Annotated in this window: 84 protein-coding genes, 2 tRNA genes, 3 pseudogenes and 1 other annotated feature (1 of these 90 cut by a window edge); of the genes and pseudogenes, 43 read left to right on the top strand and 46 right to left on the bottom strand. The window is 45.9% G+C overall.

The features are described 5' to 3' along the window. Positions 1-449 precede the first annotated feature (449 nt). Entirely contained in the window at positions 450-872 is a 423-nt protein-coding gene (locus ACP2WE_RS13810; protein ID WP_425216128.1) for a hypothetical protein, read from the bottom strand. A 243-nt stretch (positions 873-1115) separates the two neighbouring features. On the opposite strand from ACP2WE_RS13810, the gene ACP2WE_RS13805 reads away from it, so the two are divergent. The 3 genes from ACP2WE_RS13805 to glnT are packed head-to-tail and all read left to right on the top strand — an operon-like array spanning position 1116 to position 4388. Next, positions 1116-2033, top strand: a complete 918-nt coding sequence (locus tag ACP2WE_RS13805) for a fatty acid desaturase (protein WP_425216127.1) — start codon at positions 1116-1118, stop codon at positions 2031-2033. Continuing rightward, positions 2030-3034, top strand: coding sequence for an alpha/beta fold hydrolase (locus tag ACP2WE_RS13800; RefSeq protein ID WP_425216126.1), 1005 nt, complete (start codon positions 2030-2032; stop codon positions 3032-3034). The genes ACP2WE_RS13805 and ACP2WE_RS13800 overlap by 4 nt, the downstream gene beginning before the upstream one ends. A 25-nt stretch (positions 3035-3059) precedes the next feature. Then, positions 3060-4388, top strand: coding sequence for a type III glutamate--ammonia ligase (gene glnT, locus ACP2WE_RS13795; protein ID WP_425216125.1), 1329 nt, complete (start codon positions 3060-3062; stop codon positions 4386-4388). Positions 4389-4499: 111 nt separating this feature from the next. Here the strand turns inward: glnT and ACP2WE_RS13790 are convergent, their stop codons facing one another. Continuing rightward, positions 4500-5264, bottom strand: coding sequence for a Uma2 family endonuclease (locus ACP2WE_RS13790; RefSeq protein WP_425216124.1), 765 nt, complete (start codon positions 5262-5264; stop codon positions 4500-4502). A 234-nt stretch (positions 5265-5498) separates the two neighbouring features. On the opposite strand from ACP2WE_RS13790, the gene ACP2WE_RS13785 reads away from it, so the two are divergent. Beyond that, positions 5499-5798 carry a hypothetical protein gene (locus ACP2WE_RS13785; RefSeq protein WP_425216123.1) on the top strand — a complete coding sequence of 100 codons (300 nt, stop codon included), beginning with the start codon at positions 5499-5501 and terminating at the stop codon, positions 5796-5798. 5 nt (positions 5799-5803) lie between these two features. Here ACP2WE_RS13785 and ACP2WE_RS13780 read toward each other — a convergent pair whose 3' ends face one another. The 4 genes from ACP2WE_RS13780 to ACP2WE_RS13765 all read right to left on the bottom strand — a co-directional run bounded on the left by ACP2WE_RS13780 (position 5804) and on the right by ACP2WE_RS13765 (position 9157). Further along, positions 5804-6826 (bottom strand): S1 family peptidase, encoded by a 1023-nt coding sequence (locus tag ACP2WE_RS13780; RefSeq protein WP_425216122.1) that lies wholly within the window; start codon positions 6824-6826, stop codon positions 5804-5806. A gap of 93 nt (positions 6827-6919) precedes the next feature. After that, positions 6920-7708 (bottom strand): S1 family peptidase, encoded by a 789-nt coding sequence (locus ACP2WE_RS13775; protein WP_425216121.1) that lies wholly within the window; start codon positions 7706-7708, stop codon positions 6920-6922. Positions 7709-7743: 35 nt separating this feature from the next. Continuing rightward, on the bottom strand, positions 7744-8511 hold the full coding sequence (locus ACP2WE_RS13770; RefSeq protein WP_425216120.1) for a COP23 domain-containing protein: 768 nt from the start codon (positions 8509-8511) through the stop codon (positions 7744-7746). Between the two features lie 100 nt (positions 8512-8611). Further along, positions 8612-9157, bottom strand: coding sequence for an alpha/beta hydrolase (locus tag ACP2WE_RS13765; RefSeq protein ID WP_425216119.1), 546 nt, complete (start codon positions 9155-9157; stop codon positions 8612-8614). 329 nt (positions 9158-9486) lie between these two features. Between ACP2WE_RS13765 and ACP2WE_RS13760 the strand changes: the two genes are divergently transcribed. Together ACP2WE_RS13760 and ACP2WE_RS13755 are read left to right on the top strand one after the other, a co-directional pair. Then, positions 9487-11382 (top strand): iron uptake porin, encoded by a 1896-nt coding sequence (locus ACP2WE_RS13760; RefSeq protein WP_425216118.1) that lies wholly within the window; start codon positions 9487-9489, stop codon positions 11380-11382. Positions 11383-11410: 28 nt separating this feature from the next. Beyond that, positions 11411-12094: a hypothetical protein gene (locus tag ACP2WE_RS13755; protein WP_425216117.1), complete on the top strand. Its 684-nt coding sequence runs from the start codon at positions 11411-11413 to the stop codon at positions 12092-12094. A 1-nt stretch (position 12095) separates the two neighbouring features. On the opposite strand, the gene ACP2WE_RS13750 is transcribed toward ACP2WE_RS13755, so the two are convergent. Next, positions 12096-12932, bottom strand: a complete 837-nt coding sequence (locus ACP2WE_RS13750) for an isopenicillin N synthase family dioxygenase (protein WP_425216116.1) — start codon at positions 12930-12932, stop codon at positions 12096-12098. Positions 12933-13021: 89 nt separating this feature from the next. Here ACP2WE_RS13750 and ACP2WE_RS13745 point away from each other — a divergent pair, with 89 nt between their 5' ends. From ACP2WE_RS13745 to ACP2WE_RS13735, 3 genes and pseudogenes are all read left to right on the top strand, one after another. Beyond that, on the top strand, positions 13022-14035 hold the full coding sequence (locus tag ACP2WE_RS13745) for a type I glyceraldehyde-3-phosphate dehydrogenase (protein WP_425216115.1): 1014 nt from the start codon (positions 13022-13024) through the stop codon (positions 14033-14035). A gap of 210 nt (positions 14036-14245) precedes the next feature. Next, positions 14246-16195, top strand: a complete 1950-nt coding sequence (locus ACP2WE_RS13740) for a CHASE2 domain-containing protein (protein WP_425216114.1) — start codon at positions 14246-14248, stop codon at positions 16193-16195. 157 nt (positions 16196-16352) lie between these two features. Continuing rightward, positions 16353-16535 (top strand): annotated as a pseudogene (locus ACP2WE_RS13735) (IS3 family transposase); the annotation flags it as partial. A 77-nt stretch (positions 16536-16612) separates the two neighbouring features. Here the strand turns inward: ACP2WE_RS13735 and ACP2WE_RS13730 are convergent. After that, entirely contained in the window at positions 16613-18169 is a 1557-nt protein-coding gene (locus ACP2WE_RS13730; protein ID WP_425216113.1) for a leucyl aminopeptidase, read from the bottom strand. 261 nt (positions 18170-18430) lie between these two features. Here ACP2WE_RS13730 and ACP2WE_RS13725 point away from each other — a divergent pair, with 261 nt between their 5' ends. Next, entirely contained in the window at positions 18431-21061 is a 2631-nt protein-coding gene (locus tag ACP2WE_RS13725) for a TolC family protein (protein WP_425216112.1), read from the top strand. A 6-nt stretch (positions 21062-21067) separates the two neighbouring features. Here ACP2WE_RS13725 and ACP2WE_RS13720 read toward each other — a convergent pair whose 3' ends face one another. Next, positions 21068-21691: a nucleoside triphosphate pyrophosphatase gene (locus ACP2WE_RS13720; protein WP_425216111.1), complete on the bottom strand. Its 624-nt coding sequence runs from the start codon at positions 21689-21691 to the stop codon at positions 21068-21070. A 25-nt stretch (positions 21692-21716) separates the two neighbouring features. Continuing rightward, complete coding sequence (locus ACP2WE_RS13715; protein ID WP_425216110.1) at positions 21717-22964, bottom strand: aspartate aminotransferase family protein; 1248 nt, start codon at positions 22962-22964, stop codon at positions 21717-21719. A gap of 249 nt (positions 22965-23213) precedes the next feature. On the opposite strand from ACP2WE_RS13715, the gene ACP2WE_RS13710 reads away from it, so the two are divergent. The 3 genes from ACP2WE_RS13710 (at position 23214) to ACP2WE_RS13700 (ending at position 26567) form a co-directional block, all read left to right on the top strand. Continuing rightward, the gene (locus tag ACP2WE_RS13710; protein ID WP_425216109.1) at positions 23214-24881 is read left to right on the top strand and encodes an adenylate/guanylate cyclase domain-containing protein; all 1668 of its coding nucleotides are present in this window, start codon (positions 23214-23216) and stop codon (positions 24879-24881) included. 86 nt (positions 24882-24967) lie between these two features. Further along, positions 24968-25789: a Uma2 family endonuclease gene (locus ACP2WE_RS13705; protein WP_425216108.1), complete on the top strand. Its 822-nt coding sequence runs from the start codon at positions 24968-24970 to the stop codon at positions 25787-25789. Positions 25790-25898: 109 nt separating this feature from the next. Next, positions 25899-26567: a class I SAM-dependent methyltransferase gene (locus ACP2WE_RS13700; protein WP_425216107.1), complete on the top strand. Its 669-nt coding sequence runs from the start codon at positions 25899-25901 to the stop codon at positions 26565-26567. Between the two features lie 72 nt (positions 26568-26639). Here ACP2WE_RS13700 and ACP2WE_RS13695 read toward each other — a convergent pair whose 3' ends face one another. The 11 genes and pseudogenes from ACP2WE_RS13695 to uvrB form a co-directional block, all read right to left on the bottom strand. Continuing rightward, on the bottom strand, positions 26640-27488 hold the full coding sequence (locus tag ACP2WE_RS13695) for a Tab2/Atab2 family RNA-binding protein (protein WP_425216106.1): 849 nt from the start codon (positions 27486-27488) through the stop codon (positions 26640-26642). A gap of 73 nt (positions 27489-27561) precedes the next feature. Continuing rightward, positions 27562-27834, bottom strand: a pseudogene (gene hisE, locus ACP2WE_RS13690) (phosphoribosyl-ATP diphosphatase); the annotation flags it as partial. Between the two features lie 188 nt (positions 27835-28022). Continuing rightward, complete coding sequence (rplL, locus tag ACP2WE_RS13685) at positions 28023-28412, bottom strand: 50S ribosomal protein L7/L12 (RefSeq protein ID WP_425216105.1); 390 nt, start codon at positions 28410-28412, stop codon at positions 28023-28025. A gap of 51 nt (positions 28413-28463) precedes the next feature. Beyond that, positions 28464-28991: a 50S ribosomal protein L10 gene (gene rplJ, locus ACP2WE_RS13680; protein WP_425216104.1), complete on the bottom strand. Its 528-nt coding sequence runs from the start codon at positions 28989-28991 to the stop codon at positions 28464-28466. 65 nt (positions 28992-29056) lie between these two features. After that, positions 29057-29249: a sequence feature (ribosomal protein L10 leader region), on the bottom strand. 89 nt (positions 29250-29338) lie between these two features. Beyond that, the gene (rplA, locus tag ACP2WE_RS13675) at positions 29339-30049 is read right to left on the bottom strand and encodes a 50S ribosomal protein L1 (RefSeq protein WP_425216103.1); all 711 of its coding nucleotides are present in this window, start codon (positions 30047-30049) and stop codon (positions 29339-29341) included. A 120-nt stretch (positions 30050-30169) separates the two neighbouring features. Beyond that, positions 30170-30595: a 50S ribosomal protein L11 gene (gene rplK / locus ACP2WE_RS13670; protein WP_330483281.1), complete on the bottom strand. Its 426-nt coding sequence runs from the start codon at positions 30593-30595 to the stop codon at positions 30170-30172. Positions 30596-30705: 110 nt separating this feature from the next. Continuing rightward, complete coding sequence (nusG, locus tag ACP2WE_RS13665; RefSeq protein WP_425216102.1) at positions 30706-31365, bottom strand: transcription termination/antitermination protein NusG; 660 nt, start codon at positions 31363-31365, stop codon at positions 30706-30708. Beyond that, entirely contained in the window at positions 31365-31607 is a 243-nt protein-coding gene (gene secE / locus ACP2WE_RS13660; protein ID WP_330483279.1) for a preprotein translocase subunit SecE, read from the bottom strand. Before secE ends, nusG begins: the two co-directional genes overlap by 1 nt. A 31-nt stretch (positions 31608-31638) precedes the next feature. Then, positions 31639-31711: transfer RNA gene (locus tag ACP2WE_RS13655), tRNA-Trp, on the bottom strand. Between the two features lie 114 nt (positions 31712-31825). Further along, positions 31826-32188 carry a 50S ribosomal protein L19 gene (gene rplS, locus ACP2WE_RS13650; protein ID WP_330483278.1) on the bottom strand — a complete coding sequence of 121 codons (363 nt, stop codon included), beginning with the start codon at positions 32186-32188 and terminating at the stop codon, positions 31826-31828. Between the two features lie 102 nt (positions 32189-32290). After that, positions 32291-34300, bottom strand: a complete 2010-nt coding sequence (gene uvrB, locus ACP2WE_RS13645) for an excinuclease ABC subunit UvrB (RefSeq protein ID WP_330483277.1) — start codon at positions 34298-34300, stop codon at positions 32291-32293. 204 nt (positions 34301-34504) lie between these two features. Here uvrB and psbZ point away from each other — a divergent pair, with 204 nt between their 5' ends. Continuing rightward, positions 34505-34693: a photosystem II reaction center protein PsbZ gene (psbZ, locus tag ACP2WE_RS13640; protein WP_425216101.1), complete on the top strand. Its 189-nt coding sequence runs from the start codon at positions 34505-34507 to the stop codon at positions 34691-34693. Between the two features lie 134 nt (positions 34694-34827). Next, positions 34828-35322, top strand: a complete 495-nt coding sequence (gene ribH, locus ACP2WE_RS13635; RefSeq protein ID WP_425216100.1) for a 6,7-dimethyl-8-ribityllumazine synthase — start codon at positions 34828-34830, stop codon at positions 35320-35322. A gap of 178 nt (positions 35323-35500) precedes the next feature. Here the strand turns inward: ribH and ACP2WE_RS13630 are convergent, their stop codons facing one another. From ACP2WE_RS13630 to ACP2WE_RS13620, 3 genes are all read right to left on the bottom strand, one after another. Next, on the bottom strand, positions 35501-37747 hold the full coding sequence (locus ACP2WE_RS13630) for a two-component system response regulator (RefSeq protein ID WP_425216099.1): 2247 nt from the start codon (positions 37745-37747) through the stop codon (positions 35501-35503). Continuing rightward, a complete protein-coding gene (locus ACP2WE_RS13625) occupies positions 37744-40797 on the bottom strand; it encodes an ATP-binding protein (protein WP_425216098.1) in 3054 nt (1017 codons plus the stop codon). Before ACP2WE_RS13625 ends, ACP2WE_RS13630 begins: the two co-directional genes overlap by 4 nt. Before the next feature lie 151 nt (positions 40798-40948). Then, a complete protein-coding gene (locus tag ACP2WE_RS13620; RefSeq protein WP_330483272.1) occupies positions 40949-41392 on the bottom strand; it encodes an RrF2 family transcriptional regulator in 444 nt (147 codons plus the stop codon). 78 nt (positions 41393-41470) lie between these two features. On the opposite strand from ACP2WE_RS13620, the gene ACP2WE_RS13615 reads away from it, so the two are divergent. Beyond that, positions 41471-41544: transfer RNA gene (locus ACP2WE_RS13615), tRNA-Pro, on the top strand. Positions 41545-41579: 35 nt separating this feature from the next. Further along, positions 41580-42515: a GTPase Era gene (gene era, locus ACP2WE_RS13610; protein WP_425216097.1), complete on the top strand. Its 936-nt coding sequence runs from the start codon at positions 41580-41582 to the stop codon at positions 42513-42515. Here the strand turns inward: era and ACP2WE_RS13605 are convergent. After that, positions 42497-42859: a 2Fe-2S iron-sulfur cluster-binding protein gene (locus ACP2WE_RS13605; protein ID WP_425216096.1), complete on the bottom strand. Its 363-nt coding sequence runs from the start codon at positions 42857-42859 to the stop codon at positions 42497-42499. The two genes, era and ACP2WE_RS13605, sit on opposite strands and share 19 nt — an antisense overlap. 75 nt (positions 42860-42934) lie before the next feature. Next, entirely contained in the window at positions 42935-44077 is a 1143-nt protein-coding gene (locus ACP2WE_RS13600; protein ID WP_425216095.1) for a hypothetical protein, read from the bottom strand. A 263-nt stretch (positions 44078-44340) separates the two neighbouring features. Between ACP2WE_RS13600 and ACP2WE_RS13595 the strand changes: the two genes are divergently transcribed. The 5 genes from ACP2WE_RS13595 (at position 44341) to ACP2WE_RS13575 (ending at position 53977) form a co-directional block, all read left to right on the top strand. Continuing rightward, on the top strand, positions 44341-45336 hold the full coding sequence (locus tag ACP2WE_RS13595; RefSeq protein ID WP_425216094.1) for a BMP family protein: 996 nt from the start codon (positions 44341-44343) through the stop codon (positions 45334-45336). A 12-nt stretch (positions 45337-45348) separates the two neighbouring features. Continuing rightward, positions 45349-47145: an adenylate/guanylate cyclase domain-containing protein gene (locus tag ACP2WE_RS13590; RefSeq protein ID WP_425216093.1), complete on the top strand. Its 1797-nt coding sequence runs from the start codon at positions 45349-45351 to the stop codon at positions 47143-47145. A gap of 432 nt (positions 47146-47577) precedes the next feature. Continuing rightward, positions 47578-51573: a hypothetical protein gene (locus ACP2WE_RS13585; protein ID WP_425216092.1), complete on the top strand. Its 3996-nt coding sequence runs from the start codon at positions 47578-47580 to the stop codon at positions 51571-51573. An 88-nt stretch (positions 51574-51661) separates the two neighbouring features. Then, positions 51662-52024, top strand: coding sequence for a rhodanese-like domain-containing protein (locus ACP2WE_RS13580; RefSeq protein ID WP_425216091.1), 363 nt, complete (start codon positions 51662-51664; stop codon positions 52022-52024). Positions 52025-52060: 36 nt separating this feature from the next. After that, positions 52061-53977: a P-loop NTPase fold protein gene (locus ACP2WE_RS13575; protein ID WP_425216090.1), complete on the top strand. Its 1917-nt coding sequence runs from the start codon at positions 52061-52063 to the stop codon at positions 53975-53977. Positions 53978-54416: 439 nt separating this feature from the next. Here ACP2WE_RS13575 and ACP2WE_RS13570 read toward each other — a convergent pair whose 3' ends face one another. The 3 genes from ACP2WE_RS13570 to ACP2WE_RS13560 form a co-directional block, all read right to left on the bottom strand. Next, the gene (locus ACP2WE_RS13570) at positions 54417-55994 is read right to left on the bottom strand and encodes a CPBP family intramembrane glutamic endopeptidase (protein WP_425216089.1); all 1578 of its coding nucleotides are present in this window, start codon (positions 55992-55994) and stop codon (positions 54417-54419) included. 248 nt (positions 55995-56242) lie between these two features. Beyond that, positions 56243-58381 (bottom strand): polyribonucleotide nucleotidyltransferase, encoded by a 2139-nt coding sequence (locus ACP2WE_RS13565; RefSeq protein ID WP_425216088.1) that lies wholly within the window; start codon positions 58379-58381, stop codon positions 56243-56245. A gap of 271 nt (positions 58382-58652) precedes the next feature. Next, complete coding sequence (locus ACP2WE_RS13560) at positions 58653-58865, bottom strand: hypothetical protein (RefSeq protein WP_425216087.1); 213 nt, start codon at positions 58863-58865, stop codon at positions 58653-58655. 212 nt (positions 58866-59077) lie between these two features. On the opposite strand from ACP2WE_RS13560, the gene ACP2WE_RS13555 reads away from it, so the two are divergent. Together ACP2WE_RS13555 and gltX are read left to right on the top strand one after the other, a co-directional pair. Next, positions 59078-59512, top strand: a complete 435-nt coding sequence (locus ACP2WE_RS13555) for a ferritin-like domain-containing protein (protein ID WP_425216086.1) — start codon at positions 59078-59080, stop codon at positions 59510-59512. Between the two features lie 136 nt (positions 59513-59648). Then, a complete protein-coding gene (gene gltX / locus ACP2WE_RS13550; RefSeq protein WP_425216085.1) occupies positions 59649-61082 on the top strand; it encodes a glutamate--tRNA ligase in 1434 nt (477 codons plus the stop codon). 63 nt (positions 61083-61145) lie between these two features. Here the strand turns inward: gltX and ACP2WE_RS13545 are convergent, their stop codons facing one another. Then, positions 61146-61640 (bottom strand): hypothetical protein, encoded by a 495-nt coding sequence (locus tag ACP2WE_RS13545; protein WP_425216084.1) that lies wholly within the window; start codon positions 61638-61640, stop codon positions 61146-61148. Then, positions 61637-62119: a hypothetical protein gene (locus ACP2WE_RS13540; RefSeq protein ID WP_425216083.1), complete on the bottom strand. Its 483-nt coding sequence runs from the start codon at positions 62117-62119 to the stop codon at positions 61637-61639. The genes ACP2WE_RS13545 and ACP2WE_RS13540 overlap by 4 nt, the downstream gene beginning before the upstream one ends. A 312-nt stretch (positions 62120-62431) precedes the next feature. On the opposite strand from ACP2WE_RS13540, the gene ACP2WE_RS13535 reads away from it, so the two are divergent. The 4 genes from ACP2WE_RS13535 to ACP2WE_RS13520 all read left to right on the top strand — a co-directional run bounded on the left by ACP2WE_RS13535 (position 62432) and on the right by ACP2WE_RS13520 (position 65903). Then, entirely contained in the window at positions 62432-62749 is a 318-nt protein-coding gene (locus ACP2WE_RS13535) for a slr0373 family blue light stress response protein (RefSeq protein WP_425216082.1), read from the top strand. A 190-nt stretch (positions 62750-62939) separates the two neighbouring features. Beyond that, complete coding sequence (gene ycf46 / locus ACP2WE_RS13530) at positions 62940-64454, top strand: stress-responsive protein Ycf46 (protein ID WP_425216081.1); 1515 nt, start codon at positions 62940-62942, stop codon at positions 64452-64454. 150 nt (positions 64455-64604) lie between these two features. After that, entirely contained in the window at positions 64605-64955 is a 351-nt protein-coding gene (locus tag ACP2WE_RS13525; protein ID WP_330482938.1) for a DUF1257 domain-containing protein, read from the top strand. A 222-nt stretch (positions 64956-65177) separates the two neighbouring features. Beyond that, positions 65178-65903 (top strand): cytochrome c biogenesis protein CcdA, encoded by a 726-nt coding sequence (locus ACP2WE_RS13520; protein WP_425216080.1) that lies wholly within the window; start codon positions 65178-65180, stop codon positions 65901-65903. A 79-nt stretch (positions 65904-65982) separates the two neighbouring features. Here the strand turns inward: ACP2WE_RS13520 and ACP2WE_RS13515 are convergent, their stop codons facing one another. Then, the gene (locus tag ACP2WE_RS13515; protein WP_425216079.1) at positions 65983-67344 is read right to left on the bottom strand and encodes an 8-oxoguanine deaminase; all 1362 of its coding nucleotides are present in this window, start codon (positions 67342-67344) and stop codon (positions 65983-65985) included. A 497-nt stretch (positions 67345-67841) separates the two neighbouring features. Here ACP2WE_RS13515 and larE point away from each other — a divergent pair, with 497 nt between their 5' ends. Continuing rightward, complete coding sequence (larE, locus tag ACP2WE_RS13510) at positions 67842-68690, top strand: ATP-dependent sacrificial sulfur transferase LarE (RefSeq protein WP_425216078.1); 849 nt, start codon at positions 67842-67844, stop codon at positions 68688-68690. Here the strand turns inward: larE and ACP2WE_RS13505 are convergent. The 4 genes from ACP2WE_RS13505 to ACP2WE_RS13490 form a co-directional block, all read right to left on the bottom strand. Then, positions 68685-69257 (bottom strand): DUF1003 domain-containing protein, encoded by a 573-nt coding sequence (locus ACP2WE_RS13505; protein WP_425216077.1) that lies wholly within the window; start codon positions 69255-69257, stop codon positions 68685-68687. The genes larE and ACP2WE_RS13505 overlap by 6 nt on opposite strands. 107 nt (positions 69258-69364) lie before the next feature. Next, positions 69365-70843: an alpha-amylase gene (locus tag ACP2WE_RS13500; RefSeq protein WP_425216076.1), complete on the bottom strand. Its 1479-nt coding sequence runs from the start codon at positions 70841-70843 to the stop codon at positions 69365-69367. Between the two features lie 330 nt (positions 70844-71173). Next, on the bottom strand, positions 71174-71644 hold the full coding sequence (locus tag ACP2WE_RS13495; RefSeq protein WP_425216075.1) for a tetratricopeptide repeat protein: 471 nt from the start codon (positions 71642-71644) through the stop codon (positions 71174-71176). Between the two features lie 67 nt (positions 71645-71711). Beyond that, entirely contained in the window at positions 71712-72785 is a 1074-nt protein-coding gene (locus tag ACP2WE_RS13490; protein ID WP_425216074.1) for a metallophosphoesterase family protein, read from the bottom strand. Between the two features lie 157 nt (positions 72786-72942). On the opposite strand from ACP2WE_RS13490, the gene ACP2WE_RS13485 reads away from it, so the two are divergent. Continuing rightward, positions 72943-73407 carry a nitrate reductase associated protein gene (locus tag ACP2WE_RS13485; protein ID WP_425216073.1) on the top strand — a complete coding sequence of 155 codons (465 nt, stop codon included), beginning with the start codon at positions 72943-72945 and terminating at the stop codon, positions 73405-73407. 93 nt (positions 73408-73500) lie between these two features. Here the strand turns inward: ACP2WE_RS13485 and dnaK are convergent, their stop codons facing one another. Next, positions 73501-75408, bottom strand: a complete 1908-nt coding sequence (gene dnaK, locus ACP2WE_RS13480) for a molecular chaperone DnaK (protein WP_425216072.1) — start codon at positions 75406-75408, stop codon at positions 73501-73503. Between the two features lie 268 nt (positions 75409-75676). On the opposite strand from dnaK, the pseudogene ACP2WE_RS13475 reads away from it, so the two are divergent. Further along, positions 75677-75964 (top strand): annotated as a pseudogene (locus ACP2WE_RS13475) (type I restriction-modification enzyme R subunit C-terminal domain-containing protein); the annotation flags it as partial. Positions 75965-76009: 45 nt separating this feature from the next. On the opposite strand, the gene ACP2WE_RS13470 reads toward ACP2WE_RS13475, so the two are convergent. Beyond that, entirely contained in the window at positions 76010-77191 is a 1182-nt protein-coding gene (locus ACP2WE_RS13470; RefSeq protein ID WP_425216071.1) for a PQQ-dependent sugar dehydrogenase, read from the bottom strand. Positions 77192-77847: 656 nt separating this feature from the next. Between ACP2WE_RS13470 and ACP2WE_RS13465 the strand changes: the two genes are divergently transcribed. After that, positions 77848-79887, top strand: a complete 2040-nt coding sequence (locus tag ACP2WE_RS13465) for an eCIS core domain-containing protein (RefSeq protein WP_425216070.1) — start codon at positions 77848-77850, stop codon at positions 79885-79887. Between the two features lie 344 nt (positions 79888-80231). Here ACP2WE_RS13465 and ACP2WE_RS13460 read toward each other — a convergent pair whose 3' ends face one another. Next, on the bottom strand, positions 80232-80990 hold the full coding sequence (locus tag ACP2WE_RS13460; RefSeq protein WP_425216069.1) for a pentapeptide repeat-containing protein: 759 nt from the start codon (positions 80988-80990) through the stop codon (positions 80232-80234). An 18-nt stretch (positions 80991-81008) separates the two neighbouring features. Continuing rightward, positions 81009-82001 (bottom strand): porphobilinogen synthase, encoded by a 993-nt coding sequence (hemB, locus tag ACP2WE_RS13455; RefSeq protein WP_330482243.1) that lies wholly within the window; start codon positions 81999-82001, stop codon positions 81009-81011. Positions 82002-82121: 120 nt separating this feature from the next. Here hemB and pgeF point away from each other — a divergent pair, with 120 nt between their 5' ends. From pgeF to glyQ, 3 genes are all read left to right on the top strand, one after another. Continuing rightward, on the top strand, positions 82122-82868 hold the full coding sequence (pgeF, locus tag ACP2WE_RS13450; protein ID WP_425216068.1) for a peptidoglycan editing factor PgeF: 747 nt from the start codon (positions 82122-82124) through the stop codon (positions 82866-82868). Positions 82869-83053: 185 nt separating this feature from the next. Continuing rightward, on the top strand, positions 83054-84028 hold the full coding sequence (locus ACP2WE_RS13445) for an alpha-ketoacid dehydrogenase subunit beta (RefSeq protein ID WP_425216067.1): 975 nt from the start codon (positions 83054-83056) through the stop codon (positions 84026-84028). Positions 84029-84172: 144 nt separating this feature from the next. Then, entirely contained in the window at positions 84173-85072 is a 900-nt protein-coding gene (gene glyQ / locus ACP2WE_RS13440; protein WP_425216066.1) for a glycine--tRNA ligase subunit alpha, read from the top strand. Positions 85073-85448: 376 nt separating this feature from the next. Here the strand turns inward: glyQ and ACP2WE_RS13435 are convergent, their stop codons facing one another. Then, positions 85449-86225 (bottom strand): proteasome-type protease, encoded by a 777-nt coding sequence (locus tag ACP2WE_RS13435; RefSeq protein ID WP_425216065.1) that lies wholly within the window; start codon positions 86223-86225, stop codon positions 85449-85451. Between the two features lie 117 nt (positions 86226-86342). Here ACP2WE_RS13435 and ccsB point away from each other — a divergent pair, with 117 nt between their 5' ends. The 7 genes from ccsB (at position 86343) to pap (ending at position 94220) form a co-directional block, all read left to right on the top strand. Then, on the top strand, positions 86343-87374 hold the full coding sequence (gene ccsB, locus ACP2WE_RS13430; RefSeq protein ID WP_425216064.1) for a c-type cytochrome biogenesis protein CcsB: 1032 nt from the start codon (positions 86343-86345) through the stop codon (positions 87372-87374). 91 nt (positions 87375-87465) lie between these two features. Beyond that, positions 87466-87756 carry a hypothetical protein gene (locus tag ACP2WE_RS13425; protein ID WP_425216063.1) on the top strand — a complete coding sequence of 97 codons (291 nt, stop codon included), beginning with the start codon at positions 87466-87468 and terminating at the stop codon, positions 87754-87756. Beyond that, complete coding sequence (locus ACP2WE_RS13420) at positions 87756-88154, top strand: type II toxin-antitoxin system VapC family toxin (RefSeq protein WP_425216062.1); 399 nt, start codon at positions 87756-87758, stop codon at positions 88152-88154. The genes ACP2WE_RS13425 and ACP2WE_RS13420 overlap by 1 nt, the downstream gene beginning before the upstream one ends. Positions 88155-88289: 135 nt before the next feature. After that, positions 88290-90185: an ABC transporter ATP-binding protein gene (locus tag ACP2WE_RS13415; RefSeq protein WP_425216061.1), complete on the top strand. Its 1896-nt coding sequence runs from the start codon at positions 88290-88292 to the stop codon at positions 90183-90185. Between the two features lie 3 nt (positions 90186-90188). Then, positions 90189-91547 carry a pyridoxal phosphate-dependent decarboxylase family protein gene (locus tag ACP2WE_RS13410; protein WP_425216060.1) on the top strand — a complete coding sequence of 453 codons (1359 nt, stop codon included), beginning with the start codon at positions 90189-90191 and terminating at the stop codon, positions 91545-91547. 7 nt (positions 91548-91554) lie between these two features. Continuing rightward, entirely contained in the window at positions 91555-92523 is a 969-nt protein-coding gene (locus ACP2WE_RS13405; RefSeq protein ID WP_425216059.1) for a sensor domain-containing diguanylate cyclase, read from the top strand. A gap of 218 nt (positions 92524-92741) precedes the next feature. Beyond that, on the top strand, positions 92742-94220 hold the full coding sequence (pap, locus tag ACP2WE_RS13400) for a polyphosphate:AMP phosphotransferase (protein ID WP_425216058.1): 1479 nt from the start codon (positions 92742-92744) through the stop codon (positions 94218-94220). A 26-nt stretch (positions 94221-94246) separates the two neighbouring features. Here the strand turns inward: pap and ACP2WE_RS13395 are convergent, their stop codons facing one another. From ACP2WE_RS13395 to ACP2WE_RS13375, 5 genes are all read right to left on the bottom strand, one after another. Continuing rightward, positions 94247-94993 (bottom strand): ankyrin repeat domain-containing protein, encoded by a 747-nt coding sequence (locus ACP2WE_RS13395; protein ID WP_425216057.1) that lies wholly within the window; start codon positions 94991-94993, stop codon positions 94247-94249. Positions 94994-95527: 534 nt separating this feature from the next. Next, entirely contained in the window at positions 95528-96199 is a 672-nt protein-coding gene (locus ACP2WE_RS13390) for a hypothetical protein (protein ID WP_425216056.1), read from the bottom strand. A 473-nt stretch (positions 96200-96672) separates the two neighbouring features. Then, positions 96673-97992 carry a 3-isopropylmalate dehydratase large subunit gene (locus tag ACP2WE_RS13385; protein WP_425216055.1) on the bottom strand — a complete coding sequence of 440 codons (1320 nt, stop codon included), beginning with the start codon at positions 97990-97992 and terminating at the stop codon, positions 96673-96675. 209 nt (positions 97993-98201) lie between these two features. Continuing rightward, positions 98202-99284, bottom strand: coding sequence for a glycosyltransferase family protein (locus ACP2WE_RS13380; RefSeq protein ID WP_425216054.1), 1083 nt, complete (start codon positions 99282-99284; stop codon positions 98202-98204). A 111-nt stretch (positions 99285-99395) separates the two neighbouring features. Further along, positions 99396-100448: a DMT family transporter gene (locus ACP2WE_RS13375; RefSeq protein WP_425216053.1), complete on the bottom strand. Its 1053-nt coding sequence runs from the start codon at positions 100446-100448 to the stop codon at positions 99396-99398. An 851-nt stretch (positions 100449-101299) separates the two neighbouring features. Between ACP2WE_RS13375 and ACP2WE_RS13370 the strand changes: the two genes are divergently transcribed. Next, a protein-coding gene (locus tag ACP2WE_RS13370; protein ID WP_425216052.1) for a FecR family protein crosses the window boundary here: on the top strand, positions 101300-101424 show its beginning. It continues 727 nt past the right edge of the window; only the first 125 of its 852 coding nucleotides appear in the window; its start codon is at positions 101300-101302; its stop codon lies beyond the right edge, outside the window.

Raw genomic sequence — 101424 nt, 5'->3', positions numbered from 1 at the left:
GCCATTTAGCTTCTAATTCTCTTTTCATGTTTGAGCTTGACTTAGCCTTTGCAATTTCTTGCTCTATTTTCTCGTGCCTTTCTGTTGCTCTTGCCTTGCTGCCGATTAGTCCAAACTAAAGAATAAAAAGCCCGAAGGAGTTACTCTTCGGGCTAGACGTTTGTAGATACGTCGCTAGTAGACTTATTGTTGCTTTTTCAACGGGTTGGCTATGCGATCGCAGTACGTGTTTTCTGTGATTGTTGCCGATGCTGCTTGTGATCGCGATCGCAGGCTGGGGAATAAGAAAAAAGCTCAAAGGAGCTAATCCTTTAGGTTAGAGGTTTGTAGACTTATCCTAAAGCGAGGGAAGCATGTATCAAGCCATATTTCAGCAATCGCCTGCCTTTAAAATTTAGCCTAAACCCAATTCGCAACTTTTTAATATTTTCGATTTATGACTCTTCAGTTTATGACTCTGGTAATTGAGTCTGCTGGCTTTTCTCACGTAGTGACTCAGGGGGATACAAGGTAACTCGTAGGGAAGTTCCAACCTTTGCCATACGTTGGAGGAGTGTATTAGATAGTCCTTGATTGAATGCCCATGGCTCACTCCCACAATCGTAGCCAATGTTGAACTCACAAAGTGTTAAAACCCGCCAAATACTTCGTTCTGGCTCATCAAACTGCTCAATGACTGATAGCATGGCTGCAATGTTTGATTCAGGATCTTCATATTGTTCATCTGTTTCGAGAATTGAGAACCAGTGACCATCTTCACATAGTGTTACATGAAGTGGGACAACACCCTGAGACTCAAAGGCTGCTGCGAGTGGGGTTAAATCCACGCTGGCAGAGAGATCGAGATCCGTGTTGAGGTATCGGGTTTGCAATCCGTATTCTCCATTGCTTTTCTAGAACTTGAAGCCTAACTTAAAATACATTATACAAAAAATTCTGGTTAACACCACCATTATTAAGATGATTTCGCAATTTTTTTGGTTAACACTTATGGGTAATGTTTAGCAAAGTAGGTTGCGAAGTGTAGTCACAAGAAACTTTGTTGACACCTATGAATCAAACTGCCAAAATACAGGAATAAATTTCGTTTTCTCGCTGGACTATACCTTTGCGCCATGACGAACCAAATTCTTTCTGTAGAAGAACTAAAATCCCTGAATGTGCGTTCCAATCGCCAAGGGTTGCTGCGCTTGACTTTGCACCTAGGCGTAATGACGATCGCGGGTTATCTTTGGGCAACTAATTTGACCGGCGATCGCTGGTATATTGCGATCCCATCCTTGGCGATCTATGGCTTCAGTTTGGCGATTATGTTTGCGCCTTTACATGAGAGTTCCCATCGCACGGCTTTTGCGAATAATCATTTGAGCGATGCGATCGCGTGGTTAGCAGGGTTACTATCTTTTTACAACAGCGGGTTTTACCGTCAGTATCACAAATGGCATCACCGCTACGCCCAGATTCCCGACAAAGACCCCGAACTCAGCGATCCCCCGCCTGCGAACCTTGGGGAATATCTGCTGCAAATTAGTGGGATTCCTTGGTGGATTGGGAAAGTGCAAACGCATGGGCGAGTAGCTCTTGGGAAATTAGAAGATTATCCATTCATTCCCGAAGCGCAAAGAGAAGAGGTAATTCGTTCGACAAGACTGCAATTACTGGTTTATATAGCAGCGATCGCAATTTCCATTGCCTTTAAACAGCCTTGGTTTCTGCTTTATTGGCTGTTGCCCTTAGCCGTAGGTCAGCCATTCTTACGATTTCTGTTAATGGCAGAACATATGGGGTGCACCAAAGATGACAATAGCCTCACCAACACCCGCACCACCCTAACCTTTCTACCCCTGCGCTACTTCATTTGGAATATTCCTTTCCACGCCGAGCATCATCTCTATCCATCAATTCCATTCTATATGTTGCCCGTTGCCCATGAGAAGTTGCGCAGTCACTTTGTCCATGTCGATTCGGGCTATGTGAATGTCAACTTAGAGATCGTCAAGCATCTCAACGCGCAAGAGCCCGTTGCAGTATGAGTCTGTTCGTCATTCCAGACTTTGAACTGCAATGTGGGACTGTCCTGCCAGAGGCAAAGGTAGTTTACCAAACCTATGGCGAATTGAATCGCGATCGCTCGAATGTAATTCTCTATCCCACCTCCTACGGAGCGCAGCATCCAGACATTGAGTGGCTCGTGCGTGCCGATGGCATTCTCGATCCGACGCGATGGTTTATCGTGATTCCCAATATGTTTGGGAATGGGCTGTCTAGTTCCCCCAGTAATTGCCCCTCCTGCGGATTAGCCGAGCAAGGATTTTGGTTCAGCCATTTCGATAATGTCCGCGCTCAGGAACGACTTTTACGGGATGTCTTTGGCATCGATCGCCTTGCGCTCGTCTATGGTTGGTCGATGGGAGCGCAGCAAGCCTATCACTGGGCGGCTTTATACCCCGAACGGGTAGCGCGCATTGCTGCCCTTTGCGGTACTGCCCGCACCACTGACCACAATCGAATTTTTTTAGCCAGTTTGCGATCGGCGCTAACCTCTGACCCCACTTGGACGGGGAATGGGTTTGATGGCATTCCCGATCGCGGTTTTCATACTTTTTCCTTGATCTATGCGAGTTGGGCGGCTTCACCCGCCTTTTATCAGGCAGGACTCTACTACCAATTTGGCTTTGACTCGCTCGAAGATTATTTGCAACGCGGATGGGAAGCTAACTATCGTAAACGAGATCCGCATAACCTAATTGCCATGATTGATACATGGTTAAAATCTGACCTCAGCGATAATCCTACTTACAAGCGCGATTATGCACTGGCGTTGGCATCAGTTCGGGCAAAGACTCTGGTGATACCAAGTGCAAGCGACCTGTACTTTACCCCCGCAGATTGTAAGAGAGAAGCCTCTATGATTCCGAATGCCAAGTATCTGGAAATCCCCTCGATTTGGGGACATCGTGCAGGCAATCCCTATCAAAATCCTGAGGATGAAGCGTTTATCCGTCAAGCGATCGCCGAACTTCTCGCTCATTGAACGAATTGGTAATAAGCAATAAACTATGACAAGCCTTTCTGCAATTGCCCAAGAAAGAGGAATTCGCTATTTTCTGATTTCCTTTACCGATTTATTTGGCGTCCAACGCTCTAAGTTAGTACCCACAGCCGCGATCGATAGTATGGCAACCAGTGGTGCTGGCTTTGCTGGCTTTGCCACATGGCTCGATATGACCCCTGCCGATGCCGATATTTTTGCCATTCCCGATCCGAATAGTCTGTTTCCCTTGCCTTGGCAACCCGACGTTGCTTGGATGCCTGCCGATCTTTACATGAATGGCGAACCCGTCGCCCAAACTCCACGTTTAGTGCTAAAGCGCGTTCTCAGTCAAGCCGAGGCACTGGGCTATCGGGTAAAAACGGGTGTGGAGTGCGAATACTTTCTCTTGTCTGCTGATGGCGAGCAACTTTCCGATCCTCGCGATCGCGCTAGCAAACCCTGCTACGACCAACAGGCGTTAATGCGTCGCTTTGATATTATTGCCGAAATCTGCGATGCCATGCTGGCAATGGGTTGGGGCGCATATCAAAACGACCACGAAGATGCGAACGGTCAGTTTGAAATGAATTGGACTTACGCCGATACGCTGATCACTGCCGATCGCCATGCCTTCTTTAAATATATGGTGAAAGCGATCGCCGAAAAACACGGATTCCGCGCCACATTTATGCCCAAGCCCTTCCCTCATCTCACGGGGAACGGTTGTCACACCCATCTTTCGGTTTGGGATTTAGCTGGAAATACCAATCTATTTGACGCTCCTCTTGACGATCCTCTTGACAATTCTCAAGGCGAACTAGGACTATCCCCCCTTGCCTATCAATTTATTGGGGGTGTTTTGCATTCGGCGGAAGCTCTCTGCGCTTTTACCAATCCTACGGTCAACTCCTATAAGCGGATTAATGGGACTGTGACCCTATCTGGAGCCACATGGTCGCCCAATACGATTAGTTACACGGGCAACAATCGCACCCACACCATTCGCATTCCCGAACCAGGACGCTTTGAATTTCGCCTCCCTGATGGCGCGGCAAATCCCTATCTTTTACCTGCCGCACTGATTGCCAGTGGACTAGATGGCATCAAGCATAAGCGCGATCCCGGAAAACGTTATGACAACAATACCTATACCGATCCACTCCCTTTGGGAACTGTGAGGCAACTACCTGTAAATCTTTTAGATGCCTTACGTTGTCTAGAGGCTAATACGATCTTGCCTGAAAGCTTGGGAACCGATCTGACCCATGCCTATTTAAAACTCAAGCATCGAGAATGGAATGATTATTGCTCCCGCATTAGCCCTTGGGAGACAGAAACCACTCTGGATTGTTGAGATTAGCTATCGGGGATATGCTTTGTTGATGCTGCCTCTCATTCTGATATCTCTAGTTGGTTTGCTGAGTGTGAAGTTCCTACTGTTCTCATTTAGAAATTTTTATAGCATTTATTCAGAAATATCCCCGAAGCGATCGCGGTATTTTTTCAGTAATGCTTCTGCTTGTTGTTTCGCAAGACGTTCTTGAACAGCGATCGCCTCAGCCAATGCAGCGCGTTCGCCAGCCGTAGGGTATCTCACCCCATGGCGATCGTACCAATAGAGCCACTCACGTTTCCATCCACTAAGATCGCTAAGAGCGTAGCCAAGGCCAAGTTCCACTTCTGGCATCCATACCATTTCTCCACCTTCAGGCAAAAGCGAGATCGAAGGTACGAGTTCATACTTTCGATCGACCAATTTATATACTTCCAAAGATTGGTGGTTTTTGTAAAGCCCTCTTCTTCCACTTAAGGGATTGTAAATAACGTAATAAAGAATTCCTAAATCTTGATACTCTTCTAACTTGCGATCGTACTCTCCGTTATATTCCTTAGAGATGACCTCAAGTACGAGAATCGGCAGCACTTTTTCTTGCCATACCACATAGCTCAAGCGTCCACTTTCGCCATTGTACCGAGGAACGCCTAAAGCCAGAAATCCATCAGGAACGATCGCTTTCGATTGTTCTGGTTTTTCAAGGTTGGGTTCGAAATACACGCACATATCTACACCCCAAAACCAATCAGTTCGCTCTACCCAAATGTCTCTCAGCAAGTTCAGCAGAATATTTGGAATGTCGTTTTGGAGTTCGTTATCCACAGGGGTTTCATCAGAATCTGGCAGTTCCTCAGCAGTTGGTAAATGGCGGTATTCTGAAGATACAGTAAACATGGCTTTTAGCATTTTCACGTTAGCCCTATTTTGTCATAGTTTTTTTGTTTTTTAGCAAAGCAAGCGAAATACTTCAATTCCAAACGCTCGTAAAGCCGATCCTCGCAACCCAAATAAAGGATGCGATCGCTATACCTACAACCTTAGATTGCAGAATAAAGTAAGCAGGGCTTCAGCTATACTTTTCTTACTTGAAAATCGCTATAGTTTTTACAGGACGATCGCATTCAGAACATGAGAGCCAAGATAGTCGATCGAATCATCTACATTAGCAAAGACGATGTGCCGCAATATAAAAAAGGTGGTTCGGTCGTGCGGAATAGTTATTTCTGGGCTTTGCGTTCTATTGCCTGTCAAGCTCGGCGCGATCGCGATTGGGAATACGAATCTGAGGTCTGGTTCGCGCTAGAGAGAATGCTGATCTCCTTCGCCGAATCTGGCTATCTATCCACCAGCGAAACGATTCTAGAATTTCCCACAGATGCCGAAATCCCCCCTGTTTTGCGAAACATCTCAACTTGGCAAGAAATATGATTGGGTTATTTTCGACATTCATCATCGCGATCGCCAAGGCTAACGCCAAGCGGACAGTCTTTAACACCCGTTTCTACAAATTTACGCGTGAAGCTCTCACGCAAGTTAGTAATTACATCAGCTTCGGGCGGTATTTGACCTTGTAACATAGCCAACGATACAGGCGGAAGATTAAAGCGCAAATTTGCCAATCGCGCGGCAATTTGGAGATTTGTACGTATTTCTTGGTCTAAAAAGATAATTTGAATCCCAAGATTGGGAACTTGAGAGAGACTCTTGGCTTTGCCGCTGCGTCCGTGAATCCCCACCACTTCACCGCGATCGTTAAATACTGGTCCACCACTCATGCCAACTTCTGTTTGGCAACTGTACAGCAAACCATACCCACCATCAGGGTCAGGGGGACGAATTTCCATGACTACCCCAGGCGAAAATCGACGATCCAGTCTTGTAACGTTGGTCTCAGGGTTCGGCCATCCTGACACAAAAGAGCGATCGCCCACTTTAATGCCAGAGAGATTGACTGTTGCGATCGGATAGTCTTTGTCACTCTCAAATTGGAGGATGGCAAGGTCTAGTCCTTTAATTGTTAGGGCTCTTTCGCCCACATCGACTCCCAAGAAGTTAATCATTTCTGACTTCTGGTTTTCTTCAATGAAGTGCACCTTGCCATCAAACGTGCGAATCCCATAACCATTACCAACACTGCGTACAACATGGAGATTGGTCGCCACAAAATATCTGTTCCTGAGTTTGGCTACAACCACTCCAGAGCCAGTTCTAAAGGCTTCTCCTGACTCGGTGTCTCCTTCCTTTAGACCTGCTCCGATCACCACCGTCGTCTGCCTTGCAATATCTTCGATTTGCTTATCTGTAAGTAAGGGTGATGGAGCCGTTGCCACAGTTTGTCGATCTGGACTTAACGTTTGATGCGTTCTACCGATGGAGTTCGTCGAATTCGCAGCGCTTGCTGTTACAAACAGTAACCCAACCATTATGCCTAACCAACCCTTTCGTAGCAAAAACATAAACCCAACCTTTCTATTAACTAAATTGAACTTGATGAAACCTCATGGAATTCCTCAAAAGAATAAGGTCACTTGCACGGTCATGCGTTGGAATTAATGGATCGCGATGGCGGACTGAAAAGAGGAAACAGGAATTGCCCAACTCAGCGTTTCCATTTGGCGAAATAACGCTATAGAGGGCTTTGTCCCATCGCTAAAGGTAAATACTTCAATCCCCTGTAAGGGATATTTTAAGCGTCCGTTGATTCCGATAACTTGCCCGCGATCGTTAAAAACTGGTCCCCCACTCATGCCCTGCTCGATCTCATTGCTATAGCCTAAGCGATAACCTCCTGGGAGTGACTTGTCAAGCTGCATCGCAACTTTGCCCTCGGTCAGACGATAGGCTCTGATACCCCAATTGCGCGTACTTTCGATCGCGTTTTTATTAGGGAAAGAATAGTTGGGAAACCCAGAAGCATAAACCAGATCGTTCGCTGCCATTCGATCTGAATCACCTAAACTAGCAACTTGATAGCCCCTCTCACTGTGAAACGTAACAAGGGCAAGATCGAGATCGAGCGTTTGATTGGCGGGAGTTGAAAATGGTTGGAACTGAGCTAAATGAATAACTCCATCCATGCTCAGAACCGTAATCTGCCGATCCCAAAAATCTGCTAACACATGCCTACAGGTAATTGCTGTATAGACCTGCCCTTGGCGGCGAATAATTACGCCAGAACCCATGCCTGAGTCCGTTACGATTCTCACCGTGGTTTGTCGGGCAACTTCAGTGGGGCTGAGTTTTGGCGATACTGGCGATCGTTGCTCTGCGATCGCGAAAACGCTAGCCCCTTGACTTGCAAAGGTCTCAATGACTGATGCGAGAGTCCCAACGGTCATAACCAAGATCAGAGTAGTGATTAACGCTTTCAATGCTAAATACTTGTGTCTTGACTTGGCTTGATGGGCTCAGGTTTTACAGAGGGCATTACGGAGGGTTTTACGGTGGAAGACTCCGTAGGCTTCGCATCTAAAAACTTCTCAATCTCTTCTCCTATCGGAGCATATCCTAAAGCTGCGCTCTGTTGTACGGCACTACCCGATCCTAGAACGCTAAAATTAATCAGCTTTTGCAAAATTTCTCTCTCTCTACCCCGATCTGAGGGACGTAGGGTAAATAGAAGATTAGAACTATTACATAGCTGATTGCGATCGCTCACATGACAAATGACAGATTCTCCATTTAACCGACCATAGGTTAAGTTGAGGTTCTTTAACTTACCACCATTGGTCGCAACCACTTTCGTCAAGCGATCGGACACAATGCCACAACGGACTTTGGGCGTGTATTGAGAACCCAATTCAAAGCTATTCCAAGTAATTAATGGAGGGGTTTGACGTTCTCCACGACGTGCGATCGTAGCATAGCCACTTTCCATTGAGATACACTCAAAGGTCGTTACTTCAGGAGTAGGGGTGGGTAGTTTGATCGGTGTAGTCGTCAGTGGAGGCGGAGTCGTGGGATTTTTTTGGGTTTGTCCTGTAGTGGAGCTTTGATTTACAGGCGTGCAGATTAATGAGGTGGAACCCTCTATGGGTTTACAACTTAGTTGAACTTGAGCGAAAACAGGTGAAGCTACAACTGCCAAAGCACCAGATGTGACGAGTGTAGCGAAAAGGATAGTTTTTGTAAGCTTAGGCATAGTTGACAAACCTTCTCTATCTTGAATAGTTAATAATTAATCTTTTTGAATGTATTCTAAGTTTCTGGATTCTTGCTTTTCGATTAAAGGAAAATAACAGTTAAAAAATATAATTTAATAAACTTCCTCCAAATTGTTTTAGAATGCCATAAAGTTTTTCGAGGCTTTCTCCATCTATATCAATGCGATCTAGGGGATAGTTCCGAATTACTTTTAAAATGGATAATTTACGATCTTGACTTGCAGATAGGACAATCGCAGAACGTAAAGCCTGGCGGTTGGCTTTTCCTGAGTGAGGTCCGATCGCCTGTCCGACTCGATCCAGCAAGAATTCTCCCATAGGGCTGTTTAATGCCCGATCCAGTTGAATGAGATCGACCGATATTTCTTGCATTAAGGATTTTCGTAGGGCTAAGTCAACTAGCGATCGCTCTTTTAAGTATTCCCCCAAAGGTGAATTTAATTCGCCTGCATTGGCAAAGGCTTGGATTTGGTCGAGGGTTAAGGTTTCCTCAAACATGCCATATTTGAATACCACTGTTTCTGCGGCTTTTGCTTGCAAACCCCACCCTAAGATCGAAACGAGGCAAATACTCGGTAAGAGAGATACCCCGTAACGATAAACAGTAGTCCACAGAGTTTTCATGAGTCGAATAAACCACTCTTGTATGAGAATCTAGAATTGATTGACCGACGTTTAATAGGCAAAGTTCCAAAAAAAATATATATAGCGATCCTATTCGATCCATGAGAGATTCTTTCCTCTGCATTGAGCGTAGGGCAATTCATGAATTACCCTACGCTCAATGCATTTAGGATTACTAAAGTGCGCGGTTATTAATTCTTTGCAAAGAATTAATTAATTTTGCCTATTTACTTATCAGGATTATTTCAGTAGTGTGATTGCATTATCTTAACCAAAAGCGATACATTCGCTGTGCTACTTTTGTTTTTTCAAAGTGTGAGGAAGTGAGTGTGAAAAGTATAGATATTTGGCTGGGGCTCAAAGTTCCTGCTTTGTCGTTGTTTTTATCGCTACCCGTAGCCTTGATATCTGTAGCAGATGCCCAAACCTTAGCGAAACAGACTCTTCCCACAGACAAAAGCGATCGCGCTTTGGTTAGTCATACCCTCGATCCCCAAACACAGACTTTAACGAACATTCCAAGGGATATCACAACAACCAATTTCCCAAAAGCAACTGCCCCCAATAAAGACGGCATTGTCACAAATGTCGCGCAAGTTAATACACCGCAAATCAATACACCACAAGTCAATACACCAGTAGTTCTCGATTCTAAAGTTCCCATCATACTTCAAGCGATCGAGCAAAATCGCCTTAGAAGTCAGCCACGCGATCTAAAATCCGATACTTTCAACGCCAACAAGCCAGCTCCTAAGAGCACTGCTCAAGCTCAGGTTACATCAGTATCTCAGCTCGAAGATGTCAAACCGACAGACTGGGCATTTACGGCATTACAGTCCTTGGTGGAACGGTACGGATGTATTGCAGGCTATCCCGATCGCAGCTATCGCGGACAACGAGCCATGACTCGCTATGAGTTTGCAGCAGGGTTAAATGCTTGTTTGGACAAAATCAATGAAATCATCTCGGCAGGGTTAGCAGATAAGGTCAGTAAAGATGATTTGGCAACCCTCAAAAGATTGCAAGAAGAATTTGCCGCAGAGCTAGCAACCCTGCGCGGTCGCGTCGATGCCCTAGAAGCCAAAACTGCCAAATTAGAGGCACAGCAGTTTTCGACAACAACGGTTTTAGGAGGAGAAGTCATCTTTGGGCTGTCCTCAGGCTGGGGCGGTGGACCACCAGGTTTGGGTCAAAGCAATTTAGTTTTTACGCAACTGGCTCAGTTACAAACCGTTACATCTTTCTCAGGCAAAGATCGTCTGAGAATTGTCTTGCAAGCAGGTAACTTTGCAGGTCGGGGGTTTGCCGAACAAAATGCACTAAACACCTACACCTCCTTACTAGCCGCTCAATCAGATACAGCGAATCAGTTTCAGCTCTCTCAGTTAAATTATCGATTTCCTGCCTTTGGCGATCGCGTCGTATTTACAATTCAGCCTGTAGGGTTTAGCCTCAGCAGCGTTTTATCGGCAAACTCTCCCTACTTTGATACGGGTCGAGGTGCTATTTCGCGCTTGGGGCAGGTCAGCCCTGTTTTTAGAATTGGCAATCTTGATGCGGGTGTAGGGTTTGACTGGTTAATCAGCGAGCGTTTCCGCCTTCAGTTTGCCTATGGAGTAAGCAATCCTAGCGATCCGCGTGCGAATGGGGGCTTGTTTGGCTCAAGAGATCAAGCGATGGGCTTACAGTTTTTGCTCCTCCCCACCGATAATCTGCTAACGGGCATTACCCTAGTTTCTGGCTATTCTTCGAATGCTCGTCTTAACACATTTACGGGTAGTTTTATCGCCGACACCTCTGGGTTGATCGACGAGCCTGCAAATATTTACGCCCTCAACGGCACTTTGCAATGGCAAATAACGCCTAAAATCACTTTTTCGACATGGGGAGGACTTGTCGCAACCTATGCTCCTTCTACTCAGGGTTTTGCTGCAAGTACTAACTATATGTTTGCCTTGGGATTCGCCGATCTGTTTGGTCGCGAAGGCGATCTGCTTGCCATCTTGTTTGGTCAACCCCCTAAGTTGGTCAACTATGATAAATATGGTGTAACCACGGGTCTAATTGATACAGCTACCTCTAGCCATTTTGAGGTGTTTTATCGCTATGTGGTGAATCGCAATATTTCCATTACCCCAGGTTTCTTTCTGGTGACAAACCCCGGCAATATAGCCAATAACAATACAATTTATGTAGGCACAATCCGAACCACATTCAGGTTTTAACGGTTGGTTTTATAAGGAGGCTAAAACTGTGACATCATCCAAATTTAACTTGCAAGTTTCTATACTTATTTCTCTGGTCTTTACTGGCTTTACATTCTCATGTGTAGAGATGGCAAAAGCCCAAACCGTAACAAGTCCAGCTACAAACCCAGCACCAACACAACCTGTTGCACCTCGCCCCAAACCAACTTTTTTTGAAACACAATCCAAACTAACTTTTGGGGAGGGCGATTTTTTGGAATCTGCTTTAGACGGAGCCCAAAATGCTTTTGCCGACACTACAAAGATCCAGAATTCGGTCTTTAGAAATTTTTACGATCCTTTCTCCTCACCCATATTCCAGACTCCTGGAACGGTCACTGTGTTGAATCGCGATCCTAACAGTTCTCAGTTTTTGACAACACAATTTTCAGGCGGTGGTGCTACGTTTAACATCAGCAATGCAGTACCTAGCTCAAATCCACAGGTTGGAACCATAACGCTTAGCGGTAGCATTGGCGGTACGAATGTAAGCGGGGTTTGGAACTACAATGCTGGCTATAGTGCGAATGGCAATTTATACACTGGGGTAGTACAACTGACCAGACCTAGCAGTCCAGGTCAATCGCTCTTGATTCAAATCCCTGTGACCTCCGATCCGAATGCGAATAATTTGAATGCACCGGTTTCTGGTTCAGCAACGTTGACGTTTGGTCGTCCAGTAGATCGCTAAGTTAAAGCAGCCCTATTTCCCGAAGTCTTTGCTGTAGGTAATCTCTAGCTGTAATCCCTTTAGCCAGCAACACATCAGAGCGAGGGTGCAAAAATAAAGGCATTGAGTATCGAGATTTTAAGGCTGCTTCTCCCATAGGATTGACTACACGGTGGGTGGTTGAGGGATAGTAGCCCTGACTGGCTAGTTGCAACATATCGCCAATATTTACAACCAGATCGCCTGCATGGCAAGGGACTGCTTGCCAGTTTCCCTGCCGATCGCAGATTTCTAGACCCGTCGCTGTCGCCGCAGGCAATAGGGTAATTAGATTGATATCCTCATGGGCAGCCGCCCGTACAGAGCCTTCTGGAGCCTCCGTTAAAGGGGGATAGTGCAAAATCCGCAAGACGGTTGCTTGGCTGTCGGCAATCATTTGATGTAGGGGAACAATCTGCTCAGAACCTTGCAAAATCGGGGGTGAAGCCGCTTCGATCCAGCCTAATAATTCTGTGGCTAACTCAACCAACCGATGAAATAACTGCCAAGTGCGATCGCTTATGCCTTGGGGCAACTGGCTCCAGCCATAAAGATGGTAAAACTCTTTGAGATCGGGGCGATCGTGTCCTTTTGCTTGCTCTGAGCGAAAGGGGAAATAGCCAGACTGGACACTAGGCTCGAATGTATAGAGGTATTTATCAGGTGTATTAAAAAAATGCGCCCATTCTTGATAGGTTTCAAAGATCGTATCGGCAGCGATCGCATGGTTGGTTAACACAGCAAACCCTGACTGATGTAACGTCTCAGTAAACAGGGCAGGAGCTTGAGCATCTTGATAGTTAACTTTCAGAAAATCCATCACAAACAGCCGATAAATTAGTGCATATTTTTCGGTATCATAAGCTTCAGTAAGCAATTTAGAAAATTTTAATAAAGGGCAAATAGGCTGTGACTATTAGGGTAGCGATTAATGGATTTGGACGGATTGGGCGCAACTTCTTGAGATGTTGGGCAGGACGCAAGGAAACTGGTCTAGAAGTCGTTGGTATCAATGACACTTCAGATCCTCGCACCAACGCCCACTTGCTAAGATATGACTCCATGCTGGGCCGGTTTGATGCTGACATCAGTGCTGATGACGACTCAATCACAGTCAATGGCCATAAAATTAAGACTGTTTCAGATCGCAATCCAGAAAATCTTCCTTGGAAGGACTGGGGCATCGATCTAATTATCGAAGCAACGGGTGTGTTTATCGATCACGTCGGTGCTTCTAAGCATGTGAAAGCAGGCGCTAAGAAAGTTTTAATTACGGCTCCTGGCAAAAATGAAGATGGTACGTTCGTCATGGGTGTCAACCACGAACAATACGAGCATAGCAAGCACCACATCATCAGTAATGCTAGCTGTACGACCAACTGCCTTGCTCCTGTGGCAAAAGTACTGCACGAAAACTTTGGCATCGTCAAAGGTGTAATGACTACGACGCACAGTTATACAGGCGACCAACGTCTCCTTGATGCGAGTCACCGCGATCTGCGCCGTGCTAGAGCTGCTGCCCTCAATATTGTGCCAACCTCCACAGGTGCTGCAAAAGCGGTAGCTCTGGTTTTGCCCGATCTTGCTGGTAAGTTAAACGGGATTGCACTACGCGTACCTACACCCAACGTTTCGGTTGTGGACTTTGTGTTCGAATCGGCAAAACCAACGATCGCTCAAGAGGTCAACGAAGCCCTCAAAGCAGCATCCGAGGGTGGTTTAAAAGGCATTCTTGACTATAACGACTTGCCCTTGGTATCGGTTGATTATCGCGGTACTGATGCTTCCTCCATTGTGGACGCTCCGCTAACCATGGTCATGGGTGGCAACATGGTTAAAGTTATCGCTTGGTATGACAACGAGTGGGGTTACAGCCAACGGGTTGTCGATTTGGCAGAACTCGTTTCTAAAAAATGGCAGTAAGGTTTCCTTGAATTCTTAAAACAGCTCGTTGTTTTGAATTCCCCATTTCATCAAGAGAGTCAGAGGCAAAGATGCTGAGGACTCTCTTTTGTTTTGCGCTTTATTTTGGCGGTTTCTACCGAGGTTTGCGCTATTTAGCCGTTGTCCTAGCGATCGCTTATATGTCAGCGTAACTTTCAGAGGAATCCCCTACAATCGAGTTCAAATACTATGAAAATACATAAACATTTGCGCGGTTTAGGTAATTTCTGCAAGCGTCACCATCAACAACTTGTCGGTACTCTGATTACATTTTCAGTGGCTTTGGGTGTAGTGGGTCTGCGCGGCATCGGTAGTTTTGAGCAGATCGAGCTAAAAACCTATGACTATCTGCTGCGATCGCGAGCCCCTGAACCTACAGATAAACGAGTAGTCATCGTTGAAATCAGCGAAGACGATATCCAACGCAAAGCTGCATGGCCTTGGTCTGATCAGATGTTTGCCGATCTAATTTCCAAAATTTCGGCAGCAAAACCCGCAGCGATCGGTGTTGACAAATTCTTTGATATCCCCATAGGCGATGCCAGTACGAGGCAGCAAGGTCGGCAGAATTTGATTGCCGCGATGAAAGCTGCTGGAAATGTTGTCAATGTTACCTTTGTTTCTCTCAAGGCAGGCTCTAGAGGCGTCGATATGCCCGAAGATTTAGTCAAGGTAAGCAGTTCGGGGTTTGCAAATATTCCCACAGATGAGGGCTCTGTTGTGAGGCGGGCCAGTATTGCTGGGGACTATGGTTCTTTTGCCTACGAACTCGCGAGTATTTATCTAGAAAACACGCCGATCAAAAAGATCGATTTCAATCGCGACAAAAAAGAGTTTTCGGTTGGGAATCAGATAATTCCCCGCATAACAACTAACTATGGTGCTTACCGTTCTGATGATGGCGGAGGGTATCAAACCCTAATCAACTACAGAGGTAAAGAAAGATCGTTTACGCATATCTCAGCGGTAGATGTTTTAGAGGGCAAGGTCAATCCCGAACAGTTACGCGATCGCGTCGTCTTGGTGGGAGTTACAGCAGTCAGTCTAAAAGATAACTTCCCAACCCCCTTTAGTACGGGCAAAGAGGTGATGTACGGGGTAGAAGTCCATGCCAATATCGTCAGCCAACTCCTCAGCGCAGGTTTAGATGGCAGACCATTTCTACGCGCCCTGCCGAATGATGCCGAATCGCTGTGGATTGTCTTCTGGACGCTTATAGGAGGTACGCTCGCTACTTACGTTCTGCATGTAGCAAAAAATTTAAGTGTTTTGACAGTAATGGTAGCAGGGCTATCGGGCGCAGTCTACTTTGCCTTTTTACAAGCATTGTGGTTACCCTTCTTTCCTGCATTCTTGGGGCTAATTATGGCGAATGTCTTGGTAATTGCCTATCAGCTTGCTATTCAGCAATCAGAACGCAAAGTCTTAATGGGGATTTTCTCCCGCCATGTCTCTAAGGAACTCGTAAATATTATTTGGGAAAATCGCGAAAAGTTTCTGCTAGAAGGACGGATTACAGGTCAGGAAGTCTATGTGACCGTTCTCTTTACCGATATGCGGAACTTTAGCAGTGCTGCAGAGGCGCAAAAACCGGGAGAAACCCTCGACTGGCTAAATGAGTATCTCGGTGCGATCGCCAACGAAGTCCTAGCCCATGGCGGTATGGTGGATAAATATATTGGCGATGCTGTGATGGCTGTGTTTGGCGTGCCTATTCCCCATGGCAGCGAAGTGGAACGCGATCGCGATGCTCAAAATGCGGTGGCGGCGGCGATCGCGATCGCCCAAAAGGTGATCAAAATGAGTAATGACTGGGTAGAACAAGGTATCCCTCCAGTGGTGACGGGGATTGGTATCAACTCTGGCATTGTGATTGCAGGGAGCTTGGGTAGTGAAGAGCGGTTAGAGTATTCGGTTCTGGGAGATACGGTGAATGTTGCCTCGCGCTTGGAAAGCTTTAACAAAGAAGTTGATGGTGGCGAGTATCACATTCTGATTAGTGAAGACACGCACAAACGCCTTGACAACAAATTTAAAACCGAATTTGTCTGTAACTACGCGCTCAAAGGACGACAGAAGGAAACCGAAATCCATCGCGTTGTTGGCTTCAATCAAGTACAGGAAGATGCCAAATCTTGAACGATCTTCCATCGGTTCGCTCCCCCTGCCCGATAGGAAATCCCCTTTGCAAAAGGGAAGCGTATTCTGGGGGGAGCCTTGGGATGTATAGCATTTCAGGTTTTCTTATCCCAAATTCACGTTACGGTAGGTTCCAAATTCCAAATCTGTCGCACCTAAACGAGTCAGGCGATTGATGAGAAAGATAGGTTTAGAAGCAATCTATCCCAAACCAAATCTCAGCAAAGCCAAGGATAGCGTAAGGAAATATCCGTATCTTTTAAAGGAGGAAGAAATAACAGTTCCCAACCAAGTCTGGAGCACAGATATCACCTACATTAGAGCTATGGGCAAAGCATTTGCGCAGGAGCGTTATCCCTTCATGCAAATATCCCTACAGGAAGGCTTTGCCCTTTGTATCTTCTAAGAAAGTATCTTCTAAGAAAGGCTAAGGAGCCAATTCACTAGAGTCCGCACGGGATAGCCCGTCCCGCCAGCATTGTTATACCCAGCATCTTTTCCAGTCCAAACCGGTCCCGCAATATCTAAGTGCGCCCATGCACTCGTCTTTGCCACAAACTGCTTTAAAAACAAAGCACCCGTAATCGCACCACCAGCACGAGAACCCGTATTCAAAAAGTCAGCGACCACAGACTTGAGTTGGTCAAAATAGGGTTCTTCTAGGGGCATCCGCCAGAACTTCTCCCCTGCACTTTTAGAGGCTTTCTCAAGTTGGGCAGCAAGTTCGTCACTGGTAGACCACATGCCCGCAATGCTATCACCGAGCGCTACCACACAAGCCCCAGTTAGGGTAGCAAGATCGACGATCGCTTCGACACCCAATTTATCGGCAAACACCAAGGCATCGGCTAGGGTGAGGCGACCTTCGGCATCTGTATTATTCACCTCGATTGTCTTGCCATTAGAGGCAGTGAGAATGTCTCCGGGGCGCATGGCTTTGCCATTGATCATGTTTTCACAGGCAGCAATAATAAAATGCACTTCTAGGTTGGGGGGGTGGAGTTGGGCGATCGCTTTGGCAGCACCCAGCGTTGCAGCAGCTCCTCCCATATCGGTTTTCATTAATTCGATGCTGCTGCCCACGCCTGTTTTCAGATTTAAGCCACCCGAGTCAAAGGTCAGCCCTTTGCCCACGATCGCGACCTTACGCTTCGGTACATCATTGGTTCCACTGCTGTAGGTCAAGTGAATAAACTTGGGCGGTAAGTCAGAAGCCCGAGCCACAGCCAGAAACGACCCCATGCCTAGGGTTTCGCACTCCTCTTTTTCTAAAATCTCGGCAGTGATGCTGCTATATTCGTTGGCGATCGCAAGGGCTGTATCGGCAAGTGTAATCGGCGTAACCAAGTTGGCAGGTGCAGACACGAGTTCCCGCGCCAAGATGACGCCACTGCAAATTTTCTGTGCGGTTTCTATGCTAGCTGCTGAGTCTGGGATTCCTAACAACTCCACCTGTTCTAAGGTTGGCTCTGGCTTTGGTTTTGTGGAGCCATTGCTGGAATTGGATTTAAACCGCTTATCTTGATGGGTGGCAAGCAAAATCCCTTCACTTAGGGCTTGAGTGGTAACGTCGAGGTCTTGATTGTACTGCGGGAAAGAAAGCGCTAGGGTCTTACATTTCGCTTGGTTCGCCCATTTTGACGCCTGAGCTGCGGCTTTGCGCCAAGCATCCGTCGTTGCTTTAGCGGGGTCGCCGAGCCCCAACAACAGCACCTTCCGAATCGGACTGCTTCCCCCCACTCTGGTACTAGCAGATTCACCTGCTGCCCCCTTAAAGGCTGACTCAGCGATCAACTCTTGTAACGTGCCTGCGAGTACCTCGGCATCTAAACTACTGAGTTCGGGCGCGAGCTCGAGCGATTTCTTATCCTGAGGATCTCGCTCGGGATCGGGTGTTGGGGCTTGAAAGAAAGCGATCGCGAGTCCATCGCCTACCCATGACTGAGGGAGATGCGCTGATGTGGTGATTTTCATGCTGTAATTTTATGATTTTTCCTAGCTATATTACAATCACAGGAATTAGTAAGCACACTTATAAACCTTGTGCGAAATATTTTTACGCCATTCAGCAGAGTATCAAAAGCTCTCAGGTGCTGTATTATCACTCTATCGGTGTTGGATCGTTCGTAGCTTTAGATTAAAAAATTAGAGATTTACAAATTACTAGTAACTGCTATATTTTGTGCAGATTCTGCAAGTAGCAGATTTGTTTGAGGAGTGACAGACTATTAAGCTATGCAAATTTCTCTCGGTTGGATGACTCTCAGTGCCAGTTTAGCGATTCTGACACCAACTCTCTCAGCTAACGCTCAAGTAAATACCCCAAATCGAACCCCAGCTAAAGTTTCAGTTAGCGGCCAAGTTAGCACGGCTATTGCAGGTTCAGTTCCTCAAACTATACCCACTTCTGGAAGTGTGTTGGAGTTGCTATGGCTTGCTACAAAGGATCGTTCGCGTTCCGAAGTGTCTCTTGACAGCACATTTAGGTTACTCATCAGCCAAATTACCGATAACTCGACTCAAACCAATTCCACAAACCTAACTTCTGGCAATCAACTACAACAGGAAAACAGAAGTAATGCCAAATCGACGGGTGCGATCGTTCCCGTTGCCAATCGCAATTCCTTACCTACCGATAAACTGCGCGCAAATCCCACTGAATCAATCTTGGCTTCGTTGCCGCTTAGAGAGATTCAACTCTCTAGCAAGCCCAGCTACTTTATAGCCCAAGAGCCAGATACGTTAGAAACGCGTCCTAGTAGTTCCTCTAGCAGTGCCACACCGCCTGGAACAGAAGTTACAATCGCCAAGCCTCCTGTTCTCTCTCTCCCCAACATTCAAAGCCTTCAAACCAAGACACCAGAGAAGCTTCCAGAGAAACTCACAGACAAGATTTCAGCCAAGGTTCCCGAGAAACAGCCTGAAAAGCAATCGGAACCAGTGGCAAAGCCTACCCCTGTTAGTGTGAGCCCGTTACCAGCGAATAGTCTAAGAGAAATTAAGACTTCGACCCAGCCTGTCACCAAGGTTGCCCAAGAGCCAGCCGTTGATTTACCTGCTAAGACCACAACCAAGCCAACCGAAGGGGTAAAACCTGAAGTTAAAGAAGTCGATGTTAAGCCTGATGCGAAGCAGCCAACAGCGATCGCGCCTAAACCCATCAGCCCAAATACTCGTGAAAACACGAATGCCAATACTAATGTCAAACCACCAGTAAGTTCATCAGCGATCGTCACTCCTGAAGTTAAGCCTGAAGCCAAACCTTTGGTAACGCCTGCAACTTCAGATCGGAAATTGCCAACACAGCCAGAGCAAAAGCTGTCCGATCTAAAAGCGCCTGAATCTCAGCCAGTGGCAAAACCTACGGCGACTCCTACAACTCCTGCTCCAGCGACTTCAACGCAGGCAAAGACAGAGCCAGTCACACAAACTCCCTCTTCGACGGGTAGCACTGAGACAAAACCAGAGACAAAACCCACCGACCCACCTGCCAAGTCATCGCCAACGAGCGGCTCTGAAACGAAACCCGCTCAACTTCCTGCTACACCCAATACCTCATTTCTTGGCTTAGAACCAGCTCAAACCCTAGTTGTGCCAACCACTCCCAGTCAGGTGAAATTGGATCGAACCAAACCGATTACCCTCACCGAAGCGATCGAACTGGCAAATAAAACCAATCGAGATATTATTCAAGCCCGTATTGCAGTTGAGCGTGCCAGAGCCTCACTGCGAGAACAAGAGGCGGCAAGAATGCCTACTGCCTCAGCTTCGTTGCAGTATAACTTTAATGACTCTGCTCAAACTCGGTTAGGCAATATTGCAGCTCCATTTTTTTCTCAACCTTCTAACACGATCAGCCAACCCATAACTGGTACGGTGGGCGTGCAATACAACGTCTTTAACTCTGGACTGGTCGATGCCAATATCCGATCTGCCGAAAATTCACTCAGAGTTAGTGAAGCTACATTAAATAGGACTACCCAAGCGGTTCGTTTAAATATTGCTACTGCCTACTACCAGTTGCAAAACACCGATGAAAATGTTCGCATTCAACTCAAGGCTGTTGAGAATGCCCAGCGCAGTCTTAAAGATACGCAAGCACTCGAAAGGGCTGGCGCGGGTACGAAATTTGATGTATTGCAATCAGAGGTGCAGCTTGCGAATGCGCAGCAAAATTTATTAAATGCTAGAGCCAGTCAACTGATTGCGCGGCGAGATATGTCTAGACAACTCGAATATCCTGCCACACTCGATCTTAGTGCTGCCGATAAAATTGAGCCCGCTCAAGACTGGAAACTCACGTTAGAGGATACGATTATTTTAGCCGTGCGCAATCGTTCTGACCTAGATATTCGTAAGCTGGAGCGAGAAATTGCTCGCGACCGCGCTGTGGCAGCTCTTGCTACCCTCGGACCTCAAGTCACGCTGTCCGCAAATGTGAATGCTGCCGATAACTTTAATCAAGTAGGAGGGGTTGCTCTGGGCTACCAACTGGGGGCAACTTTGCAATGGAGTCTCTACGATGGTGGTAAAGCGCAAGCCCAAGTCGATCAGTTTAAAGCCGATCAAGCGCTTGCCGAAAGCCAATTTGAGCAGACCGCAAGACAGATTCGCTTTGATGTGGAACAGGCTTACATCACTTTACTAAAAAGCCGAGAACAGATTACAACAGCTACAAAGGCACTGACTCAGGCAAACGAAGCCTTACGGCTAGCAAGGCTCAGGCTCACGGCTGGTGTGGGAACGCAACTAGAAGTAATTAATGCCGAAGTGGCGCTTACTCAAGCCGATGTCAATCGACTCCAAGCCATTACGAGTTTCAATTTATCCCTATCAACACTGCAACGAGCGATCGATGGTCTATAGAGGGTGTCAGCGAATTACCGTTTCCTGAGCTTCAAATTGAAGGCTATAGCCCAGCGATCGCAGCATTTGTCGCAAAAGTGGCAGGCTCAAGCCCAAGACATTGGTGTGACAGCCTTCTAGTCTTTCGACAAGCAAACCACCCAATCGCTCTAGGGCAAAGCAACCCGCGCAGGCAAGGGGTTCACCCGTATCGACGTAGCTACTGATTTCCAAATCCGTAGCATCAGCGAAGTATACGGTTGTGAGAGCATAGCGCACGAATGTGCGTTGGCGCTGTACGTCAATCAGACTATGCCCTGTATAGAGTTCGCCCTTATAGCCGCGCATTTTTTGCCACATGGCGATCGCCTTGGCTCGATTTTCGGGCTTGCCATAGATCTCACCATCCACGCTCAGCACAGAGTCACAGCCCATAATCAGGGCGTGCTTGCCTGCAAATTGCGATACGACGGACTCGGCTTTACTACGAGCCAAAACCTGTACCAATTCCGCAGGATCGGTAAGCGTAACCAGAGATTCGTCAAAATTGCTGACACACACGACAGGATGAATGCCAGCATTTTCAAGTAACTGTTTGCGGGTTGGCGAACCAGAAGCCAAAACAAACAGGGGAGATGAGAATTCAGTCACAGGCGATCTTTAATCACGAAGTACATTACGAGTTTAATGATGCCAGCGATGCGGCGATCGTGGCGATCGCTTGGTCGATTTCCTCAGCAGAAACGATTAAAGGCGGCACAAATCGCACGACTTTAGGCCCAGCAGGAACCAGCATTAAGCCCCGATCGATACAGGCTTGCACGACATCGCGCGAGGTCAAAGCTGCCGACTCAGCCAGTACCAGGCCCTCAATTAATCCCCAACCGCGTACTTGCTCGATCAGATCGGGATAGTCTTGCGCGATCGCGCGTAAGCCCTTTTGGAGTTGTTCGCCCCGTTCTTTAGCATTGGCAACAAGATTTTCATCGGTGAGGGTCTTGCAAACTGCCAGAGCTACCGTGCAGGCAAAGGGATTGCCACCAAAGGTACTGGCATGATCGCCGGGTTCAAATAGATTGCAGGAACTCTTACACATCATTGCCCCAATCGGAATGCCACCGCCCAACCCCTTTGCCGAGGTAAAGATATCGGGTTCGATTCCGAGGTTCTCATAGCCCCAGAGTTTGCCACTGCGTCCCATGCCCACTTGAACTTCATCGAGGATCAGCAGGATATTCTTTTGGTCGCAAATCTCTCGCACTCTTTGGAAATAAGCGCGATCGCCCGGACGCACGCCACCTTCGCCTTGCAGTGCTTCTAGCATCACCGCACATAAACGCCCCTCATACTTGGCGACGGCTGCTTCTAACGCGGCAATGTCGTTATAGGGAACATAGTCAAATCCCGAAACGAGGGGGGTAAAGTTTTTTTGATATTTGGGCTGCCCCGTGGCTGTAATTGTGGCAAGGGTGCGACCGTGAAAACTGGCATTGGCGGTCAAGATCAGCGGATCTTCGATTCCCAGTTTGACATGGGCATATTTACGCGCCAGTTTGATTGCTCCCTCGTTTGCCTCTGCCCCAGAGTTGCAGAAAAACGCTTTGTCAGCACAGGAATTTTGCACTAACCATTTGGCAAGTTCGCCTTGAGCGGGCAAATAAAACAGATTAGAGACATGGTGCAGGGTCTGGATTTGCTCGGTCACCGCTTTGACCATTGCGGGATGAGCGTGTCCTAAGGTACAGGTGGCAATGCCTGCGACAAAATCTAAATATTCTTTACCCGTACTGTCCCAAACGCGGCAACCTGCGCCTCGCACCAACGCGATCGGAAACCGCGCATAGGTATTCATGACATATTGGTCAAACTCTGATGTGCTATTTTGTATGTCTGCGATGGGTGGTTCAAGGGCGATTGGAGACATGGATCTGCGTATAGTTAGTGGTAATTTTAAACATTAAGTATGATATGCAAAGCCAACACTTGCATTTGTATTGCAATTAGCATTGCGATCGCATTCAAGAAACTCATCACCTATTGACGCGTCTATTGAATCTATACGATCTTTACATAGGCATCGCAAAATTGGGTATGTAATTTGCCAGCAATTTGCCAGCAATTTGGTAAAACGATGCACTTACAATAAATTTGGACTGCCAGAGGCTTTTGAGATATGCCATACATCATTCAGAATCCAGAAACTCCCACCGAAAGAGTCTGTGAGTTGAGATTCGGGACAAATAGTATTGGACGGGGGTTAGAAAACAACATCGTGGTTGAAGATGATGCCAGAAGCCTCTCGCGCCACCATGCCGAGATCAATTTGACTGATTCTGGAGTCTATCTCACCGATCTCAACAGCAGTAACGGCACATTTGTGAATAGTGTCAAGATTACGCAGCACAAGCTTCAAGAAGGGGATGCCATTCAGTTTGGCAGTGTCGTATTTAAATTTGTCATGAGTCGGGCTAAGTCCCCCTCAAATCCGCAAACCAGTGCTAGTGCAAATTCAGGTTTATCGATTTTGATGCGGGTTTCCCCTGAAAAGCCCCGCACGCCTCTCCGCGATTTAATCAAGCATGACAGTGCGCTTCAACGCGATACGGGTTCTGTTTTAAGAATTCCCGACCAAGATGATAGTCAACGCACGGCGAACAAGCTAAAAATCCTGTTGGAAGTCAGTCAAGAGTTGGCTTCGCCTAAAGCCTATGATGTTCTGCCCGAAAAGATTCTCGACTTACTGTTTGAGATTATGAACGTCGATCGCGCCGTTCTGTTAATTTTGAATGAAGCCACCCAAGAACTCGAACCCAAAGCCTTGAAAGCCAAAGTGGGTATTTCGGCTGACTATGAGTTTTACAGTAAGCGCATTACTAATTTTGTACATAAATATGGCGATGCCATTCTCACCGATGATGCCTGTATTGATAAGCGATTTGACAACTCGATGTCGATTATTCAACAGGCGATCCAAGCTGCCATGTGCGTGCCCTTAAAGCCTAGAGATAAATGCATTGGCGTCTTGTATGTAGACAATCTTTCGATGACGAATGTCTATCATAAGGAAGATTTAGAATTTCTTACCAGTCTTGCCAACCAAGCCGCGATCGCAATTGAAAATGCCAGTCTCTATAAGCGGATGCAAACGGAGGTGATTCGCAGAGCGAGGCTAGAGCGCTTTTTTCCACAGGCTGTCAGTCAAAAAATCGAAGAGGGCGGTGATTTAAAGATAGTCGAAACTGAAGTAACGGCTCTGTTTTCTGATATTAGCGGATTTACAGAAATGTCTTCGCAGTTGGAACCTCGGCAAGTTCTAGAGATTCTGAATGAATACTTTAAGGTCATGGTGGAAGACATTGTCTTCCGCTATGAGGGAACTTTAGAGAAGTATATTGCTGATGCGCTTTTGGCGGTTTGGGGTTCTCCCTATCGTCGCGATGATGATGCGGTTCAGGCAGTTCATGCTGCGATCGCCATGCAATGGGCAATGACCCACTTAAACGAACAATGGTTGCAACAGGGTCGCAATTTACACATTCAAATTCATATTGGGTTGAATACGGGTAAAGTCGCGGCGGGAAATATTGGCTCTGACAAGTTGATTCAATATACAAATATTGGCGACACGATGAATGTGGCAAGTCGGATATGCAGTGCGGCGAAAGCGGGAGAAGTTCTAATTTCAGAATCTACTTTAGCCCAAATATCCCATCTCGATATTCCCACAGAGAAGATCGAACCTGTCATGGTCAAGGGGAAAGACCAACCTTTGAAACTCTATCGCGTGCTCTGGCAACAAGCCGAAGTCGCTTTAGCCACGAATCTTACGGTGCATCAGTAAGAGCGACCAACCGATCGCTGACTGGGGCGCAGTTACAAGCATTGGATATGCTAAATTTGTATATAGATCTGACTTGGAGGAACATCATGGCAATTTCTGATGATCTCAAGCTACTCTCGACTATTGAACTTCCTGATGAGGACTTTGAGCCAATGCCCGAAGGCGATAAACAACGGCGCAATCTTAGCTATACGACTGAGGCTCTAAGGCTGTGGTTTGAGAAGCAACAGAATGTCTATGTTTCGGGGAATCTGTTTATCCGTTATGCAGACGATCGAATTGAAAAAAGAGTCGCACCAGATCTCTTTGTTGTGTTTGGCATGAGCAATGAAGACCGAGTTAGTTACAAAATTTATGAAGAGGGAGGCAAAGCTCCTGATTTTGTTTTGGAAGTGACTTCTAAGGGAACCGTAACAAAAGACCGCGACCAAAATCCATTAATTTATCGAGATTTGGGTGTAAAGGAATATTTTCAGTACGATCCGACGGGTGAATATTTGAAACCGACTTCTTTACAAGGAGTACGTTTAGAGCATGGGAAGTATGTTGCGATCGCGGCTTCAACTTTGCCTGATGGCACTTTGTCTTTACATAGTGAAGTTCTAGGGCTGGATCTACATATGTATACAGATCTAAGTTTCCGTTTTTATGACCCAATCTCCGATCAGATATTAAGGTCTTATGCTGAGGCGGAACATGCTAGGTTTCAGGCGGAACTGGAGCGATCGTTTGAGCAACAGGCTAGACGCGAAGCGGAGGCGATCGCAGCTCAAGCTGAACGGGCACAACAGCAGGCTGAAGCGATCGCTGAGCAAGAACGTTTAATTGCTGCCCAAGAACGCCAAGAAAAAGAGAGACTTGCTGCATATCTCATATCGCTTGGGATTAATCCTAATGAAATTCCATAGCCAATCGCTACGAATTTTGTTTTAGAATCAGCAACGGTTTACATCCTTGGATCTTGAGTATGAGGAATTGCAGTCGTTCAATTTGGATTGTCACTTACACGCTACAAGCATGACCATTATCCATCAATTTTTTGCTGATAATCGGAACAAAAACTCCGTAGCAACTCAGTTACGGCGTCAGCGGTTTGATATTTTCATGGAGATGCTCAAGGATCTGCCTCGCCCCGTCAAAATTCTTGATATTGGCGGGAGTCAAGGGTATTGGGAAATGATGGCAGACAGAACCTTGCTAGATCGGGAATTTCAGATCACCCTGCTAAATATTGAGAATCAGCCTGTATCAATCGCTAGTTTTACGGCAGCGATCGGCGATGGCAGAGCCATGCCAGAGTTTTCAGACAAGCAGTTTGACATCGTGTTCTCAAATTCCACGATTGAGCATGTTGGAAGCTTTGAAGATCAAAAACGTATGGCGGATGAAGTTAGACGTGTGGGTAAACGATATTACATACAGACGCCTAATCTGTTCTTTCCCATAGAACCACACTTTGTATTTCCCTTATTTCAATTCCTTCCGATCGCATTCAGAGCTTGGCTGCTACAAAACTTCAATTTAGGCTGGTATGCCAAAGTTCCCGATTATCAAAAGGCATTATGTGAAGTCAAAGGTATCCGCTTGTTGAATAGGGCAGAATTCAAACAACTTTTCCCAGAAGCCACAATCTTTCAAGAGAAGTTTTATGGCATGGTTAAATCATTTGTCGCTCATGCACCTTGATGATTGGAGCAAACATAGAAAAGCGATCGCTTTTCTATGTTTGCTTTCCAAGCAATATATCGCGATTCCCGATTAAACCTCTTTGAGCAACCAGAAACCCGCGAAATGTTCTACATCTGGGTTGGTTTGAACTGCCATAAAGTGAATGCCATTTGCTTTTTGTTTTGCCGCTTCAAAGCTATCTCCCTCGGCGATCGCTTTGCTATCTTTCGGTGCTTGCAAACTAGTGAGAATCCAACTGGCATCGGCACTAGCTTCTAGGAGTAATTGGGTTTTACCAGCGATCGCCGCCCGTTCAAATTTGAGAAATACTGGATCGACCCCTGACATCCATGCGGCTAAAGGTAAGGCACGGGCAGAAATCATGATAATTCCAGGGATTACCAAGTCTGGCACAAGGGACGCGGTCTGAAAGGTTTCACCAAAGTCCATCGACCATTCTGAAGCTGAGGCTAGATCGGCTGCTGTGAGCGACACTAAAATCCAGCGATCGCCCATTAAGGCATTGGGTACGGGTAGGGATGTAATGGCTTGTACTTGTAAAGGTAGAGGTTTTGGATCGGCTGCCTGAAAACCTGGGCGTTGCGGATAAACCTGCTCCATTCGTTCTTGCAGCCAAGCTGAGAGTGTAAAGAGACGACGGGAAGCGAGGGAGGGAATTTCTGCTTGCTTGCAACCACGCGTGATAATGTTGCTCATGCTAGGACGATAAAAGCGAATCTTGAGAGGGGGTTGCTGAGAAGCGGCAACGGCTTCTCGTAGTTGACTTGCTAGCCAAGTAGAGTTGACCTCGTTGCTAGGACATTCCTTGACCCACTCAAACTGCCGATCTGTATCGCAAATCAACAATTCCCAAATTTTTTTGTTATTCTCATCCAGAACTGGACGAGAATAAAAATCTAACTCCCAAATTGTTGCCATGAATCTCGACGCTCGCTTCTACTCTAATATATTCAATCGGTCGGTTTCTTATAAATTCTCGATGGATATTCAATCAGCGACGTTGTACCAATTTGTCGTAGACCATTTGTAGATCGACATGATGATGTGCCATAGCTACAAGGGTGTGATAAAACAAATCTGCCACTTCTGAGGCGATCGCATCGGCATCATCGTCTTTACATGCCATCACCACTTCTGCCGACTCTTCGCCGATTTTCTTTAAAATCTTATTGTCGCCACCGTCAAAGAGCTGACAGGTATAGGAGCCAGCCTTAGGGCGATCGCGGCGATCGGTAATTACCGTAAATAGTTCAGAGAGAGGATCGTTCATAATCAAAAAATTAAGGTAAAACCCCAGAGAATCTATATCCATACATCATAGGGGCAATCCCCCTGTGGTTGCCCTAGATTTTCTGGGCAGGCACAGGGGCGCTGCCCCTACAGAATGAATATCCTAGGTGCTAGGGAAAATTTCTCTAGCACTGGATAAGATTGTCAATTAAATGACCTCGATTACTTGATGGAAACCTTGCCACCAGCTTCTTCGATTTGCTTCTTAGCAGCTTCGGCATCATCCTTTGACAAACCTTCCTTGACGGTTTTAGGCGCAGATTCGACTAGATCCTTGGCATCCTTTAGACCCAAGCCAGTGAGTTCGCGTACGATCTTAAGAATAGCGATCTTCTTATCAGCAGGGACTTCAGTCAAGACGACATCAAAAGCAGTCTGTACTTCTACTTCTTCCGCAGGAGCAGCAGCGCCAGGAGCTGCCATCATCACACCACCCACAGGGGCAGCAGCAGAAACACCAAAGGTTTCTTCGATCGCCTTAACCAATTCAGAAGCTTCTAAAAGGGTTAGGGTCTTGAGTTGTTCGATAATATTGTCGGTTGTTGCAGACATGGTAATTATTCTCCAGTTATCAGTTATCAGTTATCGACGGTCAGTAAAAATTTAGGCTGCTTCTTTCTCGTGAATTGCCTTAATTGCTCTACCCAGAGACTGTGGTACTTCTTTGATACCGACTGCCAACTTGGTAGTCACACCATTGATTGCACCAGCAATTTGAGCCAGCAGAACTTCGCGAGAGGGTAGATCGGCGATCGCTTTGAGATCGTTAGGAGTCAAAGCTTTTCCGTCTAGTACACCACCACGCAGTTCTGTCTTTTTAGTTTCCTTCACAAAGCCTTGGTATGCTTTGATCGCACCAGCAATATCATCTTTCACCAACAGACAAGCAGTAGAACCTTTGAGTAAAGATTCCATGGATTGCCATTGGGTCTCTTGAGCGATCGCTTTTTTGATCAGGGTGTTTTTAGACACCTTACATACAGCCCCGGTTGGTCTGAGTTGACGGCGAAGTTTTGTAATTTCAGCCACAGTTAGACCTGTGTAATCAATTACCATCACCATCTGCGCTTCAGAGAGATCGGCTAAAAACTCTTTGAGAAGTTCTTGTTTTCCTGCTAGGCTTCTGCCCATACTTATCACCTCCTTATCAATTTGGGATTTGGATTTATCCAATGGATAAATCCCTAAAAAACAGACAGTCAAAAAACAAAACACCCCGACTTGAAAAAGACGAGGCGCTTGCTTTCGCAGCTTTACAACTTCAGGTTTGAAGCAGGATTTTGAACTGTAAAGTAGCAATTCAAAATTCCTGAGTCATTCCATTCGGTTACCTCGGTAGGAAATTAAGCAAAATGCACCTACTTTCTACGGTATATTTCGTTTTTTAAATCTGCATGTTAATTTCTTGGTTTAGATAATTTGGTGCGACAAACTAGGATTTGACAAATTTGTCGCACCGATTTTATTCAACGAATTATTTATTCACCGAATTTCAGATCGCGCAAGCTACTGATGTCTACTTCAATTGAAGGTCCCATCGTAGAGGAAATGTAGAGCGATCTCCAATATCTGCCCTTCGCACCTGATGGACGATTGCGATCGATCACCTCTTGCAAAGCTTTTAAGTTCACAAGTAAATCTTGAGAATCGAAGCTAGCTTTACCAAACAGGACGTGAACGATCCCTGTGCGATCGGCACGGAACTCGATTTTACCACCTTTAAATTCAGCGATCGCTGTCGCCAAATCGAAGGTGACCGTACCACCTTTGGGCGAGGGCATTAAGCCTCTTGGACCTAGCAATCGACCGAGCTTTGCAACTTGAGGCATCATGTCAGGCGTAGCAATCAGCAAATCGAAGTCCATCATACCCTTGCCGATCTCATCAATCAGTTCCTCAGAACCAGCAAGATCTGCACCATTTGCTGTGGCTTCAGCCACCTTTTCGCCTCTAGCGATTACAGCTACCCGTACTTTTTGTCCAGTTCCTTTGGGTAGAGCCACCGTAGTCCGCAACTGTTGGTCAGCATACTTAGGATCGATCCCCAATCTGACATGGGCTTCTGCTGACTCAGGAAATTTAGCGGTTGCCGTTTGTTTTAACAACTCTAAAGCTTCTAGGGGTTGATAAGGACGATCCTCAATCTTGCTTAGAGCTTCGCGTAAACGCTTTGATACTTTTTTAGCCATTTTGCTCCTTTGGGGTAGTTAACGAAGCCAGTAGCTTCTCCCCCGATAATTTTGATTAAACTTTTAGGGATTAAATTTGAACGGATTGCCAAGAATTCGCTAAATTTGCCGATATCAGAATTAATCTGTAATCGATACACCCATATTTTTGGCAGTGCCTGCAATGATTTTCATTGCCGCATCAATGTCATTGGCATTCAGATCGGGCAACTTTGTTTGGGCGATCTCTCGTAGTTGCGTACGCGTGATCGAACCTACTTTTTTGCGATTTGGTTCAGGCGATCCTCCAGGAATACCTGCTGCTTTCTGAATCAATACAGAGGCAGGAGGTGTCTTGAGAATAAACGTGAAACTACGATCTTCAAAGACTGAGATCTCTACAGGAATGACCATACCTGCTTGGTCGGCAGTACGAGCATTATATTCCTTACAGAACATCATGATGTTGACACCATGTTGACCCAGTGCAGGACCAACAGGAGGTGTAGGACTTGCCTTGCCAGCATTTAATGCCAGCTTGATGATTGCTACTACTTTTTTCGCCATTGTCTAAGTTATCGAACGATGTATTGTGAACTTTATGTGGCAGAGCGATGACGCCGTAAAGACGAGTCAAGACGGTTAGCCTTGCAATTTGAACTTGCTAGCTTTGCTGATTAATTTTGCTTTTGCACCTGATTAAACTCTAGTTCTACAGGTGTATCTCTACCAAAGATCGAGAGCAAGGCTTTCAACTTACTGCGCTCAGGGCTAACCTCAACCACCTCACCTTCAAAGTCTTTGAAGGGCCCAGATAACACCTTGATTTTGTCACCTTGCGCCATGTCAAACTTGACCACAGGCTCTTGTTCAGTAGTGACTCGAAATATGCGCTCTACCTCACTTCGGCTCAAGGGACGAGGTGTGACATGACCGCGACCGCGACTATAATGATGCTTTTGCTCTGTTCCTACAAAATTGATCACATGGGGTGTGCTTTTAACGGCTTGCCATGCGTCATCATCAATCTCCAACTCACCAGTAGCTTCGTTTGCTACCATTTGCATTTGAATGAGTATGTAGCCAGGAAAGACTTTTTCTTGAGCAGTCTGACGACTACCATCTTTTCTGAGCTTGATTGTAGGTGTTTGAGGAATTTCAATTTGCCTAATCTTATCCTGCACATCCAACATAATGATGCGCTGTTCTAGACTGGACTTTACTTTTTTTTCGCACCCCGAAGCCACCTGAACGGCAAACCATTGAAGGTTTGCACCTTCTTCAAGTCGATCGTCACGATCGGCTAAATCTTGGGGGGCTTTGTCTCCAGCAACCATCAGTGAAACACCTGCAAAGCAGTCCATCTAAAGAGAGCATCGACCAAGTAGATCAAAGTTGCAGCAGCTACAACCATCAAAAGCACAGCAGCAGATTCGCTAAATAGTTGTTGACGAGTTGGCCAAACCACTTTGCTAAACTCAACCTGTGTCTCTTTGAAAAAGTTACCTAAATTAAATCCGCCACTAGAGTCAGACTCTTTTGTGGATTCTTTGAGGTCTTTAACTTCGTTTTTGGTCATATCGCAACTCTAGTGCTCAAATTTTGAGAAGCGCGCCCTGGAGGACTTGAACCCCCGACATCAGGTTTTGGAGACCTGCGTTCTACCAACTGAACTAAGGACGCACACTTTTTTGAATCTGTCTTGAAATAAATTTGTCTTGGCAATTTGATTTGCGAAAGACAGATCTAATCAAAACAATTATAGCCAAAATCGTCAAACATCTAGCTTTTATGAAACTAGAGGGCGCGATCGAATCGCTGCTTGACTCTGGTGGCTTTGCCAACGCGATCGCGTAAATAGTAAAGCTTGGCTCGCCGTACTTTACCACGCCGCAGTACTTTAACGCTTTCAACCTTGGGAGAGTGCAACAGGAAGACCCGTTCTACGCCCACACCTTGAAAGATTTTACGTACTGTGATCACGGCATTAATGCCGCTTCCGCGCATAGCGATCACGATACCTTCGTAAGGCTGAGTGCGTTCTTTGCCGCCTTCTCTGATCCTTACGCCAACTTTAACCGTGTCACCCACATAAATGAGTGGCACTTCTTGCTTCATGTACTTCGCTTCGATTGAGCGAATTATCTCCGTTGCGTGCATAGGAGTCCCAAAAAGTCACGATCATCAATAGTAGTATAGTTTGTTGATTTGGTCTATAGATTTTTTGCTTTTATCTATTTTTGGGCGATCGCTAGCTTGCATTTAGCCTTTGGGAAATTTGCCGAGGAGTTGACTGCGGAGTTGTTTGATCCGATCGCGATATTGGGCAGCCTGCTCAAATTCTTGTTTTTTGGCAGATTCGCGCATTTGAGCTTCGAGCTGCTCGATCAGTTCGGGGATGGCATCTAGGGAGATGTTGTTAGAGGGTTGCGCGAAATATTCTGTGTCTCGTTCGTGTAAGCGCCGCGAAACCGATAAAAAGTCGAGGATGGCATTGCTTGATTTTTTCACAATTGAGGTTGGCTCGATATTGTGTTCGAGGTTGTAGGCGATTTGAATTTTACGCCGCCGCGCTGTTTCATTAATCGCTTTTTCCATGCTGTTGGTTAAGCGATCGGCATACATGATCACCATGCCATTCACATTCCGAGCCGCTCGCCCAATGGTTTGAATCAGCGATCGCTCTGCTCTTAAAAAACCTTCCTTGTCGGCATCTAATATGGCGACTAGGGAGACTTCGGGTAGATCCAGCCCTTCTCTCAATAAATTCACCCCAATTAAAACATCAAACTCCCCCTCCCGCAGTGCTTGGAGAATCTCAATGCGCTCGATCGATTTAATGTCGGAATGCAGGTAACGCACGCTGAGTTTGCGCTCGATAAAATAATTGGTCAGATCCTCTGCCATACGCTTGGTTAGGGTCGTAATTAAAACCCGCTCTTTGTTGACAATTCGTTTCTTGATTTCTCCTAGTAGATCGTCTACCTGTCCTTCCGTAGGTCTGACAAAGACTTCAGGGTCAAGCACGCCTGTGGGACGAATGATCTGTTCGACAATTTGTTCGGATATTTCTAATTCCCAGTCGCCTGGTGTGGCTGAGACAAATACACATTGCTTGACTTTGCCCCAAAACTCTTCTGCCTTGAGGGGGCGATTATCGGCAGCACTGGGTAAACGGAAGCCGTGATCGATCAACACCATCTTACGGGCGCGATCGCCGTTGTACATGCCTCGAATTTGGGGGATGGAGACATGGGACTCATCCACAACCAACAGCCAATCATCCGCAGGAAAATAATCGACTAAGCAAGCGGGTGGGTCGCCTGCCTGCCTACCCGCTAAATGCCGCGAGTAGTTCTCAACGCCATTACAAAAGCCCACCTCTCTGAGCAGTTCCAAATCGTATCGACCGCGTTGTTCTAGGCGTTGGGCTTCCAGCAACTTCCCTTCCTTTATTAATTCATCGAGGCGTTCTTCCAATTCCTGTTTAATGTCAGCACAGGCTATTTCCAAACGTTCCTGAGGCGTGACAAAGTGACGTGCAGGGTAGATATTCAAACCTTCCATACTTTGCAAAATCTCGCCCGTGACCGGATCGACATAGCGAATCGCATCGATCTCATCGCCAAAAAATTCCACGCGAATCATCCGATCTTCGTAGGCTGGTCCAATTTCCAAGATATCGCCTTTGACGCGGAACTTGCCCCGCGTTAGCTCGACATCATTGCGTTCGTATTGAATTGCGGTTAAATCTCGCAGAACCTGCCGCTGATCGAGTACGGCTCCGACCCTTAAAGGAATGGAAGCTTTGAGATATTCTTCGGGGATACCCAGACCGTAAATGCAGCTTACGGATGCGACCACGATCACATCTTTGCGCTCAAATAGCGATCGCGTAGCTGAGTGCCGCAACATATCGATTTCATTGTTAATCGATGCGGTTTTCTCAATATAGGTATCGGTAACAGGAATATAAGCTTCGGGCTGGTAGTAGTCGTAATAGCTGATAAAGTACTCCACTGCATTGTCTGGGAAAAATTCCCGCAACTCGTTACATAGCTGTGCGGCTAGGGTTTTGTTATGGGCTAAGACGAGGGTTGGTTTTTGGTACTGGGCGATCACATTCGCCATGGTCATGGTCTTGCCCGTACCCGTTGCACCTAGAAGGGTTTGATAGCGATTGCCCGTTTTTAGTCCCTGTAATAGCTGAGCGATCGCTTTGGGTTGGTCGGCTTTAGGTTCCCAAGGGGCGCGAAGTTGAAACTCTGACATAAAAGTTAACCTGCTTGTGAGTCGCTTTTGTAAAGGAATTGTAACATCGCACTCTAGTGGGGCGAAGCATTTACGGCGATAAAACCTAATCTCTAAGACTGAAAAGCTTTGCTTAAAAGCGCATCTGCATTTTGAAACATTTTCTGCTAACTTTGTTTAAGGGAAACGTTTTACAAAGTGTTTTATCTCCTGGAGCTTAAAAAAATGACAATTATCTTTCAACTTTTATTAACTGTATTTGTTTTGTTCTCATTTGTGCTGTTGATTGGCGTACCCGTAGCCTATGCCTCACCCAGTTACTGGAACCAATCTAAGCCTTTGTTACTCGTTGGTTCGGTGCTGTGGGTTGTACTAATCCTTGCGATCGGTGCGCTAAATTCTTTTGTTGCTTAGTTTTTACTCAATTTGCCCGACTAAAGCGCTTGACTAAAGCGCTCGTCTAAATTTGACAGCTTAATCTTTCGTAGCCCGAGGCAAAGATATGGCTGACGGCTCAAAGATTTGGCTAGGTTGTTTACAGTGAAAATATGACCGTTTTTGAAGGTAACTTTGTCCACACAAAGGATCTCAAGTTTGCGATCGTAGTCGGTCGCTTTAATGACTTGATCGTGTCACGGTTGCTGGGTGGTTGCAAAGATGCATTGCAACGCCACGGCGTAGATGTTTCAGAAGAGGGTAGTCAAGTTGACTATGCTTGGGTACCAGGTTGTTTTGAGATACCGATGGTGGCGCAACAACTAGCCACAACTCGTCGTTACGATGCCATTATTTGTCTTGGAGCAGTAATTCGTGGCGATACGCCCCATTTTGACTATGTTGCGGGTGAGGTGTCTAAGGGCATTGCCGCTTCATCTTTTCAGACTGGCGTACCGATTATTTTTGGCATCGTTACAACAGATACAATGCAGCAGGCCTTGGAACGAGCTGGGATCAAGAGTAATAAGGGCTGGGACTATGCCATGGGCGCGATCGAAATGGCAAACCTAATGCGCCAAATTCGCCAAGCCGCAAATCCAAATTGATCGACCTGCTAGCCCAAATTTGTAATACCAATTTTACTTAGATTTGCAACAGATCGAGATTTGAGTTCCGCGCTCTGCGCGGTCTTTCAAAAGATAATGCGACGCATTATCTTTTGAAAATGGTATAAACGTAAAAATTCAAATGGGACTGCCCCACGCTAGGCTTTTACCCAAATCGCTAAATTTCTAGGATTTTCGTTGCGATCGCCTGCTCTAGGGCAGATACGGGTAAAGGTCGAGAAAAGAAATACCCTTGCGCAAACTTGCAGTCTAGCTGTTTCAGCATCATCACTTGTTGTTGATTTTCTACCCCTTCAGCTACGACACTCATGCTTAAGGTTTTGGCGAGGACAACGATGGTGCGGACAATTTCCAGATTCTCAGCATCAGCTGCCATGCGATCGATAAAAGCCCGATCGATTTTGAGCGTATTGATCGGAAAACGACGTAAATAGCCTAAAGAAGAGTACCCCTGACCAAAATCATCAATACTCAGTTGAATGTTTCGGGTCCGCAGTTGTCTGAGTTTATCAATTGCTAATTCGCTGCGATCCATGAGCGTACTTTCCGTAATTTCAAGGCAGAGGGCGCTGCCAGCTATACCTGTTTCAGCCAGAACCCGATCTAACTTTTCTATGAGGTTATTCTCTCTAACTTGGTGACTGGCGAGATTAATGCTCATTTTCAAAGTAGTAGTTTCTGGAAACAGTGTTTGCCATTTACGCAGTTGCTGACAGGCTTCATGCATTACCCAATCCCCAATCGCGACAATCAAACCGCTATCTTCGGCGACAGGAATAAACTCTGCGGGAGAAACCAAGCCTCGTTCGGGATGCCGCCAACGGATCAATGCCTCAAATCCAACCAGCTTATTGGTTTCCAAAGCCACAAACGGCTGATAGTGAAGCTCAAACTCTTGACGCTCGATCGCATAGCGCAGATCGCTATCAATCTGCATCAGTTTGAGATTTTGTTCGTACATTTCACTATCAAATAAAATGTAGCGGCCTCTACCGAGAGATTTAGCGCAATACATCGCAATATCGGCATCTCGTACCAGATCGGCTCCGCTACTGTAGTCTTTAGTACTGATGACGATACCAATGCTGGCACTGGTAAAAATGGTCTGATCGCCTAAGTCAACGGGCGTCAGAAATTTGTTGAGAATTCGCTCGGCAATCACGATCGCTTCGCTGGGATCTTGAATATCGTCTATCAAAATCGTAAATTCATCCCCACCAAAACGAGCGACCGTATCAGAGGGGCGCAAGCAACTCTCTAAAAGCTTGGCGATCGCCTGGAGAAAGCGATCGCCCGTTGCATGCCCGAGGCTATCATTGATCATTTTGAAGCGATCGAGATCGATGAAAAGAATGGCAAATAGATAACCTGAATGGCGTTTGCTGTGCTTGAGCGTCTGCTCGACCCGATCCATAAACAGATTGCGATTGGGTAAACCTGTGAGGGCATCATGTAAGGCATCGTAGATCAATTGCTGCTGTGCTAGTTTTTGTTCCGTAATATCTCGCACGATGCCGTTAATTCGCAGGGCTTTACCATCAGCATCATAGATAACGTGACTGCGATCGTTGACCCAACGCACCTCTCCAGTGGAACGCAGGATGCGATATTCCTCGCATAAATGACCAGTTGTCAGCATGGCTTGGGCGGCATCTTCGATGCGATCGCGATCTTCTGAATGAATTACCTGCAACCGAAAGTTGGGATTCCCCAAAAAGCTAGCGATGGAATATCCATAAACTTTCTCTACGGCAGAGTTGAGATAGAAGATCTGGGAATAATCCGCAGCAACCGACCAAACTACATCTTCGAGGGAGCTTAAAATATTTTCCAGACGCTCTTCGCTCACTCTCAAGGATTCCTCAATATGTTGGCGCTCGATCACTTCTAAACATAATTGTTCGTTGATTTTTGCGAGCTGGGCGGTGCGCTGTTCGACCCTCTGCTCGAGTTCTTGATTGAGCTGCTGAATTTCTGCCTTTGCCGCTTGCAAATCTAATTGATGTCTGACACGAATTAAAACTTCTTCAACATGGAAGGGCTTTGTAATATAGTCTACCCCTCCGACCTTAAAGGCTTTGACCTGATCGAAGGCATCATCTAAAGCGCTCAAAAAGATTACGGGAATATCACGGGTAAGTTCCGTTGATTTGAGCCTTTGACAAACCTCATAACCATCTAGATCGGGCATTTTGATATCGAGCAAGATCAGATCGGGTGAAGTAGTTTGTACTGCCATCAATGCGATCGCCCCATTTTTGGCACAACGGATTTTGAATCCTTGTCCCGCAAGTGCCGTAGACAAGACTCTCAGGTTATCGGGCAGATCGTCTACGATCAAGATCGTTTTCTCTCTGGCTTTCTCTGTTGCTTTTTCTAAGAAGGAGAATGCATTGACAGTCATGGAGAAATTGCCTCTTGCACCAAGGTTATTATGCGATCGAAGTCAAAATCTTTTACTTTATCCGCAATCTCTTTCACTAAAACGGTATGTTCTTCTGGAACTTGGTCGAGTAGCGATAAAATTTGCTCCTCATCAAGCTGAGATGCCGACAACTTTAATCGATCCAACCATTCTTTAGGCATAGCCCGCAAAGATTCCATCAATAATTCTGCTGTAAATCTAACTTGAGCAGTTGTCTTTTGGGGGGATAATGTCGCGATCGCATCGTTGGTATAGGGTATACCTAAATATTGCGACACCATGGGTGATTTACTTAGTTTAGCTTGAATTTTAAAGCTAAATATAGAGCCGATGCCCACCTTACTACGAAAGGTTATATCGCCACCCATCAGCCGCACAAATTTACGGCTAATCGACAAGCCCAAGCCAGTGCCTTGTTGAGATCTCCGTCCAGACTGCGTTTGCATAAAAGGTTCAAACACTAGTTCGGCTTCTTCGGGCGCAATGCCTGTGCCCGTATCTTCCACTTCAAAGCCAATATATAGAGTTTTTGGGGATGGGATCTGGGATTGCTGCGTAATTTCTAAAGAATCCAGCACTGCACGCACCGTAACTCTCCCTTTGGGGGTGAATTTGATCGCATTCTCAATCAGGTTGATCAAAACCTGACGCAATTTTTTTTCATCGGTTATCACAAATTGGGGTAGATTTGCAGATTTCTCGAAATGTAGAAATAAATTCTTGGTTTCCGCTCGCATCTCAAACATCTCGATCGCCCGATCGAGGGTTTGATGTAGATCGAAGTCAGTCTCCTGTAAAGAGATATGTCCAGACTCGATTTTTGCCATATCCAAGACATCGTTAATCAGCCCCAGCAAATACTTGCCACTGCGACTAATAATGCCTAGATTTTCATGCTGGGATTGCGTGAGCGAGCGATCGCGCGTCATAATTTGAGTAAACCCAAGAATCGCATTCAGTGGCGTCCGCAGTTCGTGGCTCATATTGGCAATAAACTCACTTTTGGCAAGATTGGCAACTTCGGCAAGTTCCTTGGCTGCTTGGAGTTCAAGGGTTTGCTTGTCAAGTTCCTCTTCTGCCATCTGCCGACTCTCTTTCGTTAAGACAATCCACCAAGTTCCAATCGCAATCAAGAGCAATAAAAGGGCATACCATTTTAAGAAGATGTCTAAAATTTGCTCGGATATTTGGGGTAAGACTGCTTGCAGGCTGGAAACCTCTTGATAGTAAACCATCGCGAGCAGAGCTGCTACCCCTCCTGCGATCACCAAGAAAATTGTGAGAAAACTGACAATTCTCGCTCCTAGTTTTGGGGAGAGCTTGGCAGCAAAAATAGCGTGAGCGGTTTTTAAAGGGCTTTCTGGGCTGGGGGGACTGGTTTGTAAAGTCAGGGTTGCAGTGTCTTTGCAGCGATCGTGGCAACGCGCATCTAGACTGCAACAGAGAGAACAAATATGTCCATCATAAACTGGGCAAAATGCCATATCCTCTAAATCGTAGGCATTCTCGCAAATGCAACATGCCAAGGTGCGATGCAAGATAGTCTCTGTGCGAAGCGTATTCTCTCTGGCGATGTAGTATTTCCCTTTCGTAAGAATGGCAATGATGGGAGATAGAACAAAGGCTAACCCCAAGGCGATAAAAGCAGAATAAGCTTGGGCGATCTCACCGAAGACTCCGACAAAAGCAGCGATCGCGACCCCAGAGGCAATCAGCATCGAGCCAAATCCTACGGGATTGATGTTGTACAGATAGGCGCGTTTAAATTCGATATAGGATGGACTGAGTTTGAGGGGTTTATTGATCACAAGATCGGCAACTAAAGCCCCGATCCAAGCGATCGCCACATTAGAATAAAGTCCCAACACCTTCTCTAGGGTGGCAAATACCCCCAACTCCATCAGCATTAAGGAGATCGTAATATTAAACACCAACCAAACGACGCGACCGGGATGGTTGTGAGTAACCCTTGAGAAAAAATTTGACCAAGCCAGAGAACCCGCATAGGCATTGGTAACATTGATTTTGACTTGTGAAATAATCACAAATAACGTACAAACTGCTAAGACCACTTCTGGATTGGCAAAGATATCGGCAAAGCCTGCCAGATACATTTGTGCGGGTTCCTTCGCTTTCTCGAAACTGACTCCATGCTGAATCGCTAAGGATGCAAGGAAGCTGCCACCGAGCTGCTTTGCCGCTCCTAAAATAATCCAGCCAGGCCCTGCCAAAATCACGGCGAACCACCATCGGATGCGGTTGTTTTTGGCTTTGTCGGGCAGAAATCTGAGAAAGTCAACCTGTTCCCCTAGCTGCGGAATTAGGGAGAAAGAGACCGTTGCTGCGGCTCCAAGCAGAATTGGATCGAACCCCGCACCACTAGCTGAATTCCCAGCAAAATTGAACCAATTTAATAGCGCATCAGGCTCCTTATACAACACAAAAATATAGGGCGAAATCATCAAGGTCAACCAGATTGGTTGCGTCCACAATTGCAACTGGTTGATCAGAGTGACGCCAAAAAATACCAACGGAATAATAATAATGGAGCAGAGCAGGTAGCCTAAATACAATGGCAAATGGAAGTAAAGCTCCAACGCCTGCGCCATGATCGCCGCCTCTAGGGCAAAGAAAATAAAGGTAAACGAAGCATAAATTAGAGATGTAATCGTCGAGCCGATGTAGCCAAAGCCCGCACCTCTGGTCAACAGATCCATGTCAATGTTGTACTTGGAGGCGTAGTAACAAATCGGTAGCCCTGTCAGAAAAACGATCGCACCTACCACTAAAATCGCCCAAAAGGAATTCGTAAATCCATAGCTGATCGAGATCGAAGCTCCGATCGCTTCTAGAGCTAAAAACGAAATCCCCCCTAAGGCGGTATTTGTAATTTGAAATTCAGACCATTTCCTGAAGCTTTTGGGGGTATAGCGTAAGGCGTAATCTTCGATCGTTTCCGTTGCAACCCAAGCATTATAATCTCGTCGAACTTTGACAATTTTCAAGGAGGATTTTGGGGGCTTAATCATAAGTATTTAAAAGACGTCAGTTCGAGCTAACGATTTGCCCAGATCCTTATCTAAAAGCAAAAATTCAGAAAGGAATGTATCCAAACTGGCGTTATTCTAAATTTGGGTTTCCAATTTTTCACCAATGTAAATTTCTGGGAATTGGGCATAATTAAACGATAAAGCCTGTTTCTTGCCCTTGAGCCGCCTGCCAACTGCGGGCATCGTAATATAAATCTTCAAGGCAAATGCTATAGAGCGCATCTTTTAATTTGTCACTTACCCTCTGCCATAGCGCAAACGTCACCCAATCAGACGCCAATGCAGCATCAGGAGATAATCGCGGCAAAGGATTGGTATTTTCGCCTACAGCAGTCAAGATCTCACCGAGAGAGATATTTTTGGGCGATCGCTTGAGTTGGTAGCCCCCTTGCACCCCTCGGGTGGACTGAACTAGCCCCGCCTGCCTCAGCTCGATCAACAGCTTTTCTAAATAGGGGGCTGGGATCGACTGACGTTGAGAAATTTCCCGCACAGAAGTTGGCTTGTGTTTTGCCCACACAACCAAATCGAGCATTGCCTTCACACTATAATGTCCCCGTCTGGTTAGTTTCATCTTGTGTAAGAATATCTAGGTCGATCGCTAAAAACGACAGATTGAATGTAGAATAGGTTTTATTGGCGCGAAAAATAACGGGATGTAGCGCAGCTTGGTAGCGCGCCTGCTTTGGGAGCAGGATGTCGTAGGTTCAAATCCTATCATCCCGATTTAACTTGAATGTTCGATCTGAATAAAAAAACAAATGCTAATTCCTTCGGCAAGTCCTGAATTTAAATCTGGATTTGTAGCTTTGGTCGGGCGACCCAATGTGGGCAAGTCCACATTACTGAATACGCTGATCGGACAAAAAATTGCGATTACTTCTCCCGTCGCGCAAACGACGCGCAATCGGCTTCAGGGCATTTTAACCTTACCAGAAGCCCAAATTATCTTGGTGGATACCCCTGGTATCCATAAGCCCCATCACCTTTTAGGCGAAGTGATTGTCAAAAATGCTGTGGGTGCGATCGCTTCGGTCGATCTCGTCGTCTGGTTGGTGGATGGCACAGTAGAGGCTGGCAAAGGCGATCGCTTTATCGCCGAAATTATTGCGAATGCAGGGCCCCCTGCGATCGTGGGGTTAAATAAAATCGACCAGTTAACCTCTGAGAGTCTGGATGACGAACTAAAGCAATCTAAAATCCTTGCCAGCTATCGAGATATTGCCAAACCCCATGATTGGGATGTAGCAAAATTTTCAGCAATCACCAAAGAGGGCTTAGACAAATTACAGGAAATGATGTGCAACCATTTACCTGTGGGGCCCTATTACTATCCCCCAGAGCTAGTCACCGATCAGCCCGAGCGCTTTATTATGGGTGAGTTAGTGCGAGAGCAGATTATGTTGCACACCCATGAGGAAGTGCCGCACTCTGTTGCTGTCGGCATCGATCGCGTGGACGAACAGCCCAAAATCACCAAGGTGATGGCGACGATCTATGTGGAACGAGATTCTCAAAAAGGGATTTTAATTGGGAAGAAAGGACAAATGCTTAAGGACATAGGCACGAAAGCCCGCGAGCAAATGCAAAAATTAATTATGGGATCGGTGCATTTGGAATTGTTTGTCAAAGTACAACCCAATTGGCGATCGTCGCGTTCTCAACTGACAGATTTCGGCTATCGTGCGGAATCGTAGGGCAATTCATGATCGGGTGGGTTAGATTTAAAATATAGAGATGACTGATAGAGAACTCCTTCTTGATGGGTATGCAGGATACAGTCAGACAGAGGATAGGCAACGCATGTGACCGTATAGCCTGCGGCAATTTCAGCGGAGCTTAAGAAACTCTGTTCGGTTTGATCGACTTCTCCATTGACAAGTTTGGCAATGCAGGCGGAACAGGTTCCCTTTTTGCAGCTATAGGGTAATGGGATCCCAGCCTCGATCGCCATGTCCAAAATATACTCGCTATCTGGGACTGAAATCGTGCGATCGATCGCGCTCGCTTCGTTGATTAACCGAATTTGATAAGCTGCCATACCTCTACGAAAACCACTAAAATTTACTGTTTAGAGCATACCCTTTAAGCGATCGCACCTCAATTTATCCTTTATTCAAAAAGAAGTAAAGTTAAAGAGAATCACACCTAAAAGTAAGCTGGTGGCATTGGTGAGAAAACTGAGAAGCCCCGCTTGCTTAAAAGATAACTGCCCAAAACTGAGTGTCGCAATCACCCATGCTTCATAGACCACCGCAAAAATCTCAGAAGCTGGCAAGGTAAAGCGATAGGGAATGCCCTCAGGGATAGGAATTCGATTTCCATAGCCAAACCAAAGCGCAATAAAGAAACCAAGGATATTAGCTCCGATAAAAAACCCCAAAGATAAAAAGACAAATTTTTTAGAAGATATTCTAGACTTCAAATGTGCGATCGAAGCATAGGAAAGTGCGATCGCCAAGGAACTAATCCCCATATATCTCCCCAAAATAGATTGAAATGGTTCTAATTCAGGGAAGAAAATCCAGACGACTGGATAGCTAAATAGATTGACCATCGCGATCGTGACAAGCGTTCTCGAGAGCATTGGTCGGGATGCTTTCCGCCACCATAAGTAAAGCGAGGCTACCAGCAACTCAGAGAGAATTGTCAGAAACCAACCGCTCCAAAACATCCGATTTCTATATTCTTCAGCGGGTGTCGAAATAAAATAAGAAAGCTTACCCTCTTCTAGCTTCACGCGCATAGAATCATTAGAAACCTCCACTTGCCAGACCCCAGCATGTGGGAAGGATGAACCTGCTCCTTTCAGGACTGGAGGGCTAATACGTAAGCGATCGGAAAACTGCCCAATCAGCCTAAACCATTTCTTGGGTTGCTCTTTATCTTTAGATTGAGGCTCATCTATAGGAAACGAACCGATGGTATCACCAATCAAAAGACAGAGATCGTCAAAACAATTGAAACGATAGCCCCTCTGTGAAGATATAGCAGGGGAAGACAGGCAACCCGTGTCGCGACACTCGCCATGTTGAATAAACAAAACTGGCTGTTCGCAAGTAGCCGTAGTACATTCAACAATCTGTAAGCCTTGCATGGTTTGATGACCTGCTGGATAGGTGAGCGTAAACCGATTTGTCTCAGGAGGGGGTGGGGCATTAGCACTTGCGGGTGAGGCAAATAGCAAAGCGATCGCGATTCCCTGTGTGATGCATACTGCCGCCAAAATCCCCAACAGTTTCGACAACTTCCATTTCATAGATAAAGTGCTGTTTAAGTTTTTTACTATGCGATCCTAAATGATCCATGAGAGATTCTTTCTTCTAATCGTAGGGGCAATTCATGAATTTCCCCTACACACAAATCAAATAGGATTGCTATATGAGAAAATCCAACACCAAGGAAAGAAGGAATTACCCCCCCTGTCGTTGTAAGTTTCGTTGCGAGCTGGGTAAGATCGGACTTTACATCATTTAAGATCGAGTAGGCAGTACTGTATTTCTTGGTTGGCGTAGAGGAATTGTGCAGAGTAGAGTTTCTCAAATTACGATCGCTTTCGTGGCTCTAATCGCAGTGCTACTCACAAACTGTATGGCTAGTGACGAAACCGCTGACAATAGAGATGCTGCCATGGGAAATCGGTTTCGCGCCGCGATCGTCTTGCCCGCTGCGATCGTCGATCGCAGTTGGAGTCAATCAGGCTATGAGGGCTTAAAGTTTATCGAAAAACGCTATAAAGCCAGCGTTACACATGTCGATCGCGTTGCCGAAAAAGATGCGCTCAGCGTCACAAGAAACCTCGCTCAGCAAGGGTATGACTTTATCATTCTGCATGGTGGTGAGTATATTGCCACGGCTGAAACGGCAGCGCAGGAATTTCCTCGTACCAAATTTGCCCTTACCAGCGGTCATCCTGGGAATAACCGCAACTTGGGTTCAGTGGTATTCCGTACGGGTGAAAGTGGTTATCTAGCGGGTTTTGTAGCGGGGTTAAAGACCCAAACTAATCGGATTGCCTATCTGACCGGATTTCCCTACCCCTCTAATAAAGAAGAAGCAGATTTTTTAGAAAAGGGAGCAAAAGCAGCTAATCCTAAGTCTCAAGTGGTTGTGGAGTATTTGTACACATGGACAGATATCGAGAAAGCTTCTAAAGCGGCGCTCAATCAAATTGCCGCAGGTGCTGACATCATCATGATTAATTTAGACCACAATGAGGAGGTGATTAAAGCCGTTACCCGCAAGCCTGATGTATATGCGATCGGCTGGACGAAAGATCAGTACTATGCTGCACCAAGTAAAGTCGTTACCAGTGCGATTACAGATATATCAACGCTCGTGTCGAATGCCGCAGATTTAGCGCAAAGAGGTCGCTGGGAAGGAAAACTCTATAAATTTGGCATTAGAGAAAAAGCTTTGCGGTTTGCGCCGTTTCGGGGCTTGTTGACCCCAGAGCAAGAAGGACGATTTAACAAGGTGCGTAGCGATGTGATGACTGGTAAGCTGGAACTTTTGTAATAGCTCATGCGTATGGCGATCTGGAAAAAACCTTTACGTCCCATCCGACATTCGATCGCGAACCAAGTCCGTTTTGGGCTGGTATTTTTGGTAGTGATTAGTTTGCTCGGTACAGGGAGCGTATTGATTTACTCTAGCTTTCGCACGCAACTCAAACAGTCTAATCGCTTGCAGCAAGCGCGATCGCAAACGGCAGCCGAACAGATCAATGCCTATATCGACGATCTAGAGCGCAAACTAGGCTATTTGGCGAGGGTAAGAGGCTTGAGCAATTTGCCCGTAGAAGCGCAGCAAACCTTGATCGAAGGCTTAACCCGCCATAACGATGCTTATGAAGTTGTGGCGATCGTCAATCGTCAAGGTGACCCAGTGGCAGTCGCCTCTCCCTATGGCATGGTAAAGCTAGAGAACCTCGCGAATTCTCCCATCTTCATGCGTGCCTTTAAGCGCAATGAAGATGCTGTGGATAACGTGTCGATTGACCCCAAGATTCATCAATTGGTGACGACGATCGCGGTTCCCATCCGCAACCAAAAAGATGAAGTAGATGGTGTTTTACTCGCTAAGGTGAACCTGCGATTTCTTGACTTTGTGCTTTCTCAAACCGAAGTGGGAACGACGGGCTACACCTACGTGATCGACAATCGCCATGTATTGATTGCCAAGCAGCGATCGGCGAATGAACCCCTTGCCTTACAGGATATTTCCGATCGCCCTTTCATTAAATCTCTCACTGACTTGGATGCCGACCTCCAACCTGTCACGGTTTATCGCGGACTGAAGGATGAAGAGGTTTTGGGCGCGATCGCACCCGTTCGCAGTGTAAGTTGGGCGGTGATCGTCGAACTGCCAACGGCTGAAGCCTATGCTCCGATTCGCGATCTGATCTGGACGATGGCAGGGGCATTAATGCTTGCGACTGGTGTGACTGTGGGTGTTGGCTTTCTCTTTGCCAAACGTATTGTGAAACCTTTGCAACAACTCACTACCGCCGCCGATCGCATCCGCGCAGGCAGTCTTGATACCCATGTGGAAATTCAATCCCAGAACGAATTGGGGCTATTGGCAACAACCTTTAATCAAATGGCTTCGGAGCTATCAGAGTTATATCGTTCTCTAGAACAGAAGGTTGCCCAACGCACGGCAGAACTGCAGAAAGAGAAGGAACGCTCGGAGCATCTACTGCTCAATATTTTGCCAGAAGCGATCGCCAATCGCTTAAAAATAGACCCCTCTACAATTGCTGATAGTTTTGCCGAGGTTAGCATTTTATTTGCTGATATTGTTGGCTTTACCCATATGAGTTCGCACATTTCTCCGATCGCGTTGGTGGGCGTGCTCAATCAAGTTTTTTCTGCTTTCGATCGTCTCGCCGATCGACATGGCTTAGAAAAGATTAAAACCATTGGCGATGCCTACATGGTGGTAGGTGGTTTACCCCTACCTAGAGCCGATCACGCTGAGGCGATCGCCAATATGGCACTAGATATGCTGAAAGCGATCGATGACTTTAATTTGAACGCAAATTTTCCCGAACTCTCTGGCAATCTCTCGATGCGTATCGGCATCAACACAGGTGCGGTTGTGGCTGGGGTGATTGGTGTAAATAAGTTTATCTACGATCTGTGGGGCGACACGGTAAATATTGCCAGCCGTATGGAATCTCAAGGTATAGCAGGATGCATTCAGGTGACGGAAGCAACCTATCTCAGATTGAAGGAAAAATATCAATTTGAGGAACGCGGTGCGATCGCGATCAAAGGCAGAGGGGAAATGCTAACCTTCTGGCTTAAAGGTAGAAAAGAATAGAATTCCTTGTGATGAATGGGCGATCGCCATAGGATTACGCTCTGGTTATTTTTGTTGGTCAGGTTGGTGCTAAGCGATCGAGGGACGTACATCGGCAGGATGAAAAGCTAAAACAATATCACTGGGCGGAATTCCTGCTGTGCATCGTGCTGCGCTGTGATGCGATCGCCATAAAAGGTTAAAACCATACGCCAAATCACTTAAGCAATTGCCAGAGTCTCAGCCTTGTGGTTTTATAGATATCCGTACAAAATTCAAACAATAGCTGAATATGCAAGTTGTAGCTATCTATAAACCAGATTTTTCGAGCAAATAAGGAATAATATTCCAGATATATCCGAGACCAGTTTGTAAACTGTCACACACTAACCTCAAAAATTAGTTGGTTGCCACAGATAATCATAACGAGCCACTTCCTTTGGAGGTATTGTTATGAATCCAGAATCTTTGACGTATCTACGTCTTGATTTCGAGATCGTAGTTCCCTATGACGTTGCTCTAAAAGGTGTTGAGGCATGGTTTGAATGGGACTTGATCTCTGAGCTAGATTTGCGATGGCGCAATACCAGACAACAAGGGAATCGTTTAATCGTAATAGCCAAGCTCAACGACAACATTTTGCAAGGGCTGGATCTATGGTTGCAAATGGGCTTACTTACCGATGAATATGTCAGATTACTGTGCAGCACTCGGTTTAGTAGGGAGATCCCTACCTTCTCCGAAGCGACTTCCGTAGGAATGCAGCATCCTACGGAAGCCTCGCCGCGATCTTTAACGCATGACTTCCCTGAACTAGAACCAGCGCGTTCGACCTCCAACATTTCGAGAACTCAACCCTCTCGACCCGTAGCCCCAGCACATCATCCCAGTCGCTCTGCGCAAATGGTGCAATCCCTGATTTCAGAATTCAGCACCGTTTGGCTTTTGTTCTTAGGTGTATTTTTGGTGGTGGTTTCATCCGGAGTACTCGCCGCAAGCCAGTGGAATCAATTTCCACCCCAGGGACAATTTGCAATTCTGTTGGCTTATACCTTGGCTTTTTGGGTTGTGAGCCTATGGACAGGCAGGCAGGAAAAGCTGAGCCTGACGACACGCACCCTAGAGATTTTGACCTTATTGGTGATTCCTGTTAACTTTTGGGCGATCGATGGCTTTCAGTTATTGAGCAATTCTATAGGCTTCATGGAGAGCGCGATCGCAGCGGTAATACTCTCTGGCATCACCCTTCTTTTACTCAAGCAGCAGGTGGCATCTAAACTTACGGCTTTAAACTGCGTGGGGCTGAGTTTCTTGCACATCGGCTGGGGAATTGCTGGCTATCCACTCATAGCCGTTTACATTGGAACAGTAGGGACATCGCTAATCTTTTTCTGGCAGCAAAAGGAACGAGAAGCAAGCGATCGCACCAAATTATCGCTGGGCGAGATTACGATTGCCTATACCACCTTGATTTTGCTGTTTAGAGCCATCTTCATTGCAGGTGTTGCCGTCACCGACCTAGGACTCGCCTTTGGCATTTGCGGTTGGATGGCAAGCAAACTCAACCAGCGACAGAGAAAGGAAAGTACAGATCCCCAACCCCAATTCCCCATTGCCGCAGGCTTGTTATTGCTCGGGTGGGGCGTATCGGTGGGAGCGCAGTTTCCTTGGCAAGCAGTGGCTGTGAGCATTTTGGCATTATTCCTACTGTTTGAAAGACTGCAACGTCATTGGCAGGGAATAGATTTAGCGGCGATCTTCTTCATCACATTACAAACTTTCTGTCTGGCTTTCCAACTCATACCCGTACAAATTAGAACCGATGTAACGCAATGGAGTATGAATTTGGTGAGAACGGATATACCGCTAACGCTTTTGAGCGTGGTTATATTCCCCTATATCATTCTCAGCCTGTTTTTGTCCGATCGCCTGCGGCAGTCAAATCGACCTGCTTTAGCAAACTTGGGTGAAGCGCTATCTTTAGGATTGGGGACGTTGCTTACTTGTTTGAGCTTTCTCAGCCCTGTCACCCGATCGCTCAATCTAGGACTTTCGTTTGTAACACTCTTCGCAGTAACAAGTCGCCGCGATCGCGCGCTCAAGGAATTAATCTACTTTACGCATCTTGTGGGCTTAGGAGCGATCGCATCGAGTGTAGATTTTATCTTGCCCCAATGGAAATTTTCGGATTGGGCAATGTGGAGTTTGGGTGTAGCGGCGATTGAATGGGGATTTTGTGCCTTAGCAAAGTTGAATTCCCCTAAATTACAAATTTGGCGAAAGAGTAGTTGGGAGATCGGCATCGGATTGGCAGGACTGAGTTACTTATTGCTAATTCAAGACTTTAGGAATGCTTCAACCCTCTTAACGCAAAATCTACTTTGGTCGATCGCGCCTCTCATCTTAACGATCTTAGGTTGGATTCGCAATTTCCCGCAAGCGTCCCAATCGATTAATTTCAGCATTATCTCCCTTGTCTTAGCCCAGTTCTTGACATTCCCGCAATTGGAATCGCGCGCGATCGGATTAGGCATAGGAACCGTGTTAATGCTGGTGAATACGCAGAAGTGCCAAGAGTTATCCGCAGCAGCAATCGGTGTGGGATTTGGCGTTGGCTTTGCGGGTTCGTTGCTTTGGCAGTTGAGCAGTGATTATTCCATGACGGATCGCTTCCTTACGTTTACAAACGGTGCGGCGATCGCAGTAATTCTTTTACTGGCAATTCGTCACTGGTTAAAACAGGGAGATCCCGATCGCACCTTGCGGAAAATTTACAGTCAGGCTATGGATAGTTGGGCGATCGCGCTGACTTTCCCTAACTTTATCGCGCTGACTATCTTTGCGATCGCGGACTATGGATTTCATCATTCTCTTTCGCTCGGATTTGTGACAGCAACTGGTCTGATCACGGTAGCCATGCTCTATCGCTCTATTGTTGAATCTGCGGGATGGGCTGCTTACAGTGTGGGTTGGGGCTTAGAGTTGCTTGCCTGTGCGGCGGTCAGTTTTAGCAATGGTTCCTTAACTACCTTGGCGATCGCCAATATTGGTCTAGGTCTCGCATCTCAACTACTCGGCGATTGGTGGTTGATGCGTAAAGGATGGGCGGGATTTCCCAGTGCTTGGCATGTACTTCCGATAATTTACGGATTGTTAGGCACGTTGCTGCGCTTGCATGTATTTGCAGACTGGACGGGATTTGTCACTCTGGGTACAGCGATAATCGCGATTGGCATCGGTCGCCGCAAACCAGAATGGAAAGGGCTAACTTATCTTGGGATCGTCGGAATCACCATTTCTATTTATGAATTACTGATCTATCAATTGTCCCTTAGCAAGGGGGGCAGTACGGGGGATGGAGTGGTAATTTTGGCAATTGCGGCTACGACAATCGCGATCGCCTATCAACTCCTATCTCCCTTTATCCCTTATCTGCGTTTGGCTCGAGGCGAATTAAGAGTCATAGGAAACATCCATTGGTTTATGGGCGTGGGACTAACGATTTTTGCATCATTCCTGTTACCAAGTCAGTTAGGTGGAGTTTTAGGAACCTGTGTTGCCTTGGTTCTAACCATTTACGCGCTGGTCAGCGGGCGCGATCGCGACGATCTGGCTGCGGCTGAATTATGGGTGTATGCAGGAATTTCGATGGCGATCGTAACAGGCATATATCTCCTCTACTTCGCATTCCCAGATTCGCTCTTTATCGTGAATATTCTGCGTCCCTATGCGGCTACAATTGCTTGTTTCGTATGTGTTCCTATCCAGCTTGCACCTTGGGAGGCTTGGGGTTGGAGTAACAAACCTTGGCATCGTTCGGCGATCGTGCTGCCAAGTTTGAGCGTAATTGCGACAGCAACATCGATTTCGATTCCCAGTTTGTTTATTGTGGCGGCTTTTTATAGCTGGGTAGCAAGAGTCAAGAATTCGATCCGAATTAGCTATCTTAGTTTGGTCTTGGTGAACTGGGCATTGATGCGGTTTTATCACCAATACCAGCTCACGAACTACCTGTGGTATGTTTCGACGCTTGGCTTTTCTCTGCTTTATATCGTTCAAGTCGATCCTAGTCTCTCAGCCCCTGAGGCAAGGGAACAACGACATATGCTACGACTATTGGGAACGGGTTCTATTTGTGCTTCTGCGGCAATTCAATCCCCAGACAATCTCGGCATGGCATGGATTTCGCTTGGCATCGGACTGGCTTTCATTTTGGCAGGTTTAAGTCTGCGGGTGCGTTCCTATCTCTATGTCGGTACGATCGCCTTTATCACTGTGGTTCTGATCCAAGTGTCTATATTCGTGACTAAATATTCCTTGCTGATTTGGGCATTGGGAATCTTTGCAGGTATCGTATTTATTTGGATTGCCGCCAACTTTGAAGCCCGACGCGATCGCATTCTAGCTCTGCTTCGGGATATTGCTACTGAACTACAAGCTTGGGAGTAGGGTTAAAAGAAATGAATCAAAGATGTTAGCAAAGAACTGGATAATCTGACAGAATAAAAGACGATACAAGCTACTTTATTAAACAGAAATGTCATCATCTTATTCGTCAGGTCAAACGATCCCACAGATTCGGGTTGAGGAGTTAGCCCGTCGCATGGCAGCAGATCGCAGCAATCTGCAACTGATCGATGTGCGCGAACCTGAGGAAATTGCGATCGCTTTTGTTGAGGGCTTTACCAATCTTCCTTTAAGCCAATATGGTGAATGGGCTCCCAAGGTTCCAACCGAATTCGACCCCCATGCTGAAACCCTTGTACTCTGTCACCACGGCATGCGATCGGCACAAATGTGTCAATGGCTGATGGGTCAAGGTTTTACCAATGTCAAAAACATCGTCGGTGGCATCGCTGCCTATGCAGAAGTCGTCGATCCTTCAATTCCGCAATATTAGTTGCACGGATATTGAACTCGATTTTCATTGAATCTTATGATAGAAAACACCAAACTCATCAATAGCCACATTGAAGAATACCTAGATTACTACTGCGGTTTGTCTCACGCACCTGGATTTGCTGTGTTACTGAAAGGGCAATGGGGCGTTGGAAAAACATGGTTTATTAAGCAGTATCAAGAAAAGCTAAAAGCAAAAAAGCAGAAATGCTTATACGTTAGCCTTTACGGTATGACAAATTCCTCAGAGATAGGGGACGCTTTTTTTCAACAACTCCATCCTGTCTTGTCCTCTAAAGGAATGACGATCACTGGCAAAATCCTTAAAGGATTTTTAAAAGGCTCATTAAAAATTGATTTAAATGGTGATGGGAAGGATGAAGGATCGTTAACTATTCCAAATATAGACATCCCTGACTATCTTAAAAATGCCGATAAATGTATTTTAATATTTGACGATCTGGAAAGATGCAAAATTGATCTGAGCAATATCTTAGGATATATCAATAGCTTTGTAGAGCACCAAGAATTAAAAGTAATTATCCTTGCAAATGAAAAAGTAGTCGAGTCATGCAGTGAATACAGCACAATTAAGGAGAAATTAATCGGTAAGACCTTTAGTATATCTCCTGATTTCCAAGGTGCATTAAACGACTTTATTTGTGAGGTAGAAGATAAATCTCTCCAAGAATTTTTATCTAACAATACTGAATTAATCCAAGATTCATATACTTTATCAGAATATGAAAATCTAAGAAACCTAAACCAAGCTATTTTAGATTATGAAAGACTGTTTAAGGTTTTACCTGAGAAGGTCAAAAGTAAAAAAGAGTTGCTACGAGATCTTTTGTACCAGTTGATGGTTTTCTCTATTGAAATTAAACGTGGAACAATGCTTGCAAGTGATATTTGTAATATTATAGAAGCTTGGCAAGATCAAGCAAAAGGTTCCCAAGCAAAAGAGATATCCCTACTTCAAAAAAATTTCCATAGATTTAATAGATACCAAAATCTAGATGACCTACTTAATCCATTCCCAAATAATAAATGGTGGCAAAAATTCTTTGACAAAGGCATTATTGATGTTTATGAACTAGAGAAATCTCTACCAAGTAGTAAGTATTTTCAAGATGAAAATACTCCTGACTGGATTAAACTTTGGCGTTACTCCAATCTCACTGATGATGAATTTGACAATTTACTTAAGAAAGTAGAGGAACAGTATACTCGCAGAGACTTTTCTTGTCTTGGTGAGATTATCCATGTAATAGGACTTTTTCTAATGTTCTCTAATGTTGGAATCTATAGTAAAAGCAAAAAGGATATTTTGCAGGATGCAAAGCATTATATCGATGATTATATCGATGATTTCATCAGTAAGAATTTATTGCATACCATTTATCAATCTCACTTTTTTTACTCTTTAGGAATTACAAATTATAGTTATGCTAATCTTGGATTTCAAGGCAAAGAACTTGTAGAATTCAAAGAATTCTATGATTATATCAATCAAGCTCAAGAGTTGGCAAAGAAAGGTTATTTACCTAAAGCAGGGCTAGATCTCTTGGAAATTATGCAATGTAATACGTCCTTATTTTACAGAATGCTTTGTGTCAGTGGGGCGAACAGATCAGAGTCAGAAGATCAAATCTATTATGAAGTTCCTATACTCGAATCTATTAAACCAGATGATTTTATAGAAAAACTCTTGCCGATGAAGAGAGAAGATCAAAAATTAGTTTTTTACACACTATCTGACCGCTATAAGTTTGAAAATTCACCTAAAGAACTTCATAAAGAACTTCCATGGCTTAAGTCCGTTCAAACTCTCTTGCTAAAACAAGCCGATTCTAAAAAGGGTAAGCTTAGCGGATTTTTTTTAGAATCATTATCCAGAGAATATTTGGAAGAAGCGATTAAAAAACTCAATACCAAAATCTCAAAAGATCCATAGCTCTGTTTTTCATCGTACTTCCCCCAAAGCCTACAATTTACTATGTAACCTCAGTTCGGGATAAGAAAATCCAAAACCTTTTATCTAAGGCTATTGAATCTATAAATGCTAAATTCTCACAAATAAATCCTATTCATCCAATAAATCGGGGCAGGCACAGGGGCGCAGCCCCTACAATTGATGGTGTGTGCTCGCCCAGAACGTTTGTATGCCCTATATTTCGTCTCAAATTCCTTATCCCGAATTCACGTTATGTAGCATAAATGCTTGGCACACAGTCAAAATAATAGCTACTAGAGATTCTTGAAGACTATGCCCTTAGTGAGTTGATTGAAGAGGTTGAAAATGACGAAATGGATTAGGGAAAAGAAGTACAGAAGTTCTACCAGAAAGTTTTAGCAGGGATGCAAGCATGAAGGCAAAATTGCCTGAAATAGGGCTAGTTTCCACCTAACGCCAAAAGTGCTACGAAACTTCCACTATTCCAGAGGCAATGTACTAACATGGGGGCAAACAGGTTGTTCGATCGCACATAGACAAACCCTAAGACCATGCCCAAAACCGTCAGGGGAATTAGATCGGCAAGATTGAGGTGAGCGAGCGCAAAACAAAAGGCACTCAACGCGATCGCGCCACCATAGGACATAAATTTGGTAAGCGAAGGCAAGAGGAATCCTCGGAATAACAGCTCTTCAAAAAAGGGCGCAGCGATCGCGAGGGTTAGCCACAAAATTAGTTTGGCGCGATTGTCTTGACTTTCAACTAAGATCGGCAACAGGGGATTTCCCCCACCCTGTCCTTGCAGCACTTGTTCGCTTACTGCCGATACAATCACAACCAGAGGCACTGCTGCCAAATAGCCACCTATGCCCCAAACTAGCGATCGCCAAGAGAATAAATTAAAACGGAACCAGTGACTTGGCAAGGGGCGAAATCTTTGGAGGCAAATTTGCAAAATCACTAAGATCGGTAGCATGGACAAAATATAGGGAAATAGTACGAGTAAAGCTTTGTAGGTATAACTAGAGCTACCACTACCCGAACCGAGTCGAAATGCACTTAGGGCTAGGGGCAATACAAGTTGAGAGACAACAATAAAAGAGGTAAACCATAACACCATTACTTCCCATACGGTTTCACCATCCCAAGGCACAGTCCATGTTTGAGCGCGACTTCGTAAGGGTTCGATCTCAGAACTAGATTCTCGCTCGGAAACTTCTTTGGGTCTATAAAAGGGCGAACTGCTCCGAAAGAACAGCCGCTGAACGCCCAAAACAATCCACAGAAAAATCCCTAAAATCCCGCCCAATAATGGAACGGCATTGGCAACCAGCAATCGATTCACTGCCGATGTGGCTTCTAGCTGCTGCTGCTTTTTAACCGAGGGAATCAAATCAAGTCGCTGTTGGGCGCGATAGAGTTGCTCTAAGGCTATGTGGCGATACCAACCAGACAGCGATCGCCGCACCTGCCCTTCGGCATTCGGCAAGAGCATTATTGGATTTGACCAAAGCCCTTGTAAGATTTCAGCCGTGATACCCATACTGGTGCGTTGCGTTGCCTCATTTTTTGTCACGCCCTGCCATGTCGCGATCGCCCCTGGCACATCTCCAGTCTGTACTTTTAGCAAACCAATATGCACATCTAACTCATTGACGAGATTTTGCTTCCGACTGCGCTTCTTTTGCAGAGCTGAAGGATCGGAAATTGTGCCATCAGTCAGTTGCTCCTGACTCAGTTCGGCAATCAGTCTGACATTAGAAGCGCGTGCCGCCTGATAGCTTTCTAGGGCTTGCTTGTAAACTTTTTTAGGCTCACCATCAAACAGCAATTGCCGTACCGCTGCATTATCTGCCGCATCTCCTTGCCATTCCGTCGCTTGCAAAATTAGATCTGTTTGAAGCAAATCTAAACGGGTTTGCTCTTGGGGGTTGCTCCAGCTACTCATAAGGGATAGCCAGATCGCAGCGATCGCTAACAAACTCAAGATACTCAGAACAATACGCTTTACAGTCATGCAGATAAAGTTAGGTAAGGGGCATTATTAGGGACGAGATAGGCTAAAAGCGATCGTTTACCGATCTCTTTCTTAACCCTATCATCCTTTATCCCATTGGATCTCTCGATACCAAGAGCATCAAAATAGATCGCAAACAAAACAAAAACCAGATGTTTGAAGACCTGGTTTTGTGGATTATTGAATTTACATTCCATCAGTCATGATGGATTTATGTGAGGGCGAGCGATCGCCTTCACATAGCAGATTTAGGATCCAGCAGAAGCCCGCGCTGCCGCCGCTTCATCAGGATGAATACCTAGACGTGTGAGGTTATAGCGTCCGCGCTGATCGATCTCGCGAATTTTGATAATCACTTCATCGCCAACGGCAACTTCGTCTTCAACCTTACCGACACGACCTTCGGCAAGTTGAGAGATATGCACCATTCCTTCTTTTCCTGGGAGGAATTCCACAAAGGCACCAATCGGAATGATCCGCGAAACCTTGCCTAAATAGACGTCACCTGTACTGACGCGGCGGGTCATGCCCTCAATGATTTGCCGTGCCCGTTTTGCACCTTCGCCATCATTAGAGGAGATCGTCACCGTACCATCATCTTCAATATCAATTTTGGCTCCAGTTTCTTCGGTAATCCCTTTGATATTTCTACCACCGGGTCCAATCACCAAACCAATTTGATCGGGATTGATGCTGATCGTGAGTAGGCGAGGTGCATAGGGAGATAGCTCCGTTTTAGACTTCGGTAGCACTTCCAACATCTTGCCTAAAATATGGGCACGACCCGCTTTGGCCTGGTTAATCGCATCGCGAATGGTATCCATCGCAATCCCTGTAATCTTCATATCCATTTGCAGCGCCGTGATACCTGCATCAGTGCCTGCAACCTTAAAGTCCATGTCACCCAAGAAATCTTCGATCCCTTGAATGTCTGTAAGCACGCGCACTTGATCGCCTTCTTGGATTAGCCCCATAGCTACACCGCTTACGGGCTTCGTAATCGGTACACCTGCATCCATCAACGCTAAGGTCGAGGCACAGACAGAACCCATGGAGGTGGAACCATTGGAGGATAGAACTTCCGAAACTACGCGCAAAACGTAGGGAAACTCACTAGAAGAAGGAAGTACTGGCTCGATCGCTCTTTCGGCTAAAGCACCATGTCCGACTTCTCTACGACCGGGCGATCTCATGGGTTTGACCTCTCCCACAGAATAGGGAGGCATATTGTAGTGATGCAGATAGCGCTTTTTCTCGTCGGGGTGCAGATCGTCTAACTCTTGGGCATCTGAAGGCGTGCCTAATGTCGCGATCGATAGTACCTGAGTCAAGCCGCGATTAAATAAACCACTACCATGCACGCGAGGCAAAAGCGAAACTTCAGCAGAGACGGGGCGAACTTCATCAAGCTTACGACCATCAATGCGGACGCTATCTTCAATCACCTGACGGCGCATCAGCTTTTTAGTGAGATCTTTAAAGGTTGCACTCACAACTTTATCTGTTGCTGCCACCTTAATTGGATCTTCCTCAGGCAATGCGGCGATCGCTTCAGCTAGCTCGGCTTTGATCGCATCTAAAGCAGCATCTCGCACCTTGCGATCTTTTTCTAAGCTAGCAACCACTTGTTTGATTTGGTCGCCAGACTTTGCGGTGATAAATTCGTGCAAAGACGTATCAACCACGGGTGGGGTGACATCCGCAGGGGAAATTCCTAGCTCTGCCATTAAATTCTTTTGGGCAAGAATTAGCTCTTGAACGGCCTCATAGCCAAACTCGATCGCTTCGATCATGTCTTTTTCAGGCAATTGCTTTGCGCCTGCTTCTACCATGATGATGCCTTCGGGAGTTCCAGCTACGACCAAATCGAGATCGCCTGCTTCAATCTCAGCATAAGTGGGATTAATGATAAATTCATCACCCACCAAACCAACGCGCACGCCTGCCATCGGTCCATTAAAGGGTAATCCTGCCAACTGTACTGCGATCGAGGCTCCCGTCACGCACAACACATCGGGGGGAACTTTTTCATCTAACGCCATCGTGGTGGCAATTACCTGAATATCATCGCGCAGCCAACCAGGAAACAAAGGACGTAAGGGGCGATCGATCAACCGACAAGTCAAAATCGCCTTTTCAGGGGGACGACCTTCACGCCGCAAAAAGCCACCTGGAATGCGACCTGCTGCATACAAACGTTCTTCGTAGTCCACAAGTAAGGGTAAAAAATCGATCCCTTCGCGGCCCGGCCCTCTTGTAGCCGTAATCAGTACAGCCGTCTCACCACATTGCATTAACACTGACCCACCTGCTTGGGGTGCTAATAAGCCTATTCTTAGTTTGATCTCTCTGCCATAGAAAGAAATTGTCTTCTCTACTGCGGTCATTATTTGCTCTTCTACTTTTGACTTTTTCTTTAGTTATATATCTGGCAATGGTAACACTGATATAGTAAAATACTGCCTTTAAATTTTTATGTAGTTACCCATTAGCGCATCGCTTCAAAGCCATCTATCTTGGTAAACCCTACTAAATATTGGTGTGAGTTAATCAGTAGATTGATGCAAAAAAAATGGCTCTGTGTAATACAGAGCAGGGCTTTGACGAAATTATTAATTACATAAATATTGTTCGACTTAAGCTGAGCAAAGCTTACGTTTATCGGTTGGTTTGCGACTGAGATAACCCGCGTCGAATTAATAAAACCAAAGCCGAAAAAAGCGCTTGCACAATTTCTTTAAAACCACCCAAACGACTCAAGGTTTTCCAAGAAAAAACAACCCACTGCCAGCCTTTGACAATTTCTCCCCATAGCGTAATTTTGGCAGGCTCAGCAGGAACATTTACCTGATTTGGCTCAATCTCTGACATTTTCGTTTTCTCCTTATTCTCCTATGCGATCGCGACTCAAACTAAACCCAAACGAAGTCATAGGCAGTTATCTAAGTCGTTTTAGGTAACACCATACCTTTACACTATAATACCAATCTCTAGACTCAAAAACGGCTGAGGCTCAATTCCTGCGTAGGTTGCGATAAGATAGTAGGTAAATCTCGGTACTTTACTAACACGATAACTTGGGCATGAAAGAACTTGACTTGGAAGCCACAATTGAAAAGTTAAACTCGATTCTTGAGTTTGAATTAGCAGGGGTAGTGCGTTATACCCACTATGCATTGATGGTTACAGGCCCTAACCGCATACCAATCGTCCAGTTTTTGAAAACACAAGCCAACGAATCACTGCTCCATGCCCAACAAGTGGGGGAAATCCTCACAGGCTTAGAGGGGCATCCCAGCCTCCGAATCTCCCCCATCGAGGAAACCAATAACCATACAGTCAAGGATATTTTGGCGGAGAGTCTCTATCATGAGAGAAATGCTGTTAAGCTGTACAAGTCTTTGCTAGAGATTGTTAAAGACCGTAGCGTCTATTTAGAAGAGTTTGCGCGCACTATGATTGGGCAAGAAGAAATGCACAATCTCGAATTGCGAAAAATGCTACGAGATTTTAGTTAACTAATTTGCTGTCTATCGTTCCCGTTACAACGCCGTTACGTTAACTACGAACTCCTGACAACTGAATTAACTAATTGAATTTAACGAATTGAATCGCTGGCAACTGATAACTGATAACTGAATCCCTGACTAAACAATGACCGTTCGTGTTCGTATCGCTCCTAGTCCCACTGGCAACCTGCATATTGGCACAGCAAGGACTGCTTTATTTAATTGGCTGTATGCCCGCCGACATAAGGGGGAATTTCTCCTTCGCATTGAGGATACTGACCAAGAACGCTCTAAAGATGAATACACCCAAAATATTCTCGATGGGCTTGCCTGGCTAAAGATTGATTACGATAAAGGGCCATTTTTTCAAACCAAACGCCTAGAGCAATACATTGCGGCTGTTCATATCTTGCTAGATCAAGATCTTGCCTATCGTTGCTATTGCACCGAGGCAGAGCTAGAGCAGATGCGGGAAGATCAAAAGGCAAAAAAACAAGCCCCCCGTTATGACAATCGCCACCGCAATTTGACCAAACAGCAACGTCAAGCCTTTGAGGCTGAGGGGCGCAAGCCTGTAATTCGGTTCAAAATTGAGGAGCCGCTTGAGGTGTCATGGTTTGACATGGTACGAGGTGAGGTTACCTGGAATACCCGCGACCTCGGCGGCGATATGGTGATTGCTAGGGTAGACGAGCAAGGCAATATTGCTTTGCCCCTTTATAACTTTGCGGTTGTGATTGACGATATCGACATGGAAATCACCCATGTGATTCGGGGCGAAGATCACATTGCCAACACGGCAAAGCAAATTTTGATTTACGAAGCTTTAGGCGCAATTCCCCCTGAGTTTGGTCATACACCGCTCATCCTCAATGCTCAAGGTGCCAAGATCTCAAAACGGGATGGGGCTACATCCGTGGCAGAGTTTCAAGCCATGGGCTATGTGCCCGAAGCCTTTAACAACTATATGGTGCTGTTGGGGTGGTCGCCACCAGATGGTAATGAGATCTTTAAACTCGAAGATGTCGCTCAGGTGTTTGATTTTAACCGCGTCAACAAAGCTGGTGCGAGATTTGACTGGGATAAACTCAACTGGCTCAACAGTCAGTACCTGCACAGTATGACCGCAGAAGATCTATGCGATCGCTTGATGCCCTTTTGGCAAAAAGCAGGCTTTAATTGCGATTTAGATCGCGCTTGGCTGCTAGAAGTAGTGAAACTAATTGCACCTAGCCTCACCCTGCTTGCCGATGCCGTGGAGATGGCTCGCTATTTGTTTGTGGATACCCCCAACTACACCGATGAAGCGATCGCGGTGTTAAGCCCAGAAACCGTAAAACCCATCCTATCTGGATTGCTCGAAGCCTTAAATCAAACTCCTGAGCTAACGGCTGAGAGTGCTGGGGCGCTGATTCAAACAGTGACCAAAGCGCAAGGCATCAAAAAAGGCATGGTGATGAAGCCTCTACGGGCAGCATTAACAGGGGATATTCATGGACCAGATTTAGTGCCATCTTTCCTACTGCTGCACCAAAGAAACCTTGCCCTACCTCGATTGCAACACAGTCTAGGGATCTAAATTTCATCTAGCAGAAAGCCGCAGAGAAACTAGGTTTCTCTGCGGCTTTCTTTTGTAGTTTGATTACTGACTTGTCTCGCTGATCGATAGTCGAAAAGGAATCGACTCCCCTGTTTCGGAGCCTACCCAAATTTCATATGTTCCTGATGCCCATGTGCCCTCAAGGGAAGGCTTAGAACTGTTGCGGCAATAGATGCCATCGGGACCTTTAACCAGCAAAGTAGCTTTGCCATTGGCAATGGCAATTACTTTTAAACTCAGGAAACTAAAGGGTTTTTCGGCAACAAATATATAATTTGCCGTTTGACTTGCCAAACCTTGGCATGACCCATTCACCTGTGTTAAACCCGCAAGAGATTGTAGAGAAGTTGAGCCACTGGTTGTACCGATATACACCTGTGGGTCGGGACTAAATCTGGGGGAAAGGGGCTTCATTGCCTCCTGGCTATTGGCTAGCGGCGTCCAAAGCAAGGAATTAGGCAAGACTAACCCAAGTAAGAGACCCACTGAGATAAAAAGCTGTCTAGGCGATCGCATCCATTTCATCTTTGACTTCATCTTTGGCGAATTTCACTCAACGAAAGGGTATATCGAAAGGATTGATTGGCATCTTTAGAACCCACCCAAACCTGATAAGTTCCTGGGAGGAGCCGTCTTGAGATTTGAGGATTACGTCCTTGGGATTCATCATCCGCACAAACCACAATGCCTCCAGGTCCTTTGATCAACATTGTAGGATCGTTATTGATGCCACCTGTATATACCAAAAAATCTAGTAACGGAAAGCTTTCATTTAGCGTAATCACATGATTGGGCTGCGTCTGTGCAAAGCCTCGACAGTTCGCATCAATACCAGCCAAACTCGCTAAACTCACATTGCCACCCGTACTGCCACCTAGTTTAATTGGGTCGGGTCTAAAGTTGTGTGACAGAGCGATCGACTCGCTTTGCGCCAAACTCACAGGAGCCGCAGCCATAGAAATCGCTGCTACCAATCCAATCAAACCGAACCAACTAGCCCCCTTTTGCCCTTGCATGACCGTCATCTCCATTTAATACTGTCTTTTTAAATTCGATCTGTAACGTAAAAACACTTGAATTAATTTTTAGCGCTTTGCCTGCCATACAAAATTCATGTCTGGATGAATCGATCTAGTGTCGTCGCGATGTATTCATCATTACATCCATATCACGTTCACCCATGCCACATAGGACGAATCTCTAAATTAAGTTGTTCCAGTGTAAATAAATGTAACGATATTGACGTCAAGCCAGCAAAGTATCTTGACAGCATATGGGTAGGCAAGTATATTGCTTCAATACCCGGGTATTCCACCTAATCAAATATTATGCAGGACAAGCAAAAAGTCACTCTGTATCTATCAGCAGACTTACACAGACAGTTAAAAATTCGTTCGGCGATCGACCAAGAACCTATGTCCGATCTAGCTGAAAAAGCTATAGGTTTCTACTTATCCCATGCTGAGATTGTGGAATCTTCGGGCATTGGTCATACGCACCAAGTCTATAACTGCCCTGAATGTTCCCAAGCGGTTGTAGTACGAAGCGGTGAGCTTTTAGCCATTGGTGGCAGTCATAACTGTACAACCAAGACTGAGGCTGATAAAGCCGATAGCCAAGACGAAGAACTTGTCGTTTGTCAATAGGTTCAAACACAATTTCAAACGAAATTAAATTCAAAGAATAGGTTCAAACAACTACAGATGAATGCTAACTATATAACTAAGTAGTTCATCCACCAGTAAGTTAAATTCAAACGTAGGCTCTTGCTCAGGTTTGAGGCTTAAAAAGTTTAGACATCAAGGTGAGGCAAGAGGGTTAATCCTCTTTACGAATATGCAAGAAGAACTTAGTATCCTTATTCAAGCTCAATACCCCTTGATCTACCTCAATACTCCTGAGGAAGAAAGAGCCGAACGCGCGATCGCTTTAGTTTCCCAGGTCAAGCCGGCGAGACGCATCTTTATTTGGACGGTCACCCACGGCATTGTTGAATATGGGCAAGCGGGTGGCGGTAGTCAGCACAACACAGAGTCTGCGGAAGCCGCCCTTAAGTGGATTATTCGCTCCGATCAAAAAGAGCCTGCGATCTATGTATTTAAGGATTTGCATCCTTTCTTCGATCACCCAGTTATTGTTAGATGCTTGCGTGACGTAATTGCCAACTTTAAAGGCACGCAAAAATCTATCATTTTGATGTCTCCCGTACAGGTCATTCCGATTGAGCTTGAAAAAGAAGTTATCGTCCTAGATTTCCCCCTTCCTAAGATCGAAGAACTAGAAGAGGTCTTGGCTCAGCAAATTGGCGCGTCTCGCATCAAAAAACTAGCACCCGAGACCAAAGAAAAATTGCTACGTGCTACCCTTGGGTTGACCCATGACGAAGCAGAAAAGGTTTATCGTAAGGCACAGGTCACAACAGGTCGCCTCACCGAAGAAGAAGTTGGCATCGTACTCTCAGAAAAGCAACAGCTCATTCGACGAAATGGCATTTTAGAATACATCGAAGAAGATGAAGGTATTTCTGCCGTAGGTGGACTAGAAGAGTTGAAGCATTGGTTGCGTCAGCGTTCTAATGCATTTAGCCAAAGAGCCAGAGAATATGGTTTGCCACAACCGAAAGGTATGTTGATTTTGGGCGTGCCAGGCTGTGGCAAGTCTCTCATTGCCAAGACAACTGCGAGACTTTGGTCTTTACCACTAGTCCGCCTCGATATGGGTCGAGTCTATGACGGCTCTACGGTAGGACGCTCAGAAGCTAACTTGCGCAGTGCGCTCAAGGTTGCCGAATCAATCTCGCCCATGATTCTGTTTATCGATGAGTTAGATAAAGCCTTTGCGGGTAGTGCTGGCTCAGCGGACTCAGATGGTGGTACCTCTTCTCGCATCTTTGGTACTTTCTTGACATGGATGCAAGAGAAAAAGTCGCCTGTGTTTGTGATGGCAACCGCAAACCGTGTCGATCGCTTACCTGGTGAGTTTTTACGCAAAGGACGCTTTGACGAGTTATTTTTTGTGGACTTGCCCAACTTTGAAGAGCGCAAACAAATTTTTGAAATTCATCTCAGCAAGCGCAGGTCTGATATTACGCGTTTTGATTTCGGTCAGCTCTCTAACGTGACTGATGGCTTTTCAGGAGCCGAAATCGAACAAGGCATCGTTGCTGCGATGTATGAAGCTTTTGCCCAAGATCGGGAGTTTACTCAGTTAGACATTATCTCTGCGGTTAAGTCTACGACTCCTTTATCGCGCACGATGACAGAGCAGGTCTCTGCTCTACGTGATTGGGCAAGGTTGCGGGCACGCCCCGCCGCCACTACCGTCGCTGAATATCAGCGTATGGAGTTTTAAGAAGCTTTCCCAGTTTTTAACTGGGTAAAGGCTAGACTGTAGGAGCTATTCCCAGAGCAACCAGTAGTCTAGCAGTCCGAAGTCAACTAACTGTACCGCGCCAACGGTACTCTCCCTCGATTAACAATTATTTACAGGAGTAAATCTATTATGTCTCACTTCAGCACACTTCGCACAAAAATTACTGACGCCGAAATCTTAAAATCTTCCCTGCGCGATCTAGGTATCACCGTTAAAACTGATGCCGATGTCCGTGGCTACAATGGGCAGCGCCTACGCTCTGACATCGTAGCAACCCTCGAAGGTGACTACGATCTAGGCTGGTCGCGTAATGCTGATGGCTCTTTTGACCTGATTGCCGATCTTTGGGGAGTTGCCAAAAAGCACAACCAAACCGAGCTGATCAACTCGATCAACCAAAAGTATGCAGTTAACAAGACCCTCAACGAAGTGAAGCGTCCTGGACTCAATAACGCAAATGTCAAACTTGTGGTGCAGTAATTACATCACGAATGATTGAACTTCAAAATTGCAGGCTAGCTCCTACGGCTAGCCTCTTTTTTGTTTGATGGTATAAATCCGCAGCAGAGATCCCCGACTTTTGGGGCAACCTTTGTAGATTTTTTCGCACCAATCAGAAAAAGTCGGGGATCTAGGAATCTGTATGATGGATATCCTGACTATGCTTACACTATAGGTAAGTTTTATGCTCAAGTTCTGTACATGCTAGATTCACTCAATTCTTGGCTTTATCAAGTAGATCGCTGGTCGAATGCGATCGTGCTCAATCAGTTGGATCATTTTTCTGTATTGAGTATTGGTTTAGTCTTTTTAGCAGGTTTGGTCACGAGTCTGACTCCTTGCACGCTTTCGATGCTGCCTTTAACGATTGGTTATATCGGTGGGTTTGAATCGAAATCTACTTTTGCGGCGGCTTTACAGTCTGCTTGGTTTGCCTTAGGCTTTGCCACAACCTTGACAGGGTTTGGTTTAGCTGCGGCATTTCTTGGGAAAATTTACGGACAGACAGGTTGGGGTTGGTCAATCGTCATGGGTGTCGTCGCGATCGCCATGGGATTGCAACTGCTTGAACTTTTACCCATGCGCTTGCCGAACTGGGGCAATGTAGAAATTTCACGTCAATTACCCAGTGGGATTCGTTCCTATCTGGTTGGTCTGACCTTTGGACTGGTGGCTTCGCCCTGTAGCACACCAGTTTTGATTACCCTGCTGACATGGGTATCGAGTACTGGAAACATCTTGCTGGGTGCGGGGCTATTGCTGATTTATGCCTTGGGTTCTGTGTTGCCATTGTTACTGGCAGGAACATTTGCAGGCATGATGAAAGGATTGCTATCGATGCGACGTTGGTCGGGTTGGCTAAATTGGACGAGTGGCGCAATTTTGATCGGATTTGGTACGCTTTCAATTCTCAATCGTTTTATTTGAGCGCATTGAGTAACTTTTCACCTTGTTTAACAAAGTGTTGATTCTGTCGATACTAAAATGGGACAGAGCTTTTTTAAATCTATCCGTCAATCAATTGATGTGCCAATTTATGATGTTTTTCAATCAAGGTTTCTAGTTCAATCGTGGTTAATCGTCCGCGATCGATAACCTTGCGACCATTGATAAAACTGTAGTCCACTCTGTTGACTTGGCAGAAAACGATCGCAGCGATTGGGTCGTGGTGAGCCCCTGCCAACTCTGGGCGGTCAAGGTCGATCGCAATGAAATCCGCAGACATGCCGGGTGCAAGATACCCAATATCGTCTCGCCCTAAAACTTTTGCCCCTCCCAGCGTCGCCAACTCCAGTGCATGCCTCGCCGTCATCGCATTGGCATCCAATTCGCGAACTCGTGCCATCAGAAAGGCAGTACGGGCTTCATTCAATAAATTGGAGCCGTCATTCGATGCCGATCCATCCACGCCTAAACCTACAGGTACTTGATGATTGAGCATCTTACGAATGGGTGCCATACCGCTGGCAAGACGCATATTGCTACAGGGGCAATGGGCCACTCCTGTCCCTGTTTTACCAAACATTTGAATCGCGCGATCGTCCAACTGGACGCAATGGGCATGCCAGACATCCTCTCCCAACCAACCAACTGATTCCACATAGTCCCCAGGTGTGACACCAAAGTTCGTGATGCTGTAAGCAACATCCGACTTGTTTTCTGCTAAATGCGTATGTAACCTAATTCCGGGATGCGATCGCGCTAATTTTGCTGATTCCCGCATCAAATCTTGAGATACGGTAAAAGGCGAGCAAGGGGCGAGGGTAATGCGGAGCATGGCATGACGCGTATTGTCATGATATTGCTCGATCAGACGTTGGCTATCTTTCAAAATATCGACTTCCTTTTCAACCACAGAATCAGGAGGAAGCCCCCCCAGACTTTGCCCTACGCTCATGCTGCCGCGACTCGCATGAAACCTTAGCCCGATCGCCTCCACAGCTTGAATTTCATCATCTAGCCTGCTACCGTTGGGAAAGATATAGAGATGATCGCTAGCCGTCGTACAACCCGATAGCATTAACTCGGCTGCAGCCATTTGGGCACTGATATAGATAGATTTTGGCGTGAGATTTGACCAAATTGGATACAGCGCTTGCAGCCAATTAAATAAGTCGCAGTTTTGAGCTGCTGGGACAGCACGCGTGAGGGTCTGAAAAAAATGGTGATGGGTATTTACAAGTCCTGGAAGTACAACATGCCGACCTCGTAAATCTAAAATCTCGTCTGCGATCTGGGGCAACTCTTGTGTTATGCCAATCTGCTCGATGATATTGTCTCGCACAAACAGCGCCGCATTAAGAATTTCCCGTCGTGCTTCATCCATTGTGACCAAGGTATGGATGTTCTTGACCAGCAAGGTTGACATAGAGCAAATCCCAAATATAAGTTATTTGCTTTATTTACAGCAAAGATAAATGCACAGATGTATTGAGATTCACAAATTCTAGCTTTAGAAGAAACCGAAAGCTAATCTGCGATATTTGTTTGTAGAATTTCTACAGAATGCTCCCAGTCATTTGCGCCAATTTCTAGCTTTTTTAATATTGGGCTGTAGCTCTAAAACCAAATATCTTCCGTAGATCTGGTTATACCATTTTCAAAAAGTGATGCAACGCATCTTTTTGAAAAGACCGCGCTCCGCGCGGAACACAAAACCCGATCTGTCGCAATTTCAAGAGAAATTGGTTTTAGTTCTTGCAAAGTTCTATCTGATTAAGTAATGAATTAAGAGCAAGTCTTCACATCTAAAAAATTTTTAACTGCAAGGGAGAATAGTTATGATTGAGTTCTTAAATACGCCATACTAGGTAAAGGCTCAATTCATCAATTCAAAGTGTCTCCCCGTTTTCACTTAAAGTACCTATGCATAATTCTAGATTAGAGACAAAACTGAACCAACTGCGACAGATATTCACAGAATCACAGAAAGTTTTGATTGCCTACTCTGGCGGCATTGATAGCACCTTGGTGGCAAAAATTGCCTTCGATCTATTGGGCGATCGCGCTTTAGCCGTCACGGCAAACTCCCCTTCGCTATTGCCCTCCGATCTAGAAGCTGCAAAGTCTCAGGCAAAACATATTGGCATTCCCCATCAAATTGTCATGACCGCTGAGATGGCGAATCCTAACTACACATCGAATCCTGTCAACCGCTGTTATTTTTGCAAGAGCGAACTCCACGACACGCTGAAACCCCTAGCCAAGTCCCTCGATTATGATTATGTGGTGGATGGGCTGAATGCTGACGATCTCAAGGACTATCGCCCTGGCATTGCCGCTGCCAAAGAGAGAGGCGTGCGATCGCCTCTTGCCGAAGTGGAAGTCAGTAAATTAGAAGTAAGAATTCTCTCGCAAAATTTAGGACTGCCTTGGTGGAATAAACCTTCGCAACCTTGTCTTAGCTCTCGGTTCCCCTATGGAGAAGAAATTACGATTGAGAAACTCCATCGGGTAGGAAATGCCGAACAATATCTCAGAGACATGGGCTGGTTAGGAGATATAAGGGTGCGATCGCTCGAAGATACAGCTAAAATCGAAGTTCCCTTAGATCGAATTGCTGATTTTGTCACGAGCATAAAATTAACAGAACTCACCGAGGCTTTTCGCACCTTTGGGTTCAAGACGATTACCCTCGATCTCGAAGGCTTTCGGAGTGGCAAACTCAATGATGCGATTTTACAACGAGCAGCCGTCTCTAGCTTTTCTTCATGAGTCAGGCTTTGTTGAAGATTGTTCTTCTTCAGATACCTGTCGATCTACTTCAATGGATACCTGTTTCAGCGTTTCTTGAAGCACATCCAAAACGACTTGTGGATCTGTGGCTTGCTGCATCATTTCGGCTTCGAGATCGTAGCGATTTTGCACGTCGGGTAGATCGACGCGCAATTCTTCCACCAGTGCAATTAGTTTGGCGATCTTTTGCTCGGTGAGGAGATTCAGTTGCAAGATTAAATGCGATCGCTCGTTGTCTAGTTTCTCCTGACGGGTTTGATAAATCAAGACACCTGTGGAAATCAGCAGTGCCGCCACATCAATTCCCTGCTCGCGTAAATTAAATAGAGGAAATTCCCAGTCCAAAAGACCAGCATTCGCCAGAGAGCTATAGATACTCCAAGTCGTGAAGAATATAAGTTCAGTATAGAGAAACCAAGGCTGACCAAAAGCCGCAGCGATCGTTTCTACAATGCGATGATGTCCTGGAATATTTTGTTCTTGCTGAGCTTGAAGCCCAATAATTGTATCAATATTTTTCTGAACCTGCTCTGGTAATTGGTTCATATCTTCATCTATCCTTATACTTTTTCACTTGAACTCCACCACGATTACACCCCGCACCTTGTTGTAGATGCGGAGTGCTTTTGTAGCATCCATGAGGAGAAATGGGATTAATTCTGCGGTACCCAGACAGATACAGAGCCGGCATTACATCGAAATTCTCCCCAACCCTCGTCATTGGTTGTAATCGGTTCTTTGACATGCTCGGTGATATCAATGTAGGTGCGATTGGGTTGCCCAACTTCCATAGACTTACTACCATTATCCCCATTACTCAAGATGACTGCCATTCCTCCCGCATGTTCTTCATCTCCCAGTCTTGTCCAACCCACCGTATTGGCATGATCGAAATAATCATACTGGTCGCCATAGGCATAGGTTTGCCGCACAAGTAGGAATTTGTCGATCAGCTCCCGATGACTATCTAACCAAATTTCGTACTCATTGCCATCGTTCCCATTGTCTTTGTAGTGAGCACCATAATAGTCAGCATAGAAAATACAAGGATATCCTTCGCGCCGCAGTAAAATCAACGCATAGGCGAGGGGCTTAAACCAAGCTTCAACCACTGATTCCAGCGATTGCAAAGGTTGCGAATCATGGTTATCGACTAGCGTTACTGCTAGGGCAGGCTGTTGTTGAACGAGGGTATTGTCAAAAATTTGGCGGAGGTCGTAATTATTGCCTGACTTGCTGGCAATTTGGAAGTTTAAATGTAGCGGTGCATCAAACAGGCTCACCCTCCCATTAGTGGTTTCGATAAAGTTGTGGAGAGCCTCGACTTCATAGGACCAGTACTCGCCTACGGCAAATAGGTCGCGTTGGGCATGGTTGCGCTCGTGTTCGATCCATTCTTGGAAAAAATGCGCTGATACATGTTTGACGGCATCAAATCGGAAACCATCAACACCAGTCGTATCGAGATACCACTCACCCCAATATTTCAACTCGCCACAGACTTCAGGGTGAGACATATCTAGATCGCAACCCATGAGATAGTCAAAATTGCCTTTCTCTAAATCGACATTGCGATCGAACTCTTTCCCTTTGAGTAGGTAAACGGCATTTTCTCCTTCGTTGTAGGCGTTGTAGTCGATCGCGTCAAAATGCCACCAATGCCATTTCATGCTGGAATATTGCTCGCCACGACCGGGGAAAGTGAAATGCGTCCAAGCTTTGATGGTTTGATACTCGCCGATTGGAGCATTGCGATTTTCAGGATCGAAGGGTGTGGCTTCGACTTCTTCTGCTTCATCTGCACCGAGCTTATGATTGAAGACGACATCAGCATAGACGCTGATACCCGCAGCCTGTGCCACCTTAATCGCATGGAGGTATTCTGCTTTTGTGCCATATTTCGTTCGCACCGATCCCTTTTGTTCAAACTCACCGAGATCGAATAAATCGTAGACACCATAACCAACATCATAACCACCACTTGAACCTTTGTATGCTGGAGGCAACCACACGGAGGTAATCCCAACCTTAGCCAAATCTTTAGCGGTCTCTGCTAGCTGGTTCCAAAGGCTGCCATCTGGTGGCACATACCAATGGAAATATTGCATCATGACACCATTAGGTTCAGACATAAAATGATTTCCCTACGAAGAAATTACTGTGATTAATCCTTTGAGTCGCACGCTCAGTCCTCTACGATCTGAATTGTACAAGGCGATCGCACGGGTTTCTTTGCCTTTTTTAAAATCTATCTTAAGAATGACCCCGCGCCACAGAAAATCGCACAACATTCTTCTTCAGATTGGGGATGGTCTCGGTCACACCTGAGAGTCAGCTTTTCTTGGAATCCCTTCATAAAGAACATGAACCTACTTCCACAATTCCTCAATCCTGATGCTGTATCGATCTACCTCTCGAACCCAGAACTTCCAAGGTTGTCCTCGATCTTTAGAAATTGAAGTTTAATTCAGCATAGCCGTACATTCTAAAATCAACTTTTGGTTGATCAAAGCATAAGGCTGAAGTTCTAAGACGCGGCGAAAAGCTTTGATGGCAGACATATAGTCACCGAGGGCGGCATAGCATAAGCCCATCCCGTGAATCGCGCCAAAATGGATAGGATTGAGTTCGATGACATGTTGGCAATCTTTGAGTGATTTTTGATATTTACCCAAGGTGTAATAGAGAACAGCACGACGATTCCAAGCTTCCGAAAAATCGGGTTGGTCGTCGATAAGTTCTGTGAGTAAATCTTCTGCCCTGCTGGTTTCGCCCTGCTCTAATAGGGTTTGGCTCTGCCGAATTAGATCGAGCCCGTAAGCCCCCTTTTGCATAAACCAAATTTGCCAAAGTTCCTGAGTTGCCTGCGTGCGAATGTCCTCATCTTCGCTCTTTAAATCTTTTAATAAAGAATCAATAGGTGGCTGACTCATCGCGGTAATGACTCTAGTCAATGACTAGGTGAGGGCTATTGGTCGATTGTTCTGTCCCGTTATGATGCTACAACATCAGGGTAACATCGTTATCAGCAGGGGGGCGATCGCTAAAGGCTTCAAAGTAAGCGCGTAGGTCAGGTGGGAATTCAGGAAAGCTAAACTTAGCATCCCCATTTGCTAGATCTGCCCAAAAATAGCGTAGCTGAGGCATGAGCGTTTCAGCTACTTCTAAAGATAGATTTAGTGGCGGCTGGGTCAAGAGCTTTCGGACAAAGGGGTAAGAGCGATCGCCCATCCACTCCCTCGAAAAATGTTGTAAATCGGGCTGTTGCGGGAGCGATCGCACTCGAAATGACTGGACGTTCAGCCTTGTAGACTGTTCGCTTTGCTCGTAGGTCAATACGCGATAGGGATGAGGATAGCTGATGAGCGATCCTGTGGTGATTTCATAAAAGCCATAGCGATTGCTCCAAGCAATATCCTGAACGTGTAAGTGACCAGTGAATACCAATTGCACGCCCGCTTGTTGCAGCAACTCACAAAAAGGCTCAGGATCGTCAAGTAGATAGCGCTGCCCCAGTGGATTTTTTGACTGATTGGGCATATGTTCCAAAATATTGTGATGGATCGTCACCAAGGTCAATTGGGCAGAGCGATCGGCAAGGATGGTTTTAAGCCAGTCAAACTGCTCGCGATCGAGCCACCCGATCTGCTTACCATGGTCATCAAACCAATTGGAATTTAGCCCAATCAAACGCACGCCTGGCAAAATTTCCTGCGCGTAATAGAGTTGGTTTCCGAATTGGGGATCGTAGCCAAATTTTTGATAGTGGGGCGTAAACTGGTTGAAATGCTCGGGCGTGGGCAAATCGTGATTGCCGGGAATGACATAGACAGGGTAGGGCAATCTTGCCAAGCGATTCGCCAACCAAGCATGATTTTCAGCTTCGCCATGTTGGGTCAGATCGCCGGGTAAGAGCAAAAAATCTAGGTCAAAATGCGATAAATGGTCTAAAACCACCTCTAGGGCAGGAATGCTGAACTCGACTAGATGAAATCGCCCAGGGTGCTCGTAAATCGTACTAGGTAAGGCAATATGTAAATCCGAAGCGATCGCAAACTTAAAACTCAGTCCCATAATTTCGTTGTCAGTTGTCAGGGATCGGTCTAAAAGCCAAAAGCTAATAGCCAATAATCTTAGCCTACAATATTCAGAAGAATTTTTCCGTTCACTTTACTAGCCAATACTATGCTACAGAGCGATCTAAAATAGGCGTTATTTATTAGGTTTGGATATGACTCAGTTCTTTCAGTTTGAAGCTGACTTTGTGGAATCTTTGCGTTGTATTCCCATGCAAGTGAGATTTAAACTCGATACCTGTAGCATCAAACTCAAACTGCAACACTGGCATCAATTTACTACAGCCCAGCGTCAAACCTTGGTTGACCTACCTTGCAAACAGGAAACAGAAATTCTTAACTATCGTTCTCTATTAAGAACTTGGGTATTGGAATATTCAGGCACTTACCCTAGTGAGTTAGAGATTCCGAGCAATCCTGATTGGTTCAATACGACGACTATTCCCGAAAGTGTGTATCTCAAATCCTTGGAAGTAGGCCATGCAATTCGCTTAGAACAATGGCTGACGTTAAGCCCGTTGCAAAGGTTTGCCCTCATCAAGCTCAGTAGTTCCAACCATGAGAATAGTAATTTTTTCCCTGCTTTAAAAGAGTTCCATCTATCTGATTTTGATAACTAGCGATCGCATAGCCTAAAAAGCAAAAAGGAAGAGGTTGCCCTCTTCCTTTTCTTTAAGAACTAAGCAGGAGAACCCTGCATTCTATTTGTTAACTTACTTAGACTCGGTGAAGTCAGCATCAATCACGCTATCATCGCCACTCGCAGCATCTTTGGTTGCACCATCTTGAGGCTCACCAGAAGGAGCCGCACCACCATCACCACTTTGTTGATAGACAGAAGTGCTGAGGGCATACAAAGCTTGCTTGAGTTCTTCGCTAAGTGTGGGAATGCGATCGTGATCTTCGGCTGCAACTGCCGCACGTAGGTCTTTAATCAAGCCTTCGATCTTGGTCTTGTCAGCATCGGGAACCTTGTCAGCCAAGTCTTTGAGTTGCTTCTCAGCTTGATAGGCTAGAGAATCGGCTTGGTTTTTGGCTTCCACGCGTTCGCGCTTTACCTTGTCTTCAGCAGAATTCTTCTCGGCTTCTCTCACCATGCGCTCCACTTCAATATCAGGCAGCGTAGAAGCACCAGAGATCGTAATCGACTGAGCCTTACCAGTACCTTTATCCTTAGCAGTTACTGCCAAGATACCGTTGGCATCGATATCAAAGGTGACTTCGATTTGGGGTACGCCACGGGGAGCAGCGGGAATTCCATCTAGGCGGAAAGTCCCCAGACTCTTGTTGTCGCCCGACATTTCGCGCTCGCCTTGCAGAACGTGAATTTCTACATTGCTTTGACCATCCACAGCAGTTGAGAAGGTCTCTGACTTTTTGGTAGGAATGGTGGTGTTGCGAGGAATAATCTTGGTCATCACACCACCCAAGGTTTCGACACCGAGAGACAAAGGTGTAACATCAAGCAAGAGGATGTCTTTGACTTCACCCGATAGGACACCTGCTTGAATGGCAGCACCAACGGCTACAACTTCATCAGGGTTAACACCTTGGTTAGGGTCTTTGCCCAAGATCTTTTTGACCAGTTCTTGTACGGCAGGGATGCGGGTAGAACCGCCTACGAGTACGACTTCATCAATCTTAGACTTGTCAATCTTGGCATCTTTGACCGATTGCTCGACAGGAATGCGGCAGCGATCGATTAAGTCTGAGCATAGCTTTTCAAATTCTGCTCTGGTTAGGGTGACATCAAGGTGCTTCGGCCCATCTTGAGTCGCCGTGATGAAAGGCAGGTTAATTTCAGTTTGGGTGACGCTAGATAGCTCGATCTTAGCTTTTTCTGAAGCCTCGGTCAAACGCTGTAACGCTTGCTTGTCTTTGCGCAGATCGATGCCTTCAGAGGCTTGAAACTGGTTAGCCAACCAATCCACAATTTTTTTGTCAAAGTCATCACCACCAAGGTGCGTGTCACCACTGGTTGACATCACTTCAAACACACCATCCCCCACTTCGAGAATTGATACGTCAAACGTACCACCACCAAGGTCAAACACCAGAATGGTCTCATTGCTCTTGCTGTCTAGACCATAGGCAAGCGCCGCTGCTGTAGGCTCGTTAATAATCCGCAACACATCTACACCAGCGATTTTGCCAGCATCTTTGGTGGCTTGACGCTGTGAGTCATTAAAATAGGCTGGAACCGTTACAACCGCTTGGGTAACTTGTTCGCCTAAATATTTGCTGGCATCGTCAATTAACTTACGCAATACTTGGGCAGAGATTTCTTCGGGAGCAAACTGCTTGCTAACTGCGGGTGCATCAATTTTGACGTTACCGCCTTGGTTAAGGACTTTGTAAGCAACTTGCTTAGATTCGTTACTTACTTCTTCATAACGTCTGCCAATAAAGCGCTTAACCGAGTAAAACGTATTGTCAGTATTCATTACAGCTTGGCGCTTGGCAATTTGCCCGACGAGGCGATCGCCGTTTTTAGCGTAAGCCACAACTGAAGGGGTAGTACGGAAGCCCTCGGCGTTTGCGATTACCGTGGGCTTGCCGCCTTCCATAACGGCGACGACTGAGTTTGTCGTACCCAAATCAATTCCAACTACTTTTGCCATGAGGCTTCCAACTCCTGATTCAGAACTTTTGTTAATTTCTATGGTTACTAGAGACTAAGATTAACTAGTTTTACGAATTAACACAGCAGGTTTTTCCCCAGAAAAGGTAGGGTTTACCGTACAGCAGCATGATTTGTTACCAGTTTTCAGGGATTGGTTGTCAGGAATGAGGGGACTGTTTGTGTTTAGCAGTTAGTATTTAGCCAGTCTTAGATGTTTGATGGTGACGCGATCGCTGCAAACATTCAACTCCGCGATCGCTGGGGGTATCGCATATAACACCGTACCGATATGCCCCAGCGATCGCGTCATGGCTCATAAATCCTCAATCTTCTCTCACTATATCGGTAAGCAGCAAGAATTTCTCGACTTTGTTCTAGAGCAATACATCAAAGAAGGCATAGGCGAACTCGATCGATCGAAATTACCACAACTACTAGAGCTAAAATATCATGCGGTGCGCGATGCAGTTACAGAACTGGGAAATATTCCAACGATTAAGGAAGTGTTCGTCGGATTTCAGAAGTATTTGTATTTGCAGGATAGAGCCGCCTGATTTGTAAGTTCTGCTTCATCCATTTGAGATATATTTTCTTCGCTTTCACTTTGGGCTAATGAAATAGACCACCCCTGCTCGGTCATCAGTGACCAGAAACGCATTGGTTCCCCAAGGCAAAATGAATGCGGGTCGTCCGTAGACAACACCATTTTGCAAAAAACCTGTGACAAATGGCTCTGGCGATCGCCCCTTGGCTACTCTCACAATTTCGTAACCACGATTTAAGCTAACTTCAGAAGAGCCATGAAGAGCCACCAAAAAATAGTTTTTGAGAGATGAGATTGTATTCGTTGAGTCAAAGTAGGCGAAACCTAATGGCGCACTATGTGCGGGAAACGTAGCATCGGCTAGGGGCACTTTACGACAATCTATAGCGCGGTCAGACCGACTAAATTCTTCGTCGGCATAGATTTGAGCTTCGAATTGGTAACAATATGGCCAGCCATAGTTTTTGCCATCCTCAACAAGGTAGAACGTATCTTCTGGTTTGTCCTCGCCTAAATAGTCCGATCCCATATTGGTCGCAAACAGATTCTCTATTCCAGCCTTACTTACCCATTTAATCCCAACTGCATTACGTAAACCTGTGGCATAAGGTCTAGAATTTCTACCATCCAAATCCATCTCAAGAATGGATGCTCTCACGGCTTCGGTTTCTTCGCAGGCATCGCAACTGCTGCCAATGGAAACATAGACTTTATTATTATGGATTTCTACGGTTCGAGTTAAGTGCCATCCACCATATTTGTAACTCAGTCCTCGATCGGGGAAAGTCGCGATCGTTTGAGGTGGACTAGAAGGTTTAAGGTCTCCCGTTCGATATGGATAGCGAACCAAGCGATCGGTTAAGGCAAGATATAACCAATGCTTTCCCGCATCGTCGGTATAAAAGGTGAGGCTATTGGGATTGCGAAGTTCGGTGAGATAGGTGGCAGCTTTGCCAAACGTACCACGAGTGGCATCAAAGTCATCTAGGATATAGATTGCCCCGTCGTTATTGTCACTCAGGTCAATCATGTCTGGCACAAAAAGGCGACCATCTGGGCTTTTTGCCATCGCTCTAATTCGCTTTAAGCCCTGAGCAGCAGGCGTAATCTGAAATTCTTGCGGTAGATATAAATCAAAGCTTTTACCATCATTCAGCGCGATCGCATGAGGGGTCAAATTTATAGGAGTTGAGTCTGGCAAGTCCTCTCCCGCGATCGCCTTTCTCTTCTCACTCAATTTTAATGGAGGGGATGGAACTGGCAGAGATAAAGGAGACGATCTGACGATCGCAGCGAAAAATGATGGGATTGTGGGAGTCTGAGCATTCCTAACCCAAAAAAAATTCGCAGCCAAGACAGCGAATAGAATGCTAAACGATATCAAGAACCAATATTTTTTTAATCTCATCAAGGGTCAAATCCCCTGCCCCCTTAGGGCTTTGGCAAGGAAGATCTTCTAATAGTCAGACATAGAAGACCACTGTTTTGCGACACTTCTCAAATAATATAATCTATATCTGTTGATGGATATGGTGCGCTACTTTCACACGAACTCACCCAACTGGCTAACTGGGGCTTATTTGCCCAAACCTACGAGCAAAAGAGTTGGAGCAAGAAAGAAATAAAGTAGCGATCGCCTGTAGAAATTACGCCAAGCTATTAGCAGCGACCGATCTCAATAGACTCTCCAAGTATCCCTACAAAAAACTCGCATTCTAAGCGGAGTTTCGGCTAAAATATGCTCATTGAAAAAATTCTGGTATTTTTTATAGCGATCGCAAGCATCTCGAAATCGGTTCTATGAAGAGTTTATAGATTTTTATCGGGTCTTGTTGCTTGCATCCTAGTCTGAAATATAGGTAATACTCAAGTTTACGCGAGAGGTGCTTGACTGTGAGCGAATATACAAATAAACCCGCAACCGACTCATCATTTGCCCCACCTGCCGTACAAATTCAAACGCGCCCCTTTGCACCTCCTCAAGTCCAACCATCTGCGGCTCCACAAAACGCAGAATCATCTCAAGCGGAAAGAGACTTAGCAGAAAATAAGGACAAGCAATCTTCTCAAGAAAATCTTTACTTTACAAATCTTAGCTTCTCAGGTAACGATAACCGAGGCTCGACCGAGAGCGTCATGCAGCGAAAGTGGGAGGGTATCGTTCAGCGATATAAGGAGGGAGGCAACGCAGCACCTGACCCCAATCATGGTTATACCCCAGTACGCGGCTCGTCACAGAGCATCATGCAACGCAAGTTGGACGAGATGCGGCAAAGAGTCAAGGAGGGAGGGAACGTAGCACCCGACCCCAATTATGAGTATACCCCCGTACGCGGCTCGTCACAGAGCATCATGCAGCGAAAACATCAGGAAATGGTGCAGAGGTATAAAGAAAATCAAGCAAAAACGATACAGGCTAAGTTAGCGATCGGGGCGGTAGGCGATAAGTACGAACAAGAAGCCGATCGCGTCGCAGCAGAAGTCGTACAAAAGATTAATGCTCCTGAAAGCATTCATCGTCAAGAAAACGAAGACGAGCTACAGATGAAGCCTCTATTTGAATCTATTCAAAGGGATGTAGTAGATATTCCAGAGGATGAAGATGAGCTACAGATGAAGCCTCTATTTGAATCTATTCAAAGGGATGTAGTAGATATTCCAGAGGATGAAGATGAGCTACAGATGAAGCCTCTATTTGAATCTATTCAGAGGGATGTAGTAGATATTCCAGAGGATGAAGATGAGCTACAGATGAAGCCTCTATTTGAATCTATTCAGAGGGATGTAGTAGATATTCCAGAGGATGAAGATGAGCTACAGATGAAACCAACTCTGCAACTTAGAAGTACCTTGGGAGGTGATACTTCTGAAGATTTAGAAAGATCGATACAAAGTGTGAGAGGTAGCGGTCAGTCGCTAGAGCCAAATCTGCAAGCAAGGATGGGACAGGCGATGGGAGCAGATTTTAGAAGCGTAAGAGTGCATACGGATACCCAGTCTAACCAATTAAATCAATTGATTCAGGCGAGAGCGTTTACGACGGGGCAAGATGTGTTCTTTCGGCAGGGGGAATACAATCCAGGCAGTCGAGGCGGTCAGGAGTTGATTGCCCATGAGTTGACTCATGTGGTGCAGCAAAGAGCAGTTCCGACGGCTAGTAGCATGGTAAGGCGTTGGCGGACAACTGACGGTACGGATGTAGGAGATGGGGTAAAGGGCATTACTGAGAAGAGTCACAGCGATGGTCAAAGGGTGATACTACAGGAAACAAAGGGCAATACATTACAGCGAAAGGTCATAGTCGATGGGGAAAGGTATAGACCATCCTATTTAAGAGCCGCAGGCTGGCCTGAGTATAAAGTCACGATGGTTCGAGTATGGGATAACAGTGATGTAGAACATAAGTTTGAGTCATTGACAACTTTAGATGAATGGTTGGATGTATCTAAGACAAAGCTGATGGGAAATGTGCCGAACCTGTATACCTTACCGAATTTCAAATTCACGACAGAAGAATCGGGCAGACTACCGTCGTTATATTTTATCAAGAGTACTTCTGAACATGGGCGGATCAGGCAACAGCATAGCCAAGGTCCAGTAATCGATGAGCTTGGAGGAACAAAACAGGACTATTTCATTACTAACAGCAAACCGTACGATGAGTTCATGGATAAAGTGTATAAAGTGACACAAGGATGGAAACACTCATTGAGTGACCGAAGTTCGGAGATTGTGAGGGAAAAATTCAATAAATTTGGTGCAAGTACGGAGCCCTCGGATGGGAAAAACCACCTAGAGGTGAAGCCAGCAAGTGGAGCTATAACATGGATACACGAATCAGGCGGAGTTGTTAAGCTCCCTAACAACCACCCAGAATACGACGATATGACAATTCGCAAGATATATCTCGACACAACTGGTCGTGAAGATTAATGTGTTCCCTCATGATAGTGCGATCGCCGATCGCTTAGGTTGGGCTAAAGCATGAAACCATCAATATACCTTGTGTGCAATGCCAAAACAATCGCAATTTGTTTAACTGTTGGACATCGCTTCCGTTCTATTCAACCGACTTCTTCGATCGCAGTTTCAGTTATTGATTTTTAGCTGGTGCTTCCAAAACATCACAAATCCTAAAATCTCCGAGAAGCGATCGCTGATATGCGTCTGGTTAGCTCTCCGATCGATTTCATAGCGCGATCGCCGATCTGAGATTTGTGATTAAAGTCAAAATGGGTCGGACTGATTTTTCTGATAATTAAAAAGGTGCTAGATACTCATTCGTCTAGATTTGGGGTAGACTCTACTTCCTTTGGCTCTATTTTTTCTGGTTCCATTTCCACTGTCTCTAGCTCTTCGCTCTCAATCATAGAAACAGGTGCATTTCTAGCATTGGTAAAGTCAGCCCCAGTAATACTTCTCAAGGTAACTAAGTAAGTACCTGTTAAGTCAGCACCAACGAGTTTTGTATTCGTAAGATTAGCCCAACTTAACTTGGCATCCGTAAGATTGGCACGACTGAGATCTGCACCTGTGAGGTTAGCTCCCGTGAGATTTGCTTTTGTCAAATCTGCCTCGACAAGATTGGCTCCACTCAAATTTGCGCCATTTAAAAACGCTCCTGTCAAAAAAGCATTGACCAATTTTGCCCGATTGAGATTCGCCCGTGTCAAGTTTGCTCCTGTTAAGAAAGCACGATTGAGCGTAGCCTCTAGTAAAATGGCTTCGCTCAAATCTGCATCAATTAGAAACGCTTCGGTTAAGTTAGCACCAATGAGAGAAGCACGATTCATACTTGCCCCATTTAGATTGGCTTGAGATAAATCAGAACCACTAAGATTTGCCCCATTCAAACTGGCGAGGTTCAGTTCTGCTCCTTCCAGATTGGCTAAATCTAAAACAGCAGCATCTAGCTCTGATTCAATCAAGTTGATTTCACTCAGGTTAGCCCCCGTGAGAAATATTCCACTCAGGTTCAACCTGCTGAAATTTCTTTCTCCCTTGGCATATTGTTCTAAGAGATGTTTTGCTTCCATGAGCTTTTATTTTTAAACCTAATACCTAGGATGGACACCCAAAATCTGTGCCACCTCTTTGGCAAAGTATGTAAGGATAATATCTGCTCCTGCGCGTTTCATACTGGTGAGGGTTTCTAGCATTACTTTTTTCTCGTCAATCCATCCCAACTGCGCCGCTGCCTTGATCATGGAGTACTCTCCACTAACGTTATAGGCAGCCACGGGTAAATCGGTTGCTTCTTTGACCTTGGCAATAATATCGAGATAGGCAAGTGCTGGTTTGACCATGACGATATCTGCACCTTCAGCAATATCCAAATAGACCTCTTTGAGCGCTTCTCTCGTATTGGCAGGATCCATTTGGTAGGTTTTTTTGTCGCCAGATTTGGGTGCAGAACCCAGAGCATCGCGAAAAGGACCGTAATATGCCGAGGCATATTTAGCAGAGTAGGCGAGAATGCTAACGTGTTCGTAGCCATGCTCGTCAAGGGCTTGGCGAATCGCTCCAATGCGTCCGTCCATCATATCAGAGGGCGCAACCATATCTGCACCCGCTAGAGCTTGGGACAGGGACATTTTGACTAGGACTTCCACGGTGGGATCGTTTAAAATAATGCCATTTTCATCGAGAATGCCATCGTGACCGTGGGTAGTGAAGGGATCGAGAGCAACATCGGTAATGACAAGAATATCTGGAACCGCTTGCTTAATCGCGCGTACCGATCGCTGAATCAATCCATCGGGATTATAGCTTTCACTGCCCGTAACATCTTTCTTTTCGTCAGGAACCGCAGGAAAAAGGGCGATCGCATTGATGCCAAGGTCATAAACTTCGGCAATTTCCTTGAGCAGCAGATCGAGCGTAAAGCGATAGGCTCCAGGCATGGAAGGAACTTCAACCCTGGTATTTTCCCCTTCCATCACAAACATGGGGTAAATCAGATCGTCAACTGTGAGGTGGGTTTCCTTAACTAAGCGACGAATCGCAGGATTGCGGCGAAGGCGACGGGGGCGATGAGTGAGTGACATGAAAATTCTCGATTAAGGTTAAACTAACTTTACAATTGGAGTTGTAATAGAGCTTTATTCGTAAATTTTTTGAAATTCTCTTAGATCTTGTATTGTACCAAAACAAGGACATCCTAAATTATGGACGGGTCTAGCTGGCATTGGCGCGATGGCATTCTCACCTGCGATCTGTTGTCCCAGTGGCAACATGGCTTTTTTACGCGATCGCACAATCCTCAAATGCCCCAAGATTTGCACAGGAGTTTTTACTCGGAGGGTGTGGCATATCGAGCCAAACAGGTGCATGGCGATCGTCTGATTCATGCCCAAGATATTTCCACCGAGCCGCCTTTACCCGAAGCCGATGGAGTTTGGGTCAGTCCTGAGTTTGCTAATGCACCGACCTCAGTGTGGGTATGTAGCGCTGATTGCGTACCAATTTTGATTGGCGATCGCCGCCTTGGGGCAGTGGCAGCCGTACATGCGGGTTGGCGGGGTACTGCGGCAAAAATTGTCAAAGAAACCGCGATCCAGATGTGCCAACGGGGCAGCGAGTTAAAAGATTTGTTAGTGGCACTGGGCCCTGCGATCGCGGGTGAAGCCTATCAAGTTTCCCAATCTGTAGCAGAGCAAGTAGTGGCAACGATTCAAACACGCGTTGGTGTAACGCCCGATCGAGAGCCCGATCGCTGTCGTTTAGATCTGCGCCTCGTGCAGCAACAACAACTTAAAGAGTTGGGGATTGACGCCGAGCAAGTGGCGATCGCACCCTATTGCACCTTACAAACCCCCGAACACTTTTTTTCCTATCGCCGTTATTGTTTAGAGCATGGTCTAGAAGCCAAGCGATCGCCTCAGGTGCAATGGTCTGGAATTGCGATCGGCTAACCTAGCGTATTCATAAATGTGAAGGTGGCGAGAAAATTTCCATTTTTGAGGCTTGAGCGCTCTGAATCGTGAGAATAGCTGCGATAGAGCTACTGGTATGGCAATTTGCCCCTCTGTAACCTATAATTTGCAAGCAGCTTACAAGCATAGTTCTAGAAAATCAGTCTAAGAAATCAGCGCAAATTATGGCAGAGGTTACTTTTTTTAATGCCCTACGCGAGGCGATCGACGAAGAGATGGATCGCGATCCCACGGTTTACGTGATGGGTGAAGATGTAGGCAAGTACGGTGGTTCGTACAAAGTCACCAAAGACCTCTACAAAAAATATGGGGAACTCAGAGTTTTAGATACGCCCATTTGCGAAAATAGTTTTACAGGTATGGCAGTTGGTTCGGCAATGACAGGACTGCGCCCAATCATCGAAGGGATGAATATGGGATTCTTACTGTTAGCTTTTAACCAAATTTCTAACAATGCAGGCATGTTGCGCTATACCTCAGGCGGCAATTTCAAAATCCCGATGGTGATTCGCGGGCCTGGTGGGGTTGGCAAAAACCTTGGGGCAGAACATTCACAGCGCCTAGAGGCATATTTCCAGGCAGTTCCTGGGATCAAGATTGTCAGTTGCTCAACGCCCTACAATGCTAAGGGTTTGCTCAAGTCAGCTATTCGTAATGATAACCCTGTGCTGTTCTTTGAGCATGTTTTGCTTTACAACCTCAAGCAAGATTTACCTGATGAGGAATATTTAGTTCCGTTGGATAAAGCTGAGATCGTCCGTCCTGGTAAAGATGTCACGATTCTTACCTACTCGCGGATGCGCTATCACGTAAACAAGGCGGTAGAAACCCTTGTGGCAAAGGGCTATGACCCTGAGGTGATCGATCTGATTTCACTCAAGCCTTTGGATCTAGAGACAATCTCAACCTCACTGCGCAAAACCCATCATGTCGTGATTGTCGAAGAAGACATGCGTTGTGGTGGCATTGGCGCAGAAATCATCGCCTCGATCAATGACAATTTCTTTGACGAACTCGATGCCCCTGTGGTGAGACTTGCCTCTTTGGATGTGCCAACTCCCTATAACGGCACCCTAGAGAACCTCACGATCGTCCAGCCTGCCGATATCATCCAAGCGGTTGAAAAATTGCTGGGGTAAAACCAAAAACCGTAAACGAGCAGGGGTAATGGGGACATACTCTTGGTAATTAGCAGTTAGCTTTCAAGAATCGCTAGCTGCTAATTGCTAGCTGCCTCTTGCATAATGGATAACCAATAACTCTTCACTGGCGACTTAAATTCCATGGATTTCCAATCGGTCATTTTAGCTTTGCAAAAATACTGGAGCGATCGCGGTTGTCTGATCGCTCAACCCTACGACATCGAGAAAGGGGCGGGTACGATGAGTCCCCATACATTTTTGCGTGCGATCGGACCTGAGCCTTGGAATGTTGCCTATGTAGAGCCTTGCCGCCGTCCTACGGATGGCCGATATGGTGAAAACCCCAATCGTCTCCAACACTACTATCAATTTCAGGTGTTGCTAAAACCTTCCCCCGATGATGTCCTGCAACTGTATTTAGACAGTCTCAAGTTTTTGGGCATAGACCCCAAAGATCATGATGTGCGGTTTGTCGAAGATGACTGGGAGTCGCCTACTTTAGGGGCTTGGGGTGTCGGCTGGGAAGTTTGGCTGGATGGGATGGAAGTCACCCAATTTACCTATTTTCAGCAAGTTGGTGGGTTAGATTGTCGCCCTGTCTCTGCGGAAATCACCTATGGTCTAGAACGCTTGGTGATGTACCTACAGGGAGTTAACTCCATCTTTGACATTACTTGGCAATCTCATCCGCAGTTTGGCGATATTAAGTACAGGCAGGTACACCACCAAAACGAAGTCGAGCAAAGTGCCTATAACTTTGGCAAACTGGGGCAAGACTCAGATTTACTATTTCGGTTGTTTACGCAGTACGAACAGGAAGCTACTCAGCTAGTTAGCTCTGAACTCGTATTACCCGCTTTTGACTATGTGTTGAAATGCTCGCATACCTTTAACTTGTTGGATGCAAGAGGGGTAATTTCGGTAACGGAACGGGTGCGATATATCGCTCGTATTCGTAACCTAGCGCGGCAGGTGGCTAAGTTATACCTAGCCCAGCGAGAAGTTATGGGCTTTCCTTTAGGTACAGTTTTATCAGTGTAAGCTTTGATTTGGGTTTAAGCACCCTCTTGGAATTTAGTGGATTCGAGGCACTACACAACCAAACCATGCACTTGTATCCACAAAAATCATTGAGTATTTTGTACAGAGTAAAGAACTTTGTCGCGATCTTGACCAGAGAATGGTTATGTATTGCCGATATGTGTGATTGTATTCTATCGGATTATTTGATTTGACTCGGGCAGGTGATCTCGATCGCAAGCATGGTTGATCGAGATCACAGGTGATCGGTGAGTTTTATCACCTCGCGCGATCGCCAAGTAACGCATACTAATTTTCACTAGCGACGTATCTACAAATTTTTTTTCCCGCAGGGTGTGACCTGCGGGATTTTGCTTTTATTAAGGTCGTTGCTGTTCTAATCAAGGGAATCTGCATAGGCTATATCCACTTTACTGTGAGGGTTATGCTGCCAATCGACGTCGGGCATTCGTTCAAACGCTTGCCGTAGAGACACCTCCCATTGTTTGCGAATTTTGACCAAATAGGGATCGCCTAGCCTTAGGGTGAGACGACGTTTTGTCTCAAAGGAATCGCGATCGTAGGCAATCAAGTTAATTGGTGGCCCCACCGAGATATTGGATTTCATGGTTGAGTCAATCGAAAGCAAAGCGCACTTGGCTGCTGCCTCGATCGAGGTTTCAAACGTTAAGGTTCGATCTAAAATCGGCTTGCCATACTTGGTTTCGCCAATCTGCAAAAAGGGGGTCTCTTTGGTTGCCTGAATGAAATTCCCTTGGCTGTAAACCATATACAGTTCGGGTTCTTCACCTTGAATTTGACCGCCCAGTAACAGGTTGCATTGCGCATCAATGCCGTCTTTTTGCAACCAAGGACGATTTTGTTCTTGCATCGATCGCACCTTTGACCCGACATACTGAGCAATTTCATACATGCTAGGCAGGGTATGCAAGTTGCTTTCAGCTTGGGTTCTAAGATCTTTGTTGAGCAGGTTTAACACACCTTGCGTGATCGACAAATTGCCCGACGTGCAAAGAATCAGAACTCGCTCGTTTACCCAAGTAAAGTCAAACAATTTTTGGTAGGTAGACACATAGTCAACCCCTGCATTCGTGCGAGAGTCCGCTGCAATAACTAGGCCAGAGCTAGTAATAATTCCAAGACAGTAGGTCACAAAGTTGAGATTGGGTAAATGAATTTAATTAAATCAGCCAAGTTGCTTTAATATTATCGGTTGCGCGCATATCCTCACCGCTTAGAATTAGAGTAAAACATTTGGAGAAACTACTGAATGCAACTTGTCGCACTTCAGAGCTTATTAGATAACGCTGCTTTTGCCATCTTATTTATTACCATGTTGGTCTATTGGGTCAGCGCTGCTTTCTCAAATATTCCTTATCTCCGTGCTTGCGGTACGGCGGGCATGGCGATCGCCAATTTAGCGATCGCGACGTTACTGGGGGCGCGTTGGATCGAAGCAGGCTATTTCCCGCTCAGCAACCTCTATGAGTCCCTATTCTTTTTGGCTTGGGGCATCACCACAATGCATATTCTTGTCGAAAGCATGGGGCGCAAAAATATTCATAGCAATCAATTGATTGGGGCATTTACCTCCCCAGTGGCAATGGGCATTACTGCCTTCGCAGCCTTGACTTTGCCAGAAAATATGCAAGCTGCCGAACCCCTTGTTCCAGCGCTCAAATCGAACTGGTTAATGATGCATGTTACGGTCATGCTCCTGAGCTATTCGGCTTTGATGGTAGGAAGTGTATTAGCGATCGCTTTCTTGATCGTGACGCGGGGCGAAAACATCGTACTGAAAGGCAATTCCCTAGGCACAAATGGTGGCAGAAGTATCAAGGATATGAATACCTTGCCAACCGAGCCATTTATGGCGATCGCCTCATCAAATAACGGTTCTAACGCTACTAGTTCTGCTAGCACAGCTACATTGGTACTAGAAACTCCCGCTAAAGCGAGACAACCTCTATCGATGCAAAGGCTAACCCTAGGCGAAACCCTCGATAATCTCAGCTATCGGACGATCGGTCTGGGTTTCCCTTTGTTAACCATTGGCATTATTGCTGGGGGCGTTTGGGCAAACGAAGCTTGGGGCTCTTACTGGAGTTGGGATCCTAAAGAAACTTGGTCGTTGATCACATGGTTGGTGTTTGCTGCCTATCTGCATACCCGCATTACCAAGGGATGGCAGGGACGTAAGCCTGCAATTCTCGCCAGTTTTGGCTTGGTCGTGGTCTGGACTTGCTACCTCGGTGTGAATTTATTGGGTAAGGGCTTACACAGTTATGGATGGTTTCTCTAGGGTTCTTGTGCAATTCGCTACGAGCGCTCTCAGCCGCATGAAAATTTTTCAAATGCTTTACTATGATTGAATCGCTTTCAATGTAGCAACAATGAGTCAAGTCCTAACTTTAGAACTTAGTGATGATGACTACGCCGAGATCAAACTCAGATCTGAAATCGCAGGTGTGCCGATCGCGGAGTGGGCAATTGCTTCTCTCAAAAAATATACGCAGGCGAGTAGCGCGCAACAAAAAAGTAAAATCAGCAAAGATTTAGCCCGTCAACGTTTTCGCCGTCACGCTGGGGCAATATGCCTTGGCACTGCAACAGGTGCGGATAATGAAAGCATTGATGCTGACCTAGCTAAAGCCTATGGTTATGAAGTTGGAGAAATAGCCTAGTGTTGTTTCTCGATACGTCAGGCTTACTATGCTACGTCCACGCTAGTGAGCCACAACATGCGATCGCAGTTAATTTTTTCGACGATGCAAATACTTATCTAACCCATAGTTATATTCTGGCTGAATTTGTCGCGTTAGCTCAAGTGCGAAACTTTCCCCGTAGAGAGGCGCTTGCGTTCGCAACAGATTTACTAGAACATCCTGATATTGAAACAGTATGGGTAAACGAAGATTTACATCAAGAAGCAATCGACCTTTTGAGAAATCGTTTAGATAAAAACTATTCATTATGTGATGCAGTTAGTTTTGTCTTGATGCGATCCAAAGGTGTGATTAAGGCTCTGACTACAGATCGTCATTTTGAGCAGGAAGGCTTTGTGCGATTACTGACAGGCTAAGTCAGGCAAGAATTTCAAGATTTCACCTTTCTCCATACAGAGCCATATACAGAGCTATTTAGTTACATTCTAGAAACGATGCTCAATGTAAACTTCTGGAAAAATCCTAGCTACGATCGCAAGTAAGAATAAACCATGTTGTTAGAAGTCCAAGATCTCACCGTTAGCTACAATGCCTCGTTACCTGCCGTCGATCGCGTTTGCTTGCAATTAGCAGCAGGGGAAAGTCTGGGGCTTGTGGGGGAGAGTGGTTGTGGCAAGTCAACGATCGGGCGATCGCTGATTCAACTCCTGCCTGAGGGGACGCAAACTTCTGGCAAGATCAGCATCAACGGCGAAGAACTTGGCGAGGAAAGCCTCGATCACCCTAGTATCAACTGGCGCGGCGAGCGCGTTGCGCTAATTTTTCAAGATCCGATGACGCGGCTCAACCCCTTGATGACCGTTGAAGCACATGGGATTGAAATGTTGCGATCGCACCTGCCCAAAATCTCCGATCGAGATGCCCAACAGCGACTCAGCGACACGCTCCGATCTGTGCGCATCGATCCCAGCCGAGCCAATCAATATCCCCACGAGTTTAGTGGCGGCATGCGACAAAGGGTAATGATTGCTTTGTCTCTATTGCTCGACCCAGTTTTGTTGGTGGCTGACGAACCCACAACCAGCCTCGATATCACGGTCGCAACGGAAATCTTGCAAGAGCTAACGGTTTTGCGCCATAACCGTTCTATGGGTCTATTGCTGATTACCCACGATTTAGGATTGGTTTCGCAATACTGCGATCGGATCGCGGTGATGTACGATGGCTCGATTGTGGAAACAGGTACGGTAGACCAAATCTTCCGCAATCCCAAGCATCCCTACACGCAAAGTTTGCTGCGATCGGTGATTCACTTCAAGTTAGACAATGAGAAAGAACCAGAAAGTCCTGAGCCCGAATCTCAGAAATTAGAATCTCCAGAAGTTGAGCCACAGCAAGATTCCCAAGCCATTCCTCCTCCCGAAACGCATGAAGTTCCTCATGACACTACTAACGAAGTTGCCCGTGAAGTTGTGCCTGAAGAACAGAACGTCATAAATGAAACTGATAGCGAACTTGGGAGAAAACTTGTTAGCGAGACCCAAGATGAAATCCCCAAAGAATCGAGCAGTCTAACGATTTACAAATCGAACAACGCATCAATGGGTGAAGTCATCAGCCTGTCAGCTCCTACGAGAAAATCTTTGCTCAAGGTTCGCCAACTTACCAAGCATTACGTCACAGGTGGAAACTTTGTAGCGCGGTTGTTCGATCGCTCCGTAGGTTTAGTCAGAGCCGTCGATGGCATCGATCTCGATATCTTTCCTGGGGATATTTTTGGCATTATCGGAGAGAGCGGATCGGGCAAAAGCACCACAGGTAGAGCAATTTTGCAATTAATTCGTCCTCACTCTGGCTCTGTTTTGATGAATGGTGTGGAATTAACCAAAATCAAGGGTGAAGAATTGCGCCAGATGCGATCGCAGATGCAGATGATCTTTCAAGATCCGCGTGCCTGTCTCAATCCGCGCATGAGTATTTTTAGAAGTGTGGCCGATCCGCTCTTGATCCACAAACAAGTTAAGGATTTAGAAGCTGCGAAACCTCGCGTTCTCAAAATCCTAGAAAAAGTGGGATTGAACAGTCAATTCGGCAATCGCTATCCGCAAGACCTCTCGGGCGGTCAATTGCAACGGGTGGCGATCGCCCGTGCCCTGATTACAAATCCTAAATTCCTGATTTGCGACGAACCCGTTAGTATGCTCGATGCCAGCATTCAGGCACAAGTGCTGCAACTGATGCTAGACCTCAAAAAAGAGTTTAATCTCACATACCTCTTCATTACCCACGATCTGGCAGTGGCTCAGTATTTTTGTACGCATATTGCCGTGATGCGGCGAGGCAAAATCGTCGAGCAAGGTACAACCTCCGAAGTCCTGAGCCATCCTCAGCACGAATATACGAAAGCCTTGCTCAGTTCCATCCCTCGCATTCCCGTTCTCAATTAGTTAATGCCTAACCCATCTCTAGACTCTCAATTTCTCCATCCCGATCGCCATAATCGTGAGACCTTGCGACAGTTAGGCTATGCTTTTGTAGACTTGATTACAGATGCTGTCTTAGATCGACAGGATCGGGCATTTGTAAAAGATGAATCGCCATTCCAGATCGAGATATCAAGTGATGGTACGACATCGACAGATTTATTATTGGAATTGCGATCGCAAATTTTACCCCGGGCCCTAAATTTACAGAATCCTCGGTACATGGGACATATGGACAGCGTGCCCTTAGCGATTACGATTTGGGCAGATGCGCTGACTGCGGCACTCAACAACAATATGCTCAGTCAGGAACTCGCTCCTGTATTTACGCAACTCGAAGCACAATTGGTGACATGGTTCGGGAAATTATTTGGGCTAGGCGATCGCGCGTTTGGAACGCTCACCGCAGGCGGTAGCCTCGCCAATATTACGGCAATGCTCTTAGCAAGGAATGCCAAACAGCCTGCGAGTCAAGACCTTGGGGTGAATTACCGCACAAATCACAACCTTGTTGCCTTTGTCTCTGACGCTGCCCATACTTCCTTTGACAAAGCCATGAATGTGATTGGGTTGGGGCGAGAGAACTTAATTCGCGTCACGACCAACGATCGCGGCGAGATCGAACTTGAGGCATTGGAATCTGCGGTGCAACAGGCGATCGCTCAGGGAAAACAACCTTTCTTTATCGCAGCGATTGCGGGGACAACGGTTACGGGTGCGATCGATAATATTGCTGCTGTGGGTGCGATCGCGCGTCAATATGACTGCTGGTTCCACATTGATGCTGCCTATGGTGGCGCGGCGATGTTCTCACCGCAATGGAAGTATCTTTTAAATGGATGTGATGCCGCAGATTCGCTCACCTTCAATCCGCAAAAATGGATGTGGGTATCTCGCACCTGTGCCATGCTGCTGGTCAAGCAAAAACAGGATCTCATCAATGGGTTCAAGATGGAATTGCCCTATATGGCTGATAATTCCCTAAATTTTGGCAATATCAATTTACAGGGAACCCGACGTACAGATAGTTTGAAGCTTTGGTTAGCCCTGCGATCGCTAGGTTTAAACGGCTATGCGGAACTGATCGATCGCTCTATGTCTAACGCGATCGCACTCCGTCAATGGATTGATGCTTCAGAGGAAGTAGAATTGGTATGCGAACCCACGATCAATTTGGTCTGCTTTCAATCTAGCAATCCTGCTTTAAGCAGCGCCTCTCTGCGACAAAAATGGATAAATGCTGAAAAGCTTTGGCTGTCTTTGCCTCTATGGAAAGGCGATCGGATTCTCAAAGCCGTTGTTCTCCATCCCCATGCTACATGGTAACCCCTCTATGCAAGCACCAGGTCATCCTGAAAACGAATCACTTCGTATTGATTCCCTGCGATCTCTAAACATTCTCGATACGCCACCAGAGGAGCGCTTCGATCGGCTGACAAGATTGGCAAAAAGGCTATTTGGCGTGCCGATCGCCTTAGTCAGCTTAATCGATGTCAACCGCCAGTGGTTTAAGTCCTGCCAAGGCATGGAAGCCACTGAAACACCACGAGACATCTCTTTTTGCGGTCATGCCATTCTAGGGAACGATATCTTGATTGTGCCCGATGCCTCACTGGATGACAGGTTTTATGATAACCCTTTGGTTACAGGTGAGCTTAGAATTCGCTTCTATGCTGGAGTTCCTCTGGTTATCCCCAACGGTAGTAAGCTTGGTACGCTATGTCTGCTTGACCGAGATCCTCGCATACTCAGCGAAGAAGATCTAGAATTGTTGCGCGACCTCGGACGGATGGCAGAGCAAGAGCTAACAGCAATCCAGCTTGCAACCATGGACGAGTTGACCCAGTTGTCTAATCGACGTGGTTTTTTAGCCCTAGCTTCCCATGCTCTCAACCTTTGTAAACGGTTGCATAAACCTGCATCGCTATTCTTTTTTGATTTAGATTTATTTAAGGAAATTAACGATCGCTACGGACATGCTGAAGGCGATCGCGCCTTGATTGGCTTCAGTAAAATCTTAAAACAGGCTTTTCGCGAGTCGGACGTAATCGGTAGGTTGGGTGGGGACGAGTTTGTCGCGCTATTGACCAATGCCGATCGCACCGAGAGCCAACTGATTTTAAATCGCCTCGATCGCATCCGCGCGGACTTTAACCAACAGGAAGCGCGCGGTTATGATATTTGTTGTAGTGTCGGTGCGATCGAGTTTGATGCCAGCCGACATCAGTCTATTGAGGATCTGTTACAAGAGGCAGATCGGCTGATGTATGCCCAAAAGCAAATAAAACGAAATCAGAACTAAAAACTCAGGAGATAGAAACCCTTATAACTCAGGATTTACTTGAGCTATGACCCATGGAGAGCGAATGAAGGAATGTTAAAAGCTATGCTTAGAAATGGTTTAAAGCGATAGAATAGTAATCTGCGATACCAAACCCATCTAAACCCTTTTAAATTAAGATCGCCTCAATTTACCCCTGTGGATTGTGGCATTGAGTTCTTAAGGAGCGTACTCACATCATGTTTGAATCTGCTGAAATCGGACATAAGCTGAGTAAAGAAGAGTATGACGCTCAAGAGTCCATTTTGCGAATACAACTCTTAGAGATTCAAGAAGATCTAAAGCAGGCTTCCTTTCCTGTAATTATTTTAATTGGCGGCGTAGATGGAGCGGGTAAAGGTGAAAGCGTTAACCTGCTCCACGAGTGGATGGATCCGCATTATCTCCAAACTCATGCTTTTGGGGCTATGTCTGACGAAGAGCGAGAGCGCCCAGAAGCTTGGCGTTTTTGGCGAGTCTTGCCACCCAAAGGAAGAATCGGTATCTTTTTTGGGTCGTGGTATACGCGCCCAATCGTCGATCGCGTCTATGGCAAGACCAAAAATATCGATCTCGATTTAGATCTGGTGCGAATTAATGCCTTTGAAAAGACTTTGGTCGATGAAGGGGCGCTGATTATCAAATTTTGGTTTCACCTCAGTAAAGAAGCACAAGCGATTCGATTAAATTCCTTGATGAAAGATCCCAAGACTCGTTGGCGGGTCACAGACACCGATTGGCAGCACTTTAAACTGTACGATAAGTTTCGCCGTATCTCAGAACGGGCACTCCGAACTACGAGTACGGGTGAAGCTCCTTGGCTGGTAATCGAAGGAGCGGACAAGCGATATCGAAGCATCACAGTGGGGAACTACATTCTCAACTTAATCTCAAAGCGTCTAGCCACAAATAACGCGCCTTCTGTAAAACCTCCTAGCCCTTTCATGAAGATAGAGAATCCCTATACCATTCTCGATACGCTTAATCTTTCTCAGAGTCTAACGGAAGAGGATTACAAGCAACAGTTGGAAAAATATCAAGGTCACTTAAATTTACTCTATCGTCAAGCAAAAGAATATGGGCGATCGGTGATTTTAGTATTTGAGGGTTGGGATGCTGCTGGTAAAGGGGGCATTATTCGTCGTGTGACTTCGGCACTCGATGCCCGCGACTATCAAGTGATTCCCATTGCTGCACCCACGGATGAGGAGCTTTCTCACCATTACCTTTGGCGTTTTTGGCGACATCTACCGCGCGCGGGGCGCGTCACGATCTTCGATCGCAGTTGGTATGGCCGCGTGCTTGTGGAACGGGTTGAAGGGTTTGCCTCGGAATCTGCTTGGATGCGTGCCTATACTGAAATCGTCAACTTTGAGCAACAACTCCACGATCGTGGCACCTTAATACTCAAATTTTGGATTCATATTGATGCAGACGAGCAGTTGCGACGATTTCAGTTGAGACAAGCCACTCCTTACAAACACTTTAAAATCACCGCTGAAGACTTTCGCAACCGTGAAAAATGGAACGAATATGAATTAGCGGCAAACGAGATGCTCGAACGTACAGGTACAGAGTTTGCACCTTGGTACACAATCGAAGCCAATGACAAGAAGTTCGCAAGGGTTAAGGTGGTTCAGATACTCTGCGATCGCCTTAAAGCTTCTCTCAAAAAATAAAACTTTAATTGCAGGACACTCTACCTTTATCTTGCGCCTGCCTTCCTTAGCAAGTCCACCACTTCAAGATGCTTGTATTGAATTGCGATCGCTAAGGGTGTTCTGCTACCAAATGATTTGGCGTTAATATCTGCCCCATGCTTGATTAGAAGGCTGACAATTTTGACATATCCATTACTTGCCGCATCATAGAGCGGGGTCGATCCCGAAACATAATGGTTGGGATTTGCACCGCTTTCTAGTAGGAGTTTGACCACATCTACGCGATTTTCCTCGATCGCTTCATCTAGAGCCGTAAATCCTTCGTCGGCAGCAAGATTAACCTTGGCTCCTTTGCGCAGAAAGAGTCGGACGATTTCGATATGTCCCTCCCTCGCCGCTGCCATGAGAGGATAGCCAGCCTGATAACTGCCCCCGTTAACATTTGCGCCATAGGTTAGCAAAAGTTTGACAATCTCAATGTGATTATTGCTTGCTGCAATCATTAAAGCGGTTTCACCATTCTCATCTGGGGCATTTGGGTTTGCTTTAGCCGATAGAGCCATTTTTACTGATGCCAGATCCCCCACTCTAATTGCTTGTAACAAGATTTGATCTTGCCTTGAGATCAGGACTTTACCTAGGTTTGATTGCTTGAGTGTAGGTAAAGTGAGAGATGGGTGGGTTTGAATCGGTTTAGGTGAGGCATTAGAGAGATGGGGCAGAGATATTGCAGCGATCGCCATGCCTGTCAGTAAAGAAACGGTTAACGGAAAGGGACTTTTTTGATTCATAGGATGGCGAGAAATACAGAAACTTAATGCTTGATTGGGAACCCAGACAGATAATATCAAAAATCACCTGCAACGATCGTGCTGAAGCGATACTTTCTTCTCTACGGTCAAAAGTTTACTCAATCTTGGTTTGAAGACCAAATTAATGCGACTGTTGTTCCTTTCATATTGATGTAATGGAACAAGGTCATCTGGTAGAGAAAGGAGAACAGGAGGAACTACTATCTGATACCAATTTCTCTTAAATTTGCAACAGATCGAATTTGGGGTTCCGCGCCGAGCGCGGTCTTTTCAAAAAGATGCGTTGCATCATTTTTTGAAAATGGTATGAGATGAATCCATGCCAATACAAAGCAGGATACGCATGACAAGATTGATTTTGAGAAACTCGCGCGGGTTGTCTCTAGGTTAGCAAGGGCGATCTCCGATCTCGCTGAGTAGTCGGCCGATCGCAATCAAAACAAAGCCCCTATCTTTTTGATGGGGATAGAGGCTTCTTGTGATTTAAGGAATAAAATCTACGAATGGTTTACTCTAGTCGCCACGGCGCACAAATGTCAGGGTTTGGCTCGTGACAATCGTCAGAGGATTATTTGGATCGATCGCGGTTACTTGGGGAGCTGTTACATTTCCAAGCACGCCTGCTAAGACTGCCCCTGCCAAGACTTTTTCGGTAGAGATGACGCGATCGCCAATCACACCAGACAAGATCGCTGCTGCCCCCGCACCAATTGCTGAGTCAACTGCCACCGAGCCTAATGAGGTTTCACGGGGGTCTTTGACGTCATTGATCAGGGCAGACTCGCCCGTGAGGCGCACCGTTGCTCCGCTACTCGTCAGCGATCGGGCGACAAACTTAGAACCTCCCTGTACGGGTACAAAATCCCCGCTTATCACCGCTCCAGCAGGTATCAGAATCGTTCCATTACTAGCAGTGATGTTTTGTTGGACTCGTAATTGAGCCTTTGCCGTATCACCCGTGCCAATGTAAAGGGTGTCTTTGCTGTCTAACTTGGTAACAATCTCTTGACCCGCTGGCAGGTTAAACGTAGTTCTAAATACTTGGGCAATCCGCGTGTCTGATTTCGCCTGTGCGCCCGTATAGGATCTATAGGACTTAGCATAACCAGGGCTTGCAGCCAGTGAAGCTAGGGCGATGCTAACAGTCGAAATGATTACTAGAAAGGAGGTACGGTGCGCTTTCATATTCTTTACGCTCAGATTAGAGATGTTGCTTACTAAGCTAAGACTGGCAGCGGGGTGATTTAGTTCCAATTCTCTCAGCCACAAAAGCAAAGTGTTGCCAGAAATTTAGTTAGAGACGCTTTAAATAACCGTTCTGGCTGTATTAGCTACCAAGTAATTCAAGAATTTTTAAATCTCGCTTCTCGGAAATTTGCTAATCCTCTGTCAGTAGCAGATTGCCAAACCTATCTGAGTAAAGTGTTAGAGGCATTGTGCGCCATATTTTCATCAACAGAGCTTTTCCATCGTGCTTTAGAAATCTCTAGCCGATGGAAGTTCTCTTTTTATGATTCGCTGATTGTAGCTGCTGCACTCTCTGTATCAATTCATTCTTATCACTCTGGAACTCAACTCAAATAACCCGTTTCAAATTTTAGATTTGGGACATAAGCATTCGCAGCGATTCTATACGAATGCTCTAACCCCTTCAGACGTTACATGAACTCTCTTGGGTCGGTGATGTGACCCGTTAGAGCCGAAGCTGCTGCTGTAAATGGAGAAGCTAAGTAAATCTGAGCTTGCTTGTTGCCCATGCGACCTGGGAAGTTACGATTGGTTGTAGACACGCATACCTCTGGTTCGTTTAAACGCCCAAAGGTATCTTGAGGTCCACCCAAACAGGCAGCACAAGAAGGAGCCGCAGGTTCGATACAGCCCGCCTGTAGGAAGATTTCAGATAGCGTCATGCCGTCAATTTTATGGGCGAACAGATCCTCATAAACCTTTTGAGTAGCGGGCACGAGATAGGTAGGAACCTTGACCTGATGTCCTTTTAGCAACTTGGCAGCATTGATGAAATCCGTAATCTTGCCACCCGTACAAGAGCCAATGTAAACGCGATCGCATTTGACATCTTTGCATTCACTAACAAGGGCGCGGTTATCTGGCGAGTGGGGCTTTGCCACCACAGGTTCTAGCTTGGAAACATCGTAATGCTTGACGTAATAATGCTGGGCATCTGGATCGGCGTAGAGGGGCTGAAAAGGCTTGTCTGTGCGAGCTTGAACGTAGTCAAACGTAGTTTGATCGGGAGCAATCACGCCATTTTTTCCACCTGCCTCGATCGCCATGTTGCAGAGGGTCATGCGTTCTTCCATGGTCATTTTGGCGATCGCTTCGCCATCAATTTCCAAAGCTCGATAGTTAGCACCCGCAACACCAATATCGCCAATTACATGCAAAATTAAATCTTTCGCAAGTAAATAGGGAGGCAACTCCCCATCAAAGGTAAATTTCATCGTGGCAGGAACTTTGAGTAGTAACTTACCCGTACCCATGACGAAGGCAGCATCTGTATTGCCGATACCTGTGGCAAACTCTCCGAATGCACCCGCATTACAGGTATGAGAATCTGTGCCAAATAGAACTTCCCCTGGGCGCGTGTGTCCTTCCTGGGCAAGGGCAACGTGGCATACGCCTTTGTAATCTGGGTTGGCTTTAAAGTTCGATAAATCGGTGATGTCGTAGAAATATTTAATTTGCTGTTCTTTGGCAAAGTCTCGCAAAATATCAACGTTGCGGTTGGCACGAGCATCTGCCGTAAAAATATAGTGATCGGGAATCAACACGATCTTCTCTTTATCCCAAACCTTGGCATCGGCTCCAAATTCTTTTTTAAACACGCCAATTGTGCCTGGTCCGCAGACATCATGGGTCATCAGCAGGTCGGCATTCACCCAAATATTTTCGCCGGGGCTAACTGTGCTGCGTCCCGCCGCCTTTGCCAAAATCTTCTCGGTGAGTGTCATGCCCATAGTTGTGATGCCTTCGATATATGTTGAAAATTACAGTAAAAATTACCTAGAAATTGTCGATCGCTGCTTAGAGATTAAGCATTTAAGAGATTCCCAGAAAACAAATTACTCAATCCTATGTAGGGGCAGTGCCCCTTTTATGTAGAATCTAGCCCTGACGCGGGGATAGTTCCTACAGGATATGGTATAGATTTTCTGGATTGCCTTCATTATAGAAAATATTTGAGGATCTCCGATGTAATCTCTGCTTCACCATTTGGATCGAGATGTGCGTTCTCTAAAGCAGGTGGTACTAGCGGGTCTGTCAAAAATTGCCAATCTCCCTCATAAAAGTCGGCGGGCGAGATAATCAAGTGGTGGGTATAGTCTCGTACCCCTGCAATTAGGGTCTCCGCCTCAATAAAGCCTTCGCGGGTAAGACAGACGATCGGCACGCCCACGCGACAAGCCTCAGAAAGTGTCCCATAGCCTGGCTTAGTAATTAAGCGATCGCAAACTCCCATCAAGTCCACAGGACGCAGACCGTTGCGACCAACGCGGGTTAAATTGGGCAGATCGGGAGCATTGAGGTCAAAGGTAATAAACTGCCACTCTGGAAATTTGGCAAGATTACCATAGGGAATTTGACTGAGACTCAATCCACCAAAACTTAGTAATGCTGTCGGTCGATCGCAATCCAGTTGAAATTTTTCTCGCATCTCTTCTGGGCTGTGGCGTGGCGATCCCCCCGTGAGCCCCACATCTTGAATGTGAGGGAATGATGACATGGGTTCATGAAAGGGTAGGCGGAACAGGCGATCGCATTGGCTATACAAACCAGACATCCAGTCAGCGATCGCCATAAATTCACCATCTAGATCGTGACTCCAGTCGCGATAGATAAAATCCCAACCGAAATTACCTGCCATCCAGCAGGGCGCATCTGCCAAGTTGGCAAGCTGCGTTGCCAGAGGGGGCATATCGGCAAAAATCAGATCGACGGGATTTGCTTCAAAAAATTCCCGCTCTGCCTCCAAAATTTCAGACTGATGCTGCTGAATATATTGCAGCTTGCTCAGCGTAGTGTGTTTATCAATGTGCAAACTATCGGCTTGAATGACACCGATATCAAAGGTGCGATCGAGCAAAACAAAATCTCCCGAAATGTACTCCTCTAGGAGCCATCGGGGGGCACTGGTGGCGATAGTTATCGCGATTTCAGGGTTTTGGCGCTGAATTTCCGCTAAAACGGCAGCGGTACGGGTAGCGTGTCCGAAACCATGATTGGTAATGGCAGCATATAGCGTAGGCATAGGTTCATATTTTAGCTGTGTTGTTGCGCCATTGTGAACATCTATTTTACAAAAGCCTACTTAAGGATCTTATGAATGAAGAACACTAGAGCATGGTGCTACTTTGACCATTTAATCTTGAAGGGGTACTTTTTCAATCTGGCGATCGCTCATTTCATTTAGAGCTTTGCTTAAGGCTGGTTGCAGAGAACCCGTTAACACTTCTGGTTGATTTACTTCAGATTTGAGATCCGCTGTATCGGAAGCCGATCGCATACTGACCAAATAGATACTAGCTAAGGTTAAAAACACTCCTAACCACTGGACTTGGGTGAGCATTTCGCCTAAAAATATCCGCCCAAACAGCAGTGCAAATACTGGTGTCGAAAAGGTTAAAGCGCTGAGAGTCGTCAGACTACCCGATGAAGCGAAATAGAAAAATAAGCCATAGGCGATCGCGCTGCCCATCAGGGTCATGTAAGCCATGCCCACCCAGCCCCACGCACTCACATGCTGCCATCGATCGACCTCAATTTGCCCAGACAAAAGCAATAGAGGAATACCACCCAAAACCATGTGCCATCCTGTCGCCGCCACAGGATCGGCATAACGCACCACAGGGCGAATCAAAATTGTGCCGATCGCCATCGATAGCGAAGCTGCCAGCATCAGCCATTCTCCGAGGGTAAAAATGCCTACTTCCCAGACGGTTGCCCAGTCTCCTGCGGCGATCGCATTCAGCATTTCTGTGGGAAGCCCGATTAAACCAATTCCAAACACACCCAACAACAAACCAAAGGTTGCCCCAACCCCAATTCTCTCTTTGTAAAGCACCGCTGCCATTACTGCCACTGCCAGAGGTTGCGAATCAATCAAGAGCGATCCTAAACCCGCACCCGTGCGGACGAGTCCCAAGGCTAGAAATCCCTGAAACATCGTGCCATCCACCAGAGCAAATGCCAAGATCCACAGCCAAGCTTGCCAACTTTTAGGTTGCGGTCTGCCTAACCATGTTGCTAGACCCACGAGCAACATTCCTGCGGGAATCAACCTTACTGCTGCGAGAAACAGAGGACTGGTTTGCGGCATCACTGCCTTCATCACCACCATTGCCGTTCCCCACAAAAAGAAGGGTAAAATCACGAAGGCAGACTGACGAGAGAGCGCAGGGAATTGCATTTGCATTGTTTGAGTTGGTCTAGGACGACACCTAGCGTTAGGCTGGAGTTAACTTAAACTAATGTTAACAATTCTAGCGAAAAACTTTACATTTAGAAGCAAGCGATCGTCTCCGATCCAAAAGCTTCTAGCTTTTGCAGGCATCTTGCCTGCGTTACCAATTAATTAACGTGAATTCGGGTTAAGGATTTCGGAACAAAATATTCGTCATACAAGGGATCTGGGCGAGCATACACCATCCATTGCCCCTACGAAAATTGGGTAGGGGCAGTGCCCCTGTGCCTGCCCTGATTATTGGGATAAATAGGATTTATCTAGACAGATTTGGAATTATGCAGAAATTAGGAAGAATCGACAGCTAGATCGCGAATTTTAGATTTTCTTATCCCGAATTGAGTTTGGGTGGGGCACACTCTTGTATCTTGAGCATAAGACAACTTTGGTTAATTCTTCCGCTGAGTTGAGTGTCGATCGATCGCTTGTGGGTATCTTGTCCTTAAGTTTAAGAGTTTTAGTTATCTTGCCTTAGGGTTCAGTTAAGCCCGCAGAATTAGGGACTGGGGGAGCAAAATTTCTCAAAGTTCGCCAGAATTGGGGATTTAGAGATTGAGAATTGTGGGTAGCTCCTTGAACTGAAGCCTATTGGAATATAGCCATCCTAATTGCTTTGTGAGTAGGGGCAATTCATGAATTGCCCCTACAGGTCTACGCTATATCTTGTCCTTCCAGCGTTTGCAAATATAGACGTTGCTTAAATTTGCTTGTTGCTTTTCTGCCAAACACAAAAGAATAATAATTTTTACGAGAAAAAATAATCGTTATTATGAGGCTAGCGCATTCTGAATTGAGGTGTAAATTTGAACGGTAAGCTGGGCTCAAGCCTTTGGGGATACGGCATTGCCAGCATTCTTTGCTACTTTTGGGGCAACGAGGCTTTAGCACAGCAGTCTTTACAGGTGCGTACCAATCAATGGCTACAGGT

The organism is Tumidithrix helvetica PCC 7403 (assembly GCF_965232925.1).
GTDB lineage: Bacteria > Cyanobacteriota > Cyanobacteriia > Pseudanabaenales > Pseudanabaenaceae > Tumidithrix > Tumidithrix helvetica.
Note: the sequence above shows the minus strand (reverse complement) of the source record. Positions and strands in the feature narration are given on the sequence as shown.

Bases quoted from the DNA above. Each gene is read 5' to 3' on its own strand.
- pap (WP_425216058.1), top strand. From the start codon at position 92,742: ATGTTTGAATCTGCTGAAATCGGACATAAGCTGAGTAAAGAAGAGTAT.
- rplA (WP_425216103.1), bottom strand. From the start codon at position 30,049: ATGGCTAAAAAAGTATCAAAGCGTTTACGCGAAGCTCTAAGCAAGATT.
- ACP2WE_RS13590 (WP_425216093.1), top strand. From the start codon at position 45,349: ATGGCGATCTGGAAAAAACCTTTACGTCCCATCCGACATTCGATCGCG.
- ACP2WE_RS13425 (WP_425216063.1), top strand. From the start codon at position 87,466: ATGAGTCAAGTCCTAACTTTAGAACTTAGTGATGATGACTACGCCGAG.
- ACP2WE_RS13570 (WP_425216089.1), bottom strand. From the start codon at position 55,994: ATGACTGTAAAGCGTATTGTTCTGAGTATCTTGAGTTTGTTAGCGATC.
- ACP2WE_RS13405 (WP_425216059.1), top strand. From the start codon at position 91,555: ATGCAAGCACCAGGTCATCCTGAAAACGAATCACTTCGTATTGATTCC.
- ycf46 (WP_425216081.1), top strand. From the start codon at position 62,940: ATGCAAGAAGAACTTAGTATCCTTATTCAAGCTCAATACCCCTTGATC.
- pgeF (WP_425216068.1), top strand. From the start codon at position 82,122: ATGGACGGGTCTAGCTGGCATTGGCGCGATGGCATTCTCACCTGCGAT.
- ACP2WE_RS13605 (WP_425216096.1), bottom strand. From the start codon at position 42,859: ATGGCAGCTTATCAAATTCGGTTAATCAACGAAGCGAGCGCGATCGAT.
- psbZ (WP_425216101.1), top strand. From the start codon at position 34,505: ATGACAATTATCTTTCAACTTTTATTAACTGTATTTGTTTTGTTCTCA.
- ACP2WE_RS13770 (WP_425216120.1), bottom strand. From the start codon at position 8,511: ATGCCTAAGCTTACAAAAACTATCCTTTTCGCTACACTCGTCACATCT.
- ACP2WE_RS13620 (WP_330483272.1), bottom strand. From the start codon at position 41,392: ATGAAACTAACCAGACGGGGACATTATAGTGTGAAGGCAATGCTCGAT.
- ACP2WE_RS13520 (WP_425216080.1), top strand. From the start codon at position 65,178: ATGCTAGATTCACTCAATTCTTGGCTTTATCAAGTAGATCGCTGGTCG.
- rplJ (WP_425216104.1), bottom strand. From the start codon at position 28,991: ATGGGCAGAAGCCTAGCAGGAAAACAAGAACTTCTCAAAGAGTTTTTA.
- ACP2WE_RS13700 (WP_425216107.1), top strand. From the start codon at position 25,899: ATGACCATTATCCATCAATTTTTTGCTGATAATCGGAACAAAAACTCC.
- era (WP_425216097.1), top strand. From the start codon at position 41,580: ATGCTAATTCCTTCGGCAAGTCCTGAATTTAAATCTGGATTTGTAGCT.
- ACP2WE_RS13560 (WP_425216087.1), bottom strand. From the start codon at position 58,865: ATGTCAGAGATTGAGCCAAATCAGGTAAATGTTCCTGCTGAGCCTGCC.
- ACP2WE_RS13695 (WP_425216106.1), bottom strand. From the start codon at position 27,488: ATGGCAACAATTTGGGAGTTAGATTTTTATTCTCGTCCAGTTCTGGAT.
- ACP2WE_RS13565 (WP_425216088.1), bottom strand. From the start codon at position 58,381: ATGACCGCAGTAGAGAAGACAATTTCTTTCTATGGCAGAGAGATCAAA.
- ACP2WE_RS13460 (WP_425216069.1), bottom strand. From the start codon at position 80,990: ATGGAAGCAAAACATCTCTTAGAACAATATGCCAAGGGAGAAAGAAAT.
- ACP2WE_RS13515 (WP_425216079.1), bottom strand. From the start codon at position 67,344: ATGTCAACCTTGCTGGTCAAGAACATCCATACCTTGGTCACAATGGAT.
- ACP2WE_RS13525 (WP_330482938.1), top strand. From the start codon at position 64,605: ATGTCTCACTTCAGCACACTTCGCACAAAAATTACTGACGCCGAAATC.
- ACP2WE_RS13500 (WP_425216076.1), bottom strand. From the start codon at position 70,843: ATGTCTGAACCTAATGGTGTCATGATGCAATATTTCCATTGGTATGTG.
- ACP2WE_RS13740 (WP_425216114.1), top strand. From the start codon at position 14,246: ATGAAAATACATAAACATTTGCGCGGTTTAGGTAATTTCTGCAAGCGT.
- ACP2WE_RS13395 (WP_425216057.1), bottom strand. From the start codon at position 94,993: ATGAATCAAAAAAGTCCCTTTCCGTTAACCGTTTCTTTACTGACAGGC.
- ACP2WE_RS13535 (WP_425216082.1), top strand. From the start codon at position 62,432: ATGCAGGACAAGCAAAAAGTCACTCTGTATCTATCAGCAGACTTACAC.
- ACP2WE_RS13555 (WP_425216086.1), top strand. From the start codon at position 59,078: ATGAAAGAACTTGACTTGGAAGCCACAATTGAAAAGTTAAACTCGATT.
- ACP2WE_RS13800 (WP_425216126.1), top strand. From the start codon at position 2,030: ATGAGTCTGTTCGTCATTCCAGACTTTGAACTGCAATGTGGGACTGTC.
- ACP2WE_RS13750 (WP_425216116.1), bottom strand. From the start codon at position 12,932: ATGGATTTTCTGAAAGTTAACTATCAAGATGCTCAAGCTCCTGCCCTG.
- ACP2WE_RS13765 (WP_425216119.1), bottom strand. From the start codon at position 9,157: ATGAAAACTCTGTGGACTACTGTTTATCGTTACGGGGTATCTCTCTTA.
- larE (WP_425216078.1), top strand. From the start codon at position 67,842: ATGCATAATTCTAGATTAGAGACAAAACTGAACCAACTGCGACAGATA.
- ACP2WE_RS13805 (WP_425216127.1), top strand. From the start codon at position 1,116: ATGACGAACCAAATTCTTTCTGTAGAAGAACTAAAATCCCTGAATGTG.
- ACP2WE_RS13390 (WP_425216056.1), bottom strand. From the start codon at position 96,199: ATGAAAGCGCACCGTACCTCCTTTCTAGTAATCATTTCGACTGTTAGC.
- ACP2WE_RS13385 (WP_425216055.1), bottom strand. From the start codon at position 97,992: ATGGGCATGACACTCACCGAGAAGATTTTGGCAAAGGCGGCGGGACGC.
- ACP2WE_RS13600 (WP_425216095.1), bottom strand. From the start codon at position 44,077: ATGAAATGGAAGTTGTCGAAACTGTTGGGGATTTTGGCGGCAGTATGC.
- gltX (WP_425216085.1), top strand. From the start codon at position 59,649: ATGACCGTTCGTGTTCGTATCGCTCCTAGTCCCACTGGCAACCTGCAT.
- ACP2WE_RS13585 (WP_425216092.1), top strand. From the start codon at position 47,578: ATGAATCCAGAATCTTTGACGTATCTACGTCTTGATTTCGAGATCGTA.
- ACP2WE_RS13780 (WP_425216122.1), bottom strand. From the start codon at position 6,826: ATGTTTTTGCTACGAAAGGGTTGGTTAGGCATAATGGTTGGGTTACTG.
- ACP2WE_RS13375 (WP_425216053.1), bottom strand. From the start codon at position 100,448: ATGCAAATGCAATTCCCTGCGCTCTCTCGTCAGTCTGCCTTCGTGATT.
- ACP2WE_RS13775 (WP_425216121.1), bottom strand. From the start codon at position 7,708: ATGACCGTTGGGACTCTCGCATCAGTCATTGAGACCTTTGCAAGTCAA.
- dnaK (WP_425216072.1), bottom strand. From the start codon at position 75,408: ATGGCAAAAGTAGTTGGAATTGATTTGGGTACGACAAACTCAGTCGTC.
- ACP2WE_RS13785 (WP_425216123.1), top strand. From the start codon at position 5,499: ATGAGAGCCAAGATAGTCGATCGAATCATCTACATTAGCAAAGACGAT.
- ACP2WE_RS13790 (WP_425216124.1), bottom strand. From the start codon at position 5,264: ATGTTTACTGTATCTTCAGAATACCGCCATTTACCAACTGCTGAGGAA.
- ACP2WE_RS13715 (WP_425216110.1), bottom strand. From the start codon at position 22,964: ATGTCTCCAATCGCCCTTGAACCACCCATCGCAGACATACAAAATAGC.
- rplL (WP_425216105.1), bottom strand. From the start codon at position 28,412: ATGTCTGCAACAACCGACAATATTATCGAACAACTCAAGACCCTAACC.
- ACP2WE_RS13415 (WP_425216061.1), top strand. From the start codon at position 88,290: ATGTTGTTAGAAGTCCAAGATCTCACCGTTAGCTACAATGCCTCGTTA.
- ACP2WE_RS13485 (WP_425216073.1), top strand. From the start codon at position 72,943: ATGACTCAGTTCTTTCAGTTTGAAGCTGACTTTGTGGAATCTTTGCGT.
- ACP2WE_RS13705 (WP_425216108.1), top strand. From the start codon at position 24,968: ATGGCAATTTCTGATGATCTCAAGCTACTCTCGACTATTGAACTTCCT.
- ACP2WE_RS13625 (WP_425216098.1), bottom strand. From the start codon at position 40,797: ATGATTAAGCCCCCAAAATCCTCCTTGAAAATTGTCAAAGTTCGACGA.
- ribH (WP_425216100.1), top strand. From the start codon at position 34,828: ATGACCGTTTTTGAAGGTAACTTTGTCCACACAAAGGATCTCAAGTTT.
- ACP2WE_RS13545 (WP_425216084.1), bottom strand. From the start codon at position 61,640: ATGAAGTCAAAGATGAAATGGATGCGATCGCCTAGACAGCTTTTTATC.
- ACP2WE_RS13490 (WP_425216074.1), bottom strand. From the start codon at position 72,785: ATGGGACTGAGTTTTAAGTTTGCGATCGCTTCGGATTTACATATTGCC.
- ACP2WE_RS13580 (WP_425216091.1), top strand. From the start codon at position 51,662: ATGTCATCATCTTATTCGTCAGGTCAAACGATCCCACAGATTCGGGTT.
- glyQ (WP_425216066.1), top strand. From the start codon at position 84,173: ATGGATTTCCAATCGGTCATTTTAGCTTTGCAAAAATACTGGAGCGAT.
- glnT (WP_425216125.1), top strand. From the start codon at position 3,060: ATGACAAGCCTTTCTGCAATTGCCCAAGAAAGAGGAATTCGCTATTTT.
- ACP2WE_RS13410 (WP_425216060.1), top strand. From the start codon at position 90,189: ATGCCTAACCCATCTCTAGACTCTCAATTTCTCCATCCCGATCGCCAT.
- ACP2WE_RS13630 (WP_425216099.1), bottom strand. From the start codon at position 37,747: ATGACTGTCAATGCATTCTCCTTCTTAGAAAAAGCAACAGAGAAAGCC.
- ACP2WE_RS13495 (WP_425216075.1), bottom strand. From the start codon at position 71,644: ATGAGTCAGCCACCTATTGATTCTTTATTAAAAGATTTAAAGAGCGAA.
- ACP2WE_RS13445 (WP_425216067.1), top strand. From the start codon at position 83,054: ATGGCAGAGGTTACTTTTTTTAATGCCCTACGCGAGGCGATCGACGAA.
- rplK (WP_330483281.1), bottom strand. From the start codon at position 30,595: ATGGCGAAAAAAGTAGTAGCAATCATCAAGCTGGCATTAAATGCTGGC.
- ACP2WE_RS13725 (WP_425216112.1), top strand. From the start codon at position 18,431: ATGCAAATTTCTCTCGGTTGGATGACTCTCAGTGCCAGTTTAGCGATT.
- hemB (WP_330482243.1), bottom strand. From the start codon at position 82,001: ATGTCACTCACTCATCGCCCCCGTCGCCTTCGCCGCAATCCTGCGATT.
- ACP2WE_RS13575 (WP_425216090.1), top strand. From the start codon at position 52,061: ATGATAGAAAACACCAAACTCATCAATAGCCACATTGAAGAATACCTA.
- uvrB (WP_330483277.1), bottom strand. From the start codon at position 34,300: ATGTCAGAGTTTCAACTTCGCGCCCCTTGGGAACCTAAAGCCGACCAA.
- nusG (WP_425216102.1), bottom strand. From the start codon at position 31,365: ATGGTTGCTGGAGACAAAGCCCCCCAAGATTTAGCCGATCGTGACGAT.
- ACP2WE_RS13710 (WP_425216109.1), top strand. From the start codon at position 23,214: ATGCCATACATCATTCAGAATCCAGAAACTCCCACCGAAAGAGTCTGT.
- ACP2WE_RS13540 (WP_425216083.1), bottom strand. From the start codon at position 62,119: ATGCAAGGGCAAAAGGGGGCTAGTTGGTTCGGTTTGATTGGATTGGTA.
- ACP2WE_RS13505 (WP_425216077.1), bottom strand. From the start codon at position 69,257: ATGAACCAATTACCAGAGCAGGTTCAGAAAAATATTGATACAATTATT.
- rplS (WP_330483278.1), bottom strand. From the start codon at position 32,188: ATGCACGCAACGGAGATAATTCGCTCAATCGAAGCGAAGTACATGAAG.
- ACP2WE_RS13380 (WP_425216054.1), bottom strand. From the start codon at position 99,284: ATGCCTACGCTATATGCTGCCATTACCAATCATGGTTTCGGACACGCT.
- ccsB (WP_425216064.1), top strand. From the start codon at position 86,343: ATGCAACTTGTCGCACTTCAGAGCTTATTAGATAACGCTGCTTTTGCC.
- ACP2WE_RS13730 (WP_425216113.1), bottom strand. From the start codon at position 18,169: ATGAAAATCACCACATCAGCGCATCTCCCTCAGTCATGGGTAGGCGAT.
- secE (WP_330483279.1), bottom strand. From the start codon at position 31,607: ATGACCAAAAACGAAGTTAAAGACCTCAAAGAATCCACAAAAGAGTCT.